This is a genomic window from Sphaerisporangium sp. NPDC005288 (assembly GCF_040607475.1).
GTDB classification, from domain to species: Bacteria; Actinomycetota; Actinomycetes; order Streptosporangiales; family Streptosporangiaceae; genus Sphaerisporangium; species Sphaerisporangium rhizosphaerae.
Window position 1 is genome coordinate 23,958 of sequence record NZ_JBEXGT010000014.1, and the last position, 115,343, is coordinate 139,300.

Here is a 115,343-nt window from a genome sequence, read left to right on the forward strand (position 1 = left end):
CTCAGGGCCACCCGCGAGCGGCCTGGTTCGTGCGGATGGTTCCGGGTTTGCACTTGGCCGGTCGTTCTGCCGGGGTGGAGGGCCGAGTCGGGTGCGAGTGGGTGCTCACCGCGCTCAGGGCCACCCGCGAGCGGCCTGGTTCGTGCGGATGGTTCCGGGTTTGCACTTGGCCGGTCGTTCTGCCGGGGTGGGGGGCCGAGTCGGGTGCGGGTGGGTGCTCACCGCGCTCAGGACCGCCCGCGAACGGGGCCTGCTGCATGCGGGTGGTTCCCGGTTGGCGCCTGGGCGGCGGCTCTGCCGGGGGTGTCACGGGCGGGTGGCGGTGACCATGGCGGTGCGGGCGTGCGGGCCGCCGTACCAGAACCGCGGGCCGAGGTCGCGCACCTCGACGTCCAGGGCTCCGCGCTCGCTCAGCACGGCGACGTAGTCGCCGCCGTAACGGAAGTCCGCGAGCCGGAGCCTCCCGCCCGGCCTGAGCACGCGGAAGGCCTCGGCGACCGCCCGCGCCCGCCCGTCGGCGTCTGGGATGTTGTGCACGGCGAGACTGGAGACCACCAGGTCGAAGGTGGCGTCATCGAAGGGCAGGGCCCTCATGTCGCCGGTCACCAGCTCGACCCGGTCCGCGACCCCCTCGGCGCGGACGTTGGCCAGGGTGGCCTCCCGGCTGTTGCCCGACTGGTCCCTGGTCCACAGGTCGACGCCGGTGGCCCTGCCGGAGGGCACCCGGGCGGCGGCCTTGAGCAGCACCAGGCCGCGGCCGCAGCCGAGGTCCAGCACGTGCTCGTCTCCCGCGAGGCCGAGGGCGTCGAGTTCGGCGTCCCACACCTGGAACTTGCCGCGGAGGGTGGTGTGGGCGAAGAACCCCGCCCCGGCCACCAGGGTCAGCCCGCCGACCAGAAGGACCACCGCCAGGATGGTCCACCCGGCGGCGAAGCAGGCGGCGGCGACGCCGAGCTCCGCGACCCCTCCTATGGACAGTCCGGCCAGCACGGCGGGAGCGTCCACACCATAATTCGCACGCGACTCCGTCACGCTAAGTTCCTACCGATGATGAGGCGCCGTGTACAGAGCCGGGCCGAAAAGGGGCCGCGTCCAGGACCGCGAGGCCGCGGGGAAACCACGCACATAACGAAGTGAAATGCGGCTCGTATATTGTCCCAATCCGTAGATCCTCGTTGCGGGCCGCGGCGGGCCAAGGGCGTCCGCACGCGGGCCCGGCCGCGCACGGCAGGCGCGGAGGCGAATACAGGGAGGCACGGCGTGGACGGAAATAGCCGGGAACAGGTGGCGGGTCACCAGGAGAACGGCGAATTGAACCTCGGTTACGTCGTCGACCTCTATCGGAAATACGCCGACGACCTGCGGGCCGTGCGCGTCGAGCAGCACGCGCTGCGCGCCGCGAACCCGGGGGCCGCGACGAAACTGGACGACCTCGAGGCCGAGATCACCTACCTGATGGTGCGCGAGCACCGTCCCGAGGAGGTCGTCGAGATCGGCTCGCTGGACGGATGGTCGACCACCTGGCTGTTGCGCGCCCTGCGGGACAACGGCTCCGGGCACCTGTACACCTACGACCTGATCGACAACGCGCGCCGCAACGTGCCCGAGGACCTGTCCGCCGGCCGGTGGACGTTCGTGCGCGGCGACGCGCGCGAGATGCTCGCCGGCCACGACCACGAGATCGACTACCTGTTCGTGGACGCCGCGCACACCAGGAGCTTCGCGCGCTGGTACGTCAACGAGCTGTTCCCGACGGTCCCCGCCGGGGTGCCGGTGAGCGTGCACGACGTGTTCCACACCAGGCGGCCGTGGCCGTTCAGCGAGGGCCGCGTGGTGCTGTCGTGGCTGGCCGAGCGGGGCATCGGATACTTCACCGCCTCGCGCGCCGCCGCGCCGGAGGTCAACCGGGGGCTGGCGGAGCTGAAGGAGTCCCTGGAGCTGAGCGAGGCCGTGCACACCGGGCGCAACGACCCGATGCTGTGCTTCTACATGCGCTGACCGCGGGCGGCCGGCGCCGGTCAGACCCAACCGCGCCGGCTGGCCTCGGTGCCGGCCTGGAACCGGCTGACCGCGTTCAGGCGCTCGGTCAGGGCGTTCATCATGCGCTGGACGCTGCGCAGCGAGATGGCCAGGTTGCGCGCCGCCGACTCGTCGGTGTGGCCGTCGGCGAGCAACCGCAGGAGGCTGTGCTCCTGCGGGGTGAGCCCGTGCTCGTTGCGGGCGGGCGGCTCGGTGATCGGGGTGCCGCTGCTCCACACCTGCTCGAACAGGGCGTACAGGCCGGTGACGACGCCGCGGCTGCGCAGTTCGAGCGCGCCGCGGGTGGGGTCGACGGGATCCAGGGGGACCAGCGCGATTTCGCGGTCCACGATGACCAGCCGCATGGGCAGGTTCGGCACCGTGCGGCACTGCTCGCCGAGGGCGACCATGGAGCGGGCGTAGGAGAGGGTGACCGGGTCGTTGCGGATGCTGTCGAGATAGACGGTGCGGATCTTGACCCCGCGGCCGAGCGCGATCTGGTTGAGCGGCTTCTCCGACTCGATGGTGGAGGGGTTCTGCGCGCCCCCGGGGCTCAGGGATACGCATTCGACCACGGCGCTGTGCGACAGCTCCGCCAGCCGGTCGCGCACGGTGTCCAGCCCGTTGAGGCGGCGTCCCTCCTCCGACTGCTCCTGCTCGGCGTAGGCGGCCGCGATGGAGGCGATGGAGGCGCGAGCGCCTTCGAGTTGCTGCTGGCGGGTGCCGAGCTCGGCCTCGACGCGGGCGAGCAGCGCCGTCAGGCCGGCCTGGGGCCGCACCGCCCGCACCGTCCCGTCTTCGATGGTGGAGCGGACCAGGGCCAGGTCGATGAGGGTGTCGAGCGCCTCACGGACGTCGTCGGTCGTCAGGCCCAGATGGGCGGCGATATCGGCCACACCGAAATCGGGGCGGTCCAACATGGTGCGGTAGATGGCCTCATCGCGGGTGGACAGCCCCAGCGCGCTCAGCACCGTTACCTCCCTGCACAGTGAAAGCGGCGCCTCCTGCGCCTTTTCTTCGACCCACTGTCGCCCGGTGAGATGGGGGCTGATTCAAAATTAAATCGAATGACCTGGCTTGCTCAGGGTGACTGCCGTTGACGGCTGGTAGCACCGGAGATTGCCTTGACTATCGAAGTCATTCACCCTGCAAGTCTTCTTCCATCCCCCCGCTCGCCCGTAATATAGATCAAGTGACCTTTTCCTCGCAAGGTCGTCCGAAATGCCCAGGGGAATCTCGCGGACGGTTACTCTCCGAAGTCGCATGCGCGGATTTCGGGCCCCGCTGAGCCCCTGACCTGGGCCGTCCGGCGAACGCCCCATTTTCCGCGGCGGCCGGCGATGCCGCCGCCCGCGCGGCCGCCGCTGGCGGAAGGCCGCCAGGCGGCCTCGCGCCAACCCCTAGCCGATGACATCAGGGGGTCGGCAACGCATTGTGGGGTGAGCCGCCCGGGGAAAGCGGTCCGTACGGGGCGGATGTCGAAGCATTCAGGCGAAGGAGAGTGCGAGAATCATGGCCTACCTCACGAAGATCGTCCGCCGGCACCTGGCCACGCTGGCAATTGTCGCGACCGCTCTTGCGAGCGCCGCCATTATGTGGGTCGATCCCGGCATACCGTGGCAGCCTGACGGGGGTTTCGGCTGGGGCGACCCCCATGCCATGGGCGAGACCGTCGACTACGGCCCGCCCGACGGCACCGGTTTCGGCTGGGGGTTCGCCCTGCGGCCGGCCGACGGGCCGGCGGCCGGCGGCGCCGGGGCCGCGCCACCCGCCACGTCGGTGGGCCTCTGATGCGGATGTCCGCCCTGCGGGTCGCGCCCCTGGTCTCGTGCGACGCGGACGGCTGGCGGGAGCGGGTGCTGGTCAACGCCACGGCCGGGGACGGCCTCGAACACATCCAGGTGCGCGCCGGCCCCCAGGGCCTGGACATCTTCGCCTTTTACCGGGTGGCCACGGCGCAGGAGGCCGACGTCAGGCTCAGAAGACTGGTCGAGACCACGATCACGAACACACCTGAGCTCCAGTTCTGGAGAATCGTATAATTCCCGCACCTTGAAGGTGGTCTCGTGAGTGAGTCGTCGGAAACCGCTCCTTCATCGCTGGGGTTCCGCTATCTGGGTCCGCTGGAGGTACAGGCCGGAGGCCGCCGCCTGCGGATCGGCAGCCCTCGCCAGCGCGTCGTGCTGGCCATGCTCCTCCTGTCCTGCGACTGTGTGGTCTCCGTGGACAGCCTCGTCGACGCCGTCTGGGGCGGTTCGCCGCCCGCGACGGGCCGCACCCAGGTCGCCATCTGCATCGCCGCCCTGCGCAAGCTGTTCGCCGCCGCCGGCTACCACGACGTCATCGCCACCGTCTCCCCCGGCTACAAGCTGGTGTCGGAGGGCTGCCGCATCGACGGCGAGCAGTTCGTCGGCCTGGTGGAGGAGGGGCAGGCGGCCCTGCAGCAGGGACGCACGACCGAGGCCAGCGCCAAGCTGGACGAGGCGCTGAAACTGTGGTGGGGCCCCGCGCTCGCGGGCGTCCCGAGCTCCGTCGTCGAGGGCAAGGCGATCAGGCTGGAGGAGACCCGCCTGGCCGTCTACGAGGAGTCGCTGGCGCTCAAACTGGAACTGCGGCAGCACACCGACCTGGTGCCCGACCTCGCCGCCCTCGTCAGGGAACACCCGCTCAGGGAACGCGCGCGGGCGCTGCTCATGCTGGCGCAGTACCGCGGCGGGCGGCGCAGCGAGGCGCTGGAGATCTTCAACGAGGGCCGCAGGCGCCTGGTCGAGGACCTCGGCCTCGAACCGGGGCCGATCCTGCGCGACATGCAGGCGGCCATCTTCCGGGACGATCCCAAGCTCGCGTCGGTGCGCGCGCCGGTCCCGTCGGTGTGGACCAGGGTCGTGCCCGCGCAGCTCCCGCCGAGCGCGCCGCTGTTCACCGGCCGGCAGGCCGACCTGGCCGCGCTGGACGGGCTGCTCGACCAGCGCGCCCGGAGCGGCCCGGTGCCGGTGGGCGTGCTCACCGGCCGGGTCGGGGTGGGCAAGACGGCGCTGGCCGTGCACTGGGCGCACGGCGCCGCCGAGCACTTCCCCGACGGGCAACTGTTCGCCGACCTGCGCGGTTGGGATCCCGACCAGCCGGCCTCCGAGGCCGCGGCCGTGCTCAGCGGGTTCCTGCACGCCCTCGGCGTGCCGCTCGCCGAGATCCCGGCGCGACTGGAGGAGCAGACGTCGCTCTACAACAGCCTAGTGGACGGCCGCAAGGTGCTCGTCGTCATCGACAACGTGCGCAACGCCGCGCAGGCCCGGCCGCTGCTGCCGGGCAGCGGCACCTGCTGCGTGCTGCTGACCGGCCGCGCCCTGCCGGACGCGCACGGCAGCGTCCGGCTGCACCTGCGGCCGTTCAGGACCGCCGAGTCCTCCGCGCTGCTGCGCGGCATCATCGGCGAGGAGCGGGCCCGCGAGGACCCCGACTCGCTGGAACGGCTCGGCGAACTCTGCGACGGGATGCCGCTCGCGCTGTGGAGCGCGGCCCTGCGGCTCGCGGCGAGGAGCCACTGGACGCTGAAGGACCTGCTGCTGCGCCTGGAGGACCCCGAGCGGCGGCTGAGCGAGATCAGCCACGGCATCTGGGACGTCCGGGCGCGCATCGGCGCGAGCTACCGCGATCTGTCGCCGCGGGCCGCGCTCGCGCTGCGCCGGCTCGGGCTGCTCGGCATCCGCGACGTCACGCCGTGGATGGCGGCCACGCTGCTGGACTGCGGTCCGGCCGAGGCCGAGGACCTGATGGAGAACCTGCACGAGACCGGGTTCCTGGAGGTCGCCGCGCGCGACCAGGACGGCCGCCGCCGCTACCGTCTGCCGAGCCTGTTCGCGCAGTACGCCCGGGAGAAGAGCAGGGCCGACGCCCCCGGCGACACCGCGGGCAGCATGGCCGCCCGCGCCCAGTACGCCTGACCGGCGGCACGCGCACCTGACCGGCGTGCGGCCGATCCCATCGAGACCTCATCTGCGAAGGGCCGGGCGCGGTCGTCGCGCCCGGCCCCGCACTCCCTGCTAGGCGTTCGCCTCTTCCATGAGGCGGACCAGGCTGGCCGGGCGCATGTCGGTCCAGTTGGCCTCGATGTAGTCGAGGCACTCCTGCCGGCCGTTCTCGCCGAACACGTTGGTCCAGCCGGCGGGGACCTCGATGAAGGACGGCCACAGGGAGTGCTGGTTCTCGTCGTTCACCAGGACGAGGTAGGTGCCGTCGTTGTTCTCGAAGGGGTTGGTGGCCATGGTCGTCTCCTCAGGTGCTTGGTGTGGGCGGGGCCTGGACGTCGTGGGCGATCTCGCGGAGGTCCCAGCAGGGTGGCCCCCACTCCTCGCCCGCGTAGTGGTCGTGCAGCCAGGTCTCGGAGTAGATGGAGTCGAGGTAGCGTTCCCCGAGGTCGGGGGCTATGGTCAGCGCGGTGGTCTCCGCGTCGTACCCGCCCGCGGACAGCCACCGCAGGGCGCCGCTGACGACCGTGCCCGTCGAGCCGCCGAACAGGAACCCGTTGCTGGCCATGCGGTGGCAGGCCTGGATCGTGTCGGCCTCGCTGACGTGCACGACGTCGTCCACGAACGACTCGTCGAGCAGGGGAGGGCGCAGGCTCGTGCCCACCCCCGGGATCATCCGCGGGGTCGCGGGACCGCCGAAGGTGACCGAGCCGATGGCGTCCACCGCGACGATGGTCACCCGCGGGGAGTGCTCGCGGAAGTACCGCGCGCACCCCATCAGGGTCCCGGTGGTCCCCGCGCCGACGAACAGCACGTCGAGGTCGGGGAAGGCCGAGGCGATGGCGGGCGCCGTCCGCCGGTAGTGGGCCGTCCAGTTGCTGGGATTGGCGTACTGGTTGAGCCAGACGTAGCGGTCGTCCTCCGCGCACAGGCTCTGGACGTAGTCGATGCGCGCGCCGAGGAGTCCGTTGACGGGGTCGGGCGTGGTGATCACGTGCACCCGCGTGCCGTACAGCTCCATCATGCTTCGCACGGCGGGGTTGCAGCGGGCATCGGTAACGCACACGAACCCGTAACCCCTGCTGGCCGCGATGATGCTCAGGGCCAGGCCGAGGTTACCCGAGGAGGACTCCACCAGCGTCGAGCCCGGCAGGAGCCGGCCGCTGCGCTCGGCGGCCATCACCATCTCGGCGGCCGCCTTCATCTTGATGGAACCGCCGAAATTGAACCCTTCGTACTTGAGATACAGGCGTTGCCCGAACGTGGGCCGCAGGTCGACGTAGACGTCCTCTGCGTTGTACTGGAGTGGATCGCTGATCACCGGCACGATAAAAGGCTATACGGCGGCGATTTCTTGTGGTTATCAAAGCCTTTTCACCGGGCGGCGGAATGCCGTGCCCCGCTGCTACCATTTCAATGGGAAAGAATGACCCGAGGAGGGCGCGACGACCATGACAAGTCAGCGGTGGATTTCCTGGCGTCACCAGAATCCGGCGGCCGGTGCCCGCCTTTACTGCCTGCCCTACGCCGGCGGCGGCACCCGGATGTTCGACTCCTGGGCGGGGGCGCTCGGGCCGGGCGTCGAGGTCTGCCCCATCCTGCTCCCGGGCCGGGAGGACCGCATCTCTGAGGACCCGGTGGCTCGGCTGGACGAGCTGGTCCCGATGCTCATCGACGGCCTCGCCCCCACGATGACCAAGCCTTTCGCGCTGTACGGCCACAGTATGGGCGGCCTGGTCGCCTACGAGCTGGCGCTGCGGCTGTGCGAGAAGGGGAACGACGTGCCGGTGCGCGTCTACCTGTCGGGGTGCGGGCCGGCGGCCATCCCCGAGGGGCGCCGCCACCATCTGCTGCCCGACGAGGAGTTCATCGAGGAACTGCGTAAGATGAACGGGACGCCGCCGGAGTTCTTCGAGGACCGCGACCTGGTCGACCTGCTTCTGCCCACAATTCGGGCCGATTTCCAGCTTTCTGAGACCTCCGCCGCGGCCGAGGATTCCGTGCTGCCGGTCCCGATCACCGCGTTCGCCGGGGCGCAGGACCCGAGCGCGCCGCCGGACGACGTGCGCCGGTGGAGCGCGCACAGCGGCGCCGGTTTCGATTTCCACGTCTTTCCCGGCGACCATTTCTTCGTGCACGACTGCCCGGAGATGCTGGCCGCCGTCCGGGAGGGCCTTTCCCGATGACGGGGACGCGGGCCCATTCCCGGTGACCACGACAACGGGGGCCTTTCCGGTGACCGCCGTCCGGGCGGGCGCAGGGGAGAAGGCCGAGACCCTCCGGCCTCGGCCTTCTCCACGGCCGGGTCACCGGCCGTCGGCCCACCTTCCGTACTGCCGCAGCCCGTACAGCAGCGGGACGGTCTCCGCCAGGTCGTCGATGCGAAAGGGCTCGCCGAACACGATGCGCTGGCGGCCGATCAGCACGCTGTCGCTGACCCTGCAGTCGGCCACGGCGTGCGCGTCGTCCAGCAGGTGCGGCCCGCACCCCGGACGGCTCTCCCATCGCACGCCGTCGAAACGGTCCGGCGCCCCGGAGGCGAACAGCTCCGCCGTGCGCCTGGCCCGGTCGTGCAGCAGGTTGACCGCGAAGACGCGGCTGTCCAGCAGCGCCTTGAGCGTCGGGCTCTCGGCGCGGATGCCGATGATGAGCGTCGGCGGGTCGGTGGTCGCGCTGCACAGCGCCGAGCAGGTCATCCCCCACGGCCGGCCGTCGAGGCCGGTCGCCGTGATGATGGCGACCCCGCTCGGGAAACCGGACATGAAGCTGCGGAACCGGTCGGGAGTGGTCTCGGCGGGATGGTCGAGGCCGTCTCGTACGGCCCTCGGCGCCATGGTCATGTGATCACCGCTCGGCTAGGTGGATGGAGGAGGGCACGCCCGCCCCGACGCCCGTCGAGCGCGCGTACCGGTCGGTGACCAGCAGCAGCGGGCCGCTGAGCCCCGTGGTGACCAGCGCCATGACCAGCAGCGCCAGGTACATCGCGGGGGACAGGATCCCGGCGGTGAACCCGGCCTGCAGGACCACGATCTCGGTCAGGCCCCGGGTGTTCATCAGCGTCGCCAGGCGCATGCTGGAGGTGCGCGACCGGCCGCCCGCCCTCGCGCCCGCGTAGGCGCCGCCGAGCTTGGCCACGATGGCCAGCGCGGTGGCGATCGCGGTGGCCTCCCAGGAGAAGATCCGGTCGGGGCCGGCCACCACGACGGTGCCGGTGACCACGAACGTGACCGGCAGCAGCGACCGGCCGAGACGGCCCAGCGTCTCGGCCGCCTCCGTCCACGGGCCGCGCTCGGCCGCGCCCGGCCTGCCGGGCAGGGCCAGTCCGATGATCACCGCGCCGTACACCTCGGTGAGCCCGAGCCGCTTGGTCGCCAGGGCCGCGCCGGTGGCGGCCGCCGCGATCAGCACCAGCAGCACGACGCGGTGGCGTTCCGCGAGTGCCGCGACCCGCGCGGTGGCCGCCAGGCGGCGCAGCAGCACGGCCACCGCGCCGCCGGCCAGGACCACCGGGATGGTGACGAACCCGCCGCCGCCCTGCGTGAGCCCGATCGTGATCCCGAGCAGCACCCCGATGACCGCGTCGATGCCCGAGGCGCTCATCAGGGCGAGCCGCCCGTCCTCGGTGTGCTGCAGGCCGCGGTCGCGCAGGATGCCGGCCAGGACCGGCACGGCGGTGACGGTCAGCGCGATCGCCAGCATCAGCACCAGCGCCGCCGTGGGCGCCCCGCCGCGTAACAGCGGGTCGCCGTCCTTGAGCACCCACACGGCGAACAGGGCGCCCGCGGCGAGCGGGACCAGGGTCGCGCCCGCCGACAGCCACGCCACCTGCCGCAGGGAGTGCCCGCCGAAGGACTCGCGCATGTGGTGGGCCGCCCCCACCAGGAACATGGCCAGGCCGAGCTGCCCGGCGAACCGCAGGACCTCGAAGGCGGCCGAGCCGGTGAGGTCCCGGCCGAGCAGGGTGGCCGCCACCATGCCGAGGGCCAGGCACAGGGCGATCTCGATCACGACCTCCGGCTGGCTGAGCCGCCGTGCGGCCCAGCCGCCGCAGATCACGATGAGCGCGATCGCGGGAAGCAGCAGCAACACGTACATCTGTTCTCCTAGCGGTGCATCTGGGCGAGGTACTCGTACTGGCTGGGCAGTCGTTTCACCAGGTCCAGCGACTCGTCCTTGAGCATCTGGAACTCCTTGTCGGCCGCCGTGCCGTCCATCAGCGCGAGCGCGGGCGTCGGCTTCATCGGGACGCCGCCCATGCCGAGGAGGATCGCCAGGTAGGAGTAGGACTCGAAACCGTGGTAGCGCGGGAAAATGGTGTCGGCCGCGGGCGGCTTGGAGCGCCACTGGTCGAAACGCTCCTGCAGCCCGTCCGGCGTCGTGCGGGTCTTCGCGTCGCGCCAGTACGCGTTGTCGTTGCGGGCCGCCGCCTTGTAGTGCAGGACGAGGAACTCGCGCACGCCGTCGATGGCGTCGGCCATGACGCGATTGTAGGAGTCGGTCAGCGCGGAATCCCAGCCCAGGGCGGGGAAATGCTTCACCAGCTGTTCGATGCCGTGCTGGATGAAGAAGATGCCGGTGGACTCCAGCGGTTCGACGAAGCCGCAGGACAACCCGATGGCCACGCAGTTGCCGACCCACGGGTTGCGGGTGCGGCCGACGCGCATGCGGATGTGGTTGGCCTCCATCTCCTCGGCCTGCGGGCCGACGAACTCGCGCAGGGTGCGCTCGGCCTCCTCTGGGGTGCTGTAGTCGCTGGCGTAGACGTAACCGGTGCCGATCCGGCCGAACAGCGGGATGGTCCAGATCCAGCCGGCGTCCTGGGCGGTCGCCGTGGTGCACGGCCGCAGGCCCTTCTCCTCCATGTCCACCGGCACCCGCAGCGCCACCGCGCTGTCGTTGGGCAGGGTGTCCTGGAAGGAGATGAACGGCTCCTCCATCGTCTTGTTGATCAGCAGGCCGCGGAAGCCGGTGCAGTCGACGAACAGGTCGCCGGTGACGTCGCCGTGCTCGGCCGTCCGCACGTGGCTGATCCAGCCGCGTTCGTCGCGTCCCACCTCGACGACGTCGTCCAGGATCTGGGTGACCCCGCGCTCCTTGGCGTAGCCGGACAGGTAGTTCGCGAGCAGGGAGGCGTCGAAGTGGTAGGCGTAGGGGAACTGCGTGCCCTGGTCGAGCAGGGTCGTGCGGGTGGTCTCCGCCGGCTCCCTGCCCTCGACGAAGTCCTGCTCGAAGAGCCGGCCGTCCAGATACCGCGGCGAGCGCTTGTTGTCGCAGATCGAGGCCATCAGGAACACGTCCCGGTCGAACCGCTCGCTGGGCTTCTTGTGCAGCCACCAGTCGGTCATCGGGAAGCCGTCGACGATCCTCAGCCGCTCGAAGGGGTGGTAGAAGTAGTGGCCCTTCTCACGCCAGTTCTCGAACCTGATGCCGAGCTTGTAGCTGGCGTTGCAGTGCGGCATCCAGTCCTGCTCGCGCAGGCCCAGGTACTCGAAGAAGTGCCGCACGGTGCTGAAGGTGGCCTCGCCCACGCCGATGGTGGAGATCCTCTTGGACTCGACCAGGGTGACCGAGACGCGGTCGCCGAACGCCGAGGCGAGGTAGGAGGCCGTCATCCAGCCCGCGGTTCCGCCACCGACGATGACAACGTTTTTGAGCATGACAAACCATCCGTTCGTGTCGCTTGGGTTGATCGAGTGATGCCGCGCCGGTCAGTGGTGGCCGCGGCGGGTGTACTGCGTGACCGAGATCGGGACGAAGACGACCAGGATCACGGCGATCCAGGCGAGGGCGCCGGCGATCGGGCCCGCGGCCGCGCGTCCGTCCAGCAGGCCCCGGGAGGCGTTCACGACGAGGGTCACCGGGTTGACGTCGGCGAAGACCCGCAGCCAGGCGGGCATGCCCTCGGTGGGGACCAGTGCGGAGCTGCCGAACTGGAAGGGCAGCACCCACAGGGAGGTGAGGGTCGAGACGGTGGTGATGCTGCGCACCGAGACGCCGATGCAGACGGCGATCCAGGACAGGGCGACGCCGAACCCGAGCAGCAGCGCCACGGCCGCGGCGGCTCCGGCGAGGCCGCCGCCGATGCGGAACCCGATGAGGGTCGAGCAGGCCAGGATCACCACGAGGCTGAGCAGCATGCGCAGGGCGTCCGCGGCGACCCTGCCGGACAGCAGGGCCGAGCGGGCGACGGGCAGGGTGCGGAACCGGTCGACGACGCCGGAGTTGAAGTCGACGGCCATGCCGACGCCGGTGTTGCGCGAGACGATCATGAGGTTGATGGCCATGATGCCCGGGACGAAGAACTGCGCGTAGTCGGCCGTCCCGCCGGCGATGGCCCCGCCGAAGACCGACACGAAGATGACCGAGATGAGCACGGGGGTCAGGGTCGCGTCGAGGATCAGACCCGGGTCGTTCCTGAACTGGGCGATGTTGCGCCGGGTCATCACCGAGGCGTGCCGGACGGCGTCCATCGCGGTCAGTGCCTGGCTCACGGGTCCTCCTGGGGCGGGCCGGTCGGGGTGGGGCTCACGGGTCCTCCTCGTCGGGTCACGGGTCCTTCTCGCCCGGCCGCGAATCCTCGTCGCCCGGTCGCGGGTCCTTGTCGCCGGGCCGCGGGTCGTTCTCGCCGGGCCGCGGGTCGTTCTCGCCGGCTCGCGGGTCGTTCTCGCCGGGTCCTGGGTCCTTGTCGCGGGGTCACTGGTCCTCCCGGTCGCGGGGCACGCTGGTCAGGGCGAGGAACGCCTCGTCGAGGCTGGGTGTGCGGGTCTCGAAGCCGGTGACGACGATGTCCGCGCCGGCCAGGGCCCGCAGCGCGGCCGTCAGGTGGTCGTCCCTGGTGAGCGGCATGCGCAGCACGCCGTCCTCGCCGTCGCCCGCCGGGGCCAGGCCGGCGGCGCGCAGCGCGGACCGCGCCGTCTCGAGGTCGGCCGTGGCGGCCGTGCGGACGTGCAGCATCTGGCCGCCGATGCGCGAACGCAGCTCCTTGGGGGTGCCGGCGGCGACCACCAGGCCGCGGTCGACGACCACCACGTCACCGGCGAGGGCCTCGGCCTCCTCCATGTGCTGGGTGGTCAGCAGCAGGGTCATGCCCTCGTCGGTCAGGCCGCGGATGAGGTCCCACAGCTCCTTGCGGCTGTGCGGGTCAAGGCCGGTCGATGGCTCGTCGAGGTAGAGGATGCCCGGCCGGCCGATGAGGCTCGCGGCCAGGTCCAGGCGGCGGCGCTGCCCGCCGGAGTACCCGCCGGCCGCGCGGCCCGCCATCGCGCCGAGCCCGAACAGCTCCAGCAGTTCCTCGGCGCGGGCCCTTGCGGCGCGGGGGCGCAGCCCCAGCAGCCGGGCGACGACGTAGAGGTTCTCGCGTCCGGAGACGCCCTGGTCGACGGTGGCGTACTGGCCGACGACCGCGATGGCCCGCCGGACCAGGTGCGGCTCGCGCACCACGTCGTGGCCGCCGACGGACGCCGTGCCGGAGTCGGGGCGCTCCAGCGTGGACAGGATGCGGACGATGGTGGTCTTGCCCGCGCCGTTCGGCCCGAGCAGGCCGAGGACCGTGCCAGGACGCACCTCCAGGTCGACGCCCTGGAGCGCGTGGACCTTGCCGAACCGCTTGGTCAGCCCCTGGACGCGGATGCCGCCGCCGTTCACCGCGCCGTTCACGGTGCCGTTCACGGGGCCGTTCACCGGGCCGTTCACCGGGGCGCCAGACGCACGGGGTCTCCCATGGCGACGACCACCTCGCGCGGCCCCTGGTAGGGCTCGCGGCTGTGCGCCATCCGGAGGTTGTCGACGATCATCAGATCCCCCTTCCGCCACGGTTCGCGCAGGGTGCACGTCTCGTAGACCTTGTTGATCAGATCCACCTCGGCGGCGCCGACCGGTTCGCCGTCGCCGTAGGAGGTGTTGAAGGGCAGGCGCTCGGGTCCGTACACCTCGAGGAGGTACTCGCGGACCTCCGGCGCCATGGTCCAGGCGTTGAGGAAGGCGATCTGGTTGAACCAGGACCGCCGTCCGGTGAGCGGGTGGGCCAGCACCGCGGCCCTGCGCTGGCGGGTGGACAGCGTGCCGTCCGGGCCCCACCGGTACTCGATGGCGTTGCCGGCGCAGTACCGCTCGACCTCGGCGCGGTCGCCGGTGCCGAAGGCCGCCTGCCAGGGCAGGCCGACGTCGTCGCCGTAGTGCCGGTGGAGCAGCCACCCCTCCCGCTCGAACCGCTCGGTCAGCGCGCCGCCCAGCCTGGCCAGCACCTCCTGGCCGTCGGCCAGCCCGGTGACCCCGCCCTTGGCGGGGGCGGTCAGGCAGCCGAAGAGCAGCAGCCGGGGCACGGTCAGGGAGTGGCTGAGCTCGTGGTGCATGCACATCGGCTGGTCGGGCGGCCACTCGGCGGAGGAGTACAGGCCGTGTCCGTGGTCGGCGCGAGGGGCGAACCCCTCCCGCTCGACGGCCGGCTCGGCGAGCAGCTCCTTCGCGTAGCCGCGCATGCCGTCGAGGTCGGTGAGGTCCAGGCCGCGCAGCAGCACGGCGCCGTGCTCGGCGACCGTCGCGTACAGCTCGTCGCGGTGGTCGCGGACCCAGTCCGGGCCCGCGCCTTGGGGGACGCCGAGGATCGGCGGCCTGTCCGGGTGGTGCACGGGGGTCGGCATCCGCCGGTCGCCTCCATCGATGTGGGCCGCGAAGGCCGCGAGCACGGGGTGGTCGGCGAGTTCGCGCACGGTCGTCGCCCTGCCGAGCCTGGCCAGGAACCTGATGGCCGACAGCGAGGTGCCGCCCAGCGCGAAGAAGTCGTCGGCGCGGCCGACGCGGCCGGCGGGCAGGGACAGGACCTGCTCCCACAGCGCGGCGACGCGCCGTTCGGCGGGGGTGCGCGGGGGCAGGTCGCCGGCCGGCCGGGGCGTCTCCCGGGCCAGGACGGCCAGGCTCTTCTTGTCGACCTTGCCGTTGCCGGTCAGCGGCAGCGCGTCCAGCCGGTGGAAGCGCTCGGGCACCATGTAGACCGGCAGGGCCGCGCCGAGCGAGGCCCGCAGGTCGTCCTCGGGGATGTCCGCGCCGGCCGAGTAGAACGCCGCCAGTTGCGGGCCGCCGCCGCTCTCGGCGACCAGGACGGCCCCGTCGCGCACGCCGGGCACGCGCAGCAGCCGTCCCTCCACCTCGCCCAGCTCGACGCGGTGGCCGCGGATCTTCACCTGGGCGTCCCTGCGGCCGAGGAAGGCCAGCTTGCCGTCCGGCCGCCACCGGCCGAAGTCGCCCGAGCGGTACAGCCGCAGGCCGGGCCGGTGCGGGTCGCCGGTGAAGGCGAGGCGCGTGCGCTCGGGGTCGCCGATGTACTCCCTGGCCACGCACCGCCCCGAGAAGACGATCTCACCGGGCGAGCCGAGCGGCACCGGCCACAGGTTCTCGTCCACGACGTAGACGCGGGCGCCGGGGATGGCCGCGCCGAGCGGCACCCCTTCGCCGTCGGGCGCGCGTTCCAGCAGTTCGTGGTTGGTGTCGTCGTGGGTCTCGGTGAGCCCGTAGGCGTTGAGCACCCCGACGCCGGGGAAGCGGGCGAACCAGCGGACCAGCAGCTCCTTCTTCACCGCCTCGCCGGTGACCGAGACGAAGCGCAGGTCGGGCAGGGCGCGCGGCTCGTCGTCGAGGTGGGCGAGCACGGCCTCCAGGTAGGAGGGGACGAGCTGGGCCACGGTGACGCGGCGCTCGGCGAGCGTGGCGGCGAAGCGCCGCACGTCCAGGATCACCTCCTGCTCGACGATGAGCGTGCGGGCGCCGGCCATGGGGGCGGCGAGCAGTTGCCACAGCGAGATGTCGAAGCACTGGGGCGCGGTCTGCGCGACCACGTCGCCCGGCGCGATGCGCAGGTCCTCGATCTTGGCGTACAGGTGGTTGAGCATGCCCGCGTGCTCGCACACCGCGCCCTTGGGCAGGCCGGTGGAGCCCGAGGTGAAGTAGATGTAGGCGGCCTGGCCGGCGGCGACGGGAATGCCCGGGTCGTCCTCGCGGGTGACGCCGGCGACGGCGTCCGCGTAGGTGACCACCTCGCCCGCGCCCTCCACCGGGCCGTGGCCCAGCACGAAGCGGCACGCGCTGCGTTCCAGCATGGTGGCGACGCGGTCGGCGGGGAAGCCCGGGTCGACGGGCAGGTAGACCCCGCCCGCCTTGAGGATCGCGATGACCGCGGCCATCCAGTCCAGGTCGCGCTCCGCCGCCACGGCGACGACGTCCTCGGCGGCCAGCCCGCGGGCGAGCAGCCCCCAGGCGAGGCGGTTGGCGCGGGCGTTCAGCTCGGCGTAGGTCAGCTCCACGCCGCCGCGGGCCGCGGCCACCTCGGCGGGGCGCTCGCGCGCCCGCTCCTCGAACAGCTCGTGGAAGCGCCGGTCGGGCAGCTCGCGGGGCGGGCCCGCCAGCACGTCGAGCTGGTGGCGCAGCTCCTGCTCCGCCAGCAGGCTCCGCTCCCCGTGGGGGGCGTCCAGGTCGCGGGCGGCGAGCTCCAGGGCCGTGCGGTAGTAGCCGGCGATCCTGCCCGCGTACTCCTCGTCCACCACGTCGGTGCGGTAGCGCAGCAGCAGCCGCCCACGGGGCAGGTCCACCTCGGCCCGCAGCACGACCTCGCCGAGACCGGCGTCCGGGTCGCCCCCGCCGAGGTCCAGGACCGTCTCGAACCACATGGCCTCGGGGCCGAGCTCCGCGCGCAGGGCCGCCACCGGGTAGCCGGCGTGCCGCCGCAGCTCCTCCTCGGCGCGCGAGGCCGCGGCGGTCAGCTCGCGCCACGTGCCGTCGCCGACGGTGATCCGGCAGGGGAGCGCCTCGGCCGCCCCGGGGGCGCGGTAACCGGTGGCCACCGTCGTCTCGCCGGACAGCGCCGCGAGCACCTTGGCGTGCGCGGCGAGCAGCGTCGCCGGCGACGGAGCCGGTGGCGCGGGGGAGCCGGGCGTCTCGGGGGACAAAGCGGACGGGGGGAACAGGGGAAAACCGCGCGAGGCCTCGCCTGCGTATCCATGCGACCAGCGGGGCAGCCGTGTGCCGCCTCCCGCTGCGAGTGTTTCGCGCCAGTATTCTTGGTTTCCCCTGTCGGGCACCGTGCCCACCTCCATATTTGTTCCTGTCCCGCAGACTATGGAGGCGTCATATCCGGCACATATCATCTGCTTTTCATAGACGGGTGAAAACGAGCCGATAAGTCGCCGCCCTAGCGTTCGGGCATGGCTATGGTGACGGGCCGAATTGGCGGCGCTCCGGCGAACCTCCTGCACGAGGAGGTGCTGGAGCCGCAGTTCTCCTATGAGGTGCGGCATCTCCTGCCGCACTACCTCCACATTGAGAAGGTGCTGCTGCTCGAATACCGGCGGATGGGGATTCTGGCGCCCGAGGAGGCCGGGGGAATCGCGAGCGCCCTGCACGCGATCACTCCCGAGGACCTCACCGCCGACCCCGAGGAGAATCTGTCCGACATCTCCTTCGGCATCGAGCGCCTGGTGGCCGCGCGGTCCTGCGCGCCGGCGCCGCGCTGGCACGTCGACCGGAGCAGGAACGACGCGCAGGCCTGCGCGCAGCTCATGTTCGGCCGCGAGCGGACCCTGGGGATCGCCGAGGGCCTGGTCGCCTGCGTGGACGCCGCGCACCGGCTGGCCGCCCGGCACACCGAGGCGCCGATGCCGGGGTACACCCACCTCCAGGCGGCCCAGGTGATCACCCCGGGCTTCTATCTCAGCGCGCTGTCGGACCACCTGCTGCACACGCTGCGCCGCCTGCTCGCGACCTACGACCACGCCGACCTGTCCCCCCTCGGGGCGGGCGCCATGGCCGGTCAGGAGCTGCCTTGGGACAGGGCGGCGATGGCTGGGCACCTGGGCTTCGCCGGGCCGCGGACGCACGCGCTCGCCGCCGTCGCCTCCCGGGCGTGGATGCTGGAGCTCGCGGCCGAGGCGGCGACCTTCGCCACCGGGCTGAACAGGTTCGTCAGCGACCTGATGACCTGGGCCGGCAGCCACTACGGGCTGGTCGAGCTGCCCGACGAGCTGGCCGGGATCTCCTCGGCGATGCCGCAGAAGAAGAACTACCCGCTGCTGGAGCGCATCCGCGGCCGGACGGCGCACCTGCTGTCGTGGTTCGTCGACGTCGCCGCCGCCCAGCGCGGCACGCCGTACAGCAACACCGTCGAGGTGGGCAAGGAGGGCGGCGCGCAGCTCGACTCCGCGACGCGCACCTTCGCCTCTGTACTCGGCCTGCTCACGCTGGTGCTGGACAACGCCGTCTTCCCCGCCGCGCGGGGACGCGAGCTGTGCGCCGGGGAGCACCTCGGCGGCTTCTCGCTGGCCAACCGGCTGACCCTGGACGCGGGCGTGCCGTGGCGGACGGCGCAGGTCATCGCGGGGCGCTACATCGTCGCCATGATCGCCGAGGGGACGCCCGCCGACCCGGAGGCGCTGGAGCGCGTCTGCGCCGGAGCCGGCCACCCGGTGGCCGACGCGGCCGGCCTGCTGGACGGCACGCTCGAACCGGGCGCCGGACTGCGGCGCAAGCGCTCGCTGGGTTCGGCGCACCCCGACGAGGTCCGCGCGATGCTGACCGGCCAGGGCGAGGAACTGGCCGTCCTGGCGAGGGAGTGGTCGGCGCGCCGCCGGCGGGCCGAGGCGTCGGTGGCCGCCGTGGACGGGCTCCTCGGTCTCGAGTCCCGGTCGTGATCGGCACAGGGGTGGCCTACGGGACCTTCGGCGAGCTCATGCAAGGGCAGCTCGCCGGCGGCGGCCAGGACTTCCTGGTGACGCTCCCCATCCCGAGGTCCAGCCGGGCGACCTTCCGCCTGGACCCGAAGTCCGCGCAGGTCACCGTGGTGCCCGGGCACAAGAGCAAGTCGCTGCGGGTCGCGAGGGCCCTGCTGGAGGAGCACGGCGTGCGGACCGGCGGCGTGCTGACCGTGCAGAGCGACCTGCCGGAGGGCAAGGGGTTCAGCAGTTCCTCCGCCGACCTGGTGGCGACCGCCCGCGCGGTCGGCGAGGCCATCGGGGCCGTGCCGCAGGCCGCCGAGATCGAGTCGCTGCTGCGGCCCATCGAGCCGACCGACGGCGTCATGTACGACGGCGCCGTCGCCTTCCTGCACCGCGAGGTGCGCCTGCTCACCCGGCTCGGCCACCTGCCTCCGCTGACGATCGTCAGCGTCGACGAGGGCGGCAGCGTCGACACCATCGCCTTCAACCGGCGTCCCAAGCCCTTCTCCGACGACGACAGGAAGGAGTACGCGCGGCTGCTGGACATGCTCGTGGTCGCCGTGGCCGCCGGCGACGTGGCCGACATCGGGCACGTCGCCACCCAGAGCGCGATCCTCAACCAGCGGCTCAACCCCAAGACCACGATGCGGTCGATGCGCCAGATCTGCGAGGAGGTCGGCGGCCTCGGCGTCGCGGTCGCGCACAGCGGCACCGCCATCGGCCTGCTGCTGGACATCGCCGACCCGCGTTACCGCGACCGGCTCGGCCGCGCCGAGAGGGCGTGCGCGCGGCTGGCGGGACACGCGCACGTCGACCATTCGCTCACCGCCGACGCAGAGGAGGTCCGGTGCTTCACAACAACGTGATCGACGCGATCGGGCACACCCCGCTGGTATCGCTCGACCTGGGCGGCGCAGCGGTCTACGCCAAGCTGGAACTGCAGAACCTGTTCGCGATGAAGGACCGGGTCGCCCGGCAGGTCATCCTGTCCGCCCGCGAGTCGGGCGAGCTGGCCCCGGGCGCGGCCATCGTCGAGAGCTCCTCGGGGACCATGGCGCTCGGCGTCGCGCTGGTCGGCACCGCGCTCGGCCACCCGGTGCACATCGTCACCGACCCGCGGATCGACCCGATCACCCTGGCCAAGCTCCGCTTCCTGGGCTGCTCGGTGCACATCGTCGACAAGATGACCTCCCACGGCTGGCAGAGCGCCCGCCTGGAGCGGCTGGAACTGCTGCGCGCCGAGCTGCCCGGGTCGTTCTGGCCCCGGCAGTACAGCAACCCCGACAACCCGCGGGCCTACGCCACCCTCGCCGCCGAACTGCTGGCCGACCTCGGGCACATCGACGTGCTGGTCGGCGCGGTCGGCAGCGGCGGCTCGCTGTGCGGCACCTCGCGGGCCCTGCGCGAGACGCTGCCCGAGCTGTGGACGGTCGGCGTGGACTGCGTCGGCAGCGTCATCTTCGGCCAGCCCGACCTGCCGGGACGGCTGCAGAGCGGCCTGGGCAACAGCCTGGTCCCCGACAACGTGGACCACTCGCTGATCGACGAGGTGCACTGGCTCAACGACCGCGAGGCGTTCCAGGCGACCGCCGACCTGGCAGCCGAGCAGCAGATCTTCGGCGGCAACACCGCCGGCTCGGTGTACGGGGTGCTGCGCCACCTGGCCCGCAGGGAGGGCCCCGGCACCCGGATCGTCGGCATCATGCCCGACCGCGGCGACCGCTACTGCGCCACCGTCTACGACGAGGGCCACTGGCTGGAGAAGGACCTGCACGGCATGCCCGTCGCCGACGCGCCCGTGGAGGTCGACGCCTCCCAGACCGTGACGACCTGGTCCAACTGCTTCCCCGGGCCGAGACGCCGGGAGGTGCGATGCGAGGCCGCCTTGCCTGCGTAGAGGCCAACACCACCGGCACCGGCATGATCGCGCTGCGGACCGCGGGCGAGCTCGGCCTGGACCCGCTGTTCCTCACCGGCGGACCGGAGCGCTACCGGGGCCTCGCGGCGACCGGCGCGCAGGTGGTGCGCTGCGACACCAACGACCCCGGCTCGCTCCTGGCCGCCGTCGCCCCCTACGCGGCCGAGCTGTGCGGAGTGACCACCACCAGCGACTTCTACGTCGCCACCGTCGCCGAGCTGGCGGCCCACCTGGGGCTGCCGGGCAACCCGCCCGAGGCGGTGCGGATCTGCCGGGACAAGGGCCGCACGCGGCGGGCGCTGGCCAAGGCCGGGCTCCGGCAGCCGCGCTTCGCCGTGGTCCACGACCGGAGTGAGACCTCCGCGGCCGTCGCGCGGGTGGGGCTGCCGTGCGTGGTCAAGCCGGTCGGCGGCTCGGGGTCCGAGGACGTCCGGCTGTGCGCGACCCTGGCCGAGGCGCTGGCCCAGGTGGCCCGGGTGCTGTCGGTGCGGGTCAACGTCCGGGGCCAGGTGTGCGAGCCGGCGGCGCTGGTCGAGGAGTACCTGGAAGGCCCCGAGTTCAGCGTCGAGATGGTGCACACGGACGGCGAGGCCAGGTGCGTCGGGATCGTCGCCAAGTCGCTCACCGGGCACCCGTACTTCGTCGAGTCCGGCCATCTGTACCCCGCGGCCGTCGGCGCCGCCGACGGCGAGGCGATGCGCGAGACGGTCCGCCTCGCGCTCGCGGCGGTCGGCGTCCAGCACGGCCCCACCCACACCGAGGTCAGGCTCCTGCCCGACGGCGTGGCGGTGGTGGAGATCAACCCGCGCCTGGCCGGCGGCATGATCCCCGAGCTGATCTCCCTGGTCGACGGCCTGGACCTGCTCGAACAGCAGATCCGCGGCGCCATCGGCGCGCCGGTGACGCTGGAGCAGAGGCACGAGGGCTACGCGGGCATCCGGTTCCTGGTCGCCGACCGCGCCGGCGAGGTCCGCGCCGTCTCCGGCGTGGAGCGGGCGGCGGCGCTGCCGGGCGTCGCGCGGGTCGGCGTCACCGCGGCGCCGGGCACGCGGGTGGGCCCGCCGCGCAGCGCCTACGACCGGTTCGGCCACGTGATCGCGCGCGGCGGGACCGTCACCGAACTCACCGAACGGCTGGACCTGGCGGCCGCGGCCCTGCGCGTGGAGGTGGGCGAATGATCCGGCACATCGTGCTCTTCAAGTTCAAGCCCGGGCACACCTGGGCGGACGAGCGCGCCATCGAGGCGGAGCGCATGTCGGCCGACGTCGGCGCGGAGGTGGAGGACCTCCTCGAATGGCGGACCGGCCGGAACATCTCCGAGCGCCCCATCGCCTACGACTTCGCCGTCATCGGCCTGGTCCGCGACGCGGACGCGCTCCAGAGATACCTCCTCCACCCCTTCCACCAGAAGTCGGCGGCGCTCTGGCGAGAGATCAGCGACTGGGTCATCGCCGACCTCGAAGAGTAGAGACACGAGGCTTTCGATGTTCACGATTCACCACCCCGAGCTCGACGAGATGGCCAGGTCGCTGCGGGATCTGCACCGGGAGTTCCTGGCCGGGCAGTGGGACGAGGCGCGCGTGGCCGCGCACCAGGCCCGCCTGCTCCGCCAGACCATCTCCTACGTCAAGGAGCGCTCCCCGTTCTACCGCGCCAGGCTCGACGGGGCGGCCGAGGACGACGACCTGGGCTCGCTGCCCTTCACCACCAAACAGGACCTGCGCGACGCGCAGTTCGACATGCTGTCCCGCCCGATGCACGAGGCGTGGATCTTCTACGAGACCACCGGCACCACCGGCAGGGCCACCCCCTGCCCGCGCGACAACACCGACACCCTGCACAACAACACCGTGCTCACCGCCTACTACCAGACGGTGTTCGACCAGTACGGCGACCGGCAGGTCGTCGGGGTCTCCGGCCCCTCGGAGCTGCACGCGACCGGCGACACCTTCGGCGACGTGTGCCGCAACCTCGGCATCGCCGTCGCCAAGATGTGGCCGCACTCGCCGATGATCGGCTTCGACCGCGCGCTCGAGGTCATGCGCATGCTGCCCGTCACCGGGCTGTTCGCGACGCCCGGCATGGCGCTGTCGCTGGCCAAGAAGGCCAGGGAGGCCGGCCTGGACCCGGCCGCCGACTTCTCGCTGGACGTGCTCATGCTCACCGGCGAGCTGGCCTCGCCGAGCCTGCTCGCCGGGATCGGCGCCCTGTGGGGCGCGCGCGCCTACAACGCCCTGTACGCCTCGCAGGAGGCGTCCGTCCTCGCCGCCTCGGGCGCGGACGGCGGCCTGTACACCGCGCCGCTGATCAACCACTACGAGGTCATCGACCCGGTGACGCTGCGGCCCGCGCGGGCCGACGGCGCCGGCGTGCGCCAGGGCGAGCTGGTGATCACCAACCTCTACCAGGGCGCCAAGCCGCTGGTGCGCTACCGGACCGGCGACATGGTGCGCATGCACCCGGTGGCGCCGGGCGCGACGATCCCCGCGCCGCGGGTGGAGGTGCTCGGCCGGGTGGGCGACCAGATCATGCTGAACGGCCACGCCGTCACCGGCTACGACCTGGAGGACCTGCTGCTGCGGCACGTGGGCGGCTTCATGGACTACCAGATCAGGCTGGAGCGCACGCCCCTCGGCGAGGACCGGGTCGACCTGATGCTGCACGGCGCCTCCGAGAGCCACCCGGGCCTGGTGCTCGCCCAGGAGGAGTGCCGCGAGGTGCTCGGCACCGAGCTGGTCGTCTCCTTCGGCGACCCGGGGAGCATCACGAGCACGGGCGCGATGGTGAGCTGGAAGGCCGCCCGCGTGGTGGACGGCCGCGGCGACGAGCCGGCCCGCGACGACCGCGAGTCCCGCGCCGCCCTCGCCCTGGCCGCGAGGAGAGGGTGATGCGGCCGCTGCCGGGCCGCTGGGTCTACCACCGCGTCCAGAACGAGGGGGGGTTCGTCCGCTTCGACGACGTCCGCCTGCCGCCGACCACCCAGGGCCTGCACTACGGCACCGGGGCGTTCGAGGGCATCAGGGCGCACGCGGCCGCGGGCGGCGGGCGGGTGCACCTGTTCCGGGTGCGGGACCACTACCGCCGCTTCCTGCGGTCGTGCCGGCTGCTGCGCATCGAGGTGGGGCTGAGCGCCGACGAGCTGGCCGACCTCACCGTGGAGCTGCTGCGCCGCAACGGCGACATGGGCGACGTCTACATCCGGCCGCTGGCCTACAAGCTCGGCCTGCTGCCGGGCACCCCGCCGGGGGTGGGCCTGGGCGGGATCTCCGAGGCGGTCACGATCGTCGCCTCCCGCCTGGGCGCCTACACCCCGCCGGGCGGCGTCCGGTGCCTGGTCAGCTCGTGGCGCAGGCCCTCGCGCGCGGCCGTCCCCGTCCAGGCCAAGATCACCGGCGGGTACGTCAACAGCGCGCTGGCCGTCGAGGACGCGCGCGCGGCCGGCTACGACGACGCGATCCTGCTCAACGACGCCGGGCAGGTCGCCGAGGCCAGCACGGCCAACGTCTTCGCGGTGCGCGGCGGCGCCCTGCTCACGCCGCCGCCCGACGCCGACATCCTGCCCGGAATCACCCGGGACACGGTGCTCACGCTGGCGGCCGACCTCGGCCTGACCGCCGCCGAGCGGCCGCTGCACCCCGCCGACCTGCTGCTGGCCGACGAGGTCTTCCTCACCGGCACCGGCGTCGGCCTCACCCCGGTGATCGTGGTCAACGGCAGGCCGATCGGGACCGGGGAGCGCGGCCCGGTCACCTCCCGGCTCGTGGAGCGCTACCGCCAGGTGGTCAGGGCCGAGCGGGAGGACGCCCGCGGGTGGCTGACCGCGGTGGAACCGGGTGTGCCGGACTCAAACAGGGGCGAGCCAGTGGAGCGACCGGCATGAAAGGAGCGAGCGGGATGGAACTGCTCGGGTGGATGGAGATCGACGCGCTGAGCCGGGTGGTGCTGAAGGAGATAGGAACGCTCGGCCCCGCGGGGACGAGCAGCGAGACGGCCGCCACCCTGCTGTGGGAGAAGCTCTCCGAGCTGCCGAGCGAACCGCAGCTCTCGCTGTACGACACCTACGAGGGGGCGTGCGACGCCCTACTCAACCGGGACATCAGCCACTTCATCGTGGCCAACGCCTACCGGGCGGTCAACGAGTTCTACATGGACACGCGGCTCGCCCTGGCGGGGGCGTTCATCATGGACACCCCGCTGTACGGGCTGGCCAAGTCGCGCGGCAACGACGCCCTGCCCGTGCGGCCGTCGATCGCCACGCACCCGGCGCCCGCCCCGCTGATCGCCCAGCTGCTGCCCGCGCCGTTCGCGCAGGGCAAGGTCATGATCATGAACTCGACCAGCGCGGCGGCCATGGCCGCGAGCGGCGGGTTCAGCGACCTGGCGCTCACCACGGCCCCGGCCGTGGACCACTACGGCCTGGAGTTCATCTCGCGCACCCGGCCCATCCGCATGGTCTGGTCGGTGTTCGTCCTGGACGACCTGGACGCCACCGCCGCCGACATCCACAGGGAGAACGCCGATGTTGTTCCTCGATAGCGGGGCGGTGCGCAAGGCCCTGCCCATGGAGCGGGCGATCGGCCTGATGGCCGGCGTCATGCGCTCCTACAGCGGGGGAGAGGTCACCCAGCCGCTGCGCACCATCCTGCGGCCCCCGGGCGAGGGCGGCGTCTTCGCGTCCATGCCCTGCCACGTCACCGGCGACCTGCCCGGATACGGCCTCAAGGCGATCATGCTGCGGCCCGGCAACCGGGACAGGGGCCTGCCCGTGCACATCGGCGTGGTCCTGGTCTTCGACCCCGAGACCGGGTACCCGCTGGCGCTGCTGGACGGCGCCGAGCTGACCGCGATCCGCACCGCCGCCGTCTCGGCGGTGGCCACCGACACGCTGGCGCTCCCCGGCGCCGGCGACCTGGCCGTCATCGGGTCGGGCGTGCAGGCCCGCTCCCACCTCGAAGCCCTCGCGCTCGTGCGCGACCTGCGCAGGGTCCGTGTGTACAGCCCCACGGAAGGGCGCGCCGAGGACTTCCGGCGCTGGGCCGCGTCCTGGTTGGCGGTCCCCGTCGAGGTGACGCCCACGGCCGGCGACGCGCTGGCGGGCGCCGACCTGGTCTGCACCGCCACCTCCGCCAAGGAGCCGGTCGTCTTCGGGCGCGACCTCGCGCCCGGCGCGCACGTCAACGCGGTCGGCGCCTCGGTCGCCGACGCGCGCGAGCTGTCCGGCGACGCGGTCGCCAGGTGCGCGGTGTTCGTGGACAGCAGGGAGTCGGCGGCGAGCGAGTCGGGCGACCTGCGCGTCCCGCTGGCCGAAGGGCTGATCGGCCCCGATCACGTGCGCGCCGAGCTCGGCGAGGTGCTGCTCGGACGGCATCCGGGACGCGGCGACGCGGCGGAGATCACCCTGTACAAGTCGCTCGGCATGGCCGCGCAGGACATCGTCTCCGGCTTCGCCGCGGCCCGCGCCGCCCGCGAACTCGGACTCGGCGCCGACGTCCCCTACCCCGCGCCATGAGGATCTACGTGGTCGACGCCTTCGCCGACGCGGCGTTCCAGGGCAACCCCGCCGCGGTGTGCCTGCTCGACCGGCCGCGCGACGCCCGGTGGATGCAGGCGGTGGCGGCCGAGATGAACCTGTCGGAGACCGCGTTCGTCGACCGCTCCACCCCGGCGGACTCCCCGGAGGGCATGGGCCTGCGCTGGTTCACCCCCGCGGGCGAGGTCGACCTGTGCGGGCACGCGACGCTGGCCGCCGCGCACGTGCTGTGGGAGCGGGAGGGCGAGGACGGCGCCCACCCGCTGCGCTTCGCCACCCGCAGCGGCGTCCTCTCGGCCGAGCGGGGGCAGGACGGCATCGGCCTGGACTTCCCCGCCGAGCCCGCCGAGGAGACCGAGGTCCCCGACGGGCTGCCCGAGGCGCTCGGCGCCAAGCCCGTCTGGATGGGCCGCAACCGCTTCGACTACCTGGCCGAGCTGGCCGACGAGGAGGAGGTCGCCGAGCTGCGGCCCGACTTCGCCGCGCTGAGCGCCTTCCCCGTGCGGGGCGTCATCGTCACCGCCCGGGGACGGCGGGAGCACGACTTCGTCTCCCGCTTCTTCGCCCCCCGGCACGGGGTGGACGAGGACCCGGTGACCGGCTCGGCGCACTGCTGCCTCGGCCCCTTCTGGAGCGCCAGGCTCGGCCGGCGCCGCCTGACCGGCTTCCAGTGCTCCCCACGCGGGGGCCGCGTGCGGGTGACGACGCGCGGCGAGCGCGTGGGGCTGGACGGCCGCGCGGTGATCTTCATGAGTGGAGAGCTACACGAACGGGAGGAACGATGACGACGTTCGTCATTGGCAACGTGGCCGCCATCCCCGACAAGGAGAAGATGGCCCTCTACCGGGACAAGGTGCTGGCGACGCTCCAGGCGTACGGCGGCGGCTTCGCCATCCGCGGCGGGGCGTTCGACGTGCTGGAGGGGGACTGGCACCCCACGCACCTGTCGGTCATGCGGTTCCCCAGCGCCGAGCACGCCCGGCGCTGGTACAACTCGCCGGAGTACGCGGAGATAACTCCGCTGCGCGAGGGCGTCGAGATGGACCTGATCCTCGTGGACGGGGGCGGCTCGGATGACTGAGCTCGCCGCGGGCATCCCCGCCGGCCTTCCCGTCGATCTGGGCGCGCTGGACCTGGCCGACCCGCGGACCTTCCGCGCCCACGACCAGTACGCGATCTGGCGCCGCCTGCGTGCCGAGGCCCCGGTGTTCTGGAACGCCCCCCGCGGCGGCCGTCCCGGGTTCTGGGCGCTCACCAGGTACGACGACATCATGGCGGTCTACAAGGACGACGACCACTTCACCTCCGAGCGCGGCAACGTCCTGACCACGCTGCTGGCGGGCGGCGACTCCGCGGCCGGCCGCATGCTCGCGGTGACCGACGGCAAGCGCCACCAGGACCTGCGCAACGTGTTCCTCAAGGCGTTCTCGCCCCGCGCGCTGTCCTACGTCGCCGAACGCGTGCGGGAGAACACCCGCGCCAGGGTCCGCGCGGGCGTCGAGATGGGCGCCTGCGACTTCGCGCGGGACGTCGCCGAGAAGATCCCGATCAACACCATCTGCGACCTGCTCGGCGTCCCCGAGGGCGACGAGCACCGCGACCACCTGCTCGACCTGACCAAGACCGCGCTGAGCAGCGACGAGGTGGACGCCGACGACGAGGACGCCGCCGAGGCGTCGCTGGAGGCGCGCAACGAGATCCTGATGTACTTCGACGACCTGGTCACCGAGCACCGCCGCACCCCCAAGGACGACGTCATCGGCGCGATGGTCGCCAGCAGCATCGACGGGGTGCCGCTGACCGACGACGACATCGTCTTCAACTGCTACAGCCTGATCATCGGCGGCGACGAGACCAGCCGCCTCACCATGATCGGGACGGTGCCGGCGATGGTCGGCCATCCCGAGCAGTGGGCCGCCTACCGCGCCGGCGAGATAGAGACCAAGACCGCCGTCGAGGAGATCCTGCGCTGGGTCAGCCCGGCCATGCACTTCGGCAGGAGCGCGCTCAAGGACGTCACCGTCCGCGGAACGAAGATCGCCGCAGGCGACATCGTCACGCTGTGGAACTCCTCCGCCAACCGGGACGAGGACGTCTTCGACGGCCCCGAACGCCTGGACCTGCGGCGCTTCCCCAACCGGCACGCCACCTTCGGATACGGACCGCACTTCTGCCTGGGCGCCTACCTGGGGCGCACGGAGGTCGGCGCCATGCTGGAGGCGCTGCGGGAATTCGTCGCCGAAATGCACATCACGGCCGAGCCCGAGCCGGTCCATTCCAACCTGTTGAGCGGAATCAGCAGCCTCCAGGTGAAACTGCTCCCGACCTGATCCGGGGCTTTCGGAAATGCGCGGACGAGAATGCGGAATTCGATCGGTGATGCGCGCCCGATAACAAGACGAAACGGCGCGTTTTTAGACTCGGTTCGTCGTGGCGCGAATAGTGACTAGGAGTCGAGTGATGGCTGGCATGCTTATGGACCAGGATTTGCTGCACGACCCGCACGGCGACGACGCGGCGCGCCCCGCCGAGTGGCTTCCTGGCCTGTTCGCCGCCCAGGCACGCCGTACGCCGGACGCCCCCGCGGTCCGCTTCGCCGGCACCGAGCTGACCTACGCCGAGCTCGACCGCCGGGCCGGCCGCCTCGCCTCCCGCCTGGCCGCGCTCGGGGCCGGTCCCGAGCGCCTGGTCGCCGTGGCGCTGCCGCGTTCGGCGGACCTGGTCGTGGCGTTGCTGGCCGTGCTGAAGACGGGCGCGGCCTACCTGCCGATCGACGTCGAGTACCCGCGTGACCGTGTGTCGTTCATGCTGCGGGAAGCGCGGCCGGTGTGCGTGCTGACCGGCGGCGCCGCGGCGGCCGCCGTGCCGGACGAGGGGCCGCGGGTCCTGGTGGAGGAGCTCGCCGAGGACGACGGCGAGCAGCCGTGGCCCGGCGAGCCGCTGCTGGCGCCCGCCGGTCACCCCGCCTACGTCATCTACACCTCCGGCTCCACCGGCCGGCCCAAGGGCGTGGTCATCGGGCACGGCGCGCTCTCGGACTACCTGCTGTGGTCGCTGCGCGCCTACCCGAGCCTGGCCGGGGAGTCGCTGTGGCACTCCTCGGTGTCCTTCGACATGACCGTGACCTCGCTGTGGGCGCCGCTGGTCGCGGGCGGGTGCGTCCGGGTGTCGCCGCTCGCCGAGGAGGGCGTGCCCGGCGACGCCGGCGCGTGCACCTTCCTCAAGGCCACCCCGAGCCACCTGCCGCTGCTGGACATCCTGCCCGAGCGGTTCTCCCCGACCCGCGAGCTGATGTTCGGCGGCGAGGCCCTGCGCGGCGAGGCGCTGCGCGGCTGGCGCGAGCGCCACCCCGGCGTCACCGTGATCAACGTCTACGGGCCCACCGAGGCCACCGTCAACGTCGCCGAGTACCGCGTCGAGCCGGGACAGCGGGTGCCCGACGGCGTCCTGCCGCTCGGCCGGCCGATGGACGACACCCGGGTCCACGTGCTGGACGCCGAGCTGCGCCCGCTGCCGCCCGGCGAGGTCGGCGAGCTGTACATCGCCGGCACCGGCCTGGCCCGGGGGTACGTCAACCGGCCCGGGCTCACCGCCGAGCGGTTCGTCCCCGACCCCTCCGGCGTGCCCGGCGAGCGGATGTACCGCACCGGCGACCTCGCCCGGTGGCGCGAGGACGGGGTGCTGGAGTTCGCCGGCCGCGTCGACGACCAGATCAAGGTGCGCGGGCACCGCATCGAGCTCGGTGAGATCGAGGCCGTCATCGGCGGCCACCCCCAGGTCGCCCAGGTGGCCGTGATCGTGCGCGAGGACCGCGCGGGCGACCAGCGCATCGTCGCCTACGTCACCCCGCGCGCGGACGGCCCGAACGGCGGCGACGGCCTGAACGGCACGGGCGGTTTGAGTGGCACGGACGGTCTGAATGGCACGGACGGCGGGGACGGCGGGCGCGCCGAGGCGGGCCGCATGGGCGCGCCGGAGCGCTCGGACGCGGCGGACCAGGTGGAGCGGATGAAGGCCGCCGTGCTGGAGCACGCCGGGGCCGCCCTGCCCGCGTACATGGTGCCCTCCGCCGTGGTGGTGCTGGACGCCCTGCCGCTCACCGCCAACGGCAAGCTCGACCGCCGCGCGCTGCCCGCGCCGCCCGTCCAGGCCGCCGCCGGTCGCGCCCCGCGCACCGCCGCGGAGGAGCTGCTGTGCCGCCTGTTCGCCGACGCGCTCGGCATCGAAGGCGCGGACGGCGCGGACGGCGCGGAGGGTATCGACGGCGGCATCGGCGCGGCGGGCGTCGGCGTGGACGGCAACTTCTTCGAGCTCGGCGGGCACTCCCTGCTGGCCACCCGTCTGGTCGGCATGGTCCGCGAGGCGTTCGACGTCGAGCTGCCGCTGCGCGCCCTGTTCGAGGCGCCGACCCCCGAGGCGCTCGCCGGCCGCGTCGCCACCGCCGCCAGGGGCCGCAGGCCCGCGCTCACCGCCCGCCCCCGGCCCGAGCGGATGCCGCTGTCCGCCGGCCAGCGCGGGCTGTGGTTCCTGCACCGCCTGGAAGGGCCCAGCGCGACCTACAACCTCCCGCTCGCCGTGCGGCTGACCGGCCGGGTCGACGCCGCGGCGCTCGGCCGGGCCGTCGCCGACGTCGTGGCCCGCCACGAGCCGCTGCGCACGCTCTACCCCGACCTCGACGGCGAGCCGTACCAGCTCGCCCTGGACCCGGGGGCCGCCGTCCCCGAGCTGCCCGTGGTGCCCGTCACGCCCGGTGGCCTCGCCGAGGCGCTGGCCGCCGAGGCCGCGCGGCCGTTCGCCTTCACCCGCGAGGCGCCGTTCCGGGCGACCCTGTTCAGGCTCGGCGAGCGCGAGCACGTGCTCATGCTGGTCACCCACCACATCGCCAGCGACGGCCTGTCGGAGCAGCCGCTGCTGGACGACCTGGCCGCCGCCTACGCCCACCGCACCGGGCGCGCGGAGGCACAGGACGCGCCGCGGATCCAGTACGCCGACCACACCCTGTGGCAGCGCGAGCTGCTCGGCGACCTCGACGACGCGACGAGCCCGGCCGCCCGCCAGGTGGCGTTCTGGCGCGAGACTCTGGCCGGCGGCCCCGCGCTGCTGGAGCTGCCGCTGGACCGTCCCCGCCCGGCCGTGGCCGGCAACGGCGGCGCCAGGGTGACCTTCCGTCTCCCCGAGGGCCTGCACCGCGACCTGGTCGCGCTCGCCCGGCGCGACGGCTCGACCGTGTTCATGGTCGTCCAGGCCGCCGTGGCCGCGCTGCTCACCCGGCTCGGCGCCGGCACCGACATCCCCATCGGCACGGCCACCGCCGGCCGCGGGGACCGGGCCCTGGACGGCCTCGTCGGCAAGTTCCTCAACACGCTGGTGCTGCGCACCGACACCTCCGGCGACCCCGGCTTCCGCGAGCTGCTAGCCCGGGTGACCGAGGCCGACCTGGCGGCCTACGCCAACGCCGACGCGCCGTACGAGAGCGTCGTGGAGGCCGTCAACCCGGTCAGGTCCCTGTCCTACCACCCGGTGTTCCAGGTCATGCTGACCTTCGAGCGCACTCTGCGCGCGCCGCTGCTCGGCCCGGAGCTGTCGCTGTCGGTGGAGCCCACCGTGCACACCGGCGCGGCCAAGGTGGACCTCAGCTTCTTCGTCAGGGAGCCCGCCGAGTGGGGCGGGGCCGGCGAGGTCGAGTGCGCCCTGGACTACGCCACCGACCTGTTCGACGAGCGCAGCGCCGAGGTGCTCGCCGCGCGGCTGGTGCGGCTGCTCGAAGGCGCCGTGCGCGACCCGGCGCGGCCCATCGGCGAGCTGGACCTGCTCACCCCCGGCGAGCGGGACACGCTGCTGGAGGAGTGGAACGCCACCGCCCACCCCGTGCCCGACGCGACCCTGCCCGAGCTGTTCGAGGCGCAGGCGGCCCGCACCCCCGGCGCGGCGGCCGTGGAGTGCGGCGGGGAGATCCTCACCTACGCCGAGCTGGACGCCCGCGCCTCCCGGCTGGCGCGGCTGCTGGCCGGGCGCGGCGTGGGCCCCGAGCGGTTCGTCGCCGTCGCGCTGCCCAGGTCGGCCTCCCTGGTGGTCGCCCTGCTCGCCATCGCCAAGGCCGGCGGCGCCTACCTGCCCGTCGACCCCGCCCTGCCCGCCGAGCGCGTGCGCTTCATGCTGGACGACGTCGCCCCCGTCCTCACCCTGGCCGCGCCGCAGGACCTGGCCGCGCTGGAGGCCGAGGCCGCCGCGCTGCCCGCCGGGCCCCTCGACAGCGGCCCGACGCCCGCCAACCCGGCGTTCGTCATCTACACCTCCGGCTCGACCGGCCGGCCCAAGGGCGTCGTGGTCGAGCACCGCTCGCTCAACCAGTACCTGGCCTGGACGCGGCACACCTACCACAGCGTCGACGGCCGCGCCCTGGTGCACTCGCCGGTCTCCTTCGACCTGACCGTCACCGGCCTGTTCGGGCCGCTGACCAGCGGCGGGTGCGCGCACCTGGTGGACCTGGACGACGGCGACGCCGCCGCGGCCGCCATGGCCCGCCCGGACTTCGTCAAGGCCACCCCGAGCCACCTGCCGCTGCTCATCGGCCTGCCCGACCGGTTTTCCCCCTCGGCGCAGCTCGTGCTGGGCGGGGAGTCGCTCATGGGGGAGGTGCTGGACGAGTGGCGCCGCCGCCACCCGTCGGCCACCGTGATCAACGAGTACGGTCCCACGGAGACCACCGTGGGCTGCATGGAGTACCGCGTCGAGCCCGGCGACCGGGTGCCCGCGGGCGTCGTCCCCATCGGCCGGCCCATCTGGAACACCCGGCTGTACGTCCTGGACGCCGCGCTGCGCCCGGTGCCGCCCGGCGTGGTCGGCGAGCTCTACATCGCCGGTGACCTGGTCAGCCGCGGCTATCTGAACCGGCCGGGGCTGAGCGCCGAGCGGTTCGTGGCCGACCCGTTCGCCGCCGGGACGCGGATGTACCGTTCAGGCGACCTGGCCCGCTGGCGGCCCGACGGCCAGATGGAGTTCGCCGGGCGCGTCGACCACCAGGTGAAGGTGCGCGGGTTCCGCATCGAGCTCAGCGAGATCGAGTCGGTGCTCGGCGAGCACCCCCGGGTGTCGGCCGCCGCGGTGATCGTCCGCGAGGACCGGCCCGGCGACCAGCGCCTGGTCGCCTACGTCACGCTCACCCCCGGCGAGCCGGTGGACCTGCTCGGCCACGCCCGGGCCATGCTGCCCGCCTACATGGTGCCCTCCGCCGTGGTGGTGCTCGACGCGCTGCCGCTGACCGCCAACAGCAAGCTCGACCGCGCCGCGCTGCCCGCGCCCGGACCGGCCGCCCCGGTCGGCGGGTCCGCTCCGCGCACCCCGCAGCAGGAGATCGTCTGCGGCCTGTTCGCCGAGCTGCTCGGCCTGCCCCAGGTCGGCACCGACGCCAACTTCTTCGAGCTCGGCGGCCACTCGCTGCTGGTGACCCGGCTGGTCGCCCGCGTGCGCTCGGTCTTCGGCGTCGAGCTCGGCGTCCGCGAGGCGTTCGAGGCGCCGACCCCGGCCGCGCTGGTCGAGCGCATCGACCTGGCGGGCCGGGGCCGGTCGAAGCCGGAGCCCGAGCCGCGCCCCGAGCGCATCCCCCTGTCCTACGCCCAGCGCGGGGTGTGGTTCATCCACCGGCTCGACGAGGACAACCCGCAGTACAACATCCCGACCGTGCTGCGCCTCGACGGCCCGGTCGACAGGGACGCCCTGCGCGCCGCCGTCCTGGACGTCGTGGGCAGGCACGAGGTGCTGCGCACGCTGATCCGCAGCGAGGACGGCGAGCCGTACCAGGTGGTGCTGGCCCCGCAGGACGCCGAGATCGAGGTGCCCTTCACCGGCGTCCGGCCCGAGGAGCTGAAGGAGGCGCTCGCCGCGTTCGGCCACCGCTCCTTCCGGCTCGCCGAGCAGCCGCCCATCAGGGTCGGGCTGTTCTCGCTGAGCGAGCGCGAGCACGTCCTGCACCTGGTCATCCACCACGTCGCCTGCGACGGCTGGTCGTGGCGGGCGCTGCTGCGCGACCTGGCCGAGGCCTACACCGCCCGCATCGGCGGCGCCGCGCCCGCGTGGCCTCCCCTGCCGGTGCAGTACGCCGACTACGCGCTCTGGCAGACCAGGACGCTCGGCCGCGAGGACGACCCCGGCAGCGCGCTGGCGCGGCAGGTCGGGCACTGGCGCGCTGCCCTGGCCGGCATGCCCGAGCTGCTGGAACTGCCGCTGGACCGCCCGCGTCCGGCCGTCGCCTCCAACCGCGGCGAGATGGTCACCCGCCACGTCGACGCCGCGCTGCACCGCGACCTGGTCACCCTGGCCCACCAGGCCGGGGTCACCGTGTTCATGGTCGCCCACGCCGCCTTCGCCGCGCTGCTCACCCGGATGGGCGCCGGCACCGACCTGCCGATCGGCACCGGCCTGGCCGGGCGCAGCCACGAGAACCTCGACGACCTGGTCGGCTTCTTCGTCAACACCATGGTGCTGCGCACCGACACCTCCGGCGACCCGACCTTCCGCGAGCTGCTCGACCGGGTGCGCGAGGTGGACCTGGTGGCCTACGCCAACCAGGACCTCCCCTTCGAGCGGCTGGTCGACGTCGTCAACCCGGCCCGCTCGCTGGCCCACCACCCGTTGTTCCAGGTCAGCATCGTGCTGCAGAACTACGCCGGCGCCCAGGCGCGGATGCCCGGGCTGACGGTCGGCCCGCCGGACGTCGAGCTGGAGGCGGCCAAGTTCGACCTGATGTTCTTCCTGGAGGAGGCGCACGAGGAGGACCCGCTGACCGGGCGGGCGCCCGGCGGGATGAAGGTCGGCCTGAAGTTCGCCACCGACCTGTTCGACCGGGCGACGGCCGAGGGCATCGCCGAGCGCTTCTGCCGGATGCTGGCCGCGATGGTCGCCGACCCCGACGGCCGGATGGGCGCGGTGGACATCCTGTCGGCCGGCGAGCGGGCGCGGCTGCTGGTGGAGTGGAACGACACCGCCTCCCTCGCCGCCCCGGTGACGATGCCGGCGCTGTTCGAGGCCCAGGCGGCCCGCACGCCCGAGGCGCCCGCGCTGGTGTCCGGCGAGCGCACGCTCACCTACGCCGAGCTGAACGCCGCGGCCAACCGGCTGGCCCGCCTGCTGGTGGACCGGTACGGCGCCGGCCCGGAGTCGCACGTCGCCGTCGCGCTGCCGCGCTCGGTGGAGGCCGTCGCCGCGGTGCTCGCGGTGGTCAAGACCGGCGCGGCCTACGTCCCGGTCGACCCCGACTACCCGGCCGAACGCATCGCGTTCATGCTGGCCGACACCCGGCCGTCCCTGGTGATCACCGGCGCGGCCGCCGAGACCGGCGGAGAGGTGCCCCGGCTGGTGCTCGACGCGCTTTCCGACCTCGACGGGCTGAACGGGTACGCGTCGGGCGACCTGGCGGACGGCGAGCGGACCGCGCCGCTGGAGCCGTCCCACCCGGCCTACGTGATCTACACCTCCGGCTCCACCGGGCGTCCCAAGGGCGTGGTGGTCACCCACCACGGCATCGCCGCCACCGTCGCCTCGATGCGCGATCGCCTGCTGGTCCACGACGGCGGCCGGGTGCTCCAGCTCGCCTCCCCGAGCTTCGACGTCTCGGTCATGGAGACGCTGATGGCCTTCGGCGCCGGGGGAGCCCTGGTGGTCGCGCCGCCGCACGTGCGCGGCGGCGACGACCTGGCCGAACTGCTGTCGGCCCAGCGGATCACCCACGCGGTCATCCCCTCGGCGACCCTGGCCAGCGTCCCGTCCACCCCGCTGCCCCACCTGACCACCCTGCTGACCGGCGGAGACGTCGTCGGCCCCGAGCTGGTGGACCGGTGGGGCGAGGGCCGGCTCATGCTCAACGGCTACGGCCCCACCGAGGCCACGATCTGGGCCACCGCGAGCGGCGCCCTGACGCCGGGGGAGAACCCGCCCATCGGCTCGCCCCTGTGCGACACCCGGGTCTACGTCCTGGACGCGAGCCTGCGGCCGGTCGCCCCCGGCGTGGTCGGCGAGCTGTACGTCGCCGGCGAGGGGCTGGCGCGCGGTTACCTGCGCCGTCCGGCGCTCACGGCCGAGCGGTTCGTGGCCGACCCGTTCGGGTCCGGGCGCATGTACCGCACGGGCGACGCGGTGCGGTGGCGGGCCGACGGCCAGCTCGAGTTCGTCGGCCGGGTGGACAGCCAGGTCAAGGTGCGCGGCTTCCGCGTCGAGCTCGGCGAGATCGAGGCCGCGCTGTCGCGCCACCCGCAGGTCAGGCAGGCCGCCGTCATCGTGCGCGAGGACCGGCCCGGCGACCGGCGCATCGTCGGCTACCTGGTCGCGGCCTCGGCCAAGGCCCCCGAGCCGGGGCAGTTGCGCGCGCACGTGGGCGCCACCCTGCCCGAGTACATGGTGCCCGCCGCGTTCGTGACGCTCGACGCGCTGCCGGTCATGCCCAACGGCAAGCTCGACCGCAAGCTGCTGCCCGCGCCGGAGTTCGCCACCCGCTCGGGCGGCCGGGCGCCGCGCACGGCCCGCGAGGAGATCATGTGCGGGCTGTTCGCCGAGATCCTCGGCGTGCCGCACGTCGGGGTCGAGGACAACTTCTTCGAACTCGGCGGCCACTCGCTGCTGGCCACCCGGCTGGTCAGCAGGATCAGGAGCACCCTCGGCACCGAGCTGCGGGTCCGCGACCTGTTCCGCACCCCCACCGTCGCCGCGCTGGTCGACCGGCTGCGCGCCACCAAGGACGACGGGCCCGCGCTGGCGCCGATGGAGCGGCCCGAGCGCGTCCCGCTGTCCTACGCCCAGCAGCGACTGTGGTTCCTGCACCGGCTGGAGGGGCCGAGCCCGACGTTCAACGTCCCGCTCGTGCTGCGCCTGTCGGGGGCGCTGTCGGCCACGGCCCTGTCGGCCGCGCTGGCCGACCTGGTCGAGCGGCACGAGGCGCTGCGCACGGTCTACCTGGACGACGGCGGCCGGCCCTACCAGCGGATCCACCCCGCCGGCGAGGCCCATCCCGCCTTCGACGTCGTGCCCGCCGGCCGCGACGAGCTGCCCGCGCTCATGGGCGAGGCGCTCCGGCACACCTTCGACCTGGCCGGCGACCTGCCGGTCAGGGCGACGCTGTTCGCGCTCGGCGCGCAGGAGCACTGCCTGCTGCTCCTGCTGCACCACATCGCCACCGACGGCGTCTCGATGGGCACCCTGAGCCGCGACCTGTCCACCGCCTACGCCGCGCGCCTGGCCGGCACCGCCCCCGACTGGGAGCCGCTGCCGGTGCAGTACGCCGACTACACCCTCTGGCAGGCGGCGGCGCTGGGCAGCGAGGCCGACCCGGCCAGCCCGATCTCACGGCAGCTCGACCACTGGCGCGACCGGCTCGCCGGCGCCCCCGAGCCGCTGGAGCTGCCCGCCGACCGCTCGCGCCCCGCCCGCCGCCACGGCACCGCCGAGCGGGTCACCTTCCAGATCGGCGCCGAGCTGCACTGGGACCTCATCGAGCTGGCCCGCCGCAGCAGCGCCACGCTGTTCATGGTGATGCACGCCGCGCTCGCCGGGCTGCTGACCCGGCTCGGCTCGGGCACCGACATCACCATCGGCACCGGCGTCGCCGGACGCGCGGACGAGGCCCTGGACAGGGTGGTCGGCTTCTTCATCAACATGGTCGTGCTGCGCGCCGACACCTCCGGCGACCCGAGCTTCCGCGAGCTGCTCGACCGGGTGCGCGAGGTGGACCTGGCCGCCTACGCCAACGCCGACGTGCCCTTCGACAAGGTCGTGGACGCGCTCAACCCGGCGCGGTCGATGAGCCACGCGCCCCTGTACCAGGTGACCCTCACCGTGGACCGGGACGTGGTCGGCGGCAACGTCCGCCTGCCGGGCCTGTCGGTCGAGGTGGACAGCCCCGACCCCGGCTCGGCCAAGTTCGACCTGTGGATCGGCCTGACCGAGACCTACGCCGCCGACGGCACGCCCACCGGCATGGAGGGCATCGTCAAGTTCGCCACCGACATCTTCGACCGGGCGACGGCGCAGGGCATCGCCGAGCGGTTCCGCCGGCTGCTCGGGTCGGTGGCGGCCGCCCCCGACCGCCGCCTCGGCGAGGTCGAGGTGCTCTCGCCCGCCGAGCGGACGCGGCTGCTGGTGGAGTGGAACGACACCGCCTCCCCGGTTCCGCCGGCGACGATCCCCGCGCTGTTCGAGGCCCAGGCGGCCCGCGCGCCCGAGGCGCCCGCGCTGGTGTCCGGCGGGCACGTCCTCACCTACGGCGAGGTCAACGCGGTGGCCAACCGGCTGGCCCGCCTGCTGGTGGACCGGTACGGCGCCGGCCCGGAGTCGCACGTCGCCGTCGCGCTGCCCCGCTCGGCGCAGGCCGCGGTGGCGGTGCTCGCGGTGCTCAAGACCGGCGCCGCGTACGTCCCGGTGGACCCGGACTACCCGGGCGAGCGCATCGCGCTGATGCTCGCCGACACCGCCCCCTCGCTGGTCATCACCGGCGCGGGCGCGGCGGCGGCCCTGCCGGGGAAGGCGCCCCGGCTCGTGCTCGGCGACCTGGACGGGGTCGAGGGCCTTTCGGAGTACGCCGCCCACGACCTCGCCGACGGCGAGCGCACCGCGCCGCTGAGCCTGTCGTCCCCGGCGTACGTGATCTACACCTCCGGGTCGACCGGGCGTCCCAAGGGCGTGGTGGTCACCCACCGCGGCATCGCGGCGAGCGCCGCCTCCCAGCGGGAGCGGCTGCGCACCCGGCCGGACTCCCGGGTGCTCCAGTTCGCCCCGCTCAGCACCGACACCTCCATCTTCGAGATGCTCTACGCCTTCGGGGCGGGCGCCGCCCTGGTCATCGCGCCGCGCGACGTGCGCGGCGGGGACGACCTGGCCCGGGTGCTCCTCGACGGGCAGGTCACCCACGCCGTGCTGCCGCCCGCCGCGCTGGCGAGCCTGCCGGTCGTCCCCCTGCCCGACCTGGCCACCCTGCTCGTCGGGACCGACGTCCTCGGCCCCGAGCTGGTGGACCGGTGGGGTGAGGGCCGGCTCATGCTGAACGGCTACGGCCCCACCGAGACCACCATGTGGGTCTCGGCGAGCGGCCCGCTCGTGGCCGGGGAGAAGCCGCCGATCGGCTCCCCGCTGTTCGGCACCCGCTTCTACGTCCTGGACGCCGGCCTGCGGCCCGTCGCCCCGGGCGTGGTCGGCGAGCTGTACATCGCCGGCGAAGGGCTGGCGCGCGGCTACCTGCGCCGCCCGGCGCTCACGGCCGAGCGGTTCGTCGCCGACCCGTTCGGGTCCGGGCGCATGTACCGCACGGGCGACGCGGTGCGGTGGCGGGCCGACGGGCAGCTCGAGTTCGTCGGCCGGGTGGACGACCAGGTCAAGGTGCGCGGCTTCCGCGTCGAGCTCGGCGAGATCGAGGCCGTGCTCACCCGGCACCCCGGCATCGCGCAGGCCGCCGTCGTCGTGCGCGAGGACCGGCCCGGCGACCGGCGCATCGTCGCCTACCTGGTGGCCGGCGAGCCGCCGGAGGGCCTGCGTGAGTTCGTGGGCAAGGTCCTGCCCGCCCACATGGTCCCCTCGGCCTTCGTCCGGATGGACGCGCTGCCGCTGTCGCCCAACCGCAAGATCGACCGCCGGGCGCTGCCCGCCCCGGTGTACGAGGCCGGGACGGGACGGGCGCCGCGCGACCCGCGCGAGCAGGTGGTGTGCGGGCTGTTCGCCGAGGTGCTCGGCGTCGCCGAGGTCGGCGTGGAGGACAACTTCTTCGAGCTCGGCGGGCACTCGCTGCTGGCCACGCAACTGGTCAGCCGCGTCCGCTCGGTCCTGGCCGTGGAGCTGCCGCTGCGCGAGCTGTTCGACAACCCCACCGTCGCCGCGCTGTGCGAGAGCCTGGACCGGGCCGCCGGCGCCCGGCCTCCCGTGCGGCCCATGCCGCGCCCCGAGCGCATCCCGCTGTCCTACGCACAGCGGCGGCTGTGGTTCCTGCACCGATTGGAGGGCCCGAGCCCGACCTACAACATCCCCCTGGCGATCCGCCTGTCCGGCGACCTCGACGCCGGCGCGCTCGGCGCCGCCATCGACGACCTCACCGGCCGGCACGAGGTGCTGCGCACCGTCTTCGCCGAGACCGACGGCGAGGTCCACCAGACGATCCTGCCCGCCGTCCACACCGAGGTCACGCTGGTCGACACCACCGAGCAGGACCTGCCCGACCTGCTGGCCCAGGACATCAGGTACCCGCTTGACCTCACGGGGCAGCCGCCGATGCGCGCCTGGCTCTACCGGACCGGCCCGGCCGAGCACGTGCTGATGCTGCTGGTCCACCACATCGCGGGCGACGGCATGTCGATGATGCCGCTGGCCGCCGACCTGGTCACCGCCTACACCGCCCGGCACGCCGGACAGGCCCCCGAGTGGACGCCGCTGCCGGTGCAGTACGCCGACTACGCGCTGTGGCAGCAGGAGACCGGCACCGAGGAGGCCGGGATCCGGTTCTGGCGCGACGCGCTCGCCGGGGCGCCGGAGGTGCTCGAACTGCCCACCGACCGGCCGCGGCCCGACGTCGCCGGCCACGCGGGCACCACCATCCCGGTCGCCATCCCCGCGAGCGCGCACCAGGGCGTCGCCGCGCTGGCCCGCGAGACCGGGACCACCGTGTTCATGGTCCTGCAGGCCGCCGTCGCCGCGCTGCTCAGCAGGCTCGGCGCCGGCGCCGACATCCCCATCGGCACCGTCGTCGCAGGGCGCAACGACGAGGCGCTCGGCGACCTGGTCGGGTTCTTCGTCAACTCGCTGGTGCTGCGCACCGACGTCTCCGGGGAGCCCACCTTCCGTGAGCTGCTCACCCGGGTCAGGCAGGCCGACCTGGCCGCCTACGCCCACGCCGAGGTGCCCTTCGAGCGGGTCGTCGAGGCGGTCAACCCCGAGCGGTCGATGGCCCACACGCCGCTGTTCCAGGTGATGCTCAGCCTGATCAGCGAGGGGCTGCCGCACCTGGACCTGCCGGGCCTGTCCGCCGGGTTCGAGCCGCTGCGCGGCAGCGTCGCCAAATACGACCTGGCGTTCGGCCTGCGCGAGCACCACGCGCAGGACGGCACCCCGGCCGGCATCGGCGGGTCGCTGGAGTACGCCACCGACCTGTTCGACGACGCCACCGCCGTCGCGCTCACCGAGCGGCTGGCCCGGCTCATCGACGCCGTGGCCGCCGACCCCGACCAGCGGATCGCGCGGGTGGACCTGCTGGCGGACCAGGAGCGCGAGCGCCTCGCGGCGGGCAACGCCACCGCCGCCCCGATCCCCGGCGAGACCTTCCAGGAACTGTTCGAGGCCCAGGTGGCGCGCACGCCCGCCGCCCCCGCGCTGACCTACGGCGAGCTCACCCTGAGCTACGCCGAGCTGAACGAGCGGGCCAACCGGCTGGCGCACCTGCTGATGGAGCGCGGAGCCCCGCAGCAGTTCGTCGCGGTCGGCCTGCCGCCGAGCGTCGACGCCGTCGTCAGCCTGCTGGCGATCTTCAAGGCGGGCGCGGTCTACCTGCCCTTCGACCCCGAGCACCCGGCCGACCGCGTCAGCGCCGTCCTGAACAGCGCGCGGCCGACGCTGCTCATCGGCTCCTCGGCCTCCGCCGTCCCCATCCCGGGGGTCCAGGCGCCCTGGCTGCTGCTGGACCATGACGACACCCGCGCCGCGCTGGCCCGCCAGCCGCACGGCGACCCGCCGGCCCGGCCCGAGCCGCACCGCGTGATGTACGTCATCTTCACCTCCGGCTCCACCGGCAGGCCCAAGGGCGCGATGGTGCACCAGCGCGGCATGGTCAACCACCTGTACGCCAAGATCGAGGAGCTGGGCATCGGCGCCGGGGACGCCGTCGTCCTCAACGCGCCGCTCACCTTCGACGTCTCGGTGTGGCAGATGCTCTCGGCGCTGCTGGCCGGCGGCCGCACCCACGTCGTCGATAAGGACGTCGCCCGCGACCCGCTGGAGCTGTTCGCCGAGGTCGAGCGCGCCGGGCTGACCATCGTGGAGGTCGTGCCGTCCTTCATGCGGGCCGGGCTCGACGCCTACGACTCGGGCATCCCGGCGGCGGCGATGCCGACGCTGCGGTGGTTCATCGTCAACGGCGAGGTGCTCTCGCCGGAGATCTGCAAGCGGTGGTACGCCCGCTTCCCGCGGGCCGCGCTGGTCAACGCCTACGGCCTGACCGAGTGCTCCGACGACAACACCCACGCCTTCATCACCGGCGACGTCGACGCCCAGGTGGAGCACGGGCGGCTGCCGGTCGGGCGTCCGCTGCGCAACAACGTGCTGCACATCCTGGACGACGGCCTGCGGCCCGTGCCGCCCGGCCTGCCCGGCGACCTGTACATCGCCGGGACCGGCGTCAGCCTGGGCTACCTCGGCGAGCCCTCGCGGACCGCCACGCGCTACCTGCCCGACCCCTACACCGCCGAGCCCGGCGCGCGCATGTACCGCACCGGCGACCGCGTGCGGCTGCGCGCCGACGGCCAGCTCGACTTCCTGACCCGGGTGGACCACCAGGTCAAGATCCGCGGCAACCGCATCGAGCTGGGCGAGGTGGAGGCCGCGCTGCGGGCCGCCCCCGGCGTCACCGACGCCGTCGTCATCGCCGACGAGCCGCAGGGCGGGCCCAAGCGCCTGCTCGGGTACGTCGTGACCCAGGACCCCGGCGCCTCCTCGGCCGCCCTGCGCGGCCACCTGGCCGCGACCCTGCCCGACTACATGGTGCCCGCGGCGCTCGTCGTGCTCCCCGACCTGCCGCTCACCCCGAACGGCAAGATCGACCGCAAGGCGCTGCCCGACCCGTCCATCGCCGCCGGCGAGGCGACGGGACGCGCGCCCCGCAACGCCCGCGAGGAGATCCTCTGCCGCCTGTTCGCCGAGGTGGTCGGGGTGCCGTCGGTGTCGCTGGACGACGGGTTCTTCCAGCTCGGCGGCGACAGCATCATGTCGCTCCAGCTCGTCTCCCGCGCCCGCAAGGCCGGCCTGACCATCAGCGCCCGCGACGTGTTCCAGAACCAGACCGTGGAGGCCCTCGCCGCCGTCGCGAGGGAGACGCCGGGCACGAGCGCCGGCGCGGCCCGCCACGCGGCGACCGGCGACCTGCCCGCCACCCCGATCATGCACTGGCTGCGCGAGCTGGGCGGGCCGAGCGACGGGTTCAACCAGGCGATGGCGCTCACCGTGCCGCCCGGGCTGGGCGAGCACCTGGAGGACGCCGTCCAGGCCCTGCTGGACCACCACGACGTGCTGCGCATGCGGCCCTCGGCCGGCGGGGACGGCGCGTCCCTGACCATCCCGCCCGCCGGCGCGGTCGCCGCCGCCGACCGCGTCCGCAGGGTCGACGTCGCGGGCCTCGCCGAGGAACGGCTCCGCGCGGTGGTCGCCGAGGAGGGCGAGATCGCCCGCTCGTCGCTGTCGCCCGCCGCGGGGGCCATGGTGAACGCCGTCTGGTTCGACGCCGGACCCGGCCGCCCCGGCCTGCTGCTGCTCGTGCTGCACCACCTGGCCGTGGACGGCGTCTCCTGGCGCATCTTGGTCCCCGACCTCCAGGCGGCGTGGGAGGCGCTGGCCGGTGGCGGCAGGCCCGTCCTCGACCCGGTGCCCACGTCCTTCCGCCACTGGGCGCACACGCTGGCCTCGCTGGCCCGCGACGCCAAGGCGGCCCCGTGGGACGCGCTGCCCGCCGCCGAGCCGCCGCTCGGCTCCCGTGAGCTCGACCCCCGCAAGGACGCCGCCGGGACGGCGCGCGAGCTGACGCTCACGCTGCCCGCCGCCGACACCGAGCCGCTGCTGACCGCGGTGCCCGCCCTGTTCCACGCCTCGGTCAACGACGTGCTGCTCACCGGCCTCGCCATCGCCGCCGGCCAGTGGCGCGGCCGGGAGGAGCTGCTGGTGGACGTCGAGGCGCACGGCCGCGAGGAACTGGCCGAGGGCCTGGACCTGTCCAGGACCGTCGGCTGGTTCACCAGCATGTACCCGGTGCACCTGCGGACCGGCCCGATCGACCGGCGGGCCGTCCTGGCCGGCGGCCCGGAGGTCGGCGACGCGCTCAGGCGGGTCAAGGAGACCCTGCGCGCCATCCCCGACAACGGCGTGGGCTTCGGGCTGTGGCGCTACCTCGGCGGCGAGCCCAGGGTGACCCCGGTCCCGCAGATCGCCTTCAACTACCTCGGCCGCTTCGGCGGCGGAGGCGGCGCCGGCGGGGACGGCGCCGGCGGGGACGGCGGCGGCGCGTACTGGACGCCCGCGAGCGGCATGCCGACCCCGGTCGCCCGCGACCCGGAGATGCCCTCGGCGCACGCGATCGAGCTGGTCGCCACCGCCGTGGACCGCCCCGGGGGCACCGAGCTGTCGGTCACCTGGTGCTGGCCCGGCGAGCTGTTCACCGAGCGGGAGATCGGCGCCCTCGCCGAGGAGTGGTTCACCGCGCTGCGCGGCCTGGCCGCCCACGCCGACCGGCCGGACGCCGGAGGCTACACCCCCTCCGACCTGTCCCTGACCCTGACCCAGGACGAGATCGACAGCCTCGAAGAGGAGCTGATGGGGCAGTGAAGCGCGCAGCGTTCGAAGACGTCCTGCCTCTGGCGCCGATGCAGGAAGGGCTGCTGTTCCACGCCCTGGCCGAAGAGGACGGCGTCGACACCTACACCGTCCGGATGGTGCTGGAGATCGAGGGCCGCCTGGACCCCGGCGTCCTGCGCACGGCCGCCCGCGCGCTGCTGCGCCGCCACCCGAACCTGCGGGTGAGCTTCCGGCAGCGCAAGAGCGGGCAGCCGATGCAGGTCGTGCACCGCGACGTGGAGCCGCCCTGGGAGCAGGCCGACCTGAGCGGCCTGCCTCCCGAGGAGCAGCAGGCCGAGCTGGCCCGCCTGTTCGAGGCCGAGCAGGGCCGCAGGTTCGACCTGGCGACCCCGCCCGCGCTCCGCTTCACCCTGGTGCGGCTGGACGACGAGCACCACCGGCTGATGGTGACCAACCACCACATCCTGTTCGACGGCTGGTCGCTGCCGATCCTGCTGCGCGAGCTGCTGGCCCTCTACCACTCCCGGGGCGACGCTTCGGCGCTGCCCCGGGTCACCCCCTTCCGCGACTACCTGACCTGGCTGGCCGGCCAGGACGAGGCGGAGGCCGAGCGGGAGTGGCGGGCCGCGCTCGACGGGCTCACCGAGCCCACCCGGCTGTTCCCCGGCGCCGCCGAGCAGGTCCCCGAGCTGCCCGGACGGCTCATCCTGGACCTGCCCCGCGAGGTGGCGACGGACTTCACCGCCGCCGTGCGCGGCAGGGACGTCACCCCCAACACCCTGGTCCAGGGCCTGTGGGGCCTGCTGCTCGGGCGTCTCACCGGCCGGGACGACGTGGTGTTCGGCGCGGTCGTCTCCGGACGGCCGCCCGAGGTGCCCGGGATCGAGACCATGGTCGGGATGTTCATGAACACCGTCCCGGTCCGGGCGCGCCTGGACCAGGCCGAGTCGTTCACGGCCCTGCTCACCCGGCTGCAGGGCGAGCAGGCCGGGCTGCTGGCCCACCAGTCGGTGCGGCTCGGCCGCATCCACCGCATGACCGGGCTCGGCGAGCTGTTCGACACCGTGACCACCGTGGAGAACTATCCCGGCGGCTCGCCCGGCCGCGACGACGCCGAGATCCGCCTGGCCGGGGTCGGCGGGCGCGACTCCGCCCACTACCCGCTGCGCCTGATCGCCGGCATGGCCGGCGACCGGCTGCAGATGGAGCTGGAGTACCGCACCGACCTGGTGACCGACGACGAGGCGCGCGCCCTGGGTGACTGGCTGGTCCAGACGCTCACCGCGCTCGCGATCGCCCCCGACGCGCCGCTGCGGGAGGCCGGCCTGCCCGCGAGCCCGTCCCTCGCCGCGGCGGCCACCGCCGGGTCCGCGAGCCCGTCCCTCACTGCGGTGGCCACCGCCGGGTCCGCGAGCTCGGCCGTTACCACGGCGGCCGCCGCCGGCGCCGCGGGCGAGGCCGGCCCCGTCCGGACGCGCCGCCACCGCGGCGGCCCCCGGGAGGAGATCCTGCGCGGGCTGTTCGCCGAGATCCTCGGCGTGCCCGAAGTGGGCCCCGGCGACGACTTCTTCGCCCTCGGCGGCCAGTCGCTGACGGCCGTGCGCCTGCTCAGCAGGGTGCGCGCGGTGTTCGGCGCCGCCCTCCCCGTCCGGGCGATCTTCGAGTCGCCGACCGTGGCCGAGCTGTCCCGCCGGATCGAGACCGCCGAGCGGGCCGGGCCCCCGCTAGCGCCCATGCCGCGCCCGGAATGCATCCCGCTGTCCTACGCCCAGCAGCGCCTGTGGTTCATGTCCCGCCTGGAGGGGCCGAGCGCCACCTACAACATCCCCGGCGCGCTGCGGCTGCGCGGCCCGCTGGACGTCGCGGCGCTTCGGCTCGCCCTGGACGACGTCACGGCGCGGCACGAGTCGCTCCGCACCGTCTTCCCCGACCACGAGGGCGAGGCCGAGCAGCGGGTGCTGCCGCCCGAGCTCGCCCGCGTGCCACTGGACCAGGTGGATCTCGCCCCCGGCGAGCTGGACGAGGCGCTGCGGGCCGCGTGCGCGCACGCCATCGACCTGTCCCGCGAGCTGCCGCTGAAGGCGACGCTGTTCCGGCTCGCCCCTGACGACCACTGCCTGCTCATCCTGCTGCACCACATCGCCGGCGACGGCTGGTCGATGGGGCCGCTGGCCAGGGACCTGTCCACCGCGTACGCGGCCCGGGTCCAGGGACGGCCGCCCGGCTGGGCGCCGCTGCCGGTGCAGTACGCCGACTACACCCTGTGGCAGCGGGACGCCGACCTCCCGCTCGGCCACTGGCTGGAGGCGCTGAAGGACCTGCCCGAGCGGCTGGAGCTGCCCACCGACCGCCCGAGACCGGCCAAGGCCACCTACCGCGGCGGCCAGGTGCCGATCGACTGGGACCCCGCCCTGCGCGACGGCGTCGCCGCGCTGGCCAGGCAGAGCGGCACCACGGTGTTCATGGTGTTGCAGGCCGCGCTCGCCGCGTTGCTCACCCGGCTCGGCGCCGGCACCGACATCCCGATCGGCACGCCGGAGGCCGGCCGCGCGGACGAGGCGCTGGACGACCTCGTCGGGTTCTTCGTCAACACCCTGATCCTGCGCACCGACACCTCGGGCGACCCGGCCTTCCGCGACCTGCTCGACCGGGTGCGCGAGACCGACCTGTCGGCCTACGCCCACGCCGGGGTGCCGTTCGAGCGGCTGGTCGAGGCGGTCAACCCGGCCCGCTCGCTCGGCCACCACCCGCTGTTCCAGGTGATGCTCGCCATGCAGGACGACGCCGGGGACGGCGGCGACACCCCCGCGCTGGCCGGGCTCGCCGTCGGCGGCCAGGAGATCCGCACCGACGTCGCCAAGTTCGACCTGGCGTTCAGCCTCAACGCCGACCTGCGCGGCGTGCTGGAGTACGCCGCCGACCTGTTCGACCACGAGAGCGCCCGGCTGCTCGCCGACCGGCTCGGGTGCCTGCTCCGCTCGGCCGTGGCCGACCCGGCCGCGCCGGTCAGCGCGCTCGACGTGCTGCCGCCGGGCGAGGCCGCCCGGCTGGCGCGCTGGGGCGACGGCGGCCCCTGGGAGCCCGTGGCGAGCTTCCCCGAGCTGTTCGAGGAGCAGGCGCGCCGCACCCCCGGCGCCCCCGCCGTCGCCTTCGGCGCCGACCGGCTGACCTACGCCGAGCTGAACGCCGCCGCCAACCGCCTGTCCCACCTGCTGATCGCCCGCGGCGCCGGCCCCGAGGACGTCGTGGCGCTGAAGCTGCCCCCCTCGACCGGCCTGGTCGTCGCGGTGCTGGCGGTGCTGAAGGCCGGCGCGGCCTACCTCCCGGTGGACCCGGCCTACCCGGCCGAGCGGATCGGCGCGATGCTCGACGACGCCGCCCCCGCCCTGGTGCTGTCCGGGCCGCTCCCCGACGCCGCCGCCTTCCCCGGCCACGACCCCCGCGACGCCGACCGGGCGGCCCCGCTGCTGCCGTCGTCCCCGGCGTACGTCATCTACACCTCCGGGTCGACCGGGCGTCCGAAGGGCGTGGTGGTCACCCACCGCGGCTTCGCCGCCCTGCGCGAGAACCAGGCCCGCGCCTACCCGGCGGGCCCCGGCGACCGGGTCCTGCAGTACGTCTCGCCCAGCTTCGACGTCTCGGTGGCCGAGCTGTGCTGCGCCCTGCTCACCGGCGCCTGCCTGACCGGGCCCGGCGGCGGGCTGACCGGCGAGGAGCTGGCCGCCCTGATGCGGCGGGAAGGGGTCACCCACGCGTTCATCCCGCCGGCGGTCCTCGAAGGGCTGCCCCGGGACATCCCGTCCCTGCGCACCCTGGTCACCGGCGGCGAGACGCTGTCGGCCGAGGCGCGCGACTCCTGGTCGCGGGGACGCCGCCTGATCAACGAGTACGGCCCGTCCGAGGTCACCGTCGCCGCGACCGTCAGCGCGCCCCTCGCGGGACCCGCCCACCCGCCGATCGGCCGCCCGGTCCCCGGCGCTGGAGTGCACGTCCTGGACGCCGGGCTGCGGATGGTGGCGCCCGGCGTGGTGGGGGAGCTGTACGTGTCCGGCGTGGGGCTGGCGCGCGGCTACCTGCGCCGCCCGGCGCTCACGGCCGAGCGGTTCGTGGCCGACCCGTTCGGGTCCGGGCGCATGTACCGCACCGGTGACGCGGTGCGGTGGCGGGCCGACGGGCAACTCGAGTTCGTCGGGCGCGTCGACGACCAGGTCAAGGTGCGCGGCTTCCGCGTCGAGCCCGGCGAGATCGAGGCCGTGCTCACCCGCCATCCGGCCGTGGAGCGGGCCGCGGTCGTGGTGCGGGAGGACCGGCCGGGAGACCGGCGGATCGTCGCCTACGTCGTGGCCGGTCAGCTCCCCGCAGGGCTGCGCGACCACGTGGCCGAGGCCTTGCCCGCGCACATGGTTCCCGCGGCGTTCGTCCGGATGGACGCGCTGCCGCTGTCGCCCAACGGCAAGGTCGACCGCCGGGCGCTGCCCGCGCCGGTGTACGAGGCCGGGACGGGACGGGCCCCGCTCGGCCCGCGCGAGCAGGTGGTGTGCGGGCTGTTCGCCGAGGTGCTCGGCGTCGCCGAGGTCGGCGTGGAGGACAACTTCTTCGAGCTGGGCGGGCACTCGCTGCTGGCCACACAGCTCGTCGGCCGCGTCCGCGCGGTCCTGGGCGTCGAGCTGCGGGTCGCCGACGTCTTCGAGGCGCCGACCCCGGCCCGGCTGGCCGCGCGCTCCGGCGGCGGGGCCGGCGGCGCGTTCGACGTCGTCCTGCCGCTGCGAGAGAGCGGCGACCGCTATCCGCTGTTCTGCGTGCACCCGCTGGCCGGCCTGGGCTGGCGGTACTCCGCGCTGCTGCGCCACCTCGACCCGGCGCACCCGGTGTACGCGCTCCAGGCCCGCGGCCTCGAAGGGCGCGACGAGCTGCCCGCCGACCTCGCCGAGCTGACCGCCGACTACGTCGCCCAGGTGCGCGAGGTCCAGCCCGCCGGCCCGTACCACCTGCTCGGCTGGTCGCTCGGCGGCAACTTCGCCCACGCCGTGGCCGCCCGGCTGCGCGAGGAGGGCGAGGAGGTCGGCCTGCTGGCCGTCCTCGACGCCTACCCCTCCCCGCCGGAGGAGAAGGACTACTCCGACCGCGCCGTCCTGCTCGCCGACATGTGCGAGCACTACGGCGAGGCGTACGGCGCCGAGCCGGTGGACATCGGCGCGATGAGCCTCGAGGAGATGCGCCGGCGCGTCATCACGCTGCTCGGCGAAAGCGCGAGCGAGCTCGGCCACCTGGACGAGGTCCAGCGCGGCCACGCCCTGGAGGTCATGGTCAACAGCATCCGGATCACCAGCGGCCCGCCCCCCGCGCTGGAGGGGGACATGCTGCTGGTGACCTCCGCCCGGCCGTCCTCGCCGCCGGAGTCCTGGCGCCCGTACACCGCCGGCGCCATCGAGGTCCGCCCGGTCGACGCCGAGCACCACCGCATGCTCGACCCCGAGCCCGCCGCCCACATCGCCGCCCTCATCGCCGACCGCATCACGGTCAGGGATCACGCGGGAGTGTGACGAACGCGGCGACGGTGATGGCCGCGGGATGGAAATCCCGCGGCCATCACCGTTCGTCGCTGTTTCCCCCCGGCTTGGTGCTAAGAAGCCCTCAGCACCGTCACCCCCCAACGTGAGGATCCGATGATGACCCGATTCAGAGCGCTGCCGTCCGTGCTCGCCGTGGCCGCGTCCATGCTGCTGATCAGCGGAAACGCGCGGGCCGACGCGGAGGTGCCGTTACCGTCGGCGATTTTCCGCGCCACGCACAACAGCTACTCCGGCGACGTGGACGGCGCGAAGAAGTCCATTACCTACCAGCTCGACCACGGCGTCCGTTTCATCGAGCTCGATGTCCACGACAACGGGTACGCGACGGCGCACGACTACGCCGTCGGACACGACTCGCCCGGCGACCTGGTCGACCACGCGGGCAACCCGGCCTCCAACCTGCTGCGCGACTGGCTGACCGTGATCGACGCCTGGTCCCAGCAGCATCCCACCGCGGCCCCGATCGTCGTCATGCTCGACCTCAAGGACGACCTGACCGACAATCCCTCCTTCGCCGCCGGCAACCTGACCGCGCTCAACCAGGAGCTCGTCTCGGTGTTCGGGCCCCGGCTGTCGGCCGCCGAGGAGTACCCGGCGAGCCCGCCGTCGGTGGACGCGCTGCGCGGCCGGGTGCTGGCGCTGCTCTCGGGGGACGGCAAGACCCGCGCGGAGTACAGACGCGACCTCGGCGCCAACCCCGCGGTCGCACTGAACGCGAACGGCCAGATCGTCGAGGTGCACGACTCCGGCGCGGGCGTGCTGTGGTACTGGACCGGCCGCTACGACAACGGCCGGGTGAGCTGGCTGCGCCACGGGAGGTACGACACCGGACAGACGCCCGCCGTCGCGCTGAACGACAACGGTGACCTGGTCGAGGTCCACCAGTCCCAGAGCGCGACCACGCTGTGGTACCGCGTCGGACGGCTCGGCGCCGACGGTGAGATCACCTGGTCGGCGAGCCACCAGTACGACAACGGCGTCCTGCCGACGGTCGCTTTCACCAGTCCGGGCGGCACGCAACTGCGCGAGATCCACCGCAGCCAGAGCAACAGCCAGAACTGGACGTGGAACGGCGCGCTGAACACCGCCGCGTCCACGGTCGCGTGGAGCGGCAACGCCAAGACCTCCGACGCGCGCTTCGACAAGACCACCTCGGCCCGTGGCACGGCGAGGGTCCACGTGTGGACCGGGGCGGACGGCCCCACGCCGGCGCGGACCCTGCGCGTGGACACCGACCGGTTCACCGGCGACCGCGTCCGCTACCGGCAGACGGCCTTCGACGAGTACCAGAAGGGCGACGCCGCGGAGCTGCAGCAGGGCGCCCTGTTCTATGCCGCACCGGCCACCGAGTCCGCCTTCATCACCTCCGCGCGGCAGGCGGGCCGGCTCGTGCGCGGGTGGGACTTCGACTCGGCGGCCATGGCGACGACCCCCCTCGCCGGCTATCCCGCGACCAACCACCCCTACGACGCCTGGTACGACGACCTGCTCACCCAGTCCGGCGCCGTCCAGTGACCCCTCCTGCCGCTCAGGTCAGGGCCAGGGCGTCGAAGAGGGCGTCGGTGTAGAAGTCGTCGATCTCGCAGGCGCCGGACAGGGTGGAGAAGTAGTGGTCCACCAGGTCCTGGCGGCCGGCGATGGCGCGCAGCATGGTGACCCGTTCCGGCTGGATCTGCAGTTCGGCGGCCCTCAGCGTGCCGTGGTAGACGCCCGTGAAGTGCTCGTCGCGGTCCTCGCCGAACCGCGCCAGCGCGGCGTCCAGCCGCACCGGGTCGCCGAGGTCGGCACCGATGTGGTCCACCAGCATCTGCACCTGGAGGAAGGCGTCGGTGATGCCGCTGTTGCCGATCGAGTCCTTGTGGTAGCCCGCGTCCCCCAGCAGCACCCACCCGGGGCCGGCCGCCTGGCGGAAGAAGTTGCGCTGGTCGCCGGTCCCGTACAGCCGCTCCGCCCGGGTGGCCGAGCGCATCCGCTCGTGCACCTCGGGCGCGGTCGTGCGGACGCTGTCCAGGTAGGCCGTCATGGCGTCCCCGCGGATGCGCTCGAACTCCGCCTGCGGGAAGTACGCCCCGACCAGCGTGCGCCCGTCGTTGGTGGGCACCGTGCCGACCAGGCGGCGGGGCCGCTGGTACACCTCGAACGTGGCCGGCAGGTCTTCGAAGTAGCTGAAGTACACACACGACCTCGGGGCGTCCTCCACCATCGTGCGCGCGCCGGTCAGCGCCGCGACCGTGGAGCGCATGCCGTCGGCGCCGATGACCAGCCTCGCCCGCTCCTCGAACCGGCCCTGCGCCGTCTTGACCCGCACGCCGGCGACGCGGTCGCCGTCGGACAGCAGCCCCTCCACCTGGCATCCCTGCCGGAACTCCACCCCGGCGGCGACGGCGGCGTCGGCCAGGACGGGGTCCAGGCGGTGACGGCGCGGCGCGTAGGCCGTGCGGTAGCCGTCCACCCCCCACGAGCAGCCTTCCAGCCGCACGTCCTCCACCTGGTACACGATGCCGTCGATGGGCGGGCAGCCGGTCGCCACCACGGCGTCCAGCACGCCCCACTGGCCGAGCTTCGCCACGCCCGGCTGGTGGAGGTAGTGCGTGGACAGCTTGTCGCGGGGGAAGCGGGCCTTGTCCAGCAGCAGCACCCGGTACCCGGCCCGCGCCAGCAGCATGGCGGCCGGCGACCCCGCGCAGCGGGCGCCGACCACGATCACGTCGTACATGCCCCGCCCCTCTAGTTCGGCCGGGCGATGACGGGCAGGTTCTTCGGCCCCCACATGCCCCGCTCGTGGTAACCGATCTCCACGCTCCGGTCCACCTCCAGCGAGGGGAAGCGGCGCAGCAGCGCCTCCAGCGCGATTTTGGCCTCCAGGCGGGCCAGCGGCGCGCCGATGCAGAAGTGGATGCCGTGGCTGAAGGCCAGGTGCGGGTTCGGGTCGCGGCGGATGTCGAAGCGCCCCGGGTCGGCGATGCGGCGCTCGTCGTGGTTGGCCGACATCAGCCACGGCGTGACCACGCGGTTCTCCGGGATGGTCACCCCGCCGAGCTCCACCTCCGCGGCGGTGATCCTGCTGGCGGTGGTGAAGGGCGCGCGGTAGCGCAGCACCTCCTCGATCGCCGGGGGGATCAGCGCGGCGTCGCGGCGGACGGCGGCCATCGCCTCCGGGTGGGCGTCCAGGCACAGCACGGAGCTGCCCAGCAGCAGCGTCGTGGTGACGCTGCCCGCCATGAACACGATGTCGGCGAACTTGACGACCTCGTCCTCCGAGAGCCGCTCGCCGTCCACCTCGGCGGTGCACAGCGCGCTGATCAGGTCGTCCCTGGGGTGCAGGCGCCGATCGCGGCAGTGCTGGAGCAGGTAGTCGGCCATGTCCTTGGTGACCTGTTCGAGCAGGTCGGCGTACTCGGGCGACTCGGAGGTGATGCCCTCGCGGGCGGTCATGCTCTGCGCGTTCAGCATGCGGTTGATCCACGTGCGGAACAGGTGCCGGTCGGAGGCCGGCACGCCGAGCAGCTCGGAGATCACGATCACCGGGAGCGGGAAGGTCAGCGCGTCGACCAGGTCGAACTCCTCCGTCGTCACCTCCTCCAGCAGCTCATCGGCCAGGGAGGCGATGCGGGGCGCGAGCGCGCCGACCGTCCGGGGGGTGAACGCCTTGCTGACCAGGCGGCGCAGCTTGGTGTGCCCGGGCGGGTCCATCGAGTTGATGTTCCCCTGGCTGATCTCGGCCAGCTCGGGATTGATGCGGCTGATGTCGTTGGAGAAGGCGGCGTGGTCGGTCAGCACGCGCTCCACGTCCGCGTAGCGGAAGACGTGGTAGGCGCCGTCGCCCTCGCGCCACACGGGATGGTGGTCCCGCATGCGGGCCATCCAGTCGAACAGCTCGGATCCGCCGTCCGCGAGCGGAACGGCGTCGATCATGACCTCGGTCATTTGGCGGACTCCATTCTGTCGTCCCCGCCGAATATGCCCGAGCCGCTTATCACCTGGATATCGGGAATCCGTTTGATATCGGGCTGATAACCGGTGGCCATAGTTTGTGCCAATGGATGTTCTCGGTGTGCTCGGTGGGATGGGTCCGCTCGCCTCGGCCGAGTTTCTGAAGACGCTCTACCACGCCAATCTCCGCTCCCGCGAACAGGACATGCCCCGGGTGCTCGTGGACTCCGACCCCGGCTTTCCCGACCGCACCGAGGCCGTGGACGGCCCGGGCGCGCAGGAGATCGCCCGCCGCCTCGACGCCCGGCTCGGCGACCTGCTCGCGCGCGGCGCCGACCGGCTCGTCATGGCCTGCTTCACCGCCCACCACTTCCTCCCGCTGGTCGACCCGCTGCTCCGGGCGCGGCTGACCTCCCTGGTGGACCTGACGATCGACGAGCTGGACCGCGCCGAGGGCAGGTTCCTGCTGCTGTGCACCGAGGGGACGCGGCGGGCGCGCATCTTCCAGAGCGCGCCGCTGTGGGACCGCGTCGCCGGCCGGGTGGCCCTGCTCGGAGAGCGGGACCAGGAGCTGGTGCACCGCATGGTGTACCGGATGAAGCGCAACGGCGCGCTGCCCGACGTCGCGCCGGCCGTCGACCGCCTGCGCGCCCGCTACGGCTGCACGGGCGTCGTCCTCGGCTGCACCGAGTTCCACCTGGTGTCAGGCGGGCTCGCAGCTCTGCTCGGCGAGGCGAACGTGGTCGACGCGTTGCGCGCGTTCGCCCGCACCATCCAGGCCCCCTATCGGAAGGACCTCCAGCATGCCGGATGAGAAGCTCGGCCCGCCCACGTTCGGCGTGCTGCCCGGAGCCGCCGTGCGCCGCGTGCTGGCCGGCCGGGAGAAGCAGGTGGTCGAACTGGTCGAGGAGGCCTACCGCCTCCACGGCGAGGGCCGCACCGTCAACCCGCCGTCGTACTTCCTGCGCTTCCCCGACCGGCCCACCGGGCGGATCATCGCGCTGCCCGCCTCCGTGGGCGGGCAGGACGCCGTCGACGGGCTCAAGTGGATCTCCAGCTTCCCCGCGAACGTGGCACGCGGCATCCCGCGCGCCTCCGGCGTGCTCATCCTCAACGACCCCGAGACCGGCTACCCGTACGCCTGCCTGGAGGCCTCCCTCATCAGCGCGGCGCGCACCGCGGCCTCGGCCGTCCTGGCGGCCGACCGTCTCACGCGCGGAGGGCGGCGGCCGGTGCGCGCCGGGTTCTTCGGCACCGGGCTGATCGCCCGCACCATCCACTCCTACTTCGCCGCCACCGGCTGGAGCTTCGACAGTGTCGGCGTGCACGACCTGGTGCCCGAGCGCGCCGCCGGCTTCGCGGCCGACCTGGCCGCCGCCGGCCAGGACGCCGTGGTGCACGACCGTCCCGAGGACCTGCTCCGCGCCTGCGACCTGGTGGTGTTCGCCACCGTCGCCGGCACGCCGCACGTGACCGACCCCGCCCTGCTGGCCCACAACCCGCTCGTCCTGCACGTGTCGCTCCGCGACCTCGCGCCCGAGATCGTCAAGGACGCCGCCAACGTCGTGGACGACGTCGACCACTGCCTGCGCGCCGGCACCTCCCTGGATCTGGCCCAGCAGCTGACCGGCGGGCGGGACTTCGTGGACGGGACCCTCTACGACGTCATGACCGGCGCGGTGACGGTCCGCCACGACCGGCCGCTGATCTTCTCGCCGTTCGGGCTGGGCGTGCTCGACCTCGCCGTCGGGCGGTTCGTCCACCAGGCCGCCGGTCACTCCGGCGACCTGTCCGTCGTGCCCGACTTCTTTGTGTGAAACCGGCCTTGTGTGAAACCGGCTCTGTGCCAAATCGGGCGAATTTCGCCCGCATAAACCGGCTCAATACGCTTCACGAGTCGCTCCGCCGCTGTTCTTAGGAGAGTCAGTTGACAGTTCTGGCAACGGCCGAAAGCGCCACCGGGGGTCTCCGGCTGAGCGCCACGGACGCCGACGAATTGGTGACCATCGCCCGGACGGTGATCCGTCAGGTCCCGGGCGGCCGCATCGACGACGCGGAGATGATCGCCGCCTGCCGCCGGGCGTCCATGCTGATGCCCGCCTCCCTGCGCGGGATGCTGCGCGGCTTCCTGCGCGAGTCCGGGGAGCGCGGCGCCGCGCTCATCCACAACCTGCCCATCGACGAGGCGTCGCTGCCTTGCACGCCCGGGACCGGCACTTCGGTGCAGCGGTTCGGCACCGTTCCCGCCCTCCTCCTCATGCTGATCGCCGCCGAGCTGGGCGAGCCCGTGGCCTTCCGCGCGGAGAAGTCCGGCGCCCTGGTACAGGACGTCGTACCGGTGCGCGGCAAGGAGGAGTTCCAGGGCAACGCCGGTTCGGTGCTGCTCAGCTTCCACAACGAGAACGCCTTCCACCCCTACCGGCCGGACTTCGTCATGCTCCTGTGCCTGCGCGCCGACCGCGACCGGGTCGCCGGCCTGCGCACGGCGAGCATCCGGGAGATCACGCCGCTGCTCAGCCCGGCGGCCAGGACGGCGCTGAGCAGTCCGGACTTCGTGACGGCCGCGCCGCCCTCGTTCGGCACCGGCCAGAGCACCGCCCCGCACGCGGTGCTGTCGGGCGCGCCGGAGGACCCCGACATCCGCGTCGACTTCGCCGCGACCAAGGCCCTCAGCCCCGAGGCCGAGCGGGCGCTGGCCGAGCTGGGGGAGCTGTGCGAGCGGGTCGCCCACACCGTCGTCCTCAACCCCGGCGACCTGGCGATCGTCGACAACCGGGTCACCATGCACGGGCGAACCGCGTTCCGCCCCCGCTACGACGGCGCCGACCGCTGGCTCCAGCGCACGTTCGTCCTGCGCGACTTCCGCCGCTCCCGCATAGACCGCCCCAACGACGGCCACATCATCGCCTGATCCACGGACTGCCACCCGGCCCGTCTCCACCCACCGGCGACGGGCCGTCCCCGTGCCCAACCCCGCACACCACCCACCCGCGCCGACGACGGGCCGCTCTCACATGACGTGGCCATGGCCCTTCTCGCGTGGACGGCGGTGGCCGGTGTCCGGACGGTGCGGTGATGGCGGTCATCGCAATCGAGGGTGTGCCGCCTGAGAGCGTGGCGGTATCGGACGGTTGGCTGTGTCAGTCAGGAAGTGCGAGCGTCGTGCTTCTCGCGGTTGGTAATGACCTGGTCCATGTGGGTCTGCGCCCAGTGCCTGAGGTGGCGTGTCAGGTGGTGGAGCGAGAGGCCGAGGTCGGTCAACTCGTAGGTGACGGTGACGGGGACGGTTGGCGTCACGGTGCGGGTGAGTAGGCCGTCGCGTTCGAGTGCTCGTAGAGTCTGGGTCAGCATCTTCTGGCTGACTCCCGCAAGCAGGCGGGAGATCTCGGAGTAGCGCATCGCTCGTGCGGCATCCGATGCACCCGGCTGGTCAGATTTGTCTGCTGTGTCGCCGCCAAGTGCGCACAGGATCAGCACGACCCACTTGTCCGAGATCCGGTCGAGGAGCCGGCGGCTGGGGCATGCCGCCAGGAACGCGTTGTACTCCATCTTGGCCTGCGCTCTCTGGGCGGCCTTCGCTGGCTTCACCGATCTCGCCTTTCGCCTGTGGGAGAGTTACGCACTTTAGAGTGCCTACTTCCCTGTGGGAAGTAACTATCCAATACTCGCCCAGAGAGACTGAAGACGGCCACCCACGGCGATAAGCGAAAGGCACACCGATGATGGCGCCAACCACATCACTTCCCGGCGGCACCTGGACGCTGGGCAACTCGACCATCACCCGGTTCGGTTACGGCGCGATGCAACTCGCCGGCCCGTGGGTCATGGGGCCTCCCGCTGACCACGATGGCGCCCTGGCAGTATTGCGCGAGGCCGTCGCGGCCGGTATCACCCACGTTGATACCAGCGACGCGTACGGACCGCGTTTCACCAACGAGCTGATCCGTGCGGCGCTGCATCCCTATCCGGAGTCGTTGTTCATCGCCACCAAGGTTGGGGCGAACCGAGATGCGCAAGGCGGCTGGCCCACGGCCCGGCGACCCGAAGATCTGCGCAAGCAGGTCCACGAGAACCTCCAGTCTCTCGGGGTCGAGACTCTCGATTTGGTCAACATGCGCATGGGCGATGCCGAAGGCCCCAAGGCTGGTTCGCTCGCCGAGGCGTTCGAGACGCTCGTCGAACTCCAGCGAGAGGGTCTGATCCGTCACCTCGGGGTCAGCAACGTCACCACCGAGCAGGTGGCCGAGGCCCGCGGTATCGCCCCGATCGTCTGCGTGCAGAACATGTACAACCTCGCCCACCGCCACGATGACGAACTCATTGACAGGCTCGCCGCCGATGGCATCGCCTACGTGCCGTTCTTCCCGCTGGGGGGCTTCACGCCGCTACAATCCGATGGGCTCTCGGGGGTCGCGGCCCGGCTTGGGGCGACGCCGATGTCGGTCGCGTTGGCCTGGCTGTTGCAGCGCTCACCGAACATCCTGCTCATCCCCGGCACATCATCGACAGTCCATCTGAGCGAGAACATCGTCGGCGCTGGACTCTCCCTCTCCGATGAGGACGTGGCCGAACTGGAGAGTATCGGCCGCTGAACGCCATGCAGGCCGCGCCCAGGTCTGGCGACAGGCATGTCGCTCCTCCTGACGCAGGTTTCGCTTGCACCGACCTGATGCTGGTCACGATCCGTCGTCACCGGTGCAGTAGCACTACACCCTCGATCGTGCAGAGTCGTGATGGCCGTATGGTCAACCGTTGTTCGAGTCCCGCCGTGAACGGAGGCCCGCTCCGGCGGCGAGCACGACCAGCAGGCCCACCCCCACCAGCACCCGTCCGTCGGGTCCGGCCAGCCCCCCGCCCCCGGTGTCGGCGGCGCCCGCCGGGATCCTGGTCACCTTCCCGCTCCTGTCCGCCCCCGGAGCGTCCCGCACCCTGACGTCCTGCGGCTGCGCCCCTGGTGGGCCGGAGGCGCAGTGGTACTGCACGACGTCGGTGAGGACCCTGCCATGCCGCGCTCCGGTGGCGTGGGCGGCGGCACAGAGGAGGAGCGGGCCGCCGATCAGGACGGCGAGGGGGAGGACCGAGGACGGACGCACGGGGGCTCCTGAGGTGACGGTGGGAGGTGAAGAGAGGACGGGAAGTGAAGGAGCTGGGTTGTCCGGAAATGTGCACGAAATTTTTTGGCGGGGGATTCGGGGTCGGGGCGGGGTGGTGAGAGGTGGGTTCGGGATCGCTGGGAATCGTTGTTTGAGCTGCCGTGGGGCGGGGGCGGGCGGCGGTGGAGGGCGGGGGGTGGCGGGGGCCACAGGGCCGGGCGGGTAGGGGGATCCGCCGTTTTCCGCGTCCCACAATCGAGCCGGGAGGGCGTGAGGGCCGTTCTAGAGGGGGTAAGGCAGAACGGCCCTGTCATCTCGTCGCCGTTCGCGGCGGGCTGACCAGACAAGCCAATGGAGGATCACGGTGACGCCCACCAACCCTGACAAGCCTCACAAGATCGGATCAGGCGGGCCGCGCTGGCGCCTCTCGGGACCGCCCATCCTCGCCGCCGCCGTCATGCTCGTGACGTCGGGAGGCGTCGGGATGGCCGCCGCTTCGGCCGCGTCCCCCACGCCGCCTCCCTCCGAGACCCCCAGCCCCACCCCCACGCTCACCGACACCCCGACCGTGCCGCCCACGGACGTCCCCACCGGCACCCCGTCGCCCGCCGTCCCTCCGCCCCCGGCCGAGACGCCGACCGTCTCCGTGCCGCACGTGGCCCCGTGGGCGTTCGTCGGCACCCTGCACGGCGAATTCGTCATCCCGTCCAAGGACCGCTGCACCACCGTCACCCTGCTCACCCAGACCGGCCGGGCGACCTCCGTGTCCGAGGACGCGATCACCGTGCGCAGCCAGGACGGCTACGAGAAGGCGTACTCGATCATCGACGCCACCCGCGTCGTCTCCGGCCGTCGCGGCGACAGCGTGATCAAGCAGGGCGACTGGGTCGCGCTGACGGCCGTGCCGCAGGGTGACGACACCACTCCCGTCCCGCCGAGCCCGACGCCCACGCCCGAAGGTTCCGTGACCCCCACTCCGGAGGGTTCGGTCACGCCCACCCCGGAGGGCTCCGTCACCCCCACTCCCGAGGGCTCGGTCACGCCCGCCCCTGAGGGCTCGGTGACGCCCACGCCCGAGGGTTCCGTGACCGCCACGCCCGAAGGAACGGTGACGCCCGCGCCCGAGGGGCAGAGCGAGCCGGTCGCGCCTCAGGGGGAGACCGCGACCGCCGCCCCGGAGCTGTCCGCGACGGCCGGGTACATCGTGGACCTCTCGCGCCCGAACAAGAGGTACTGGCCGGGCAAGGGCTGGAAGCCCAGCACTTACTGGTGGCCGGGTCAGGCCAAGTGGCGCGCTCCCGCGTCCTGTCCCACGCCGACTCCGACCGAGACACCGACCGAGACTCCGACCCCCACGCCGACCGTGACTCCGACGACCGAGCCGACCCTGCCCACCGAGACCCCGACGGCCGACCCGACGGCCGATCCGACGGTGACCCAGACGGTGACCGTCACCCCGACCCCCTGAGCCGTTCACGCTGACGGGCGTCCGCGCTCGCGTCCGCTGAGCGGTTCACACTGACGGGCGTCCGCCCCCGCGGCCGCGGCACGACCTCCGTGCCGCGGCCGCTCCACGCCCGCCCCGCCGAGCCGGTGGGCCGATGCGCCGCCCGCTGGGCCGGTCGTCCAGAGGCGCCGGGTCGGCCCGATGTCGCGGGTGAGCCGACCGGCGGCCGGTCGAACGGATGAGCCGGTCGCGCCGATGCCATCGGTGGGTCGGTGGGCCGGTGGGCCGGAAGAGCCGGGGGTCCTGTTGAGCTGCGGTTGCGGCCGGTCAGTCGCAGCAGCAGTCGTCCTCCTCGGCGGCGTTCTGGCGGGCGGTCACTCCGTCCGAGGAGTCGTCGGTCGTCGTGACGTCAGCGGACCTCGCCTTCTTGCCCTTCTGTGACCGGCCGGGGTTGACGATGATGAACTTCAGGTGGATGTTGCACACCTTGGCGTTCTTGCACAGCGCGTTCTGGATGCCGGTCGCACCGCTCAGGGTCTCGGCCGAGGTGTGCTGGATGCCCTTGTTGACGGTGGGGCTGCTCACCTCGGTGATGCTCTGGTTCCGCGTGCCGTTCCCGGCCTTCAGGACGGTGGGCACGGAGTCGTCGCCGTCGCCGTCGCCGCGCGGGTGACCGCTCCTGGTCCCGTGGGCCAGCGTGCCGCCGCCGGACCGGCCGTGCCCGTGCGCCCGTGCGCGGCCTCGCTCCCCGGTCGCCGGCCGCGCATGCTCGCGGGTCTGGGCGTGCGTACGGGTGTGGTGGGGCCTGCTCGACGTCCGGCCCGTGTCGGCGTCGGCCGTCGCGGCGGGCGAGGTGACGATCAGGATCATTGGAGCGGGGGCCCCCGCGAGCAACCACACGGCGAGGTGGCCTGCCATGCGGACTCGGCCGCGGTGCCGACGCGTCATCTTCCGCCCCCTGATGCCTCGCCCGCAGCCCGGGCGGCCAGGTCTGGATCAGGACCGGCCCGGTCAGCGTAACTCCGGGCGGCACGGCGGGCGGGTCCGCCGCGAACGGCGCGAGCGGGTCATTGCCGGATCATTGCCTTGGGCGGTGCCAACCGCGGTGCGTGGCGCGGTTTCGCTGCTTGATGACGCAGACGCGCTGGTGCGTGCACAGAGCCGTCTGCGTGCGCGAGTATCCGCCGGTGATGGTGTTGGTCACCTGCTGCTGGCCGCGGACCACCGTAGGGCTGTAGATGGCGGCGTAGGTGTTGTTGCGCCGGCCGTTGCCCGCCGTCATGTGGATCGGCCCCCGGTCGCCGCCCCTGAGCACAGCGGCGCCGCCTCGGGGCGCGGCCGTCGCCTCGGCTCCGGCGGCCGAGGGCGCGGCGACCGCGATCAGCGCGCCGGCCAGGACACCCAGCAGCACCGCCCCCGGCACGCGGACGCGGACGGGGACGGGGACGGGGGCGTGGACGTGGACATGGACGGGGGCATGGTCCGGCGGGCCGTTCGTTCCGGCGGGCCGGCTCTGCGTGCGGTGAAGGGCCATCGGGCGCACCTGCCTCTCCAGGTCCGTCCGGTGGCGGGCGTTCCCCGGACCGGACATCGGCGACGTCAGGCTCCCTACCCCGTCACCGGCCACGCCCTGTGCCGGAATGCTCACGACACGTGTGTCTTTGGACGCTCTTTGTCGCCGCCACGATGGGCGGCGACGGCGTTGAGCGGGCCTGTACGCGACCATCGGCACGGTCACCCGGCGGCATCCGGGAGCGGCGGGAACACCGGACCGGCCGGAAGGAGTTCGGCTGTGTGGACGACTGAGACGCGGGGAGCGTGAACGGTGATGGGACGGACCACGACGAGGTTGACGGCCGCCGCGGCGGTGGCGGCGGCCGGCTGGGCGCTGCGGGACGTCCCGGCGGAGCTCGGCGCCCGCCCACTGCGCTCCGGCGCACGCCGCGCCGCCCGCATGCGCGCCTCGGCGCGGTTCGCGGACGGCGTCTTCGTCAACCCCATGCCCGGACCGACGAAGGTGCCGGCCGGGCCGCCGCCGGGCATGCTCCGCGAGCTGCTCACCGGCGCCGAGCGGCGCCGTCCGCCGGGGGAGGTGCCGCTCCTGACCCCGTCGGCCGAGCCGCCCACCCCCGACGGGCTGCGGGTCGTCTGGTACGGCCACGCCTCGACGCTGGTCGAGATCGAGGGACGGCGGGTCCTGTTCGACCCGGTGTGGAGCAGGCGGGTCTCGCCCTCCCAGCTCGTGGGGCCGAAGCGGCTGCACCCGGCGCCGGTCGGCCTCGGCTCGCTCCCGTCCCTCGACGCGATCGCCATCTCGCACGACCACTACGACCACCTCGACCTGGCGACCGTTCGCGTGCTGGCCCGCACGAGCACCGCGCCCTTCCTCGTGCCCCTGGGCATCGGCGCACACTTGGAGAAGTGGGAAGTGCCGTCCGAGCGCGTCGTCGAGCTCGACTGGGACGAGGAGGCCGAGGTGGCCGGGCTGCGGTTCACCGCGACGGCGGCCCGGCACTTCTCCGGGCGGACCTTCCGCCGCGACGAGACGCTGTGGGGCTCGTGGGCGGTCGCCGGTGAGCGCCGCAAGGTCTTCTACGCCGGCGACTCCGGGTACTTCCAGGGGTATGCCGGCATCGGCGCCCAGCACGGGCCGTTCGACCTCACGCTGATGCCGATCGGCGCCTACAGCCCCGCATGGCCCGACATCCACATGAACCCCGAGGAGGCGGTGAACGCCCACGTCGACCTCGGCGGCGGGCTGCTGCTTCCCGTGCACTGGGCGACGTTCACGCTGGCCCTGCACCCGTGGGCGGAGCCCGTCGAGCGGCTGTGGCGGGAGGCCAAGGCCCGTGACGTCCGCATCGTGGCGCCTCGGCCCGGTGAGACCGTCGACGTCGACGCCGCGCCGGCGGTGGACGGCTGGTGGGAGACCCTGATAAGGCGGTGATGTGGACCTCTCCCAGGCGGTGAGCGAGCTGTACGGCGGCGCGCCGGAAGACTTCGTCGAGACGCGCAAGCGGCTGGCGGCCGAGGCCAAGAAGGCCGGGGACGCCGGCCTGGCCAAGAGCATCGGCGCGCTGCGGCGCCCCACGGTGTCCGCGTGGGCGGTGAACCGGCTGGCCCGTGACGCCCCCGACGAGCTGGACGAGTTGCTCGACCTGGGCGCCGACCTGCGCGCGACCTGGGGGAAGGGCGGGCAGATCGGCGAGCTGGACCAGCGGCGCGGCGAGCTGGTCGCCCGCCTGTCCCGCACCGTCGACGCGCTGGCCGAGCAGGCGGGCCGTCCGCTGCGCGAGGGGGCCGCGCGCGAGATCGAGGACACCCTGCACGCCGCGACGATGGACGCGGCGGTGGCCGAGGAGGTCCGGCACGGCCGGCTCGCCCAGCCGCGCAGACACGTCGGCTTCGGCCCGGCCGACGACCTGTCCGCGCTTCTGGGGAGCTCCGTCGCCGGCGCCGCGCCGGCCGGAACGGACCGGCGCGAGGCCGGCCACTCCGCGCCGGCCGGTGGGCGCGCCGCCAAGGGCGCCCCGGCCGCCAAGGGCGATCGGGCCCAGCGGGCGGCCGAGGCGGCCAAGGCCCGCGAGGAGGCCAAGAAGCGGGAGGAAGAGGAGCGGCGCCGCCGGCGGGAAGAGCGGGCGGCGGCGGCCGAGGCCCAGGCCGCGCAGGCCGCGAGCGCCCTCGCCGAATGGGAGGCGGAGACCGGTGAGGCCGAGCGGGCTCACGTGGCCGCCACCGAGGAGGCCGGCCGGCTGCGCCGCGAGCTCGCCGCGGCACTCGAACGCCAGGAGGCGGCGACCAAGCGGCTGAACTTGGCCGAGCGCGAACGCGACCGCGCCACCCGCCGAGCCGCCGAAGCCCGCCGCCGCGCCGCCGAGGCCCGCGCGGAGTCCTGACCAGCGGGTGAGGGCAGGGGTGGTGCGGTCAGGGGAGGAGGGAGGGGCGTTCGCGGGCGGGGTGGCGGGGGCCGTGCCACTCGACCAGCATGACGGTGGCGTCGTCCTCCATCCGCTGGTCGTGGTAGGTGAGCACGTTGCGGATCAGCCGGCGCAGGGTTTCCTGCACGGGCAGGGCGTCCATCGCGCTGCGGATGACGAAGTCGACGAAGCGCGGCAGTCCGAACTCCTGGCCGTCCTCGTTGCGGGCCTCGGTGATGCCGTCGGTGTAGAGCAGCACGCGGTCGCCGGGCTGGAGCTGCTCCTGGCACGTCACCAGGGGCAGGCCGAGGTAGAGCCCGAGCGGGTGGGACGGCCGGCAGTCCAGCGTGGCCACCCAGTGCCCGTCGCGGATCAGCACGGGGGGATGGTGGCCGCAGTTGATCCAGGTGAGCAGCCCGCTGGGGACGTCCAGGTTGGCCAGCACCGCGGTGGCGAAGCGCTCGTCGGTGCCGAACTCCTCCATCAGGGCGTCCTCGATCGCCTCGACGGTGGAGGGGAGGTCCTTGCCCTGGTGGCGGTGGCTGCGGCAGGCCGCGACGGCCAGGGTCGCGGTCAGGCCGGCGGAGGCGTCGTGGCCCATGGCGTCGTACATCGCCAGGTGCAGGGTGTCGCCCGCCAGGCCGTAGTCGAAGGCGTCGCCGCTGATGTCGTAGGCGGGCTCCAGCGCCGCGGCGATCACCACCTCGTCGTTGGCGAAGCTCAACGGCGGCATCAGGTTCCACTGCATCTCCGCCGTGACGCTCATCGCGCGGGTGCGCACGAGCCGTGCGAAGGTGTCACTGTGGGCGCTCTTGCTCGCCACCAGCAGCGCCACGGTCGAGGCCAGGCAGCGGATGTCCGCCTGGGTCCACTCGGTCTCCTCGTCCACGCTGACGCGCATCACCCCGAGGCGTTCGATGCCGTCCAGCAGGGGCGCCCACCACCACTCGGGACGGCCGTCCTCGCCGGTCTTGGGCAGGACCTGCAGCTGCTGGAACGCCTTGCCCGCCAGCGTGCCGTCGACCCGCAGCTCGCAGGGCCCCAGAGGCAGGCCTTCGGGGTGGGGGAGCAGGTGCAGGTTCTCCTGCTGGAGGTCGACCAGATACACAAGGATGTCGCGCATGCCCGCCGCCGGCGCGTGCTCGGCGAGCAGCCCCGGCAGCATTTCCAGGCCCGAGAAGTGGCCGGCCTCCATCAGTTCGGCCATCAGATCGGCGGCACCGGCGGACAGCTTCCTCGCGATCACCTGGCCCCCTGCGTCCTCCCTGAGAGCCTTACCCCCGCTCGAGCAGCGGATGGGACATACCGGGCAAATTGTGGTCATAGGCGCGGAAAGTGATGACGCACGTGCGGGTGCGCGTCACCCTTACCTCTCGCTAATCCCGTGCTCCGTAGACATGGTCCCGTCGGCCGGGCACCGGGCCCGGGGACGCGAGGAGGAGATCGAGATGGTTGTCCGGCGGCTGACCTTGGTGTTGGCGTCACTGCCCGTGCTCGCGCTGGCCGGATGCGGGGGGCAGGCGAAGGGGACGGGCGTCGCCTCGGCCGACGGCGGGGCCTCCGGCAGGCCCGCCGCGTCGGCCTCGCCCGCGACGTCCAGCGACCCGCTGAAGTTCGCGCAGTGCATGCGCGAGCACGGGGTCGACATGAAGGACCCCGATCCGGACGGCCGCATCCAAATGAAGATCGACAAGGGGCAGCAGGGCAAGATGGAGGCGGCGCAGAAGGCGTGCGGGAAGTACATGCAGGGCGGCAAGCGGATGGACGCGGACGACCCGAAGCGCCGGGACGCCATGCTGCGCTTCGCCCGGTGCATGCGCGAGCACGGTGTCGACATGGCCGACCCCAAGCCCGGGGAGGGCATCCTGATCAGGATGCCCAAGCCGGGCAGCGGAGGGGAGGAGAAGGTCAAGGCCGCGCAGAAGGCGTGCGAGCACTTCATGGGCGGCGGCATGGGCGGGTGACCGCGGCCCGGACGGATCACGGCGACTCGGCGGGATGACGGCGGCCAGGGCGGGTGACCGCGGCCGGGCTGGGTGACGGCGGGCCGGGCGGGTGACGGCGGGCCGGGCGGGTGATCGCAGCCAGGTCGGGGTGATCGCGGCCAGGCCGGGGTGACGGCGGCCAGGCCGGGGGACCGCGGCCCGGTCGCGTCGCCCCGCCGGTCACCTCGTGGCTGCGGGGAGGCGGGCCGCGACCGGGGGGCGGGCGGCGGGCAGGCTCACGGTGACGAGCAGGCCGCCGTCCGGACGGGGCGCCGCCTCCACCTGGCCGTCGTGCGCGGCGACGATGGCCCGGACGATCGAGAGCCCGAGGCCGGAGCCCTGCGCCGAGCCGACGCGCTCGCGCAACCGGTGAAACGGCTCGAACAGGTCCTCGACCTCGTAGGCGGGGATCACCGGCCCGGTATTAGCCACCTTGATCACGATATTTTCGGAATCGTCGGTCACCTCGACCCGCAGCATCCCGTCCTTGACGTTGTACTTCAGCCCGTTCTCCACCAGGTTGAACACGCACCGCTCGATGAGCACCGGATCGCCCGCCGCCGTCGCCGGGGACAGCCGGCGCTCCAGGGCGACGCGCCGCCGCCGCGCGAGCGCCTCCAGCCCCTCGAGCACGCCGAGCGCCACCTCGTCCACCGCCACCGGCCTGCGCGCCACCAGCTCGTGCTCCGACCGGGTGAGCAGCAGCAGGCCCTCGATCAGCCGTTCGTGCCGGGCGTTGGTGCCCAGCAGCGCCTTGCCCAGGCGCACCAGGTCGTCGGAGGCGTCCGGCTCCTCCAGGGCCACCTCCAGCAGCGTCCGGTTGATCGCCAGCGGGGTGCGCAGCTCGTGCGAGGCGTTCAGCACGAACCGCCGCTGCGCGTCGAACGCCCGCTGGAGCCGGTCCAGCATGGCGTCGAAGGTGTCGGCGAGCCGCTTGACGTCGTCCCGCGGGCCCGCGAGGGCGATGCGCTCGTGCAGGGTGCTCTCCGAGAGCCGCTCGGCCGTCTCGGTCACCTGCCGCAGCGGGCGCAGCGCGCGGTCGGCCACCAGATGGCCGAGGACGATCGCCAGCACGCCCCCGACCAGCATGATGATGGCCGAGTTCTGGAACAGGTCGCCGAGCACCTGCTGCCTGCCCTGCTCCACCTGGGCGAGCACGTCGCGCTGCACCTTCATCGCGAACACCATGGGCTTGTGCGGCGAGGTGGGCAGGTCAGGCGGCAGCGTGGAGGTACCAAAGAACAGCTCCCGCTCCAGCGCGCGGGCCGTGAGCAGGTACGTCACCCACAGCAGCGCCGTCCCGGCCGTGAAGAACAGGCCGCTGTAGAGGATGGTGAGCCGGGTGCGCAGCCCGACGCCGCTCCACCACCCGCGCGCCCGCCGGGCGATCACCGCTCACCCCCCGGCCGCCCCGCCAGGCGGTACCCCATCCCCGGCACGGTCTCGATGACGTCCGGCTCTCCCAGCTTCCTGCGCAGGGTGGTGATGGTCACCCGCAACGCCCCCGTCCCCGACTCCACGTTCTCGTCCCACGCCCGCGCGACCAGCCGCCGCGGCGTCACCGCGGCCCCGCCGGCCCGCACCAGCTCCGCCAGCACGGCGAACTCCTTGCGCGTCAGCGTCACCGGCCGCCCGTCCCGGTGGACCGCGCGGACCGCCAGGTCCACCCGCACGCCCGCCCGCGACAGGACGGCGGGACGCTCCGGCGCGGTGCGGCGGGCGAGCGCGCGGATCCGCGCGACCAGCTCGGTGAACGCGAACGGCTTGGTGAGGTAGTCGTCGGCCCCCAGCGACAGCCCCGCGACCCGGTCGCCCACCCGCCCGGCGGCGGTCAGCATGAGCACCCGTCCGGACGCCCCCGCGGCGGCCAGGCGGCGGCACACCTCGTCCCCGTGCAGCTCCGGCAGGTCGCGGTCGAGGACGACCACGTCGTAGGCGGTGTGGCCGAGCCGCTCCAGCGCCTCGGCGCCGTCGTAGGCCACGTCCACCGCGATCGCCCTGCGCCGCAGCCCGCGGGCTATGGCGTCGGCGAGTTCGTCCTCGTCCTCGACGACGAGCACACGCATCGCGCGTCCCCCCTTCGCTGGTCTGGCGGGCAACAACGGACGACTGACCAGCGTGCCTCAGACGGCGTTAGCAACCGGTAAGCCCGCCGGCCCCGTCCCGCGCTTACCCGCCGCTAATCCGCCGCTGACTAGAAACCCACCCATGCCGCGGGCGTGGGTCCCGCGGCGCGGAGGTGAACATCGATGGGAGCTCGGCGCCTGGGCGTCCTGCCGGCCGGGATCGGAGTGACCGCGCTCCTGGCCGGGGCGGCCGCGGCGGCTGTGGTGATGAACTCCGGCGCCGGCGCGGCGTCGCCGTCCGCGTCGCCGGCGAGGAGCACGGCCGAGATCACGCGTGGCGACCTGGTGGACACCTCTTCGGTGGACGGGACGCTGACCTACGCCGGCGAGCGGAAGGTCTACGCGGGCGCGCCCGGCACCGTGACGGCCGTCGCCGCCGAGGGCAGCACCGTCACCCGCGGCCACGCGCTGCTCAAGGTGGACCGCAGGCCGCTCGTGCTGATGTACGGGCGGGTCCCGGTGTACCGGACGATGCGGCGCGGCGTGAGCGACGGGCCCGACGTCCGCCAGCTCGAGTCCAACCTCAGGGCCTTGGGCTACGGGGACGACATGACCGTGGACGAGGAGTTCACCTACGCCACCGACCAGGCCGTACGGGAGTGGCAGGAGGACCGCGGGCTCCCGGAGACCGGCGCGGTGGACGCGGCCCAGGTCGTGTTCCTCGACGGGCCCGTGCGGGTCTCCTCGGCCGAGGTGGAGGCCGGAGACGCCGTGGGGCCGGGCAGGCGGGCGCTCGCTGTCACCTCCACCCGCCGCACCGTCCACGTGGACCTCGACACCGACTACCAGGCCATGGCCAGGAAGGGGGCGGCCGTGACCGTCGAGCTGCCCGGGGGGCGCCGGGTCAAGGGCACGATCTCCGAGGTGGGCACGGTGGCCAGGTCCAGCGGCCAGGAAGGCGATCCGGGAGGGGGTGACGGGGCCACCATCGACGTCGACATCACGCTGAAGTCGGCCAGGAAGGTCGGCCGGCTCGACCAGGCCCCGGTCACCGTGGACATGGAGAGCGAGCGGGTGAAGGACGTGCTGTCGGTGCCGGTCGAGTCGCTGCTCGCCCTGGCCGAGGGCGGCTTCGGCGTCGAGGTCGTCGAGGGCGCGTCCTCCCGCTACGTCGCGGTGGAGACCGGGGCCTACGGCGGCGGACGGGTCGAGATCACCGGCCCCGGGCTGGCCGCCGGCATGAAGGTCGGGGTGCCGGAGCAGTGAGCGCCATCGTCCGGCTCACCGACGTACGCAAGGTCTACGGCGGGCACGTGGAGGCCCTGCGCGGGGTGAGCCTGGTCATCGAGGAGGGCGAGCTGCTGGCCATCGTCGGCCCGTCCGGGTCGGGCAAGTCCACGCTCCTCCACATGATCGGCACCCTGGACCGGCCCACCTCGGGAAGCGTCCGCATCGCCGGCCACGAGATCGCCGAGCTGTCGGACCGGGAACTGTCCGCGCTGCGCGCCCGCCGCCTGGGGTTCGTCTTCCAGCAGTTCCACCTGGCGCCCGGCACCACCGCGCTGGACAACGTGGCCGACGGCTCCCTCTACAGCGGACGCCCGCTGCGCGAGCGGCGCGAGCGGGCCGCCGCCGCCCTGGAACGGGTGGGACTCGGGCACCGGCTCGCGCACAAGCCCCACCAGCTCTCCGGCGGGGAGCAGCAGCGGGTCGCCGTCGCGCGCGCCGTCGTCGGGGACCCGCCTCTGCTGCTCGCCGACGAGCCCACCGGAAACCTGGACTCGGCGGCGGGCGCCGAGGTGCTGGAGGTCCTGCGCACCCTGCACGCCTCCGGCACCACTGTCGCGATCATCACCCACGACGCGGACGTCGCCGAACGGACGCCCCGGAGGGTACGCGTCCGGGACGGCCTCATCGCCGCCGACGACGGCCCACCGCCGATGCGACCGGCCCGTACCGGCACCGGCGTCGGCGACGATCCCCCGATGAGCGGCCCGGTCACCCCGCGGGAGACCGAAGGGAGCACCCGATGAACGGCACGACCGCGGGAGTCCGAGGGAAGCGCCCGACGGGCGGCGTGACCGATATGACCGCTTCGCGGGACGTCGAGGGGGACCTCCGATGAGCAGCGGGACGACCGCCGTCAGGGCCGGCGGACGCGGAGAGCGGCTGGCGCCGTCGAGGCTCGCACCTCGTGACGTGCTGCGGGTGGGCGCCGCCGGGCTGCGCACCCGGCCGGCCCGGGTGGTGCTGTCGGCGCTCGGCATCGCGATCGGCATCGCCACCATGGTCGCCGTCATCGGCATCTCCGCCTCCTCGCGCGAGCAACTCCTGCGCGAACTGGACCGCCTCGGCACCAACCTGCTGACCGTGGCGCCCGGCCAGACCATGTTCGGCGACGACGCCAAACTGCCGAAGCAAGCGCTGGACATGGTCCGCCGCATCGGCCCGGTCACCAGGGCCGGCGCCACCGGGCGGCTGGACGCGACCGTCCGCAGGACCGACCGCATCCCCGAAGCCGTCACCGGCGGGATCGCCGTGCAGGCGGCGGACGAGGGCCTGACCGCCACGCTGGAGGGCGCCGTCCGGCAGGGCACCTGGCTGAACGCCGCCATCGGGCGCGAGCCCGCCGTCGTGCTCGGCTCGGTCGCCGCCCGCCGGCTCGGCATCGAGCGCGTCGGAGTGCCGGTCTGGATCGCGGGCCGCTGGTTCACGGTGGTCGGGATCCTGGACGCGATGCCGCTGGCGCCGGAGATCGAACGCTCGGCCCTCATGGGCTGGGCCGCCGCCGAACGCTACGCGGGCTTCGACGGGTACCCGACCACGATCTACGAGCGCTCGCCGGACGAGACGGTGGAGGCGGTGCGCGGGGCCCTGCCGCGAACCGTCAACCCCGAGAGTCCCGACGAGGTGCAGGTCAGCCGGCCGTCCGACGCCCTCGCGGCCAAGGCGGCGGCCTCGGGCGCGTTCACGAACCTCCTGCTCGGCCTCGGCGCGGTGGCGCTGCTGGTGGGCGGGGTCGGGGTGGCCAACACCATGGTCATCTCGGTCCTGGAGCGCCGCCGGGAGATCGGCCTGCGCCGATCGCTCGGCGCGACGCGCGGCCAGGTACGGCTCCAGTTCCTCACCGAGTCCCTGCTGCTGTCGGTGCTCGGCGGGGTGGCGGGCACGGCGCTCGGAGCGGCGGCCACGACGGCGTACGCCATGGCGAAGGGCTGGCCGGCGGTGGTTCCCGCCTGGGCGATGGGCGGGGCACTGCTCGCGACCCTGCTCATCGGCACCCTGGCCGGCATCTACCCGGCGATGCGCGCCGCCCGCCTCGCCCCCACCGTCGCCCTGGCCGCCACGTGAAGGCCCTGCCGCTTCCGCCCTGAACAGCATGTGATCGGCCGGGGAGCCGTCACCGGGGGCACGGAAAAGGTGTCAAACGGCTGACGAGGGTAGACGCGCAACGGGTACGCATGAAGGTGAGCCTTCGTCGTCCCGCGTGACCACTCCGGTCAGGATGCGGCGACCTGGAAGCGGGGCGCGCACGCCGGACCGGCCGCCGTGCCGAACGTGAGGGGAAGCATCGTGACGCAGAAGTTCTCTCTGGTGGCCATGGCCCGTCAGCAGCTCGACAAGGCTGTCGAATCGTCCGGCGGGCACGCGGCCGACACCGTCGTGGGTGGGCACGAACGCGTCCTGCGGCAGACGGTCATGGCGTTCGCCAAGGGTTCGGAGCAGAGCGAGCACGAGGCCAACGGCGAGGCCACCATCTTCGTGCTGCTCGGACGGGTGCGCGTGATCGCCGGCGAGGTCTCCTGGGAGGCCCTGGCCGGCGACCTGATCATCGTCCCCGACACCCGCCACCGCCTGGAGGCCCTGGAAGACTCCGCCCTCCTCCTCACCGTAGCCATGCCCCGCTGACCACCCGCACCGAACCGCGCACCCTCGCGTTCGGCGCAGGCGGCCGTCGTGGCCGGCGCCGGGCGGCGTGTCACGCGTCAGGGCTTGACCTTGACCCTGGGGCAGGGTTCGAGCATGGGGGCATGAACGCGATCGAGCGAGTTGCGAATGACCGGGACGACAATGCGACCGGTCCCGATGCCGGGCGTGCCGCACGACAGCAGGGGGAAGGGAGGTCACCCGACGACCTGCGGGAGTTCGTCGAGGCGACGGCCACGCGGCTGGGCATCCCCGGCGTCGCCGTCGGGGTGTGGGCGGGCGGTCAGGAGGTCTACGCGTGCCACGGCGTGACGAGCGTCGACAACCCGTTGCCCGTCGACCAGGACACGCTGTACGAGGTGGGCTCGGTCAGCAAGACCTTCACCGCGACCGCGCTGATGCGCCTGGCCGCCGACGGCAGGGTCGCGCTGGAGGCGCCGGTTCGCCGGTACGTTCCCGAGTTGGTGCTCTCAGACGAGCGGGCCGCGGCGGAGGTCACGGTGTCCCACCTGCTCAACCACACCTCGGGGCTGGACTGGGCGATCCTCGCCGACACCGGTGAGGGAGATGACGCGCTGGCCGCCCATGTGGCGCAGATGGCCGAGCTGGCCCTGATCGCGCCGCCCGGCACCAGGGCCTCCTACAGTCAGGCGGGATACAACCTGGCCGGGCGGGTCGCCGAGAAGGTCACCGGCCTGACCTACGAACGAGCGGTCGCCTCGCTCGTGCTCGAGCCGCTGGGGCTGTCGCACAGTCTCTACGACACCGCCGATGTCATGACGCGGCGGTTCGCCGTGGGCCACAACCCCGGCGAGGACGGAGCCCCGTCCGTCGCGCGGGGGTGGAGGCGCTGGCGTGCCAACAACCCCGGTGGTGGCCTGATGTCCTCGGTGGCGGACCAGATCCGCTGGGCTCGGTTCCATCTCGGAGACGGGCGAGGCGAGGGCGGCGCCCGGATCCTGCCCGCCGAGGCGCTGCACCGGATGAGGCGGCCGACCGTGGAGCTGCGCGGCAGCACGCTGGGCGACGCCTTCGGCATCTGCTGGTTCCTGCGCGATGTGGACGGCGTTCGCACCGTCGGGCACGGCGGGTCGGCGAACGGCCAGTTCGCCGAGCTGCTGCTCGTGCCCGAACGCGATTTCGCCGTGGTCTCGCTGTCGAACGCCGGACCGAACGGCATCCCGTTCAACCAGGCCGTCGCCCGCTGGGCACTTGAGCACTATCTGGGGGTCGTCGACCGCGATCCCCGGCCGCTGCCCCATGATCCGGCGCGCGCCCGGGAGGTCGCCGGCAGATACGACAACGATGCCATGACGCTCGTCATCGCCGCCGGACCGACGGGGATGACGCTCGAGGTCGGCATCAAACCGGAGATCCGGGCGGCGTCGGACGGCGAGATGCCTCCGGACTATCCACCGGCCGCGATGGGCCTGCTGCCCGGCGACGGCGACGAGTACATCATCACCGAGGGCGGCCTGCAGGGGCAGCGCGGCTTCTTCACCCGCGACGAAGACGGCACGATCGTCGGCATCGACCTCGCCGGCCGGATGTCCGTCCGGGTCGCGACGGCCTGACCGGTCAGGCCGCGTCGTGCCGTGGTATCCACGACATGATGAACATCCCGGGAGGACGGGCCGGCCGATGGGAGACCGACGAATGATCACTATCGGCCAGCTCGCCCGATACGCGGGTGTGACGATCAAGACCGTGCGCCACTACCACCAGCGCGGACTGCTGGCGGAGCCGCCGCGCGATGCGTCGGGCTACCGGCGCTACAGCGCCCAGCACGCCATCGACCTGGTCAAGGTGAAAACGCTCGCCGAGGCCGGCGTCCCGCTCGCCCGCATTCACGAGATGTTCGACGCCGACCCGGACCGGTTCGCCGAGGCGATCACCGAGATCGATCACCGGCTACAGGAACGAGCCGAGGAGCTGCTCCGCACCCGGGAGCGGCTCGTCCAGCTCAACTCCGGCGACCGGCTGTTCGTCTCCGCGGAGGTCGCCGACTACCTCGACCACCTGCGGAGCATCGGCGTCAGCCGGCGCACGGTGCGGATGGAACGCGACGGGTGGATCCTGCTGCGGTCGGTCTCACCGGAACAGGCGGCGACCTGGTTCGCCGACAAGCACGACGCGATCAGCGACCCGGAGTTCCGCGCCCTCTACCTCGACTACGACGCGGCCTTCGACTGGCCCCCGGACGATCCGCGCCTCGACGCGCTGGCCGAACGCACCCAGCGGTGGATGGCCGGTCAGCCCGGCACGCCCGAGGAGGGGAAGCCGTCGGTCCCCGACCCGGACGCGGCCCGGTTGATCACCAATTCCGTCGGAGCCTCCTCGCCGGCTTGGGAGAGGCTGGTCGAACTCGCCGGGCAGCGCCGGGCAGAACGGTGAACCGCATGGCGTGGACGCATGTGCGACGGCACGCCCAACCAGAAGTGGTATTCCGAACTGTGAGTGTGCGTGGTTACCGGAGAATCCAGAACCAAGACAGCTTGCCATGGGTGAGCGTCGCGGGTGGTGGCTCGACCAATGGCTCCTCCGTCGTGCAGTGGTCCTGGGAGGGTAGCCAAGATCAGGCGTGGTCTTTCGTACAGAGCTGATCCAGAACGTCTCGTCTGACGTCGTTCCTCCGCTTACCACTTGTGGCGTGGCGACCGCAGATCGCGCCACGCCACAGTGGCTTCCCAATGACCGTCGGGCGGCAGCGGTCACGCGTTCGGTCCTCGAAAGCCCTCGGGATTCTCCAGAGGGCTTTCGGGCTGGAGCCGCCCAAGGTGACAAGACCGAGGCCCGTCGAAGGTGCGGGCGGGGCGGACGGTCAGCCCGCCACCGGGGCGTAGTCCTGGCCGGCGTGCGGCTGGAGGACACCGGCGCCGAGGCCGATGTTCGGCCTTCGCTCGTCCGAGGGCGTGCCCGCCATTCCCGACTGGGAGGAGCGCGTCGCCGCGGCGCGGGCCGCGCGGCGGTGATCTATCGGGTCGAGTTGAGCACGAAGGCGCTCGGCCAGCTCGGAGGGTTCCCCCACGGGCGATGGACGCGCTGATCGAGACGATGTCGTGGGTGATCGAATATCCGGCTGACCCGCTACGCACCTTCGCCACGGGCGATCCCTATGTCAGGCGGGCCGGGTTCGGCGAGGCCGGCTTGGTGACCTACCGCATCGATGACGGCGCACTGCTGGTCACCGTGGCGGATGTGACCTGGGCCGGGTGACCGAGGCGCATCGCTCGTCCAGTCGATCGAACGTCGGCCGGGCCGATGCCGGCGCGGTGCTGATCTGTCAGGATCGCGGGCCGAGAAGAGGTCGCAGATCGGCTCTCGCTCACTCTCGTCCCTGTTGGTCGTCCTCGTCGGAGCCGTCGGAGGTTGGTAGGGTTCTCAGAAGGTTGTCAGGTGTGCCGGGAAGTCTGGTCGGCGATGCAATTGGGGTTGTCGCAGGCTTCTGGGAGGTGCGCTGGTGATCGCGATCGCGGCCGTCGTCGTGTTCGTCGCCGTCTATGGGCTGATCGCGACCGAGCGCATCCATCGCACGGCCGCCGCGCTCGGCGGCGCCGGGCTGATGTTGCTGATCCACGCGGTGGACGGCCGGTCGGCGTTCTTCTCCGAGCGTTCGGGCATCGACTGGAACGTCATCTTCCTGCTGCTCGGCATGATGATCATCGTAGGCGTGCTCAAGCAGACCGGCGTGTTCGAGTACGTCGCGATCTGGGCGGCCAAGCGGGCCAAGGGCAGGCCGTTCCGGCTGATGGTCATGCTGATCGTGATCACGGCGCTGGCGTCGGCGCTGCTGGACAACGTCACCACCGTGCTGCTGATCGCCCCGGTCACCTTCCTGGTGTGCGACCGGCTGGCGCTGCCGGTGGCGCCGTTCCTGATCGCCGAGGTGATGGCGTCCAACATCGGCGGCACCGCGACCCTGGTGGGCGACCCGCCCAACATCATCATCGCCAGCCGGGCCGGGTTCACCTTCAACGACTTCCTGGTGCACCTGGCGCCGTTCATCGTCGTGGTGCTGGTGGTCTTCGTCGGTCTGTGCAGGTGGCTGTTCCGGTCGGCGTTCGTGTACGACCCGGTGCGGGCGCTGCAGATCATGAAGCTGAACGAGCGCGAGGCCATCGAGGACCACCGTCTGCTGGCGCAGAGCCTCGCGGTGCTCGCCGTGGTGATCGCCGCGTTCGTCCTGCACCCGGTGCTGCACTACGAGCCCGCGGTCGTCGCGCTGCTCGGCGCCGGCCTGCTCGTCGCCGCGACCAGGGTGACGGTGGAGGAGGCGATCCGCGACGTCGAGTGGGCCACGCTGGTGTTCTTCATGGGCCTGTTCGTCATGGTGGGCGCTCTGGTGGAGACCGGCGTCATCGGCCAGGTGTCGCGGGCGGCGGCCTCGGCGACCCAGGGCAGCCTGCTGCCGGCCACGATGGGGCTGCTGGGCGGGTCGGCCGTGCTGTCGGCGATCGTGGACAACATTCCCTATGTCGCCACGATGAGCCCGATCGTCACCGACCTGGCCCACGCGAGCGGGCCGTCCGGCGACGTGCTGTGGTGGGCGCTCGCCCTGGGCGCCGACCTGGGCGGCAACGCGACGGCGGTGGGCGCGTCGGCCAACGTGGTCGTGCTCGGCATCGCCGCCCGCAACGGCGTCCGCATCAGCTTCTGGGAGTTCACCAAGTACGGCCTGGTGGTCACGGTGGTGACCGTGGGGCTGGCCGCCCCGTACCTGTGGTTGCGCTATCTCGCCGGTTAGGCTCGGCAAGGAGGTCTTCGGTGCACGCGCGTGATCTTGTCTGCGGCTTTCCCACGGTGACGGCCGGCACTCCTGCGGCGGAGGCGGCCCGGCTGCTCGCCGAGCAGGACCTGCCCGGCCTGATCGTCCTGGACGGTGACGGCCGGCCGCTGTGCGTGCTGCCCGGCACGCAGGTGCTGCGGCTGGCCGTGCCGCGCTACTGCCAGGACGACCCGGCGCTGGCCCGCGTCATCGACGAGGACCAGGCCGACGCGTTCGTTCGCGCGCTCGGCGGCCGCACGGTGGGCGAGTGCCTGCCCGAGCAGCCGCGCGAGCTGCCGATCACCGACCCGGACGCCACCGTGCTGGAGGTGGCCGCCCTGATGGCCCGCACCCGCAGCCCGCTGATCGCCGTCGTGGAGGAGGGCGTGCTGCTGGGCGCGATCACCCTCCAGACGCTGCTCGCCCGCGCGCTGGCCGTCTGAGGCGGGCCGGGCGCCGGGTCCGCCCGATCAGCGGACCCGGCGCTTCCGTCAGTAGAGGGTGGCCTCCTCGGGGTTCCAGTCGGCGGGGAGCGGCTCGGGTTCGCGGACCGTCGTGGACAGGTGCCGGAACTCGCCGTCCTCGGCCGAGCCGGCGATGGCGGCCATCGCCTCCAGAACGTGCAGGGCGAGGCTGCCGGAGGCGCGGTGCGGCACGTCGCCGCGCAGCGCCCGCGCCATGTCCAGCACGCCGAGGCCGCGCCCGACGGCGGTGCCTTCCACCGGCAGCTCGCGCCAGTCGTCGTCGCCGGCCGCGCGCACCTTCAGCGGTCCGCCGAAGGTGTTGGGGTCGGGCAGCGACAGGCTGCCCTCGGTGCCGATGATCTCGATCATCGTCACGTGCGCGGGGGAGTCGAAGCTGAACGTCGAGGACGCGCTGGCCCCGCCCGCGAAGTCGAGCAGCGCCATGACGTGCGTGGGCACCTCCACGGCGAAGCGCGTGCCGCCCTTCGGGCCCGAGCCGATCACCCGGTACGGGCGGGCCTTGCGGGCGGTGGCCGCGACCTTGGCCACCGGTCCGAGCGCGGCGACCAGCGCGGTCAGGTAGTACGGCCCGATGTCGAACAGCGGGCCCGCCCCGCGCTGGAACAGGAACTCGGGGTTGGGGTGCCAGGACTCCGGGCCGGAGTTCTGCATGACGGCGGTCGCGGCGACCGGCGCGCCGATCAGGCCGGACGCGAGGGCCCGCTGGGCCGACTGCAGGCCGGCGCCGAGGAAGGTGTCGGGCGCGTTGCCGACCCGCAGGCCCCGTTCGGCGGCCTCGGCCAGCAGTTTCTCGCCCTCCTCGGGGTCCAGGGTCAGCGGCTTCTCGCCGTAGACGTGCTTGCCCGCGCGCAGGGCGGCGGTGGCGACGGCGGCGTGCGCGGCGGGGATGGTGAGGTTGACGACGATCTCCACCTCGGGGACGGCCAGGACGGCGTCCACGTCGCCGGCCACGGGCACGCCGTACGCGCGGGCCTTCTCCTCCGCCCGCGCGACGTCGAGGTCGGCGACGCCGAGCACCCGCACGTCGGGGAAGGTGGTGAGGTTGCGCAGGTAGGCGTCGCTGATCGCGCCGGCGCCCACGAGGGCGACGCCGACGGGCCCGCCGGTCATGCGCGCTCCAGCTCGGTGAGGTAGGCGTGGCTCTTGGCCAGGGCCTCGTAGATGTCGGTGTCGCAGTTGTCGAGCTCGACGATGCGCAGCGCGCCGGGGGCGGCGGCGAGGAAGTCCGGCACCGGCATCACGCCCTCGCCGAGGGCCGTGTGCGACAGGCCCTTGACGCCGGGGCCGTCCTTGACGTGCAGGGCCAGGACGCGGTCCCCGAGCCGCCCGAGCAGCGCGGGCACGTCGGCGCCGCCCACGGCCGCCCAGTAGGTGTCGATCTCCAGGAACACGCCGGGGGCGAGCAGTTCGGCGAGCGCCTCGATGGCGTGGACGCCGTCGATCTTCGGCTCGATCTCCCACCAGTGGTTGTGGTAGCCGAGCCGCATGCCGTAGCGGCCGGCGTGCTCGGCCAGGCCGTTGAGCATGTCGGCGGTGCGGTTGAGGCCGTCGCGGGTGGTGAAGTCCTCCTCGGGGATGCCGCCCGGGATGATCACCAGGTCGGCGCCCACGGTCGCGATGGCGTCCAGGACGGCGTCCGGCTCCTGCGAGAGCAGCGCGTAGGCGTGCGTGCTGGGCACGGTGAGCCCGAGCTCGTCGGCGGTCCTGCGGAATCCCTTGGGGTCGTCGGTGGGGTCGTAGGCCTCGACGGCGCCGTATCCGATGTCCGCTATCCGCCGTAACACCTCGTCACGATCGACCTTCACCTGGTCACGAACGGTGTAAAGCTGTACGCCCAGCGGCTTCGCCATCGGGAGGGAACCTCCTGGTCCAGAGGGCGGAGTGCCCGCGTCGACACTCCGCGTAACAACCGGGTAATCGGTACGTAAAGACGCTAAGTCGCCGGTATTGGAAAGACAATGGCCAATTTGGGTTCTGAACCGGGAAAGCGCCGGTCGCCGCGATGGACGGCCGGCGCTTTCCCGTCACCCGGAAGCGGGTCAGGCGTGGCCCGGCGCGCTCACGGCGGGCTCGCTGGGCGTCTCCTCCCGCGGGGGCGGCAGGGGCGTCCCGCCCTTGCGGCGCTCGCGCCGGGCGCGGGCCTTCTCCTTGCGGTTCTCGACCATCGTGTACAGCGTCGGCACCAGCACGAGGGTGAGCAGCGTGGAGCTGATCAGGCCGCCGATCACCACGACGGCCAGCGGCCGGGAGATGAAGCCGCCCCCGTGGGTGATGCCGAGCGCCATGGGCAGCAGCGCGAAGATCGTGGCCAGCGCCGTCATCAGGATGGGCCGCAGCCGCCGCCGGCCGCCCTCGACGACCGCCTCGTGCAGGGGCATGCCCTGCTCGCGGTACTGGTTGACCAGGTCCATCAGGACGATGGCGTTGGTGACGACGATGCCGACGAGCATCAGCATGCCGATCATCGCGGCCAGGCCGAGCGAGGTGTCGGTCACCAGCAGCAGGCCGATCGCCCCGGTGGCGGCGAACGGGATCGAGACCAGCAGCAGCAGCGGCTGCACCAGGCTGCGGAAGGTCGCCACCATGACGAAGAACACCAGCGCGACGGCCGCCACCAGCGCCAGCCCGAGGCTGCCGAACGCCTCCGCCTGGTCGGCGCTGACGCCGCCGATCTCGACGGAGGCGCCCGCCGGGAGCGACAGCGCGTCCACCCGCTTGCGCAGTTCGGCGGTGGTGGCGCCGAGGTCGGCGCCGGTGGACTTGCCCGACACCGTGGCGCTGCGGTCGCCGTCGATGCGGGTGACCTCGACCGGCCCGTTGACCTGCTTGACCGTGGCCACGTCGCCGAGTTCGACCGTGCCGGCGAGCTTCAGGTCGCGCAGGTCGGCCTGCGAGGCCGGCGCCTTGCCGGGCCGGAGCACGACGTCGGCCGTGGTGCCGTCCAGGGCGATCTGGGTGACCGTGCTGCCCCTGAACGCCTGCGCCACCGCCTGCCCGATGGCGACCTCGCTGAGGCCCTTCTCCGCGGCCTTCCTGCGGTCGACCGTGACGTCGATGCGGGGCGCGGTGTCGGCGACGCTGCTGGTCACCTCGGCGACGTCCGGAACGCCGGCCATGGCCCGCTGGACGGTCTGCGCGGCGGTGCGCAGGGTGTCCAGTTCCGCCGCGCGCACGACGACCTGCAGCGCGTTGCCGCCGAAGCCGCCGGCCTGGCCGACGCTGACCTCGCCGATGCCGGGCGTGGCGGCGAGCCGGTCGGTCAGCCGTCGCTCGATCGCGCCCGCGTCGGCGCCGTCGCGCAGCGTCAGCGAGTAGCTGGCCCGGGAGGTCCCGCCATTACGGCCGCGCCCGCCCAAGCCGATGCCTCCGCCGCCGCCCACGGTGACCTGGTACGAGGCCACCTCGCTGGTGCCGGAGACGACCTGCTCGACCTTCTTGGCCATGGCGTCGGCCGCCGCGAGGGAGGTGCTGACCGGGAAGGTCTGGCGGATGCTGATGGTGTTCTGACCGGAGTCCTCGATGAAGCTGGTGCGGATCATCGGCACCAGGCCCAGCGTTCCGATGAAGATCACCATGGCGATGGCGACCGTGGTGATCCGGTGCCGGGTCGCGAAGCGGATCACCGGGACGTAGGCGCGCTGGAGCAGGCCCCGGCGCTCCTTCTCGTCCGCCGCCCGCCTGATCGCCTCGGAGTCGCCGTCCTTGGGGGCCTTCATGAACCAGTAGGCGAGCACCGGGACCACGGTGAGCGCGACCAGCAGCGAGGCGAGCAGCGCCACCGTCACGGTGATCGCGAACGGGCTGAACAGCTCGCCGACCAGGCCGCCGACGAAGGCGATGGGCAGGAACACCGCGACGGTGGTCAGCGTGGAGGCGGTCACCGCGCCCGCCACCTCGCGCACGCCGTTCTCGACGGCCTGGCGCTTGGGCTCGCCGTAGGACAGGTGCCGCTTGATGTTCTCCAGGACGACGATCGAGTCGTCCACCACCCGGCCGATCGCGATGGTCAGCGCGCCGAGGGTGAGCATGTTGAGCGAGTAGTCGCGGATCCACAGGGCGATCAGCGCGATCAGCACCGACAGCGGGATGGACACGGCCGTCACGATGGTCGACCGCAGCGAGAACAGGAACACCAGGATCACCAGCACGGCCATGGCCAGGCCGAGCAGGCCCTCGGTGGTCAGGCTCTCGATGGCCTGCTCGACCGACGGCGCCTGGTCGAAGATCACGGTGAACCTGGCGTCGTCGCCGAGGGCGGAGGCCAGCGCGGGCAGCTTCGCGCGCACGTCGTGCGAGATCGACACCGCGTTGCCGCCGGACTTCATGGTGACCGCGATGCCCAGGCTCGGCCGGCCGTTGGTGCGGGTCAGCGTGGTGGAGTCGGCGACCCCGAGCTTGACGGTGGCCACGTCGCCCAGGCGCACGGGCTTGGGCTTGGCGGGCGCCCGAGGAGCCCGCGAAGCCGCGGTTCCTGCGGCGCCCGCGGTCCCGGACGCCCCGGGCACGCCACCCTGGCCGCCCGCGCCCGCCCGGCCCTGCCCGGACGTCTGGCCCTGTCCTTGCCCCTGCCCTTGACCCTGTCCCTGGGCGGCGGCGGGCGGGGTGAGGTAGAGGTCCTTGATGTCCTGCACCGAGCCGAGCTTGGTGCCCACCTGGACGCTGAGGGACTTGTCCGACTTCGTCAGCGTGCCCGCGGGCACGGGCGTCCCGGCCGACTGGACGGCCGAGGCGATCGAGGAGGCGCTCAGCCCGTGCTCGGCCAGCTCGTCGTCGTCCGGCTCGATGGTGATCACCTCGTCGCGGGTGCCGGAGACCGACACCTCGCGCACCCCCTCGACCCCGCTGAGCGCCGGGACGACCTCGGCGGTGAGCCGGTCGGCCAGCCGCCGCTGGTCGCCGGCCGAGCTGGCGGCGAGCTGGATCACCGGCAGGTCGTCGGTGCTGCCCGTGACGGCCTGCGGGTCCACCCCGTCGGGAAGCTGGGTCTGCACGCGGCCGATGGCCTGCTGGATGCGGTTCTGGGCCGCGTCGATGTCGGTGCCGTAGTCGAACAGCACCTGGACGGTCGCGCTGGACTCGCGGGAGGTCGAGTTCACGCCGGTCACGCCGGACAGCCCGCGCACGGCGTCCTCCAGCGGGCGGGTGACGCCGTCCTCCACGATCTGCGGCGCCGCGCCGGGGTAGGACGCGACGATCGACACGGTGGGGAAGGAGAGCGACGGCAGGAGCTGCTGCTTCAGCGCGGGGATGGTGTACACCCCGAAGGCGGCCACCACGATCGTGATGAGGGCGACCAGGCCGCGGTTGGCGAGGCTCAGTCTGGCGAGTAACGACATCGGTCCATCTCTTGGTCGGGTTCGGCAGGGGCGGCCGGCGCCTGTGGGAGGGGCGCCGCTCGCGGTCGCGGGCCGGTCGCCCGGCACCGTACTTCAAGGCTCATCGCCGCCTGGGCGAAGGGTGTCCGTCGCTGGGAGGGTCTTGTCCTACCGCGAACGTCGTAGGGGACCGGGAGGGCTACCGCGCGCGGGGGCGCACGAGGCCCGTCTCGTAGGCGATCACGACCAGCTGGGCACGGTCGTGCGCGCCCAGTTTGATCATCGCCCGGTTGGCGTGCGTCTTGGCGGTCATGCGGCTGATGCCCAGGTGGTCGGCGATCTCGTCGTTGGTCAGCCCGGCGGCGACCAGCGTCATCACCTCGCGCTCGCGGTCGGTGAGCACGTCCAGGTGCTCGGGGGTGTGGTCGGGCCGGGCTCCGGGCGCCGACAGGAAGCGGGCGATGAGCCCCTTGGTGGCGCCGGGGGACAGCAGGGCGTCGCCGCGCGCCACGACGCGGATGGCGTCCTGGAGCTCGCCGGCCTCGACGCTCTTGCCGAGGAACCCGCTGGCCCCCGCGCGCAGCGCGGCGAAGACGTACTCGTCGATCTCGAAGGTGGTCAGCACCAGCACCCGCACCCCCGCGAGATCGGCGTCGGAGGTGATCGCCTGGGTGGCGGCCAGGCCGTCCATCCCGGGCATCCTGATGTCCATCAGCACCACGTCGGCCCTGGTGTCCCGGGCGAGGCGCACCGCCTCGTGGCCGGTGTCGGCCTCGCCGACCACCTCCAGGTCGGGAGCGGAGTCGACCAGGACGCGAAAGCCGGCCCGCACGAGGGCCTGGTCGTCGGCGAGCAGCACGCGGACGGTCATACGGCGCTCGCCGCGGGAGCGGGCAGGACCGCGTGGACGCGGAACCCGCGGCCGGGGGAGGGGCCGACGCTGAACGTCCCGCCCACCGACAGGGCCCGCTCGCGCATGCCCATCAGCCCGTGCCCGGTGCCGGTCGGCGCGAGGCCGTCCAGGGAGCCCGGGGAGCCGTCCGGAGGGCCGTCCGCGGCGGGGGTGACGCCCGGGACCGCCGCGCAGCCCCGGCCGTCGTCGCTGACCTCGACGGTCAGCTCGCGCCGCCCGTAGGCGATGCGCACCCGCGTCGTGGCCGGGCCGGCGTGCTTGCTCACGTTGGTCAGCGCCTCCTGCACGACGCGGAACGCCGTCAGCTCCACCGGGGAGGGCAGCGGCCGGGGAGTGCCCTCCAGATGGCAGTCCACGTCCATGCCCGCCGCGGTGAAGGAGGTGATCAGCTCGGGCAGGCGGTCCAGCCCGGGCGCGGGCTCGGTGGGCAGCTCCTCGGCGCTGCCCGGCCGGCGCAGCAACCCGACCGTGGTGCGCAGCTCGTCCAGGGCCGCCCGCCCGGCCTGGCGGATGTGGCCGAGGGCCTCGCGCGCCTGCCGCGGCTCGGCGTCCATGACGTGCGCGGCCACCTGCGCCTGGACGTTGATGAGCGCGATGTGGTGGGCCAGCACGTCGTGCAGTTCGCGGGCGATGCGCAGCCGCTCCTCCATGACCCGGCGCTCGGCCTCCTCCTCGCGGGTCTGCTCGGCGCGGCGGGCGCGCTCCACCACGGCGGCGATGTACGCGCGGCGGCTGCGCACGGCGTCGCCGACGGCGATGGCCATGCCGATCCACGCGATCTGCCCGGCCACCTGCGGGGTGAGCCAGGCGTCGCCGGACAGGACGATGCGGGTGCCGCCGAGGACGAGCGCGGCGACCACGCCCCACGTCCACGAGACGCGGCGGGGGGTGTGGACGGCGAGGGTGACCAGGGCCACGGCCGAGACCAGGTCGAACGGGGGGCGGGGACCGCCCGTGATCAGCAGTGTCACCGAGCCCGCCACGGCCAGGGCGGCGACCAGGCGAGGGGAGACGCGGCGGAACACCAGCGCCAGGCACATCGCCGCCGCCAGGGCCACCGCGGCCGGGGCCGGGCCGGGGATCGGCGGCAGGTCCACACGGGGCCGGTGGCCGGACGGCGGCCCGAGGACGGTCCCCGCGAAGGTCAGGCACGCGATGAGGGTGTCCACCAGGTACGGGTGGGAGGAGCCGGCCTCGCGTAGCCGGGTCACGCTAATCACGCCCACCACCGTACGGCCGCGGCGCCGCTTCCTCCTCGTCCAGGGGGACCGTCCTTCGCTACGGCGATCGTGGTACGCCCCCCACCAGGCGATCTTGACTTCGTCGTTGCCGCGGGGTGGAAATTTTCCGTCAGCCGCTCATAATCGAAAACGTGATCGGTGCGGATACCGGGACGACGGCGGACGAACCCGGGGAAGTCACGAACTACGCGAAAAATTTTCTTGACCCGTTCGTGAACATGGCTTTCTCGTCCTTCGGTGCAGTGTTGCTGCAGGTTGAACAGACGGGCGGGCGCCCAGCTCCTCCGCTTGACGGCCGATGGTAACGGCCCGCCGTCGCCTCCGCGGCGGTCAGGCACAACGGCGAGTCGTACGGCGACACGTGAGGAGACGACATGGCCGGACCGAAACGATCCCCCAGCCTGCTCGGTGAGCTGGCCGCGGAATTCGCGGGCACTCTGATCCTGATTCTCATCGGAACGGCCGTCGTGGCCCAGGTCGTCGCCGGCGGCCTCGGCGACCACGACAGCATCGCCTGGGCGTGGGGCCTCGGCGTGACGCTCGGCGTCTACACCGCGGGCCGCATCAGCGGCGCCCACCTCAACCCGGCCGTCACGATCGCCCTGGCGGTGTTCAAGGGCTTCGCATGGCGCAAGGTGCTGCCGTACTCGCTCGCACAGACCGCGGGCGCGTTCGTCGCGGCGCTCCTGGTGCGGTGGAACTACACCGAGGTCCTCGCCCAGGCCGACCCCGGCCACACGATCAAGACGCAGGGGGTCTTCTCCACCCTGCCGGGCAACGGCACGCTGCCGGTGCACGAGTGGGGGGCCTTCCGCGACCAGGTGATCGGCACGGCCATCCTGCTGTTCCTGGTCCTGGCCGTCACCGACCTGGCCAACAGCGCTCCGGCCGCCAACCTCGCCCCGTTCGTGGTGGGGCTCATCGTGGTGGCGATCGGCATGGCCTGGGGCACCAACGCCGGCTACGCGATCAACCCGGCCCGCGACTTCGGGCCGCGACTGGCCTCCTACCTGACCGGGTACGGGTCGGCCTGGCGAGATCAGTACGGCAACCTCTATTTCTGGGTGCCGATCGTGGCCCCGGTCATCGGCGGCGTGCTGGGCGCCGGGCTGTACCAGGCGCTGGTCGCACGCTTCCTGCCCGAGCCGGGCGAGCCGGAGCCGGGTACCGTGCCCATCGAGAGGGAAGCGTCTGATGGGACCCTCAGGGCCTAGCGGCAGACGGCAGGACGGCGGACGGCAGGACGGCAGGACGCCGTGCAGGGCGTGGACGGCGTGAAAGGCGTGAGGCCCGCCAGTGGCCGGGCCAATGAAGGAGGCAATCATCCATGGCTGACTTCGTCGGAGCAGTCGACCAGGGCACGACGAGCACCCGCTTCATGATCTTCGATCACGGCGGCAACGAGATCGCCCGCCACCAGCTCGAACACGAGCAGATCCTGCCCCAGGCCGGCTGGGTCGAGCACAACCCGGTGGAGATCTGGGAGCGCACCCGCGCGGTCGCCGAGACCACGCTGGGCAAGGCGAACCTCTCGGCGGCCGACCTGGTGGCGCTCGGCATCACCAACCAGCGCGAGACGACCGTCGTGTGGAACCGCAGGACCGGCCGGCCCTACTACAACGCCATCGTCTGGCAGGACACCCGCACCGACCGCATCGCGAGCGCACTGGAACGCGAGGGCAAGGGCGAGGTCATCCGCGCCAAGGCCGGCCTGCCCCCGGCGACCTACTTCTCCGGCGGCAAGATCCAGTGGATCCTCGAGAACGTCGACGGCGTGCGCGCGGACGCCGAGGCGGGCGAGGCCGTCTTCGGCAACACCGACACCTGGCTGCTGTGGAACCTCACCGGCGGCACCGACGGCGGCGTGCACGTCACCGACCCCACCAACGCCAGCCGCACCATGCTCATGAACCTCGAGACCCTCGACTGGGACGACGAACTGCTGTCGTTCTTCGGCATCCCCCGCGCGATGCTCCCCGAGATCCGCCCCTCCTCCAACCCCGAGCTTTACGGCGTCACCCGCGCCACCGGCCCGCTGCACGGGGAGGTCCCGCTCTCGGGGGACCTCGGCGACCAGCAGGCGGCCACCGTGGGCCAGGTCTGCTTCGGCGTCGGCGAGGCCAAGAACACCTACGGCACCGGCAACTTCCTGCTGCTCAACACCGGCAACGAGCTGGTCCGTTCACAGCACGGCCTGCTGACGACCGTCTGCTACCAGTTCGGCCAGGAGAAGCCGGTCTACGCGCTGGAGGGCTCGATCGCCGTCACCGGGTCGGCCGTCCAGTGGCTGCGCGACCAGCTCGGCATCATCTCCGGCGCGGCGCAGAGCGAGCAGCTCGCCCGGCAGGTGCAGGACAACGGCGGGGTGTACTTCGTGCCCGCCTTCTCCGGGCTGTTCGCCCCGTACTGGCGCTCCGACGCGCGCGGCGCCATCGTCGGGCTGTCCCGCTACAACACCAACGCCCACATCGCCCGCGCGACGCTGGAGGCGATCTGCTACCAGAGCCGCGACGTGGTCGAGGCGATGGAGAACGACTCGGGCGTGCGCCTGGACGTGCTGCGCGTGGACGGCGGCGTGACCGCCAACGAGCTGTGCATGCAGATCCAGGCCGACATCCTCGGCGTCCCGGTGTCCAAGCCGGTCGTCGCCGAGACCACGGCCCTGGGCGCCGCGTACGCCGCCGGGCTGGCGCTGGGGTTCTGGGGCTCCACCGAGGAGCTCAAGCGCAACTGGAACGAGGACCGCCGCTGGCAGCCCACCTGGACCGAGGACCAGCGCGAGAAGGGCTACGCCGGCTGGAAGAAGGCCGTACAACGCACCCTCGACTGGGTCGACGTCGACTGACCACGCCCCCACACCAACGCCTCCCGGCCCACCGCCGGGAGGCGTTCTGATATGCCCAGCAAAAGCCCGTGAAAAGGCCCTCGCTCCGCTCGGACTGTGCTTCCCGGGGCTCCGCCCCGACCCCCGGCAGGGGCTCCGCCCCCGCACCCCCGAAAACTGGTGCTCGAGGTCTGAACGGTCGGTCCGAAGGTGAAGTGCGACGTCAGATGACGTGATCGCCTGTCTTGACGGCGCCGATGAAGGCTCGCCACTCTCCGTGGGAGACGAGAATCATGGGCCCCGACCGGCTCTTGCTGTCACGTACCGCGACCACTCCCACCGGATCGGCGGCCACTTCCACACACTGCCCGCCATTGCCGGAGGACTTCGAGGACTTTCGCCAGGCGGTGGCGCTCAGGTCCATCATTGTTCCGCCTCTTCGATCATTTTGAGAGATATGTGCTCAGGGTAAGCCCAGAGCCGTATCGTCTCATAGCGCCTTCGGATGGATGTCACATATTCCGGGTCGCTGGTGATATGTCCCTGAACAGGGGAGTCCGCGTGAACGGCGTCCGGCTGCCCGTGCGGCAGTTCGGCGATCATGAATGGTCCCGCCATACCCGGGAGGCACCCCGGATCGACCACCTGGACGGAGACCATGGGCGATGTCCTCATCTCCAGTAGGCGCTCCAATTGTTCGCGCATCACTCCAGGTCCCCCCACCTGGCGATGGAGCACTCCTGCGTCGATGAGGACGAGGATCAGGGGCGGGTTTTGTCCGTCGAGGATTCTCTGCCGCTGCATTCGTGCTTCGACGCGCTGGTCGACCTCTTCGGGCGTGATCTGGGGTTCCAGCTCGAATATGTGCCGGGCGTAGGCCCGGGTCTGTAGGAGACCGGGAATCAGGAGTGGGTCCCAGGAGCGCAGCACCTGGGCGTTCGGCTCGATCTCCTCTACCCAGTTCCTGAACCAGACGGGTCCTCCCGGGGTGACGATGTGTTCACGTAGGCGGGTGAAGTGCCTGCTCTCGCCGGTGCCGAAGAGGAGGTCGAGTCGTTCGGCATCCGACCTCGATGGGGTGCGAGTGGCGGCCTCCAGGCGGCTGATCTGCGTCTGGGTGCACCCGAGACGGGTGGCCACGGCAGTCTGGGACAGCTCTGCGGCCTCGCGTAGCCGGCGCATCTCGGCGCCGAACCGTACGCGAGGAGACTCCGGCCGAGGAAAAGACTCGACAGTCATCGTATTCTTCCCCAATGCTGAAATGCAATTCGATCTCGACGGCGATTCCGGACCGTGGTTTCGATAGACCGCGACGTGTCATGAGCGGTCATGTTTGGGTTTCTGTTCCGATTCTGTATTCATCGGCCATGGTGGGAATTCAAGCACACTCCTTTGGTGCTGGTCCGCGTCATGTGTGAAGAGAGCCGGTGTGACGAAAGATCTCCAGATGGCGCGCGGCCACGATCTTGTTAATAGGGCCGCCGGCAGAACTGATGATCCTCATCGGAAGTGGACGGCTGGTCCGTAGGGAAGCATCCACCCGCCGCAGGCGGAACTCGCCGTTCCCGGAGCGGGTCTGGCCATCGTCGATCGGACGTATAACGGTGAGCCGATTAGTAAACAGATGGGGACAGACTGTGGCAACATGCGGCTAGGCCTGTACTTCTAGATGCGTCGCCGCCGAGCGTGGAGCGTTCCCGTGGCAGATCGCCGCCCCAAACCGCGTGTGCATCCTCCTTCGCGCCCCCAAAGCTGGCAGGGATGGGTCGTCAAGCAGTGGAGATGGTTGGCGGCGCTGCTCGCGGCCGCACTGGCCGGCACGGTCACGACGATCGTCAGTGACACGGCGACGTCCGGGATCACGCGCATCACTGCGCCCAGGGAGCCGTTCACCTGGGTCAAACGCATCAACCCTGACAAGCTGTACGGTAACTGCTCCCGGCAATACATGGTCGTCAGCGATCGGGCCCCGCGTGATATGCCGCCATTCGACGAGGGGTCGTGGGACGACTGGCGCCGCGAGACGCGAGGGGTCGACCACGGGCTGACCCATGTCGAGCTCACACTGCAGGGCCGGTCGGCCGAGGCGACCGTTCTTCAGGGCATGCGCGTGCGGGTGGTCAAGCGTGCCGGCCCGGCCGCCGGCTCCGTGTACGCGGGGGTCTCCGAGGTGACCTGTAACACCTCCGATCAGGCCCAGCGCAATCTGTACGCCGACCTCGACACCGGTGACCGGATCACTCCTATGCCCGCGTACGACGGCCGTTCGCCCAGCGCGAAGCCCGCGAACGGTACGTCGGAGCCCGGCGATCACCAGGCGGCGCGGGAGAACGAAAGGGGGGAGATCCTCTCCTTCCCCTATCGCATCACCGACAGTGATCCCGAGGTCATCGACGTCGGGGTGGAGACCGGTGACTGCGACTGCTCGTGGGTGCTCGAGCTCGACTGGGCGGGCGGCGGGGAGTCGGGAACGGTCACCATTGACGACGGTGGCAGACCGTTCAGAACCACCGCCTCGGCCACGAAGGGCGTCGGGTATCTCGTCTACGACTGGGACACGCACGAGTGGAAGGGGAAGTCCGCGTCGTCGGAAGGCGGGTGACACGGGCGGTCCAGGTTCGACCCGACGACGGGTCCCATGAGGCGTTACGTGTTCCGGCCAAGGCGGCGCCGAGTCGTTGACCGGCAGCCCGTCGCGTTCGAGGAAGCGGTCAGAGGGTGCGGAGGTGGTCGACGGCGGCGCGGGCGGCTAGGCCGATTGCGGCGTCGGCTCGGGGTTGGTGCTGGGCCGTGCCGATGGAGCGGGTGAAGACCGCGACGGCGTAACGGCCGCCGTCGGGGTACTCCACGACGCCGACCTCGTTGCGGAGGGTCGGCAGTGACCCGGTCTTCCCGCTGACCACCACGTCGTCGTAGGGGAACCCGGAGGCCAGGCGGTGCGGCCACACCTGCAGGCCGAGCAGGCGGCGGATCGCGGCGCACGCCTCGGGGCCCGCCGCCTCGTCCCGCCAGACCATGCCGAGCAGCCGGGTCATCTCGCGCGGCGTGCTGCGGTTGGTGGTGGCGGGGTCGAGCACGCGCAGGCGGGCCAGGTCGCGCGGGTGCGGTGGTCCCTCCAGCGGTCCGAGGTCGGCCTCCAGCGCGGCGAGCATGCCGCGGCAGTCGTGCTCGACGAACGTCCCAGGCAGTCCGAACCGGGCGAGCATGGCGTTCACCGCCTCCAGCCCGACGTGCCGGGCCACGACGTCGGCGGCGGCGTTGTCGCTCACCGCGATCATCAGGTACGCCAGGTCGCGCAGCGAGAGGGTGGCCCCGTCGAGCATGGCGGCCAGCCCCGTGCCGCCCGCCGTGCGCTCGCCGGGCTCGACGCGGCACGGCAGCGCCGGGTCGAGAAGTCCCGCCTCGGCCTGCCGGTAGAACTCGACCAGCAGGGGGAGCTTGAACACCGACGCGAGCACGACCGGGTCGTCGGCCCCCACGCCGACCTGCGCCCCGGTGTCCAGGTCGGTCGCGTGCAGGCTGCCGGTGACCGCGGCGGCGCGGAAGACGGACGCGAGGTCGGGAGGCCGCGTACGGGCGGCCCGACCGTCCGGGCGGGAAGGCCCGGCGGCGGTGTCGTGCGCGGCGGGGGCCCGGTCCTCGGGGGTCATGCGAGCAGGCCGGACGCCGGGCGCGGCCTGACCGCGCGGGGCGGCGCGGTTCCCTCGTGGACCATCCCGGCATTGTCCCGCAGGACGCGCAGGGCCACCGCGCCGAACTCCTCCATCGCCTGCGACGTGCGCTGCCAGGCGACCGACACCCGCCAGGCCAGCGGGGCGCCGAGCAGCGGCCGCCAGGCGACGCCGGCCTGCTCGGCGCGGGGGCCGAAAGCCACGGCCGTGCCGGACATGACCAGCCCCAGCGTGAACTGCGGGTGCCGCCCGATGTGCACCTCGCCGGGCACGTACCCGTGGCGGCGGCACTCCGACAGCGTCTCCTCGTGCAGTCCCGGCTCGCTCTCGCGGGGGAACAGCACCAGGTGGCGCGGCGCCAGGTCGGCCAGGTGGACCGAGGAGAACGCGGCCAGCGGGTCGTCCTCGGCGAGCAGCACGCCCGGGTGCTGGACCAGCACGGGCCCGAACCGCAGCCCCGGGGCGCTCACCGGGTGGCGGACCACACCGCCGTCCAGGGCGCCGTCGGTCAGCGCCCCCACCTGGTCGGCCGTGCCCATCTCGATCAGGCCGAGCCGCACCTCGGGGTGGGCCTCGCGGAAGCCGGCGAGCAGGGCCGCGATGGCGGACCCGCCCAGGTCGGGCGGCACGCCGACGCGCAGCGTGGCGCCGCCGCCGGTCGCGCGGGCCAGCAGCGCGGGGATGGCGTCCACCCGCTCGACGATGTCGCGGGCCTCGGCGAGCAGCAGCCGGCCCGCCTCGGTGAGCCGGACCTGGCGGCTGGAGCGGTCGAACAGGCGCACGCCCAGTTCGTCCTCCAGGCGTTTGATGCGCTGGCTGAGCGGCGGCTGCGCCATGCCGAGCCGCACCGCCGCGTTGCCGAAGTGCAGCTCGTCGGCGACGACGGTGAAGTAGCGCAGGTGCCGTACCAGGTCCATCACCAGCGACTATATCCAGATCCGTATGAAAATGACGTGCATAGCAATATTGGACATAGCGGTCAGTCGTCTGCTGTCCTCCTCCTGAGTCGAAGGGGGAACGATGAGACGAGTGACAGTGGTGACCGCCATGGCGCTGGTGCCGCTGGCCGTGGCGGGCGGGGTGGTGTGGGCACTGCGCACCGAGGGGTCGGCCCAGGACACCGCCGCCCGCTACCTGGCCGCCTGGTCCAAGAGCGACTACGCCGCGATGCGCGCCATGGTGGCCGCACCGCCGGGCGACTTCGAGCAGTGGTACCGCCGCTTCCACGACGACCTACGGCTCACCTCCGCCCGCTTCACGCCCGGCGCGGTCAAGGAGGGCGGGACGGCGACGACGGTGGACTTCCGCGCCGACCTGCGCGGCCCGGTCGACTTCGGGTACACCGCCACCCTGCGGCTGGTCGAGCGGGACCGCGCGTGGAAGGTGTCCTTCTCGCCCTCCTCACTGCACCGCGACCTCACGGCCGGCGCGCGTTTCCGGGTCACCCAGGTGCCGGCGGAGCCCGCGCCGATCCTCGCCGCCGACGGCGCCCGCATCGACACGCCCACCGCCCCGGGCTCGGTGCTCCAGATTGTCGACGGGCTCAAGGCCGAATACGGCTCCCGGCTGAAGGGCAGGCCGTCGGCCCGCGTGGAGATCGTCAAGGACGGCCGGGCCGTCGAGACGGTGGCGGCCGGGCGGGCCGCGCCCGGCACGCCGCTGCGCACCACCATCGACCTGCGGGTTCACCGGGCGGGGGCGGCGGCGCTGGAGGGGGTGCGCAAACCCGCCTCGCTGGTGGCGCTGCGTCCCTCGACGGGCGAGGTGCTGGCCGCGGTCAACCGGCCGGGCGGCTTCAACCGCGCGTTGCTCGGCGCCTATCCGCCGGGGTCGACGTTCAAGGTGGTGACCGCTTCCGCGCTGGTCGCCGGTGGCATGGCCCCCGGCGACACCGTCGAGTGCCCGCCCGAGCGGACCATCGGCGGGTTCGCCTTCCACAACGCCGAGTTCCACGACTTCGGGCGGCTGTCGCTGGAGGACGCCTTCGCCCACTCGTGCAACACCACCTTCGGCAGCCTGGCGGTGGACCGGCTCGGCGGCGCGCGGCTGGCCGAGGTGGCGCGCGGCTTCGGATTCGGCGCGCCGATCACGCCCGGGGTGCCGGCCGTGCGCGCGGCCTTCCCCGCTCCGCGCGACGACACCGACCTGGCCTCGGCGGCGATCGGCCAGGGCCGCGTGCTGGCCAGCCCGCTGAACATGGCCGCCGTGGCCGCCGCCATCGCCGACGGGACCTGGCGCCAGCCCCGGCTCGTGCCGCCGTCTCTGGTGCCCGCGGGCGGGTCGGCGCCGCGCGTTCTGGAGCCCGCGGTCGTCCGCGCCCTGCGCGACCTGATGCCCGCCGTGGTGAGCGAGGGCACCGCGAGCGGCGTGGACTTCCCCGGCGGGACGGCAGGCAAGACCGGCACGGCCGAGTACGGGTCGGGCCGCATGCCGCCGACCCACTCGTGGTTCATCGGCTACCGGGACGACCTGGCGTTCGCGGTCATCGTCGAGGGCGGGGGCACCGGCGCGGCGGTCGCGGCGCCGGTCGCCGCCCGCTTCCTGTCCCGGCTCGCGACCGGCTGAGGCGCCGGCTGAGGCGCCGGTCGAGACGCTGGTTGAGACGACGCCCCGCGCGGGACGACCCACTCGCGGCAACCGGTCGCCTCACGCGGGGCGGCGGTCTTCGGCCCCGGGCCGCGTCTCCACCGGGCGGCGGCGGTCTCCTCCGAAAGGCGACGGTCTCCTCCGGGAGGCGGCCGTCTTCACCGGAAGGCGACGGTCCACCGGGAGGCCGCCGTCTTCACCATGGGGCGGCGGTCTTCGCGACGTGTTCGCCGTCTCGCCGTGGATCGCGGTGGTGCGCGGGGCCCCGCCCCGGGGCGTCGGTGCGGGCGGCGTCCCGGGGCCGGGCGCGGGGCGGCTCAGTGCCGCGCGCGGGCGGCGACCATGTCGCGGATGCGGTCGGCGGCGCCCACGAACAACCCCGCGGCCTTGAGCAGCCCCGGGTTCGGCGGCGTGTGCGGGTGCGGCCGGGTCGGGGCGATCCTCTTCGCCTTCTCCATCTTGGTGCCGAGCTCCATGGCGCGGTCGGGGCTGATCACCAGGCGCAGCTCCGGCCAGACCTGCTCCTCCTCGTAGGCGATGTGCTCGCGCGCCTCGGCGATGAACTCCGTCAGCATGTCCTCGTACCTGGACTCGCCGGGCTCGTAGTCGATGAGGTCGTTGAGGGTGTACTTGGCCCGCTGTTCCTGCTTGATCGCGTGCTCGGCCAGCTCGTCGCCGTGCGGGACCAGGTGCCGCACGACGGGCCAGAAGTACTCCTCCTCGACCGCCTCGTGCTTGGACTCCTCGATGATGAGCCGGCGCACCTGCTGCTTGCGCTGCCGCATCCGCTCGTCCCCGTCGCCTGTGACGGGCATGTCCTCCAGCTCGACCAGCATCCGCTTGACGTCCTGGTGATCCCGTTCCAGAAACTCGAACACGTTCGCCATGGCTCTGCCTCCCGTGCGATGGCGCGTTCCCCCTTTTGTGGGCTTTGCCCGCATCACCGCAGGTAAACATGGGTTTTGGGTATTCGGCGTTTTTTGTCGGACGGCTCCCGTACGCTCCCCGCATTCGATCAAGGAAGGGACGGCCGGCATGGCGCCGCAGACTACGTACCTGGAGCTCTCCGAGGACGCCGGAAGCGCCCACAAGTTCTACGAGGTGGCGGTCCTGGGCACCCAGGTGACCATCACCTACGGGCGCATCGGCGAGCAGGGCCAGACCAAGGTCTCGGCGTTCGCGAGCGCCGAGAAGGCCGAGGCCGCCGCGGCGAGGAAGGTCGGCGAGAAGATCCGCAAGGGGTACGCGCCCGCCGTGCGCGGGATGCGGCAGCGGCGCGCGGTCACCCGCAGGACCATGGTGAGCGGCCGCTCCACCGCCAGCCAGGCCCCGGTGCTGTGGCGCTTCGCCAGCGGCGCCGCCGCGTTCGGCATCTTCGTCGACGAGGACCGCTGCTGGGTCGGCAACCAGAGCGGCGACGTCTACACCGTCACCCACGGCGGCACGGTCACCGGCCACTTCCGCCTGCCCGACGGCGTCAAGTGCATCGTCGCCGACGACTTCTGGATCTACGCCGGCGCCGACGACGGCAAGGTGTACGACCTGAGCGGCAAGGTGCCGCGGGTGGCCTACGAGATCGCCGAGGACGTCGACATCTACTGGCTCGACATCGACGACGGCGTGCTCGGCGTCTCCGACCGGGAGGGGCGCATCACCACGATCGACCACGAGGACGAGTTCCAGTGGGCCCGCACCGGCGAGGGCAGCGCGGCGTGGATGGTGCGCTGCGACCAGGAGGCCGTCTACCACGGCCACTCGCGCGGCGTCGCGCGGTACGACGCCGCCGACGGCACGCCGGTCTGGCACACCGGCCTCGACGGACAGGTGCTGTTCGGCTGGCAGGACCACGGCGCGGTCTACGCTGGAACCAGCCACAACAAGGTGTACCGCCTGGGCAAGCGCGACGGCGCCGTCGAGGCGGTCTACACCTGCGACGGCGCGGTGTTCTCCTGCGCCGCCGCCCCCGACGGGCGGTTCGTCTTCGCCGGCGACAACCACTCCTCGGTCTACTGCTTCGACCGGTCCGGCAACCGGCTGTGGAAGCTCGCCACCGGGTGCGGCTCGGCCTACTCGATGCAGTTCCTGGACGACCGCCTCTACATCGTGACCACCAACGGCACGCTGGCCTGCGTCGACGCGAGCGAGGAGGCGATCAGGGCGGCCCAGGCCGGCACCGTCCCCGAGCCGGTGGACGTCAAGGCCGCCTCCTCCCTGGCCGTGGTGCGGCCCTCCGCCGTCCTGGAGAGCGTCTCCGTCTCGCACGCCGACGGCGGCATCATGGTCGAGTGCGTCCGCGAGGGCGACCGGCTGCGGGTGCGCGTCCTGAGCCCTGGCTACGACCCGGGGTGGAACGTCCAGTTCCCGAAGGGCGTGCGCGAGGCCGGGGCGCGTTACCTGGTCGAGGGCGTCCGCTCCTCCGAGCGCGGCGGCTACTACCGCGCCTACGGCGACATCCGCCGCCTGCTCTGACCACGCCCGCGCCGCCCAGGGCCGAGCGCCTCCACGAGGCCGCCCGGCCCGGCTCCGCGCACCCCCTGGCGGGCTCAAGGCCGGGCGCGCTGGTGAGCCGCGCCGTGGCCGGGTTCGCCCGGCGGAGCATGAGACGCGATGGGCATCCGGAGACCGGCTCTCCCGTACTGTGAGCCTCTCCTGAAGTCAGGTTCTCCGGTAAGAAGCGGGCTTCGCGGCTGTTGGGCTGAGGGAGCGCTGGGTATGTGAGGCAGCGGCGAGGCGTCGCCGTCCCTCACGAGGAGGCCCCCTGTGACCGTGACCGGACAGCCCCCGGTGCCCGTGTCCCGCACCCCCTGGAAGGCCGTGCTCGGCGGCTCCATCGGCAACATGGTCGAGTGGTACGACTGGTTCGCCTATGCCAGCTTCGCCACCTACTTCGCGGCGGCGTTCTTCCCCAAGGGCGACGCAACGGCGCAGTTGCTGAACACCGCCGGCATCTTCGCGGTCGGCTTCTTCATGCGTCCCGTCGGGGGCTGGCTGCTCGGCAGGTACGCCGACCGCAGGGGACGCAAGGCCGCGCTCACCCTCACCGTCACCCTCATGTCGCTGAGCGCGCTGCTGATCGCCGTCGCCCCGACCTACGCGCAGGTCGGCTACTTCGGCGCCGCGGTGCTGCTGCTCGCCCGGCTGCTGCAGGGCCTGTCGGTGGGCGGGGAGTACGCGGCGAGCGCCACCTACCTCACCGAGGCCTCCCACCCCCGCCGGCGCGGGTTCTCCTCCAGCTTCCAGTACGTCTCGATGACCATCGGCCAGCTGATCGGCCTCGGCCTGCTGATGGCGCTCCAGCACACCATGACCGACCAGACGCTGCACTCCTGGGGCTGGCGCGTCCCGTTCGCCGTGGGCGCGGTGGGGGCCGTCGTGGTGCTCTACATCCGGCGCGGCCTGCTGGAGACCGAGGCGTTCGAGGAGGAGGAGACCGCGACGCCCGCGCGGCGCGGCACGATCAAGGGGCTGCTGTCGCACAAGAGGGAGTTCGCCCTGGTGGTGGCGCTGACCATGGGCGGGACCGTGGCCTACTACACCTACACCACCTACCTCACCAAGTACCTGTCCAACACCGTGGGCCTGTCCAAGTCGGACGCCACGCTGGTCAGCTTCATCGCCCTGTCGATCTTCTGCCTGCTCCAGCCGCTCGCGGGCGCCCTGTCCGACCGCATCGGACGGCGGCCGCTGCTGATCGGCTTCGGCGTCGGCTCGATGCTGGGCACCGTGCCCATCATGACCGCGCTCCAGGGCGCCGAGACCGTCGGCCAAGCGCTGCTGCTCTCCCTGGCCGCGCTGGTCATCGTGACCGGCTACACCTCGATCAACGCCTGCGTGAAGGCCGAGCTGTTCCCGACCCATGTGCGCGCGCTCGGCGTCGCCCTGCCCTACGCCATCGCCAACGCCCTGTTCGGCGGCACGGCGGAGTACGTGGCGCTGTGGTTCAAGGACGCCGGCGTGGAGTCCGGCTTCTTCTGGTACGTCGCCGGTTGCGCGGCGGTCTCGCTGGTGGTGTACCTGACGATGCGCGAGACCCGGAACGCGGCGCTCAGCCGCTCCGAGCGGGCCGGCGACGTCCCCCAGCCGGCCTGACGCCACCGGCACGCCGAGCGCCTGAGCGGCAGAGCCAGAACGTCAGGCCCAGAACGTCAGGCGAGAACGTCAGGGCAGGAACGTCAGGGCAGGAACGTCGACGGGCTCGACCGCTGCCGAGGGTTCAGGCGACGCTGTCCGCGTGTCGCTCGGCGGCCTCGGCGGGAACGGGCGCCGGGTTGACGATGAACAGGTGGGAGCGGGCGTGCCGGCCCAGCTCGCGGCCGGCGCTGGCGTCCATCAGGGCGGCGATGCCGCCGTGGGTGGGCGCGCCGACCACGATGACGCTCGCGCCGATCTGGTTGGCGTGCTCGGCGACCAGCCGCCCGGCGCCGCCGTGGTCGCAGGCACCCAGGAGCACGTGCCCGACGGCGGGGACGTCGCTGCGGGCGAGCAGTTCCAGGTGCCGCCGCACGGTCGCCCTGGACGCCTCCAGGCTCTCGCCCTCCGCCGCGCCCTCGCCGGTGACGGCGCCCTCCTGGGCGTGCAGCAGGTGGACGGACCTGCCGGCGAGCGCGGCCAGCCGCGCGGCGGCCTCGGTCACCCTGACGGCCGCGGGGGAGCCGTCGATCGCCGCCACGATCGGCGCCCCGCCGCCGCTCGCCGTCGCGCCGCCGCGGTCGCCCTCGGTGTCGCCGTTCAGGGTGACCAGGACGGCCCCGGTGCGCGCGGCGACGGCGGGCTCGGAGGTGGCGGGCTCGGAGGCGGCCTGGCCGCCTTCGGCCTGGACGCGCTCGGCCTCGACCAGATGCCCGTGCGCGGTGGACAGGATCACGATGCCGAGCACCAACGCCCCCGCCCCGATGAAGAACGGCACGTGGATGTTGGTGAGCTCGACCAGTTTGCCCGCCGCGAACGGCGCGAGGCCGCCGCCGATGAAGCGGACGAACCCGTAGGCGGCCGACGCGATCGGGCGCTCGACGGGGGCGACGGTCATCACGGCCTGCGTGGTGACGGTGTTGTTGATCCCGATGAAGACCCCGGCCACGATCACCGCGGTCACCAGCACCGGTGGATGCGTCGTCCAGATCGCGATGACGAGCACGGTCACCGCGAACAGGGCGAGGTTGGCGTACAGCGTCCGGGCGATGCCGAAGCGGCTCTGCAACCAGGGCGCGCCGAACACCGAGAACAGCGCGACGAGCAGGCCCCATCCGGTGAAGACGAAGCCGAGCTGGATGGCGTCCAGTCCCATCGGGAACGGGGCGTAGCCGAGGACGGTGAAGAACGCCCAGTTGTAGCAGAGCGCGGTCAGCGACATGGTCAGCAGGCCGCGGTGCCGCAGCGCGCGCAGCGGGTCCAGCAGGCTGGTCTTGCGCTGAGGGCGCGGCGTCCGCTCCACCAGCACGACGGTGGCGATCAGCGCGACGGCCATCAGCACCGACACCCCGTAGAACGGGCCGCGCCAGCTCACGTGGCCGAGCAGGCCGCCGAGCAGCGGGCCCACCGCGATGCCGAGGCCGAGCGCGGCCTCGTACAGGATGATCGCGCCCGCGAAGCCGCCGCTGGCCGAGGCGACGATGACCGCGAGCGAGGTGGCGATGAACAACGCGTTGCCGATGCCCCAGCCGGCCCGGAAGCCGACGATCGCCCCGATGCTCGGCGACGCCCCGGCCAGCGCGCTGAACACCACGATGAGCACCAGGCCCGCCATCAGCGTGAACTTGGCGCCGATGCGGCTGGACACCCAGCCGGTGATCAGCATCGCGACGGCCGTGACCACCAGGTAGCTCGTGAAGAGCAGCGTGACCTGGCTGGGCGTGGCGTTCAGCTCGTGGGAGATCGCGGGCAGGATCGGGTCGACCAGCCCGATGCCCATGAACGAGACCACGCAGGCGAAGGCGACGGCGAACACCGCTTTCGGCTGCCTGAACGGGCTCGCGCTCGCTCCGGCGGGATGACCACTCATCAATGCTCCATCTCAAGGCGTCGCCGGCCATCGGGCCTCGGCCACGACGCTCGGCGGTTGCTCGGTTCCATGGACTGGGCGCGGGTCGGCCGGCTCCGGCGGGTCAGCGGGAGGTGTCGGACCGGTCGTCGGGGATCAGGCGCGTCAGGCTCTCGATGGCGGGGAGCGCGGCGACCAGCGCGTTCCGCTCGTCCTCCGGGAGGTGGGTCAGCAGCCGGGCGAGCGCGTCGGTGCGCACCTTGCGCCGCGCGGCCAGGGCGGCGCGCCCGGCGTCGGTGATGTGCACCCGGACGACCCGTCCGTCCCGCGGATCGCCGGCCCGCTCGGCCAGGCCCGCCTCCTGCAACCGGGAGACGAGCTGCGTCATCGCCGGCTGGGTGACGCCCTCACGCGCGGCCAGCTCGGTCAGGCGGCAGGGGCCCGAACGTTCGAGCGTGGCCAGCGTCGCGGCCGAGGTGAGCGACAGCTCCCCGCGAGCGGTCAGCCGCAACACCATGCGGGTGAGCCGTTCCAGGGCGGTCGTCACCTCGGTCGCCGGAAAGCGGCGCGCGTCCGCCATGACCGGAAAATCCATAAGACACTTATATCAACGCATTATGTATCTGGCCACCCAGGACCTCCGCAAGCGACGATGACCCGCGCAAGCGGTGATGACCTGCGGAAGCGATGTGGATATGCGCTGGCGAGAGGGCATGCGCGAGCGACGGTGACCTGCGCGAGCGACGGTGACCTGCGCGAGCGACCGTGACCTGGCAAGCGATGGCGATATGCGCTGGCAAGGCATGCGCGAGCGATGAGGCGCTCTCCGCCCGATACGGCCCCTGATGGACGGACGACTCGGGCGTCCAGTGTGATGAAGGACTGGGGCGTCCAGTGCGCTGACCGCTCACCTGTCGCCGGCCGTGATGCCCTGGCCGCCTTGGTCGGACCTTTTCCGGCGCCGGGTCGGCGGGAAGGAGGTCGGCGGATCCGGTGCCGTGTGCGGCGGGCTGCGGTGGTCGGCGTGGGCTCAGCGGCGGGGGTGTTTGAACTTGACGTTGCCCATGCCGACGCGGCCGCTGACGCGGAGCACCGGCAGGCCCGGCTCCGCCGCGGAGGTGATCTTGTTGACGACGTTGCCCATGCCGGTCGTCACGTTCTCGACCATGACCGCCCAGCCCCGGGGCACGATGACGATGATGTTGCCCGGCCCGCAGGTGACGTTCAGCAGCACCTCGGGGTGCGGGCAGGTCGCCGCGGTGAAGTCGATCTTGATGTTGCCCCAGGTGCACTCGGCGACGATGTGCCGGGGGACCGTCCACTGGCCCGCCTGGGCGATGGAACCCGAGCCGGTGCGCAGCACCAGCGGCTCGGTGGCGGCGGCCATCACGGCGGTGGAGGGCGCCACGCGCGGCAGGTCCTCGATCAGCGCGTCCAGCTCGGCGTAGGTCCTGGCCGCGTAGGTCCGGTCGAGCCGTTCTTCCAGCTCTTCCAGAGTGATCCGGCCCTCGCCGGCGGCGATGCGCAGACGTTCGGACACGGCCTCCCGGTCGGCGTCCGACGCCCGTACGTTTCCGATCGCATCCGTCATATCACCACCGTAGCGAAGGATGCCGATCTGCCGGAGCCTCCGTACCGTAGAGATCGTGGCCGGGGGCGCGGGACAGGACGGGCGATTGTGCGGTACGACGGGAAGCGTGGTGGAACCTCCTCGCACTACCATCTCGGCTGCCCGGGATCCTATTGGTGTGATCGGCACCGGAACGGTGGAGATGGACGGTCGTGAACGTCGGCGGTTGCCCCCTGGCGTGCGCCCGTTGTTCGGCGACGGCGGAGAGGGGCGGACGCTTTCGGTTGAGTTGCCCGCCGGGTCGGTCGTGTGGCCCGACCCCACCTACCTCCGCTTCCCCTCGGCGGTCCGCGGCCGTCCGGCCTTCTGGCTGAGCGAGGCGCCCGCGACCGGCTCCCTGTACGCGCGGCTGCGGGCCGAGCACCCCCGTTCGGGGCTGTGGCCGGTGCTGCTGGAGGAGTCGGTGCAGCCGTGGTCGGTCGGGCAGATCGCCCCCGACGCCGCCGCGGAGATCGACAACTACAACGTCGGCGCCTTCATGGAAGAGGTGTGGGCCGACTGGGTCCAGCGGGCGTCGGAGGACCAGATCGAGATCCTCGACCCTTTCGGCCCCCTCTGCCCGGGCCCCGCGGAACCCACGGAGCTCGTGGAACCTGGCGGGACGAGGCCCGACCCCGGCGCGGTGGCCGACTGGTACGCCGCCACGCTGGCCGAGCAGGGCATGCCCGTGGGCCTGGCAGCGGTCGACCGCGGGGCCGACGCCCTGGCCGTCATGGGATGGCAGGGCGCGCTGCACCACAACGAGTGGAACGTCCCGCTCGCCGCCGTGGTGCGAAGCTGGGAGGACCGCTTCGGCGTGCGGCTGGTGTGCATGGGGTTCAACACGCTGGAGCTCAGCGTGGCGGCGCCGCCCACCACCGCGCACCACGCCGTCCACGTCGCCGCCGAGCACTGGGCGTTCTGCCCGGACGCCATCATCCAGGGCGCGGGCACCCTCCAGGACTACGCCGAGCAGCTCCGCGGCCGGCACACCTGGTCCTTCTGGTGGGACTGACCTCCGGCGGCGGGGAGCGACCCCGGGCGGCGCGGCATGCCGGGAGAGATCGTCCGGACCGCCCGTGAGATGATGGGCGCGTGCTTCGCCGGATCGGGTGTGACGTGGACGACGGGCGGGGCGCAGGCGCCGCAGCCCCGGCGGGCCGTCACGCGCGAGTCGCCGCGAGGCCGAGTGATCGCCCGTCAACCACCAGGAGGTCCGCATGACTGCCGACGCGCCCGAGCCGGCGACCGAGACCCGGGCCGCCGGAACGCCCGCGACCGACGCGCGGAGCGCCGACACCCCAGACACCCCTGGCAACCCGGACACCGCCGGTACCGAGGCTTCAGCGGCGGACGTCCCCGGCCCTGAGACCCCCGACGACGAGCTGAAGCGGAAGTTCCGCGAGGCCCTCGATCGCAAGCGCCGCACCCAGGCCGACTCGAACGGCGGCGGTCGCGGCAAGGACGGCTCCAAGATCCATGGCACCCACGGCCCGGCCGCGGGCAAGCGTTCGTTCCGCCGCAAGAGCGGCGGCTGACCGCCCTCATCGCGGGCCGGCCCTTCTGGAACAGCAGGGCCACCTCGCCAGGTCGGGCCTCCTGGGGCGGCGGATCATGCGGTCGGCCGGGATTCCCCGGACGACAGGGTCACCTCGCCGGGCCGGGACTCCCGGAGCGGCGGGGTCATCCGCTTAGGTTGGGACGTCAGGGCAGCGGGGTCATCCAGTCGGGCCGGGACGTCTAGGGCAGTGGGGTCACCTGGTCGCCCAGGCGCACTTCGCCCGGGCCTTCGGGGATCAGGCGGACGCCGAAGAACACCCTCCCGTCCCACTTGCGATGCCGCGAGAGGGTGCGCACCGGTTCGCTGCCCGGCGTGAGCGTGCGGGTGTCGATGGTGGTGAGCACGCAGCGGTCGCAGTGCTCGGCGAAGCGGTAGCCGACCTCGCCGATGCGCACGCGCGTCCAGGAGTCCTCGGCGAACGGCTCACCGCCGTCGACGACGACGTTCGGCCGGAACCGGTGCATCGGCAGCGGCGCGGGCGGCTCCTCGCCGCGCTCGACGGCGTCCTGGGCGATCCAGTCGTCCAGTGACCGCAGCGACGCCAGGGAGGTCAGCAGCAGCGGTCCGTCGTCCTGGAGCACCATGGTGTCGCCGGGCCGGCCGCCGTGCGACAGGCCGACCGGGCGCCGCCGCGGGTCCTCCAGCCACACCAGCCGGGCGGGCGTGCCGAGCGCCCGCGACATCCACCGGTCGGCCGCTTCGCCCGCTCCCACCGCCACGTCCAGGCGGTCGAAGCGCGCCGGCCGGCGCGGACCGCCGACGGGCGGGCTCACCTCGATCGGCGCGAGCCCGGGCGCGGCCAGCGTGATCGCGCCGGCGGCGGCGGGCGTGGCGGTCATCCCGAGCATCGCGTGCAGATCGCGCGCGGTGTGGACCTGGCCGTCCTCGGCCGTGACCGCCCAGCGGCGGTCGCCGGCGAGGCCCCAGGGCTCCACGGCGGCCGTGTCCACCGTCACCCCGCCGAGAGACTTGACCGGATAGATGTTGATCTCCGTCACGCGCACGAACCCACGGTAACCTTCGACTATTTGGGAGCGCTCCCACCTGGCTCGATGGACACTCCTCCCAAATGCCGAAAATGGGCCTCTCCATCGTCATTGAGCGGCATTCGCCCCCAGATCACGACAGAACGCCGCCGCTTGTGCCCCCCAGATCGGTGAACAATCTTGTTGCGAGTGATTCACATCACTGACTTATTGCCGTAATGTGTGTGGGAGCGCTCCCACTAAGGAGATTCCCGGTGTCCGTCACCTTCCCCGCGAATCGCACGACCGGAGCGGACGTGCTCAGTGGCCTCCCCCTGCGGACGGCCGAATGGATACTGTCCGCGAGAGCCGAGAGCGTCCGCGCGGCACGTGCGCTGGTGGGCAGGGAACTGCGGAGCTGGGGCACCGGAGGGCTGGTCGACGACTGCACGCTGATCATCAGTGAGCTCGTCACCAACGCCATCCAGCATGGCGGCACGGCGTTCTCGCTCAGGCTCGGCAGTGACGGGAACTGGGTGTACGGCGAGGTCTTCGACGCGGGCGACGGCCTGCCCTGCGTGGGCTCGGAAGACCTGGACGCCACCTGCGGGCGGGGTCTGCTGATCGTCGGCACGCTCGCCGACGACTGGGGCGTCGTCGAGGCCCAGGGCGGCGGAAAGATCGTGTGGTTCGTCGCGGGCCTCGGTGGCGAACCCGTGAGCTGACCTCGCGGTTCGGGGGTCTGTGAGGTCTCGCCGGGGCACGGTGATCACCGGGCGGTGCGTGCTTCGGCGATCCGGTACGGCTTGCGCCGATGGCGGAGCCCGCCCTCAGGGGCAGGAGCCCGCCCTCGGGCAAGCCGTACCGGAACCAATCTCCCCGTGAGGACGGCCGTGGCGGCGCGCGGGGTCAGCGGAAGGCGTCCAGGCCCGTGACCGCCCGCCCGAGGGTGAGCGCGTGGACCTCCTCGGTGCCCTCGTAGGTGGCGACGGTCTCCAGGTTCACCATGTGGCGCATCACCGGATACTCCAGGGTGATGCCGTTGGCGCCGTGGATGCCGCGCGCGGTGGCCGCCACCCGCTGGGCCGCCCGCACGTTGGCGAGCTTGCCGAAGCTGACGTGCGCGTGGTGGGCGAGGCCGGCGTCCTTCAGCCGGCCGATGCGCAACGCCGTCATCATGGCGTGGTTGACGTCCACGAGCATGTCGGCGAGCTTGCGCTGGGTGAGCTGGAAGCCGCCGATCGGCCGGTCGAACTGCACCCGGCTCTTGGAGTAGTCGATCGAGGCCAGCAGGCAGGTGCGGGCCGCTCCCGCGACGCCCCAGACGATGCCGAACCGCGCCTCCGACAGGCACGACAGCGGCGCCTTCAGGCCCTCGGCGCCCGGCAGCAGCGCCTCCTTGGGCAGCCGCACCCCGTCGAGCACCAGCTCGGAGGTGATCGAGGCGCGCAGCGAGATCTTCTTGTGGATCACGTTGGCCGAGAACCCCGGGGCGGAGGTGGGCACCAGGAAGCCGCGGATGCCCTCGTCGGTCCTGGCCCACACGATCGCGACGTCGGCCACCGAGCCGTTCGTGATCCACATCTTGGTCCCGTCGAGCACCCAGTCGTCGCCGTCGCGGCGGGCGCGGGTGCGCATCGAGCCGGGGTCGCTGCCGGAGTCGGGCTCGGTCAGCCCGAAACAGCCCAGAGCCTCGCCGGTCACCATGCGCGGCAGCCACTCCTGCTTCTGCTCGCCGCTCCCGTACTTGTGGATCGCGGTCATCGCCAGCGACCCCTGCACCGAGACGAAGCTGCGCAGCCCGCTGTCCACGGCCTCCAGCTCGCGGCAGGCCAGCCCGTAGCTCACCGCGTTGGTGCCCGCGCAGCCGTACCCGGACAGGTGCATGCCGAACACGCCGAGCTTGCCCATGCTGCGGGCCAGGCCGCGCGGGTCGGGGATCGTACCGGCCTCGAACCAGTCGGCGACATGGGGGAGGAGCTCGGCGCTGCCGTAGTCGCGCACCGCGTCGCGGATCGCGCGCTCCTCGTCGGACAGCTCACCATCGACGTCGAGGAAGTCATGAGGGTTCATGCGGTCACCGTCATCGGTCGCGGAGGTGCCCGGTGCGGCGCTCCTGTTACCAGCACCCAATCACAGCCGCCCGGCCGCCGTGGGAGAGGGATGGCCGGGACCCGCTCGGCCCCGGCCGGTGACCTCAGTCGAGATCCTGCCGCCGCTTGGCCCTGGGCGAGAGCCGCTTGAGCGCACGGTCGAAGACGTCGCCGAAGGGGTTCTCCTGGACGAGGTAGGTCCAGGTGGCCGTGGGACGGCGAAGGCCGCTGTCGGGCGCGTCCAGACCGTCCGCGGTGATGGTCGCCGTGCGGAACGTCTCGACCGAGCGGCTCTCGACCTCCTCCATCAGGTGGCGGTAGGCGGAGACGCCCTCGCGGTGGAACTCCTCCAGGGGCCTGAGCTTGTGGCCGAGCGCCCGCAGGTGGATGCCTTCCCGCACGTCGGACATATAGCCCAGGTACTCGGTCCAGCAGCGGTCGAGGTGGAACAGCAGGATCTGGCGGGCCGCGTCCTTCAGCACGGGCTCCTCCACGCTCCCGGCCAGCTCCTCCCAGCGGTCGGGGACGGCCTTGGCGAGCGCGTCGGCCGCGGAGTCGCCGTGCAACACCTTGTCGCGCTGCCCCAGCACCAGGTCGCGCTGCTGCTCCAGGAGCCGGGTGTAGCGCCAGGTGTTGCGGTGGATCTCCAGGTGGGCGCCCTCGGCGACCCGCTGGGCGTGGCCGACGACGTACCCGGCTCGCTTGTGCAGGACGACCCCGTCGTCCCCCGCCTTGGGCAGGGCCTCGTCGGGGGCGTAGTGCGTGATCAGGGGGTCTTCGAGGCTGACCAGGAACACCGAGCCGCCCGGGTCGCCCTGGCGGCCGGCGCGCCCGCGCAGCTGGTCGTCCAGGCGGCTGCTCGCGTGCCTGCCCGAGCCGATGACGTACAGGCCGCCCAGCTCGGCGACGCCCTCGCCGAGGCGGATGTCGGTGCCCCGGCCGGCCATCTGCGTGGACACGGTGATCGCCGCCCGCTCGCCGGCGCGCGCGATGATCGCGGCCTCCTGCGCGTCGTTCTTGGCGTTCAGGACGACGCAGTCGAGGCCGTCGGCGGCCAGGTCGGCGGCCAGGCGCTCGGACTCCGACACATCCAGGGTGCCGACCAGGATCGGCCGCCCGGTGGCGTGGACGCGGCCGATCTCCGCGGCCAGCGCGCGCTCTTTGTCGGCGACGGTGCCGTAGACGCGGTCGGGTTCGTCGACGCGCACGCACGGCTTGTTGGAGGGGATGACCGCGACCTTCAGCCCGTAGAACTCCCTGAGCTGCTCCTCGACCGCCACCGCCGTACCCGTCATGCCGCATATTTCGGGATATCTGCGGATGAGGCCCTGGATGGTGATCGAGTCGAGGATCTCGCCGGTCTCGCTGGCGGGCAGTGCCTCCTTGGCCTCCACGGCGGCCTGCAGGCCGTCGGGCCAGCGCTGGAGCGTCGCCACGCGGCCGCGGGACTGGCTGACCAGGTGGATGCGCCCGTCGCGCACCAGGTAGTCCACGTCGCGGGTGAGCAGGGCATGGGCGTGCAGGGCCAGGTTCACCCGGGTCAGCACGTCGGGGGTCTCGTACAGGTTGATGCCGCCCAGGGCCTTCTCGACGGCGTCGGTGCCCTTGGCGGTCAGGAACACGTTGCGTTCCTGGTCGTCCAGCTCGTAGTGGTAGCCGCGGGACAGCCGGCGGACCAGCTCGGCGGTCTCGGGCGCGTCCATCCCGGAGTCGGTCGCGCCGGCCAGCACCAGCGGGACGCGCGCCTCGTCCACCAGCACCGAGTCGGCCTCGTCGATCACCGCGACGGAGGGCTCGGGGACGACCAGATCGTCCGGCGACGTCGCGACGCGGTCGCGCAGCACGTCGAAGCCGATCTCGCTGACCGGGGCGTAGGTGACGTCCTTGGCGTAGGCCTCCCTGCGCTGCTCGCGCGTGGAGGACTGCTCGATGAAGCCCACCGACACCCCGAAGGCCTCGTACAGCGGACCCATCCACTCGGCGTCGCGGCGGGCCAGGTAGTCGTTCACCGAGATCACATGGACGCGCCTGCCCCGCAGGGCGTACCCGGCGGCGGCGATGGCGCCGGCGAGCGTCTTGCCCTCACCGGTCGCCATCTCGGCGACCTGCCCGGACATCAGCGCGAGGGCGCCGACCAACTGGACGTCGAACGGCCGCATGCCCAGCGTGCGTCGCGCGGCCTCGCGGGCGATCGCGCAGTATTCGGCCAGGTCGTCCGGGTCAGGGCGGGGAAGATCGGCCAGAGCCTTGATCCGCTCTTCGTGGCCGCCCGCCTGTGTCGCAAGACGCTGAAAGGGGCCGATGTTTGCGCTTCCCGGACGATCCAGGAGATTTCTGATAAATCGCGGTATCGAGGCCACGTCACCTCCAACGCCTCCAACTGTAACCGCGATTCCGCCCTCCGGCCGCCGCCTCAGCCGCTGTGCGCCGGTACGTCCTGCTTGGCCGACGCCGGGCGCTCCGACAGCGGGACCTCCTTGACGAAGAACGCCAGGACCAGGCCCACGAGGATCAGCGGCACCACGTACAGGAAGATCGGCGGCAGCGCCTGCGCGTACGCCCGGGCGATGACCTGGCGCACCGACGGCGGCAGGTTGTGCACCATCTGCGGGGTCATCGCGTTGACCCCGCTCGCCGGAAGCCGGGCGCCGCTTGCGGCCAGCACGTCCGACAGGCGGTGGATGAAGATCGAGCCGACCAGCGACGTGCCGAGCGAGGCTCCCGTCTGGCGGAAGTAGTTCACGGCCGAGGTGGCCGCGCCCACGTCGCGGTGGCCGACGGAGTTCTGCACGATCAGCACGAGCGTCTGCATCACCATGCCGAGCCCGAACCCGGTGACGAACATGTAGAGGCCGTTGAGGACCATCGAGGAGTCGGCGGTCATCCGCGACAGCAGCGCCAGGCCCGCCGCCAGGATCGCCATGCCGGCGATCGGGAAGGCGCGGTAGTGCCCGGTCGCCGAGATGACCCGCCCCGAGCCGATCGAGGTGATCGTCATGCCCGCCACCATCGGCAGCATCAGCAGCCCGGATCCCGTCGCGCTGGCCCCGTTCACCATCTGCAGGAACGTGGGCAGATAGGCGATCGCGGCGAACATGCCGACGCCCACGAACACCGAGATCGCGGCGGGCAGGGAGAACAGGTCGTTGCGGAACAGGCGCAGCGGGATGATCGGCTCGGCCGCCACCCGCTCGGCCAGCACGAACCCGATCGCGAGCACCACCACCCCGGCCCCGAGCGCGATGATCACCGGCGAGTCCCACGCGTACTGCGTGCCGCCCCAGCTCGTCACCAGCACGATGCACGTGGAGGCGCCCGCCAGCAGCGCCGTGCCCAGAATGTCCAGCCTTGGGCGCGCCTTCGGCCTGGGCAGCCGGAGCACGACGGCGGTGACCCCCAGCGCGACCAGCCCGAGCGGCAGGTTCACGTAGAAGCACCACCGCCAGCTCGCGTGGTCGGTGAAGAAGCCGCCGATCAGCGGGCCGATGACCGACGACAGGCCCCACACCGCGCCGATGACGCCCACGTACCGGCCGCGCTCGCGCGGGGAGACCAGATCGGCGACGATCGCCTGCACGCCGATCATCAGACCGCCGCCGCCGAGCCCCTGGAGGGCGCGGAAGGCGATGAGCTGCGGCATGTTCCGCGCCATGCCGCACAGCACCGACCCGACCAGGAAGATCACGATGGCGGCCTGGAAGACGATCTTCCGGCCGATCAGGTCGCCGAGCTTGCCGTAGATGGGCAGGCCGATGGTCGAGGCCAGGATGTAGGCGGTGACGATCCAGCCGATGTGTTCCAGGCCCTTGAGGTCGCCGACGATCGTCGGCAGGGCGGTCGACACGATCGTCTGGTCCAGAGCCGCCAGGAGCAGGGCGACCATGAGGCCCGCGAAGACCAGGCGCACCTGCCTGGGCCCCAGCGGGGCTGCCTCGGCGCTCATCCACGCCCCTCTCCTATAAGGCTGCAAGGCCTTTCCAGCCTACGCACGGTCAAACCTTCGCACCCCCCACACCCAGCGGATGCCCCCCATCCCGTGATCTCCCAGACCCGATCTACCTCCCGATCATGTGATCCGCCGTTCCGATGTCCCTCCCGATCGCCCTCCTCGCCCCTGACCGGACCTTCATCCGGCGCCGGGTCGGCGAGAAGGACGACGGCGAATTCGGCGCCGACGTGCGGCGGGTGACCCGGTGCACGTTCGTTCGTGGACGGTGCGACTAGCCGGAGCCGTCCTGGCGGGGGCTTTCGCTCTGCTCGCCGGTGGCGAGGACCGCCACCGAGGCCAGCAGGACGGCTGCGCCCGCCGCGGAGGTGGCCGTCAGCCGCTCCCCGAGCACGAGCACACCGAGGACGGTGGCGCCCGCCGGCTCCAGCAGCGCGACCACCGAGGCCGTCGTCGCCCGCACCGAGGCGAGCCCGGCGAAGAACAGGCTGTAGGCCAGCGCGGTCGGCATCGCCCCGAGGTAGCCGAGCAGCGCCACCGAGGCCACCGCACCCCCGCTCGGCAACAGGCCCTCGGCCGCCGCCACCGGCAGCAGCAGCACCCCGCCCACCGCGAACCCCCACATGGCCGTCCCGGCCGTACGGGAGTGATCAGAACGCCCAGAATGACGGGAAAGCAGGGTCACCCCGGCATAGGCGACGGCCGACAGCAGCGCCAGGCCGATCCCGGTGACCGAACCGCCCGAGGGGCCGCCCATCAGCAGCGCCAAGCCCGCGAGGGCCAGCCCCATGCTGATCGCGCCCCTGCGGCCGAGCCGCTCCGCCAGCAGCAGCCGCGCCCCGAGGGCCACCAGAGCCGGGCTCGCGCCCAGCGTGGTCGCCGTGGCCACGGCCACGCCGCTCGCCGCGACCGCACCGAAATAGGCCGCCTGCGACACCGCCAGCCCAGCCCCCACCAACACCAGCCCGGCCCACCCAGACCACCGCCCCCGGATTGCGGGCCGCTGCCTCCTGACCTTGGGGCGTCGGACCCTGACCGCGGGCCGCCGCCCCCAAGGCTGGCGACCTCGAGCCCGGATCCCGGCGTCATGCGAATGTGCCGGGGCACTCGCAACCTGAGCCTTGGCGGACGTGACGTGAGCTTCGGCCGGCCGGTGAGTGATGCCGGCCCGCCGGTCGCCGAGCCTGGCCAGACGAGCGGCGGCGAACAGCAGCAGGGCGCCGAAGACGAAGCGCCAGAAGGACACGGCCACCGGGCCGAGCCCGCTGACCCGGTACAACACGGCCGCCGCGGGGCCGCCCGTGCCCCAGATGGCTGCCGCGACGGTGACGTACAGCATGCCTCGCCGTACGGAGACGTGCGTCATGAACTCTCTCCAGAAGAGTGAAAGCGAAAAAGGCCCCAGAACGCGGGCAGCCGCCACCCACCGAGCCCTCCAGGCCCGGCCAAATGGAGAGAGAACCGCCCGCTAGACCGCGGGCGGCGGAGAAACGATCAAAACTCGAGACACGCAGGCCATGTTACGGCCGCTGCTGGTGCCCATGCTCATTGTCGGCGTCGTTCTTGACGGGGCCGGCTCAAGCCCAGGTCACCACGGTTGTGGTTCGAGGTCGCGAGAGATCCTGCGCCATGCCGCCAGGTTGGCGACGTGGGGGTGATCATCCCCAAGAGTCCGCCGCATGGCATCCAGCACCACTTCACGGCACTGTCTTGCTTCGGCGGTCCGCCTCTGTTCGTTGAGGGTCACCGCCAGATTGGCCTCGCATGCGAGCGTGTCCGGATGTTCACTACCGAGTGTCGCCTTCAACTGGATGAGCGTACGGCGGTGCATCGGCTCGGCTGCCGGATCGCGGACCTCGCCCAGGCAGCCGGCGACGTTGATCGCCGCAAGAAGCGCCATCGGATGATCATCCCCCACCTGTTGGGCCAAGCCTGCGAGTGCTTCTTGAGCCAGCCTCTTCGCGTCGATCGGGCGATCCAGTATCCGCAGGTAGCAGGCGACGTTGTTAGCGGCGGCCAACCGGTAGGGGTGGTCGGGGCCGAGAGTCTCGGTGAAGTTGTCCATGACATCGGATGCCAGCTGGTGAGCGGTGACCTCTTCACCGAGCGTTGCCAGGCATGAGGCGTACTCCAGGCGGCACAACAGCGTTTCGGGTTGGGCATTCCCATAGTGCTGGACGTAAAGGTCGTGCGCCTGCTCGATCAGTTGGCGGGCCTCCATCTCCGCCCCCTTCCTGCGGAGGGAGGTGGCTAGGCTGGTCGCGGTGCGCAGGGTGTCGATGTGGTCGATGCCGTACACCGTCCCGTAGTGCTCCAGGTCCACCCGGGTCATCTCCACCGATTCGGTGAGTTGCCCGAGCTCACGCAGGTCGCGAGCCAGGTTGGCGACGGTGTAGAGCGTTCTGGGATGCAGTCCGCCGAGCACTCTCCGGCTGCCGTCCACGGTTTCCTGGTCGACTTCTCTCGCCTGGCTGAAATCACCGGCCAGCCGTAGGCTGACACCCAGATTGTGAGCGGCCGCGAGAGTGCGTTCGTGGTCCTCTCCGAACAGGTCCTTGACGCGATCGTAAGTCTGGCGGTTCAGCTTGAGGGCTTCCCGGAACTGACCCAAGGCACGGAGGTCGGCGGCGAGACCGCCAGCGGTCATAAGTGTGTGGGGATGAGACTCGCCCAATTCGCGATTCTGGTGGGTCAGAACGGCGGTGTCGACGACATGCGCCTCGGCGTACCTTCCCATGGAGCGGAGCGTGTTGGCCAGGTGGAACCGCAGATGGACGATTTGACGGTCCCCACTGCCCAGCTTGATGTTCCAGGCTTCCTCGAGCCTGCTCCCGAGTTCCAGGCTCGACGGGAATTCCCCACGCCGCCACAGGTAGCGCACCCGGTCGATGAGCAGGCGGCGGGTCTCTTCTTCATCGCATTCGGCAGCCATGGAGGGGCCCAGGTGAGGCCAGATCTGGTCGTAACGCTCCCAGTTGTTCGGGTCGTCGACCTCGCCCACTTGAGGGCGGGCTGCCACCAGGATGCGGTGGACGTCGTGAGTGGTGGCTTGGCGATCCACGGACTCCATGCGGTCTCGGACGACGGCCTGAATGAGCCGGTGCACCTGGATGGACTTGGCGGCTTGATCCACACGGGCCAATGCGTACCGGCCGAGCTGCCGGATCGCCGGGCCCAGCATGACCTTCTCCCGCATCGTCTCGTCATAGGGGACCAAGCACTCCACCATGGTGTCGCTGTAAAGCATGTTGAGTGAGACGGGTTCAGGACCGAAGAAAGCGAGCAGCTCCAGCAAGCGCACTGATGCCGGTGACTCATTGCGGAGCCGTTCGAAGGACACGTTCCAGGTGGCGGCGACGGGAGTTGGGTAGTCGGTCGGCTGCTCGCCAAGCTTCAGCATCTCGGTGAGCCGGTCGAGATACTGTTCGGCCGGCATGCCGGTCTGCTCCAGCCAGGCGCCTGCTTGCTCGATCGCCAAAGGCAGGTCGCCGAGCGCGTCGGCCACCCGGTCGGCGTCCGTTGTGTAGAGGCCGGGTGCACGGCGGCGAAGATGTTCGATGCTCTCCGCGCGGGTGAACACATCGACTTCGAGGGGATCGGCCACCCGTGACCACGCAGGATTGCGTGAAGTGATCAGGACGTGCCCGGGACCCGCAGGCAGGTAGGGCTCCAGGTCTTTGGGGTCGTCAGCGTTGTCGAAGACGAGCAGCCATCGGGAATACGGCTGGCCCATGCGCAGCGCCTCCCGGACGGCTTTGGCTGCCTCGGCGATGCTTTCACCAACTCGGACGCCGAGCCTGTCCGCCAATTCGGCGAGCGACGGATTGATCAGTTCCAGGTGCTCGGCGGCGATCCACCACACCACGTCGTAGTCGGCCATGAACCGATGGGCGTACTCCAGGGCCACCTGTGTCTTGCCAACACCTCCTAACCCGAAAAGAGCCTGGGGCAGCACCACCGTCTTGCTCCTGCCTACGATCTGGTCGCGGAGCCTCTCCAGGATGGCGTTGCGACCGGTGAAGGCCGCGTTGCGATTGGCGATGTTCCACACCGGTGGCCGGATGCCGGGGAAGCGGGAACGGACCGGCGTGATGTCCTCCACATCCCTGGCCGTTTGCGGTGACCGGCTGACCGCTCGTAGCAGGGCCGTGGTGGCCTGCGTCTCATCCGACCGGGTGAGATCGACGATGGTGCTGTCGCCAAATGGCGGTCCCATGCGCACGTCTGTCACCCGTAGCGGCACGAGCTTGGGATGTACGCCCTTGTTGTCGGAGGCCGCTACCGATCTCCATAGCGAATGCGGTTCTACCGAGCGCATGTAGGCAGCCGAGATCACGGCGATGACGTGACTGAATACGTGAGCCGTCTGCTGGGGCGACCGCGCAGTCTGGGCGGAGTCACTACGGTCGTGACTCACCACTTCGAAGCCGGACCGCTCCAGCACGGCGGCGATCCAGTCGGCCCACATGCGGTCCTCGGGAACGTAGTTCAACAGGACCTTGGTGGCAACGTCGGCCGGTTGACGGACGAAGGCCTCCCGGACACTCAACCGCAGATCTTCGTGCATCGCAGGCAGTGAGGCGATCTCTCCGTGCGTGATCACGCCCGTCAGTCGCTCGAACGCCGCCAGTAGGGAGCTCGGCGAGTCTGGAACGTCGGCGAACGTGGCCAACGTCTCCTCATAGGCGTAGAAGGGCTTGTACGGAATCTCGACGGCGCCCCAGTAGTGGCGGAGTTCGTCGGGAGTCATGCCCGGCGGAAGACCCTCGAAGCGGCGCTTGGTGAGGTCGCGTCCGGCATCC

The 115,343-nt window shown here is 72.5% G+C and carries 85 protein-coding genes (1 of these 85 only partly in view); 46 read left to right on the forward strand and 39 right to left on the reverse strand.

Annotated features, from left to right (window positions below):
• Positions 1-306: 306 nt before the first annotated feature.
• Positions 307-1,032 carry a class I SAM-dependent methyltransferase gene (locus tag ABZU32_RS15420; protein ID WP_354922311.1) on the reverse strand — a complete coding sequence of 242 codons (726 nt, stop codon included), beginning with the start codon at positions 1,030-1,032 and terminating at the stop codon, positions 307-309.
• Positions 1,033-1,260: 228 nt separating this feature from the next.
• Between ABZU32_RS15420 and ABZU32_RS15425 the strand changes: the two genes are divergently transcribed.
• A complete protein-coding gene (locus ABZU32_RS15425) occupies positions 1,261-1,998 on the forward strand; it encodes a class I SAM-dependent methyltransferase (RefSeq protein WP_354848058.1) in 738 nt (245 codons plus the stop codon).
• 20 nt (positions 1,999-2,018) lie between these two features.
• On the opposite strand, the gene ABZU32_RS15430 is transcribed toward ABZU32_RS15425, so the two are convergent.
• Positions 2,019-2,990 carry a helix-turn-helix transcriptional regulator gene (locus ABZU32_RS15430; protein ID WP_354848061.1) on the reverse strand — a complete coding sequence of 324 codons (972 nt, stop codon included), beginning with the start codon at positions 2,988-2,990 and terminating at the stop codon, positions 2,019-2,021.
• 541 nt (positions 2,991-3,531) lie between these two features.
• Between ABZU32_RS15430 and ABZU32_RS15435 the strand changes: the two genes are divergently transcribed.
• From ABZU32_RS15435 to ABZU32_RS15445, 3 genes are read left to right on the forward strand one after another with little or no spacing between them, the layout of a single operon-like run.
• Positions 3,532-3,810, forward strand: a complete 279-nt coding sequence (locus tag ABZU32_RS15435) for a hypothetical protein (protein ID WP_354848064.1) — start codon at positions 3,532-3,534, stop codon at positions 3,808-3,810.
• Complete coding sequence (locus ABZU32_RS15440) at positions 3,810-4,061, forward strand: hypothetical protein (RefSeq protein WP_354848067.1); 252 nt, start codon at positions 3,810-3,812, stop codon at positions 4,059-4,061. The genes ABZU32_RS15435 and ABZU32_RS15440 overlap by 1 nt, the downstream gene beginning before the upstream one ends.
• A 24-nt stretch (positions 4,062-4,085) precedes the next feature.
• On the forward strand, positions 4,086-5,960 hold the full coding sequence (locus tag ABZU32_RS15445; RefSeq protein WP_354922314.1) for a BTAD domain-containing putative transcriptional regulator: 1,875 nt from the start codon (positions 4,086-4,088) through the stop codon (positions 5,958-5,960).
• A 99-nt stretch (positions 5,961-6,059) separates the two neighbouring features.
• Here ABZU32_RS15445 and ABZU32_RS15450 read toward each other — a convergent pair whose 3' ends face one another.
• Together ABZU32_RS15450 and sbnA are read right to left on the reverse strand one after the other, a co-directional pair.
• On the reverse strand, positions 6,060-6,281 hold the full coding sequence (locus ABZU32_RS15450) for an MbtH family protein (RefSeq protein WP_354848073.1): 222 nt from the start codon (positions 6,279-6,281) through the stop codon (positions 6,060-6,062).
• 10 nt (positions 6,282-6,291) lie between these two features.
• A complete protein-coding gene (sbnA, locus tag ABZU32_RS15455; protein ID WP_354922317.1) occupies positions 6,292-7,311 on the reverse strand; it encodes a 2,3-diaminopropionate biosynthesis protein SbnA in 1,020 nt (339 codons plus the stop codon).
• A gap of 124 nt (positions 7,312-7,435) precedes the next feature.
• Between sbnA and ABZU32_RS15460 the strand changes: the two genes are divergently transcribed.
• Positions 7,436-8,170, forward strand: a complete 735-nt coding sequence (locus ABZU32_RS15460; RefSeq protein WP_354922320.1) for an alpha/beta fold hydrolase — start codon at positions 7,436-7,438, stop codon at positions 8,168-8,170.
• Between the two features lie 120 nt (positions 8,171-8,290).
• Here ABZU32_RS15460 and ABZU32_RS15465 read toward each other — a convergent pair whose 3' ends face one another.
• From ABZU32_RS15465 to ABZU32_RS15490, 6 genes are all read right to left on the reverse strand, one after another.
• A complete protein-coding gene (locus ABZU32_RS15465; RefSeq protein ID WP_354922323.1) occupies positions 8,291-8,824 on the reverse strand; it encodes a flavin reductase family protein in 534 nt (177 codons plus the stop codon).
• A 4-nt stretch (positions 8,825-8,828) separates the two neighbouring features.
• Positions 8,829-10,079, reverse strand: coding sequence for a cation:proton antiporter (locus ABZU32_RS15470; protein WP_354848086.1), 1,251 nt, complete (start codon positions 10,077-10,079; stop codon positions 8,829-8,831).
• Positions 10,080-10,087: 8 nt separating this feature from the next.
• A complete protein-coding gene (locus ABZU32_RS15475; protein WP_354922326.1) occupies positions 10,088-11,641 on the reverse strand; it encodes a tryptophan halogenase family protein in 1,554 nt (517 codons plus the stop codon).
• Positions 11,642-11,692: 51 nt separating this feature from the next.
• Complete coding sequence (locus tag ABZU32_RS15480; protein WP_354922329.1) at positions 11,693-12,475, reverse strand: ABC transporter permease; 783 nt, start codon at positions 12,473-12,475, stop codon at positions 11,693-11,695.
• A gap of 202 nt (positions 12,476-12,677) precedes the next feature.
• Positions 12,678-13,652 (reverse strand): ATP-binding cassette domain-containing protein, encoded by a 975-nt coding sequence (locus ABZU32_RS15485; RefSeq protein ID WP_354922332.1) that lies wholly within the window; start codon positions 13,650-13,652, stop codon positions 12,678-12,680.
• A 20-nt stretch (positions 13,653-13,672) separates the two neighbouring features.
• Entirely contained in the window at positions 13,673-16,921 is a 3,249-nt protein-coding gene (locus ABZU32_RS15490) for an amino acid adenylation domain-containing protein (protein WP_354922335.1), read from the reverse strand.
• A gap of 255 nt (positions 16,922-17,176) precedes the next feature.
• On the opposite strand from ABZU32_RS15490, the gene ABZU32_RS15495 reads away from it, so the two are divergent.
• The 15 genes from ABZU32_RS15495 (at position 17,177) to ABZU32_RS15565 (ending at position 51,737) form a co-directional block, all read left to right on the forward strand.
• Positions 17,177-18,658: a lyase family protein gene (locus ABZU32_RS15495; RefSeq protein WP_354922338.1), complete on the forward strand. Its 1,482-nt coding sequence runs from the start codon at positions 17,177-17,179 to the stop codon at positions 18,656-18,658.
• Positions 18,655-19,548, forward strand: a complete 894-nt coding sequence (locus ABZU32_RS15500; protein ID WP_354922341.1) for a hypothetical protein — start codon at positions 18,655-18,657, stop codon at positions 19,546-19,548. The genes ABZU32_RS15495 and ABZU32_RS15500 overlap by 4 nt, the downstream gene beginning before the upstream one ends.
• Entirely contained in the window at positions 19,530-20,579 is a 1,050-nt protein-coding gene (locus tag ABZU32_RS15505; RefSeq protein WP_354848105.1) for a cysteine synthase family protein, read from the forward strand. Before ABZU32_RS15500 ends, ABZU32_RS15505 begins: the two co-directional genes overlap by 19 nt.
• Positions 20,555-21,778, forward strand: a complete 1,224-nt coding sequence (locus ABZU32_RS15510) for an ATP-grasp domain-containing protein (RefSeq protein WP_354922344.1) — start codon at positions 20,555-20,557, stop codon at positions 21,776-21,778. The genes ABZU32_RS15505 and ABZU32_RS15510 overlap by 25 nt, the downstream gene beginning before the upstream one ends.
• Positions 21,775-22,068, forward strand: a complete 294-nt coding sequence (locus ABZU32_RS15515; RefSeq protein ID WP_354922346.1) for a Dabb family protein — start codon at positions 21,775-21,777, stop codon at positions 22,066-22,068. The genes ABZU32_RS15510 and ABZU32_RS15515 overlap by 4 nt, the downstream gene beginning before the upstream one ends.
• A 16-nt stretch (positions 22,069-22,084) precedes the next feature.
• Positions 22,085-23,488, forward strand: a complete 1,404-nt coding sequence (locus tag ABZU32_RS15520) for a hypothetical protein (protein WP_354922348.1) — start codon at positions 22,085-22,087, stop codon at positions 23,486-23,488.
• Positions 23,488-24,480 (forward strand): branched-chain amino acid transaminase, encoded by a 993-nt coding sequence (locus ABZU32_RS15525; protein ID WP_354922351.1) that lies wholly within the window; start codon positions 23,488-23,490, stop codon positions 24,478-24,480. Before ABZU32_RS15520 ends, ABZU32_RS15525 begins: the two co-directional genes overlap by 1 nt.
• Positions 24,481-24,494: 14 nt before the next feature.
• The gene (locus tag ABZU32_RS15530) at positions 24,495-25,136 is read left to right on the forward strand and encodes a hypothetical protein (protein ID WP_354922354.1); all 642 of its coding nucleotides are present in this window, start codon (positions 24,495-24,497) and stop codon (positions 25,134-25,136) included.
• On the forward strand, positions 25,120-26,109 hold the full coding sequence (locus ABZU32_RS15535) for an ornithine cyclodeaminase family protein (protein ID WP_354922356.1): 990 nt from the start codon (positions 25,120-25,122) through the stop codon (positions 26,107-26,109). Before ABZU32_RS15530 ends, ABZU32_RS15535 begins: the two co-directional genes overlap by 17 nt.
• The gene (locus ABZU32_RS15540; RefSeq protein WP_354922359.1) at positions 26,106-26,915 is read left to right on the forward strand and encodes a PhzF family phenazine biosynthesis protein; all 810 of its coding nucleotides are present in this window, start codon (positions 26,106-26,108) and stop codon (positions 26,913-26,915) included. Before ABZU32_RS15535 ends, ABZU32_RS15540 begins: the two co-directional genes overlap by 4 nt.
• Positions 26,912-27,211, forward strand: a complete 300-nt coding sequence (locus tag ABZU32_RS15545) for a DUF1330 domain-containing protein (RefSeq protein WP_354848127.1) — start codon at positions 26,912-26,914, stop codon at positions 27,209-27,211. Before ABZU32_RS15540 ends, ABZU32_RS15545 begins: the two co-directional genes overlap by 4 nt.
• Positions 27,204-28,460 (forward strand): cytochrome P450, encoded by a 1,257-nt coding sequence (locus ABZU32_RS15550; RefSeq protein ID WP_354922362.1) that lies wholly within the window; start codon positions 27,204-27,206, stop codon positions 28,458-28,460. The genes ABZU32_RS15545 and ABZU32_RS15550 overlap by 8 nt, the downstream gene beginning before the upstream one ends.
• A gap of 130 nt (positions 28,461-28,590) precedes the next feature.
• Positions 28,591-44,679 (forward strand): non-ribosomal peptide synthase/polyketide synthase, encoded by a 16,089-nt coding sequence (locus ABZU32_RS15555; RefSeq protein WP_354922364.1) that lies wholly within the window; start codon positions 28,591-28,593, stop codon positions 44,677-44,679.
• Positions 44,676-50,192, forward strand: coding sequence for an amino acid adenylation domain-containing protein (locus ABZU32_RS15560; protein ID WP_354922367.1), 5,517 nt, complete (start codon positions 44,676-44,678; stop codon positions 50,190-50,192). Before ABZU32_RS15555 ends, ABZU32_RS15560 begins: the two co-directional genes overlap by 4 nt.
• 126 nt (positions 50,193-50,318) lie before the next feature.
• Positions 50,319-51,737 carry a hypothetical protein gene (locus ABZU32_RS15565; protein WP_354922370.1) on the forward strand — a complete coding sequence of 473 codons (1,419 nt, stop codon included), beginning with the start codon at positions 50,319-50,321 and terminating at the stop codon, positions 51,735-51,737.
• Positions 51,738-51,750: 13 nt separating this feature from the next.
• On the opposite strand, the gene ABZU32_RS15570 is transcribed toward ABZU32_RS15565, so the two are convergent.
• Positions 51,751-52,938 carry an NAD(P)/FAD-dependent oxidoreductase gene (locus ABZU32_RS15570; protein WP_354922373.1) on the reverse strand — a complete coding sequence of 396 codons (1,188 nt, stop codon included), beginning with the start codon at positions 52,936-52,938 and terminating at the stop codon, positions 51,751-51,753.
• An 11-nt stretch (positions 52,939-52,949) separates the two neighbouring features.
• Positions 52,950-54,149 (reverse strand): cytochrome P450, encoded by a 1,200-nt coding sequence (locus ABZU32_RS15575; protein WP_354922376.1) that lies wholly within the window; start codon positions 54,147-54,149, stop codon positions 52,950-52,952.
• A gap of 112 nt (positions 54,150-54,261) precedes the next feature.
• On the opposite strand from ABZU32_RS15575, the gene ABZU32_RS15580 reads away from it, so the two are divergent.
• The 3 genes from ABZU32_RS15580 (at position 54,262) to ABZU32_RS15590 (ending at position 57,066) form a co-directional block, all read left to right on the forward strand.
• Complete coding sequence (locus tag ABZU32_RS15580) at positions 54,262-54,969, forward strand: aspartate/glutamate racemase family protein (RefSeq protein WP_354922379.1); 708 nt, start codon at positions 54,262-54,264, stop codon at positions 54,967-54,969.
• Positions 54,959-55,972: a 2,3-diaminopropionate biosynthesis protein SbnB gene (sbnB, locus tag ABZU32_RS15585; RefSeq protein WP_354922383.1), complete on the forward strand. Its 1,014-nt coding sequence runs from the start codon at positions 54,959-54,961 to the stop codon at positions 55,970-55,972. The genes ABZU32_RS15580 and sbnB overlap by 11 nt, the downstream gene beginning before the upstream one ends.
• Before the next feature lie 110 nt (positions 55,973-56,082).
• Positions 56,083-57,066: a clavaminate synthase family protein gene (locus tag ABZU32_RS15590; protein WP_354848153.1), complete on the forward strand. Its 984-nt coding sequence runs from the start codon at positions 56,083-56,085 to the stop codon at positions 57,064-57,066.
• Between the two features lie 233 nt (positions 57,067-57,299).
• On the opposite strand, the gene ABZU32_RS15595 is transcribed toward ABZU32_RS15590, so the two are convergent.
• Positions 57,300-57,704, reverse strand: a complete 405-nt coding sequence (locus ABZU32_RS15595; RefSeq protein WP_354848156.1) for a helix-turn-helix domain-containing protein — start codon at positions 57,702-57,704, stop codon at positions 57,300-57,302.
• A 170-nt stretch (positions 57,705-57,874) separates the two neighbouring features.
• Between ABZU32_RS15595 and ABZU32_RS15600 the strand changes: the two genes are divergently transcribed.
• A complete protein-coding gene (locus tag ABZU32_RS15600) occupies positions 57,875-58,747 on the forward strand; it encodes an aldo/keto reductase family oxidoreductase (RefSeq protein WP_354922385.1) in 873 nt (290 codons plus the stop codon).
• Positions 58,748-58,900: 153 nt separating this feature from the next.
• Here ABZU32_RS15600 and ABZU32_RS15605 read toward each other — a convergent pair whose 3' ends face one another.
• Complete coding sequence (locus ABZU32_RS15605) at positions 58,901-59,248, reverse strand: hypothetical protein (RefSeq protein WP_354922388.1); 348 nt, start codon at positions 59,246-59,248, stop codon at positions 58,901-58,903.
• Positions 59,249-59,612: 364 nt separating this feature from the next.
• Here ABZU32_RS15605 and ABZU32_RS15610 point away from each other — a divergent pair, with 364 nt between their 5' ends.
• Positions 59,613-60,716 (forward strand): hypothetical protein, encoded by a 1,104-nt coding sequence (locus tag ABZU32_RS15610; RefSeq protein WP_354922391.1) that lies wholly within the window; start codon positions 59,613-59,615, stop codon positions 60,714-60,716.
• 306 nt (positions 60,717-61,022) lie between these two features.
• Here ABZU32_RS15610 and ABZU32_RS15615 read toward each other — a convergent pair whose 3' ends face one another.
• Complete coding sequence (locus ABZU32_RS15615; protein WP_354922394.1) at positions 61,023-61,613, reverse strand: hypothetical protein; 591 nt, start codon at positions 61,611-61,613, stop codon at positions 61,023-61,025.
• A gap of 160 nt (positions 61,614-61,773) precedes the next feature.
• Positions 61,774-62,229 carry a hypothetical protein gene (locus ABZU32_RS15620; RefSeq protein WP_354922397.1) on the reverse strand — a complete coding sequence of 152 codons (456 nt, stop codon included), beginning with the start codon at positions 62,227-62,229 and terminating at the stop codon, positions 61,774-61,776.
• A 294-nt stretch (positions 62,230-62,523) separates the two neighbouring features.
• Between ABZU32_RS15620 and ABZU32_RS15625 the strand changes: the two genes are divergently transcribed.
• Together ABZU32_RS15625 and ABZU32_RS15630 are read left to right on the forward strand one after the other, a co-directional pair.
• On the forward strand, positions 62,524-63,642 hold the full coding sequence (locus ABZU32_RS15625; protein ID WP_354922400.1) for an MBL fold metallo-hydrolase: 1,119 nt from the start codon (positions 62,524-62,526) through the stop codon (positions 63,640-63,642).
• A 1-nt stretch (position 63,643) separates the two neighbouring features.
• Positions 63,644-64,591, forward strand: a complete 948-nt coding sequence (locus ABZU32_RS15630) for a hypothetical protein (RefSeq protein WP_354922403.1) — start codon at positions 63,644-63,646, stop codon at positions 64,589-64,591.
• Positions 64,592-64,619: 28 nt separating this feature from the next.
• Here ABZU32_RS15630 and ABZU32_RS15635 read toward each other — a convergent pair whose 3' ends face one another.
• The gene (locus ABZU32_RS15635) at positions 64,620-65,858 is read right to left on the reverse strand and encodes a SpoIIE family protein phosphatase (RefSeq protein ID WP_354922406.1); all 1,239 of its coding nucleotides are present in this window, start codon (positions 65,856-65,858) and stop codon (positions 64,620-64,622) included.
• A gap of 202 nt (positions 65,859-66,060) precedes the next feature.
• On the opposite strand from ABZU32_RS15635, the gene ABZU32_RS15640 reads away from it, so the two are divergent.
• The gene (locus ABZU32_RS15640) at positions 66,061-66,576 is read left to right on the forward strand and encodes a hypothetical protein (protein WP_354922409.1); all 516 of its coding nucleotides are present in this window, start codon (positions 66,061-66,063) and stop codon (positions 66,574-66,576) included.
• A gap of 201 nt (positions 66,577-66,777) precedes the next feature.
• Here the strand turns inward: ABZU32_RS15640 and ABZU32_RS15645 are convergent, their stop codons facing one another.
• Positions 66,778-67,989: an ATP-binding protein gene (locus tag ABZU32_RS15645; protein ID WP_354922411.1), complete on the reverse strand. Its 1,212-nt coding sequence runs from the start codon at positions 67,987-67,989 to the stop codon at positions 66,778-66,780.
• On the reverse strand, positions 67,986-68,663 hold the full coding sequence (locus ABZU32_RS15650; protein WP_354848188.1) for a response regulator transcription factor: 678 nt from the start codon (positions 68,661-68,663) through the stop codon (positions 67,986-67,988). The genes ABZU32_RS15645 and ABZU32_RS15650 overlap by 4 nt, the downstream gene beginning before the upstream one ends.
• A 183-nt stretch (positions 68,664-68,846) precedes the next feature.
• Between ABZU32_RS15650 and ABZU32_RS15655 the strand changes: the two genes are divergently transcribed.
• The 6 genes from ABZU32_RS15655 to ABZU32_RS15680 all read left to right on the forward strand — a co-directional run bounded on the left by ABZU32_RS15655 (position 68,847) and on the right by ABZU32_RS15680 (position 74,984).
• A complete protein-coding gene (locus tag ABZU32_RS15655; RefSeq protein WP_354922414.1) occupies positions 68,847-69,929 on the forward strand; it encodes a peptidoglycan-binding protein in 1,083 nt (360 codons plus the stop codon).
• A gap of 5 nt (positions 69,930-69,934) precedes the next feature.
• The gene (locus ABZU32_RS15660; protein WP_354922600.1) at positions 69,935-70,696 is read left to right on the forward strand and encodes an ABC transporter ATP-binding protein; all 762 of its coding nucleotides are present in this window, start codon (positions 69,935-69,937) and stop codon (positions 70,694-70,696) included.
• Positions 70,697-70,784: 88 nt separating this feature from the next.
• The gene (locus tag ABZU32_RS15665; protein ID WP_354922417.1) at positions 70,785-72,014 is read left to right on the forward strand and encodes an ABC transporter permease; all 1,230 of its coding nucleotides are present in this window, start codon (positions 70,785-70,787) and stop codon (positions 72,012-72,014) included.
• Positions 72,015-72,236: 222 nt separating this feature from the next.
• Complete coding sequence (locus ABZU32_RS15670) at positions 72,237-72,572, forward strand: cupin domain-containing protein (protein WP_354922420.1); 336 nt, start codon at positions 72,237-72,239, stop codon at positions 72,570-72,572.
• A gap of 122 nt (positions 72,573-72,694) precedes the next feature.
• On the forward strand, positions 72,695-74,164 hold the full coding sequence (locus ABZU32_RS15675; protein ID WP_354922423.1) for a serine hydrolase domain-containing protein: 1,470 nt from the start codon (positions 72,695-72,697) through the stop codon (positions 74,162-74,164).
• 82 nt (positions 74,165-74,246) lie between these two features.
• A complete protein-coding gene (locus ABZU32_RS15680) occupies positions 74,247-74,984 on the forward strand; it encodes a MerR family transcriptional regulator (RefSeq protein WP_354922426.1) in 738 nt (245 codons plus the stop codon).
• A gap of 427 nt (positions 74,985-75,411) precedes the next feature.
• Here the strand turns inward: ABZU32_RS15680 and ABZU32_RS15685 are convergent, their stop codons facing one another.
• Positions 75,412-75,618, reverse strand: a complete 207-nt coding sequence (locus ABZU32_RS15685; protein ID WP_354922428.1) for a hypothetical protein — start codon at positions 75,616-75,618, stop codon at positions 75,412-75,414.
• 5 nt (positions 75,619-75,623) lie between these two features.
• Here ABZU32_RS15685 and ABZU32_RS15690 point away from each other — a divergent pair, with 5 nt between their 5' ends.
• The 3 genes from ABZU32_RS15690 (at position 75,624) to ABZU32_RS15700 (ending at position 77,798) form a co-directional block, all read left to right on the forward strand.
• Complete coding sequence (locus ABZU32_RS15690) at positions 75,624-75,806, forward strand: hypothetical protein (RefSeq protein WP_354922431.1); 183 nt, start codon at positions 75,624-75,626, stop codon at positions 75,804-75,806.
• A gap of 244 nt (positions 75,807-76,050) precedes the next feature.
• A complete protein-coding gene (locus tag ABZU32_RS15695) occupies positions 76,051-77,334 on the forward strand; it encodes an ArsB/NhaD family transporter (RefSeq protein ID WP_354922434.1) in 1,284 nt (427 codons plus the stop codon).
• 20 nt (positions 77,335-77,354) lie between these two features.
• A complete protein-coding gene (locus tag ABZU32_RS15700; RefSeq protein WP_354922437.1) occupies positions 77,355-77,798 on the forward strand; it encodes a CBS domain-containing protein in 444 nt (147 codons plus the stop codon).
• A 48-nt stretch (positions 77,799-77,846) separates the two neighbouring features.
• Here ABZU32_RS15700 and ABZU32_RS15705 read toward each other — a convergent pair whose 3' ends face one another.
• From ABZU32_RS15705 to ABZU32_RS15725, 5 genes are all read right to left on the reverse strand, one after another.
• Positions 77,847-78,950: a Gfo/Idh/MocA family oxidoreductase gene (locus ABZU32_RS15705; protein ID WP_354922441.1), complete on the reverse strand. Its 1,104-nt coding sequence runs from the start codon at positions 78,948-78,950 to the stop codon at positions 77,847-77,849.
• Positions 78,947-79,690, reverse strand: a complete 744-nt coding sequence (locus ABZU32_RS15710; protein ID WP_354922444.1) for a sugar phosphate isomerase/epimerase — start codon at positions 79,688-79,690, stop codon at positions 78,947-78,949. The genes ABZU32_RS15705 and ABZU32_RS15710 overlap by 4 nt, the downstream gene beginning before the upstream one ends.
• 189 nt (positions 79,691-79,879) lie before the next feature.
• On the reverse strand, positions 79,880-83,176 hold the full coding sequence (locus ABZU32_RS15715; RefSeq protein WP_354922446.1) for an efflux RND transporter permease subunit: 3,297 nt from the start codon (positions 83,174-83,176) through the stop codon (positions 79,880-79,882).
• A gap of 178 nt (positions 83,177-83,354) precedes the next feature.
• On the reverse strand, positions 83,355-84,026 hold the full coding sequence (locus tag ABZU32_RS15720) for a response regulator transcription factor (RefSeq protein WP_354848219.1): 672 nt from the start codon (positions 84,024-84,026) through the stop codon (positions 83,355-83,357).
• Entirely contained in the window at positions 84,023-85,288 is a 1,266-nt protein-coding gene (locus ABZU32_RS15725) for a sensor histidine kinase (protein ID WP_354922449.1), read from the reverse strand. Before ABZU32_RS15725 ends, ABZU32_RS15720 begins: the two co-directional genes overlap by 4 nt.
• A 395-nt stretch (positions 85,289-85,683) precedes the next feature.
• Here ABZU32_RS15725 and ABZU32_RS15730 point away from each other — a divergent pair, with 395 nt between their 5' ends.
• Entirely contained in the window at positions 85,684-86,523 is an 840-nt protein-coding gene (locus ABZU32_RS15730; RefSeq protein WP_354922452.1) for an MIP/aquaporin family protein, read from the forward strand.
• Positions 86,524-86,636: 113 nt separating this feature from the next.
• Complete coding sequence (glpK, locus tag ABZU32_RS15735) at positions 86,637-88,154, forward strand: glycerol kinase GlpK (protein WP_354922455.1); 1,518 nt, start codon at positions 86,637-86,639, stop codon at positions 88,152-88,154.
• Positions 88,155-88,356: 202 nt separating this feature from the next.
• Here the strand turns inward: glpK and ABZU32_RS15740 are convergent, their stop codons facing one another.
• Both ABZU32_RS15740 and ABZU32_RS15745 read right to left on the reverse strand, forming a co-directional pair.
• On the reverse strand, positions 88,357-88,557 hold the full coding sequence (locus ABZU32_RS15740; RefSeq protein ID WP_354922603.1) for a DUF397 domain-containing protein: 201 nt from the start codon (positions 88,555-88,557) through the stop codon (positions 88,357-88,359).
• Entirely contained in the window at positions 88,557-89,372 is an 816-nt protein-coding gene (locus tag ABZU32_RS15745; protein ID WP_354922458.1) for a helix-turn-helix transcriptional regulator, read from the reverse strand. The genes ABZU32_RS15740 and ABZU32_RS15745 overlap by 1 nt, the downstream gene beginning before the upstream one ends.
• 547 nt (positions 89,373-89,919) lie before the next feature.
• On the opposite strand from ABZU32_RS15745, the gene ABZU32_RS15750 reads away from it, so the two are divergent.
• Entirely contained in the window at positions 89,920-90,735 is an 816-nt protein-coding gene (locus ABZU32_RS15750) for a hypothetical protein (RefSeq protein WP_354922461.1), read from the forward strand.
• A gap of 109 nt (positions 90,736-90,844) precedes the next feature.
• On the opposite strand, the gene ABZU32_RS15755 is transcribed toward ABZU32_RS15750, so the two are convergent.
• The gene (locus ABZU32_RS15755; RefSeq protein ID WP_354922463.1) at positions 90,845-91,783 is read right to left on the reverse strand and encodes a serine hydrolase; all 939 of its coding nucleotides are present in this window, start codon (positions 91,781-91,783) and stop codon (positions 90,845-90,847) included.
• Positions 91,780-92,721 carry a LysR substrate-binding domain-containing protein gene (locus ABZU32_RS15760; RefSeq protein ID WP_354922466.1) on the reverse strand — a complete coding sequence of 314 codons (942 nt, stop codon included), beginning with the start codon at positions 92,719-92,721 and terminating at the stop codon, positions 91,780-91,782. Before ABZU32_RS15760 ends, ABZU32_RS15755 begins: the two co-directional genes overlap by 4 nt.
• Before the next feature lie 103 nt (positions 92,722-92,824).
• Between ABZU32_RS15760 and ABZU32_RS15765 the strand changes: the two genes are divergently transcribed.
• Entirely contained in the window at positions 92,825-94,369 is a 1,545-nt protein-coding gene (locus ABZU32_RS15765; protein ID WP_354922469.1) for a penicillin-binding transpeptidase domain-containing protein, read from the forward strand.
• A gap of 338 nt (positions 94,370-94,707) precedes the next feature.
• On the opposite strand, the gene ABZU32_RS15770 is transcribed toward ABZU32_RS15765, so the two are convergent.
• A complete protein-coding gene (locus tag ABZU32_RS15770; protein WP_354848253.1) occupies positions 94,708-95,277 on the reverse strand; it encodes a hemerythrin domain-containing protein in 570 nt (189 codons plus the stop codon).
• A 148-nt stretch (positions 95,278-95,425) separates the two neighbouring features.
• Here ABZU32_RS15770 and ABZU32_RS15775 point away from each other — a divergent pair, with 148 nt between their 5' ends.
• Together ABZU32_RS15775 and ABZU32_RS15780 are read left to right on the forward strand one after the other, a co-directional pair.
• The gene (locus tag ABZU32_RS15775; RefSeq protein ID WP_354922472.1) at positions 95,426-96,859 is read left to right on the forward strand and encodes a WGR domain-containing protein; all 1,434 of its coding nucleotides are present in this window, start codon (positions 95,426-95,428) and stop codon (positions 96,857-96,859) included.
• Between the two features lie 291 nt (positions 96,860-97,150).
• Positions 97,151-98,479, forward strand: a complete 1,329-nt coding sequence (locus ABZU32_RS15780) for an MFS transporter (RefSeq protein WP_354922475.1) — start codon at positions 97,151-97,153, stop codon at positions 98,477-98,479.
• 124 nt (positions 98,480-98,603) lie between these two features.
• Here the strand turns inward: ABZU32_RS15780 and ABZU32_RS15785 are convergent, their stop codons facing one another.
• The 3 genes from ABZU32_RS15785 to ABZU32_RS15795 form a co-directional block, all read right to left on the reverse strand.
• Complete coding sequence (locus ABZU32_RS15785; RefSeq protein ID WP_354922478.1) at positions 98,604-100,388, reverse strand: MFS transporter; 1,785 nt, start codon at positions 100,386-100,388, stop codon at positions 98,604-98,606.
• Between the two features lie 103 nt (positions 100,389-100,491).
• Positions 100,492-100,962 carry a MarR family winged helix-turn-helix transcriptional regulator gene (locus tag ABZU32_RS15790; protein ID WP_354922481.1) on the reverse strand — a complete coding sequence of 157 codons (471 nt, stop codon included), beginning with the start codon at positions 100,960-100,962 and terminating at the stop codon, positions 100,492-100,494.
• A gap of 435 nt (positions 100,963-101,397) precedes the next feature.
• Positions 101,398-101,958: a DUF1707 domain-containing protein gene (locus ABZU32_RS15795; protein ID WP_354922484.1), complete on the reverse strand. Its 561-nt coding sequence runs from the start codon at positions 101,956-101,958 to the stop codon at positions 101,398-101,400.
• Between the two features lie 157 nt (positions 101,959-102,115).
• Here ABZU32_RS15795 and ABZU32_RS15800 point away from each other — a divergent pair, with 157 nt between their 5' ends.
• Entirely contained in the window at positions 102,116-102,991 is an 876-nt protein-coding gene (locus ABZU32_RS15800; RefSeq protein WP_354848269.1) for a DUF4253 domain-containing protein, read from the forward strand.
• Between the two features lie 205 nt (positions 102,992-103,196).
• Positions 103,197-103,514 (forward strand): DUF5302 domain-containing protein, encoded by a 318-nt coding sequence (locus tag ABZU32_RS15805; protein WP_354922487.1) that lies wholly within the window; start codon positions 103,197-103,199, stop codon positions 103,512-103,514.
• 202 nt (positions 103,515-103,716) lie between these two features.
• Here ABZU32_RS15805 and ABZU32_RS15810 read toward each other — a convergent pair whose 3' ends face one another.
• Positions 103,717-104,541 (reverse strand): MOSC N-terminal beta barrel domain-containing protein, encoded by an 825-nt coding sequence (locus ABZU32_RS15810; protein ID WP_354922489.1) that lies wholly within the window; start codon positions 104,539-104,541, stop codon positions 103,717-103,719.
• 236 nt (positions 104,542-104,777) lie between these two features.
• Here ABZU32_RS15810 and ABZU32_RS15815 point away from each other — a divergent pair, with 236 nt between their 5' ends.
• A complete protein-coding gene (locus tag ABZU32_RS15815) occupies positions 104,778-105,227 on the forward strand; it encodes an ATP-binding protein (protein ID WP_354922492.1) in 450 nt (149 codons plus the stop codon).
• A 184-nt stretch (positions 105,228-105,411) separates the two neighbouring features.
• Here the strand turns inward: ABZU32_RS15815 and ABZU32_RS15820 are convergent, their stop codons facing one another.
• The 5 genes from ABZU32_RS15820 to fxsT all read right to left on the reverse strand — a co-directional run.
• Positions 105,412-106,575 carry an acyl-CoA dehydrogenase family protein gene (locus ABZU32_RS15820; protein WP_354922495.1) on the reverse strand — a complete coding sequence of 388 codons (1,164 nt, stop codon included), beginning with the start codon at positions 106,573-106,575 and terminating at the stop codon, positions 105,412-105,414.
• Positions 106,576-106,699: 124 nt separating this feature from the next.
• Entirely contained in the window at positions 106,700-108,955 is a 2,256-nt protein-coding gene (secA2, locus tag ABZU32_RS15825; protein ID WP_354922498.1) for an accessory Sec system translocase SecA2, read from the reverse strand.
• Positions 108,956-109,008: 53 nt separating this feature from the next.
• Positions 109,009-110,538: an MDR family MFS transporter gene (locus tag ABZU32_RS15830; RefSeq protein WP_354922501.1), complete on the reverse strand. Its 1,530-nt coding sequence runs from the start codon at positions 110,536-110,538 to the stop codon at positions 109,009-109,011.
• Between the two features lie 277 nt (positions 110,539-110,815).
• The gene (locus tag ABZU32_RS15835; RefSeq protein WP_354922503.1) at positions 110,816-111,907 is read right to left on the reverse strand and encodes a DMT family transporter; all 1,092 of its coding nucleotides are present in this window, start codon (positions 111,905-111,907) and stop codon (positions 110,816-110,818) included.
• 222 nt (positions 111,908-112,129) lie between these two features.
• Positions 112,130-115,343: the 3' portion of an FxSxx-COOH system tetratricopeptide repeat protein gene (gene fxsT, locus ABZU32_RS15840; RefSeq protein ID WP_354922506.1), read on the reverse strand. Its footprint extends 701 nt past the window's final position; only the last 3,214 of its 3,915 coding nucleotides appear in the window; the start codon falls outside the window, past its right edge; the stop codon is at positions 112,130-112,132.

Bases quoted from the DNA above. Each gene is read 5' to 3' on its own strand.
- ABZU32_RS15820 (WP_354922495.1), bottom strand. From the start codon at position 106,575: ATGAACCCTCATGACTTCCTCGACGTCGATGGTGAGCTGTCCGACGAG.
- ABZU32_RS15580 (WP_354922379.1), top strand. From the start codon at position 54,262: ATGGATGTTCTCGGTGTGCTCGGTGGGATGGGTCCGCTCGCCTCGGCC.
- ABZU32_RS15520 (WP_354922348.1), top strand. From the start codon at position 22,085: ATGTTCACGATTCACCACCCCGAGCTCGACGAGATGGCCAGGTCGCTG.
- ABZU32_RS15600 (WP_354922385.1), top strand. From the start codon at position 57,875: ATGATGGCGCCAACCACATCACTTCCCGGCGGCACCTGGACGCTGGGC.
- ABZU32_RS15535 (WP_354922356.1), top strand. From the start codon at position 25,120: ATGTTGTTCCTCGATAGCGGGGCGGTGCGCAAGGCCCTGCCCATGGAG.
- ABZU32_RS15680 (WP_354922426.1), top strand. From the start codon at position 74,247: ATGATCACTATCGGCCAGCTCGCCCGATACGCGGGTGTGACGATCAAG.
- ABZU32_RS15655 (WP_354922414.1), top strand. From the start codon at position 68,847: ATGGGAGCTCGGCGCCTGGGCGTCCTGCCGGCCGGGATCGGAGTGACC.
- ABZU32_RS15555 (WP_354922364.1), top strand. From the start codon at position 28,591: ATGGCTGGCATGCTTATGGACCAGGATTTGCTGCACGACCCGCACGGC.
- ABZU32_RS15625 (WP_354922400.1), top strand. From the start codon at position 62,524: ATGGGACGGACCACGACGAGGTTGACGGCCGCCGCGGCGGTGGCGGCG.
- ABZU32_RS15510 (WP_354922344.1), top strand. From the start codon at position 20,555: ATGCGAGGCCGCCTTGCCTGCGTAGAGGCCAACACCACCGGCACCGGC.
- ABZU32_RS15740 (WP_354922603.1), bottom strand. From the start codon at position 88,557: ATGGACCTGAGCGCCACCGCCTGGCGAAAGTCCTCGAAGTCCTCCGGC.
- ABZU32_RS15745 (WP_354922458.1), bottom strand. From the start codon at position 89,372: ATGACTGTCGAGTCTTTTCCTCGGCCGGAGTCTCCTCGCGTACGGTTC.
- ABZU32_RS15530 (WP_354922354.1), top strand. From the start codon at position 24,495: ATGGAACTGCTCGGGTGGATGGAGATCGACGCGCTGAGCCGGGTGGTG.
- ABZU32_RS15690 (WP_354922431.1), top strand. From the start codon at position 75,624: ATGGACGCGCTGATCGAGACGATGTCGTGGGTGATCGAATATCCGGCT.
- ABZU32_RS15790 (WP_354922481.1), bottom strand. From the start codon at position 100,962: ATGGATTTTCCGGTCATGGCGGACGCGCGCCGCTTTCCGGCGACCGAG.
- ABZU32_RS15705 (WP_354922441.1), bottom strand. From the start codon at position 78,950: ATGACCGGCGGGCCCGTCGGCGTCGCCCTCGTGGGCGCCGGCGCGATC.
- ABZU32_RS15760 (WP_354922466.1), bottom strand. From the start codon at position 92,721: ATGGACCTGGTACGGCACCTGCGCTACTTCACCGTCGTCGCCGACGAG.
- ABZU32_RS15720 (WP_354848219.1), bottom strand. From the start codon at position 84,026: ATGACCGTCCGCGTGCTGCTCGCCGACGACCAGGCCCTCGTGCGGGCC.
- ABZU32_RS15650 (WP_354848188.1), bottom strand. From the start codon at position 68,663: ATGCGTGTGCTCGTCGTCGAGGACGAGGACGAACTCGCCGACGCCATA.
- ABZU32_RS15770 (WP_354848253.1), bottom strand. From the start codon at position 95,277: ATGGCGAACGTGTTCGAGTTTCTGGAACGGGATCACCAGGACGTCAAG.
- ABZU32_RS15545 (WP_354848127.1), top strand. From the start codon at position 26,912: ATGACGACGTTCGTCATTGGCAACGTGGCCGCCATCCCCGACAAGGAG.
- ABZU32_RS15765 (WP_354922469.1), top strand. From the start codon at position 92,825: ATGAGACGAGTGACAGTGGTGACCGCCATGGCGCTGGTGCCGCTGGCC.
- ABZU32_RS15640 (WP_354922409.1), top strand. From the start codon at position 66,061: ATGGTTGTCCGGCGGCTGACCTTGGTGTTGGCGTCACTGCCCGTGCTC.
- ABZU32_RS15495 (WP_354922338.1), top strand. From the start codon at position 17,177: ATGGCTATGGTGACGGGCCGAATTGGCGGCGCTCCGGCGAACCTCCTG.
- ABZU32_RS15525 (WP_354922351.1), top strand. From the start codon at position 23,488: ATGCGGCCGCTGCCGGGCCGCTGGGTCTACCACCGCGTCCAGAACGAG.
- ABZU32_RS15540 (WP_354922359.1), top strand. From the start codon at position 26,106: ATGAGGATCTACGTGGTCGACGCCTTCGCCGACGCGGCGTTCCAGGGC.
- ABZU32_RS15830 (WP_354922501.1), bottom strand. From the start codon at position 110,538: ATGAGCGCCGAGGCAGCCCCGCTGGGGCCCAGGCAGGTGCGCCTGGTC.
- ABZU32_RS15550 (WP_354922362.1), top strand. From the start codon at position 27,204: ATGACTGAGCTCGCCGCGGGCATCCCCGCCGGCCTTCCCGTCGATCTG.
- ABZU32_RS15615 (WP_354922394.1), bottom strand. From the start codon at position 61,613: ATGGCAGGCCACCTCGCCGTGTGGTTGCTCGCGGGGGCCCCCGCTCCA.
- ABZU32_RS15475 (WP_354922326.1), bottom strand. From the start codon at position 11,641: ATGCTCAAAAACGTTGTCATCGTCGGTGGCGGAACCGCGGGCTGGATG.
- ABZU32_RS15620 (WP_354922397.1), bottom strand. From the start codon at position 62,229: ATGGCCCTTCACCGCACGCAGAGCCGGCCCGCCGGAACGAACGGCCCG.
- ABZU32_RS15665 (WP_354922417.1), top strand. From the start codon at position 70,785: ATGAGCAGCGGGACGACCGCCGTCAGGGCCGGCGGACGCGGAGAGCGG.
- ABZU32_RS15435 (WP_354848064.1), top strand. From the start codon at position 3,532: ATGGCCTACCTCACGAAGATCGTCCGCCGGCACCTGGCCACGCTGGCA.
- ABZU32_RS15835 (WP_354922503.1), bottom strand. From the start codon at position 111,907: ATGACGCACGTCTCCGTACGGCGAGGCATGCTGTACGTCACCGTCGCG.
- ABZU32_RS15460 (WP_354922320.1), top strand. From the start codon at position 7,436: ATGACAAGTCAGCGGTGGATTTCCTGGCGTCACCAGAATCCGGCGGCC.
- glpK (WP_354922455.1), top strand. From the start codon at position 86,637: ATGGCTGACTTCGTCGGAGCAGTCGACCAGGGCACGACGAGCACCCGC.
- ABZU32_RS15675 (WP_354922423.1), top strand. From the start codon at position 72,695: ATGAACGCGATCGAGCGAGTTGCGAATGACCGGGACGACAATGCGACC.
- ABZU32_RS15795 (WP_354922484.1), bottom strand. From the start codon at position 101,958: ATGACGGATGCGATCGGAAACGTACGGGCGTCGGACGCCGACCGGGAG.
- ABZU32_RS15440 (WP_354848067.1), top strand. From the start codon at position 3,810: ATGCGGATGTCCGCCCTGCGGGTCGCGCCCCTGGTCTCGTGCGACGCG.
- ABZU32_RS15565 (WP_354922370.1), top strand. From the start codon at position 50,319: ATGACCCGATTCAGAGCGCTGCCGTCCGTGCTCGCCGTGGCCGCGTCC.
- ABZU32_RS15805 (WP_354922487.1), top strand. From the start codon at position 103,197: ATGACTGCCGACGCGCCCGAGCCGGCGACCGAGACCCGGGCCGCCGGA.
- ABZU32_RS15710 (WP_354922444.1), bottom strand. From the start codon at position 79,690: ATGGCGAAGCCGCTGGGCGTACAGCTTTACACCGTTCGTGACCAGGTG.
- ABZU32_RS15755 (WP_354922463.1), bottom strand. From the start codon at position 91,783: ATGACCCCCGAGGACCGGGCCCCCGCCGCGCACGACACCGCCGCCGGG.
- ABZU32_RS15570 (WP_354922373.1), bottom strand. From the start codon at position 52,938: ATGTACGACGTGATCGTGGTCGGCGCCCGCTGCGCGGGGTCGCCGGCC.
- ABZU32_RS15470 (WP_354848086.1), bottom strand. From the start codon at position 10,079: ATGTACGTGTTGCTGCTGCTTCCCGCGATCGCGCTCATCGTGATCTGC.
- sbnB (WP_354922383.1), top strand. From the start codon at position 54,959: ATGCCGGATGAGAAGCTCGGCCCGCCCACGTTCGGCGTGCTGCCCGGA.
- ABZU32_RS15515 (WP_354922346.1), top strand. From the start codon at position 21,775: ATGATCCGGCACATCGTGCTCTTCAAGTTCAAGCCCGGGCACACCTGG.
- ABZU32_RS15575 (WP_354922376.1), bottom strand. From the start codon at position 54,149: ATGACCGAGGTCATGATCGACGCCGTTCCGCTCGCGGACGGCGGATCC.
- ABZU32_RS15730 (WP_354922452.1), top strand. From the start codon at position 85,684: ATGGCCGGACCGAAACGATCCCCCAGCCTGCTCGGTGAGCTGGCCGCG.
- ABZU32_RS15595 (WP_354848156.1), bottom strand. From the start codon at position 57,704: ATGGAGTACAACGCGTTCCTGGCGGCATGCCCCAGCCGCCGGCTCCTC.
- ABZU32_RS15450 (WP_354848073.1), bottom strand. From the start codon at position 6,281: ATGGCCACCAACCCCTTCGAGAACAACGACGGCACCTACCTCGTCCTG.
- ABZU32_RS15715 (WP_354922446.1), bottom strand. From the start codon at position 83,176: ATGTCGTTACTCGCCAGACTGAGCCTCGCCAACCGCGGCCTGGTCGCC.
- ABZU32_RS15775 (WP_354922472.1), top strand. From the start codon at position 95,426: ATGGCGCCGCAGACTACGTACCTGGAGCTCTCCGAGGACGCCGGAAGC.
- ABZU32_RS15785 (WP_354922478.1), bottom strand. From the start codon at position 100,388: ATGAGTGGTCATCCCGCCGGAGCGAGCGCGAGCCCGTTCAGGCAGCCG.
- ABZU32_RS15465 (WP_354922323.1), bottom strand. From the start codon at position 8,824: ATGACCATGGCGCCGAGGGCCGTACGAGACGGCCTCGACCATCCCGCC.